We start from the raw sequence: 112,732 nt of genomic DNA on the forward strand, positions 1-112,732 counted from the left end.
TACTCACCCGTTCGCCACTAATCCCCGGCCGAAACCGGATCATCGTTCGACTTGCATGTGTTAAGCACGCCGCCAGCGTTCGTCCTGAGCCAGGATCAAACTCTCCGTAAATGCATACAAAAGAATGCAGCACTACAGAACGAGTCTGCCTCGCTACTGCTGTGTCACTACATCAAACACTTGGCATCAATTACTTGGCACACTGTTGAGTTCTCAAAGAACGGACACTACCTTCAAAACCCTCACCGGGCTTCTCCGGGCGTTTCCCTTCGGTGTTCCACCACTGTAGCGAAGACTTCGCTTCGCTACAAAACCGGGCCCCGGGAGTTGCAGCCGAAGCGCAACGAAAGGGAATCAGGTTTACGAAACATCGTCTGGAGGATGGTGTCCGCATCAGAGCGTGCAAGACACCAGGCCATTTGCGGCTCTATCTACGATACGGCTCCGCCCCTGCCGCGTCAAGCTCCGGCCGCCTTGGGGCGGTGTCGTGGCGTGTGGGCGCGGTACGGGCTCACCGTCGGGTCGTCGGCGATCCAGAAGCGCCACGGGTGGTGGGCACCGTCGCCGCCGACGCCGGTGCGGGGGCCGGTGCGGATGCGGGTGTGGTCCGCGGGGGTGCCGGTGAGGAGTTCGAGGGGGGTTCCCGGGGTGCAGGCGTCGGTGCCGTTGAGGGTGCGGTCGATGTCGAGTGCCGTTGCCAGGCGGGCCGGGCCCTGGGCCAGCTCGCGGTCCTTGCTGGCCTTGGGTCGGTGCTTGCGGGCCAGATCTGTTCCCTCTGTCACCTCGCCCGCGCGCAGGAGGACGGCGCTCGCGGCGCCCTCTTCGCCGCAGACCACGTTCATGCAGTGCCACATGCCGTACGTGAAGTAGACGTAGACGTGCCCCGCCGGGCCGAACATGACGGCGTTGCGGTCCGTGCGGCCCCGGTAGGCATGTGATCCGGGGTCCTGCTCCCCCGCGTACGCCTCGACCTCCGTGAGTCGCAGCGAGATCGTCCCAGCAGCGGTGCGGCGCAGTAGTGTTCGGCCCAGCAGATCCGGCGCCACCTCCAGTACGGGCCGACGGAAGAAGGAGCGGTCGAGTGGAGTACGGGGCATGCCGGGTGAGCGTAGTTGAGCAGTCCTACAGGGGAGCAGGAGAGTCCGCACATGGGGTTTAAGAAGCTTTTCGCCAGCCTGGGGGCCGGCGGCGCGTCGGTGGAGACGGTGCTGCACGACGCCAACGTCGTGCCCGGCGGCGTCGTGCAGGGCGAGGTCCGCATCGAAGGCGGGTCGGTGGCCCAGGAGGTGGAGGGGCTGTCCGTCGGGCTGCAGGCGCGCGTGGAGGTGGAGAGCGGCGACAACGAGTACAAGCAGGACATCGAGTTCCACCGGCAGCGGCTCGGCGGCGCGTTCGAGATCCAGCCGGACGCCGTGCACAACGTGTCGTTCAGCCTGGACGTCCCGTGGGAGACGCCCGTGACGTCCGTCATGGGGCAGCGGCTGCCGGGGATGAACGTGGGCGTGACCACCGAACTGGAGATCGCCCGGGCGGTGGACTCGCTGGACCTCGACCCGATCTCCGTGCACCCGCTGCCGGCGCAGCAGGCGATCCTCGACGCGTTCGGCGGGCTGGGCTTCCGCTTCAAGAGCGCGGACCTGGAGCGCGGGCACATCCGCAACACGCGGCAGCGGCTGCCGTTCTACCAGGAGATCGAGTTCTACGCGCCGCAGCAGTACCGCGGGCTGACGGCCGTGGAGCTGACGTTCCTCGCCGACGGGCACCAGATGGACGTGGTGCTGGAGATGGACAAGAAGCCGGGGCTGTTCACCGACGGCGGTGACTCGTTCCGGATGTTCCAGGTGGGGCTGACCGACTTCCAGCAGACCGACTGGAGCGCGTACCTGAACCAGTGGATCTCCGAGGTGGGGTCGCGCCGCAACTGGTTCTGAGCCACGCGGTCGTGTGGCGGCGGCGCCCGGGCTGCGGCTCGTTAGGCTGACCGCCGTGCGGCGTGCGTACCGGTGCTCCGCGTTCCGCGTGTGTCCCGCGTACCCGCCGCGCGGTGTCCTTGTGTCACAGTCACCTGGAGGTGTCTCACGTGCCCGAGCAGAACCGGCCGCCGCTGCCCCACGACTTCCATCCCGCAGTGCCGTCGTTCACCGTCACCAGCGACGGCGTGCAGGAAGGCGCCCCCCTGCCGGACGCGCAGATCGGGGCGAAGGGCAATTCCTCGCCGCAGTTGCGCTGGTCGGGGTTCCCGGAGGGGACGAAGAGCTTCGCCGTCACCTGCTACGACCCGGACGCGCCGACCGGCAGCGGGTTCTGGCACTGGTCGGTGTTCGACATCCCGGCGTCCGTGACGGAGCTGCCGGCGGGCGCGGGCACGGGGGACATGGCCGGGCTGCCGCAGGGGGCGGTGACCGTGCGTAACGACGCGGGGACCCACGACTTCACGGGCGCGGCCCCGCCGCCCGGTGACGGTGAGCACCGGTACGTGTTCACGGTGTACGCGGTGGACCAGGAGAAGCTGGGGCCCGACGCGGACGTGACGCCGGCCGTCGTGGGCTTCAACCTCCGCTTCCACACCCTCGCGAGGGCGCAGCTCATCGGCACGCACGAGGTGCCCGCGGCGGGCTGAAATTGCGTTGTCGCGGCCGGTCTCCCCGGGCACAGTGGACCCACCTCGCCGCTCGGTGAGGGGGAGCCGGGAGGTGTGACCGGGATGCGCGAGACGCTGGTGCTCAACGCGAGCTTCGAGCCGTTGTCGACGGTGTCGCTCCGCCGTGCGGTGGTGCTGGTGCTGCAGGACAAGGCGGTCGTCGAGCAGGCGCAGTCCGGTATGCGGCTGCGGGCGGCCAGCGTGGAGCTTCCGGTGCCCCAGGTGATCCGGCTGTGCCGGTACGTGCGGGTGCCGTTCCGAAGACGGGCGCCGTGGTCGCGGCGGGGTGTGCTGGTACGCGACCGGCACCGGTGCGCGTACTGCGGCCGGCGCGCGACGACCGTGGACCACCTCGTGCCGCGTTCGCTGGGCGGTGGCGACACCTGGCTGAACACGGTGGCGTCCTGCGCCGCGGACAACCACCGCAAGGCGGACCGGACGCCGGAGCAGGCGGGGATGCGGCTGCTGCGGCGGCCGTTCGAGCCGACGCCGGCGGACGCGCTGCTGCTGGCGCTGGGGGTGCGGGAGCAGGAGCAGTTGCCGCAGTGGCTGGCGTTGCCGGAAGGCCGCGAGGTGGGCGTCCCCGCCTGAGTTCCGGCGCGTGAGCGCCCCGCCCGTGTCGTCACAGAGAGTCGGTCGTACGGAGAGTCGTACGGAGCAAGAGCCCGCCCCCGGTCGTGGTGACGACCGGGGGCGGGCTCGCGTCGTACGGCGGGCGGGTGCGCCGCCTGGCGCCTACTCCAGCGGCGGCTGCTCGCGGTAGGTGGGCGCCTTGCGGGTGCTCGTCCTGGGGGCGCCGCCGTCGCCGCCGGTGGGCGAGGGCGGGCCGAAGTTGCCCAGGGCGCCGCCGAGGCCCTTGAGGGCGTCGCCGATCTCGCTGGGCACGATCCAGAGCTTGTTCGCGTCGCCCTCGGCGATCTTCGGCAGCATCTGCAGGTACTGGTACGACAGCAGCTTCTGGTCCGGGTCGCCGGCGTGGATGGACTCGAAGACCGTGCGGATGGCCTGCGCCTCGCCCTCGGCGCGCAGCGCCGCGGACTTGGCCTCGCCCTCGGCGCGCAGGATCGCGGCCTGCTTCTCGCCCTCCGCGGTGAGGATCTCGGACTGCCGGACGCCTTCCGCGGTGAGGATCGCGGCGCGCTTGTCACGGTCGGCGCGCATCTGCTTCTCCATCGAGTCCTGGATGGAGGTGGGCGGCTCGATGGCCTTCAGCTCGACGCGGTTGACGCGGATGCCCCAGCGGCCGGTGGCCTCGTCGAGGACGCCGCGCAGCGCGGCGTTGATCTCCTCGCGGGAGGTCAGGGTGCGTTCCAGGTCCATGCCGCCGATGATGTTGCGCAGGGTGGTGACGGTGAGCTGTTCGATGGCCTGGATGTAGCTGGCGACCTCGTAGGTGGCGGCCCGGGCGTCGGTGACCTGGTAGTAGATGACGGTGTCGATGTTCACCACCAGGTTGTCCTGGGTGATCACGGGTTGCGGTGGGAACGGCACGACTTGCTCGCGCAGGTCGACACGGTTGCGGATGGTGTCGATGAACGGCACCACGATGTTGAGGCCGGCGTTGAGGGTGCGGGTGTAGCGGCCGAAGCGCTCCACGATGGCCGCACTGGCCTGCGGGATGACCTGGATCGTCTTGATGAGTGCGATGAAGACGAGCACCACCAGGATGATCAGGACGATGATGATCGGCTGCATACTGCTCCCCGGTTAGTGATCCAATTGTGCGGCCCAGCCGCCGAGTGTGGCAGAACGGCCTTGCCCGTACGGGCGCTTCCGGTCACATGACGACGGCGGTTGCACCGTCGATGTCCACAACATCGACCTTCTGACCGGGCTCGTAAACCTCGCCCGAGTCGAGGGCCCGGGCGCTCCACACCTCGCCGGCGAGCTTGATGCGCCCCCCGGAGCCGTCGACCCGTTCCAGCACGACCGCCTGTCTGCCCTTGAGGGCGTCCACGCCCATGGCCGCCCCGCCCTGGCCGCGATGGCGGCGCGCCACGGGCCGTACGGCGGCGATGAGGGCGGTCGAGACGACCGCGAAGACGATCACTTGTACGGTGATTCCGCCCCCCAGTCCGGCCGTCACGGCGGCGGCGACCGCGCCGACCGAGAACATGCCGAACTCCGGCATGGCGGTCAGCACCAGAGGAATGCCCATGCCCACGGCGGCGATCAGCCACCACACCCATGCATCCACGGGTCCAATGCTATTGCGGGGCAAGGGATTCGGGACAGATGCCCGGGGGCTGTAGCCGCCTCGGCTACGTCTGCCGTGGGGCCGGGTGGCCAGGCGGCGGCTACGCCTTGGACATCGGCAGGCCCTTGGCGGTCCAGCGCTCGTCCGCGTGGTCGAGGACGAGGGGCAGGCCGAAGCAGAGCGAGAGGTTGCGGGAGTTCAGCTCGGTCTCGATGGGTCCGGCGGCGAGCACCTTGCCCTGCCGGATCATCAGCACGTGGGTGAACCCCGGGGGGATCTCCTCGACGTGGTGCGTCACCATGATCATCGAGGGCGCGTACGGGTCGCGGGCCAGCCGGCCGAGGCGGCGTACGAGGTCCTCGCGACCGCCGAGGTCGAGTCCTGCGGCCGGCTCGTCGAGGAGGAGCAGCTCGGGGTCGGTCATCATGGCGCGGGCGATCTGGGTGCGCTTGCGCTCGCCCTCGGAGAGGGTGCCGAATCTGCGCTCCAGGAACTCGCTCATGCCGAGGCGGTCGAGGAACGCCTTGGCGCGCTCCTCGTCGACGGCCTCGTAGCTCTCCTGCCAGTGGGCGGTCATGCCGTAGGCGGCGGTGAGGACGGTCTGCAGGACCGTCTGGCGTTTGGGCAGCTTCTCGGAGAGCGCGGCGCTGGCCATGCCGATGCGGGGGCGGAGCTCGAAGACGTCAACGCTGCCGAGCTTCTCGCCGAGGATCTGGACGGTGCCCGTGGAGGGGAAGAGATAGCTGGAGGCGATGTTCAACAGCGTGGTCTTGCCCGCGCCGTTGGGGCCGAGGATGATCCACCGCTCGCCCTCCGCGACGGACCAGGAGACCTGTTCGACCAGAGCCCTGCCGTCGCGGACCACCGATACGTCCACCAGCTCCAGTACATCGCTCATGAGCGTGCCGTCTCCCCTTGCAGTGTCGGTCCTTCGTACGCGGTGCGCGCCTGCGACACCGCCCCAGGGCAAACCTACGCCACGCGATGTCGGAGCCTGTCCGTAGGCTGGTGCCATGCTCGAAGAACCACGTTCTGGCCGGTTGGCGGCCTGGGGAAATGCCCTGCTATCCGGGCACATCTCGCCCGACGAGGCGGCGGAGCGCATCGTCGCGGACGACGACGGGCACCGGGTGACGGGGCTGCCGGGGGAACGGTCCGCTGCGGCGGCCGAGGGAGCGGAGTGGTCCGAGGGGGTGGGCCTGACGATGGCGCTGGGGCGGCTGCGGGCGCTGGGCGCGAAGGGGCTGCGGGTGGCGCTGCCGGTGCCGGGGCACCCGCTGGGGCTGGCCGGGCCGCCGGAGTTCAACGCGCTGGCGCTGGACGCGGGTGAGGCGGTGCTGGTGACCGGCGGGCCGGCGCTGGGGCTGGTGCCGGAGGTCTGGTCGGTGGGGCCGGAGGGGGACGAGCTGGTCCGGTTGCGGTGGCGGTGCCGGCCGGTGCGGGAGGCACCGCCGGCGGACGTGCCGTCGCTGGGTGAGGCGGAGCGGGAGCTGGCGGAGGCGATGCGGGAGGCCACGGAGGTGCTGGCGCGGCTGGACGTGGCGGGCTCGGGGCCGGCCGCCCAGGCGGCGCTGACGGCGTACCGGGCGCGGGCGGAGCGGGGGCGCGAGGTGCTGGCGCCGGGGTATCCGCCGCGGGCGGTGCGGGTGCTGGAGCTGGCGCAGCGCGTGGGGGCGCTGGTGGACATCGCGCGGGATCCGGGCGGGGGGCACGGGGCGGCGGTCAGCGCGGGGGAGATAGCGGCTCGCGGGGAGGCGCTGCGACCGCTGGAGCGGACGGCGCGGCGGGCGCGGGTGGCGGCGTACAACGCATTCGTGGAGGAGTTGGAGCGCGGGTGAGGTGCGCGGGCGCGGGGGGCGTGCGGCGGCGCGTACGCCCCCCGCGGGCGGGCCGTGGGGGGCGTACGCGACAGAAGGTGCGCTCCGTCAGCCGTTGATGCCGGTGTTGCCGAACGGCGCGTTCAGCAGGCCGACCACGGAGATGTTGTTACCGACGAGGTTCACCGGCAGGTGCACGGGGATCTGGGCCACGTTGCCCGAGATGATGCCGGGTGAGCCCGCGGCCGTGGCTCCGGCCCCGGAGTCGGCGACCGCCGCGCCCGCCCCGGCACCGGTCGCGAGACCTGCGGTGGCGAGGACGCAGGCCGCCTTCTTCACTGCATGCATGGAAAGTCGTTCCTCCTGTTGGCTGCGCACACCCCGGGCTCGGGGTGCATGCTGCGCAACGGCCGAGGAGTCCAGTGGGACACGCCGCTGCGTCCGGAGCCCACCGTTCAGCCCAATGGGCGGCGCCCCTCCGCACGTCAAGAGCGTGCAGACCGGCCCGCCTGGCGGTGCCCGGGGGCCGGTTCCGGTGCCGGCTGACCGTGGGTCGTCAGCGGTTCAGGCAGAGGTTGCCGAATGCCGGGTTCAGCAGGCCGACGACGCTGACGGTGGTGCCGCAGGCGTTCACCGGCACGTGGACCGGCGCCTGGACCAGGTTGCCGGAGCCGATGCCCGGCGAGCCGGGGGCCTGGCCGCTGGCGGTTGCGCCGCCGTGTGCGGCGGCGATGCCCGCGCTCGCCACGGCCAGGCCGCTCGCGGCGAGGGTGACGGCTGCCGCCCGCTTCAGGTTCCTCATGAGTTCCTCCTTGCGTCGGCCGCGGCGGGTGCCGCGGCACGCCATGGAGAACGCGGGGCGTCCGGCGCGGTTGCGCCGGTCGGGCGACATCTACACGACAGTATGAATCTCGGATAGGAAGGCGGTGTCGCGCCGGCGCGAGGGGGGCGCGCCGGGTGGCGTTTCAGCCGCTCAGACCGTGCCGTACGGCCCAGAGAGCGGCCTGCGTCCGGTCGGCGAGGTCCAGCTTCATCAGGATGTTCGACACGTGCGTCTTGACGGTCTTCTCCGAGACCACGAGCGCGCGGGCGATCTCCCGGTTCGAGCGGCCGTCCGCGATGAGCGCCAGCACCTCGCGCTCCCGCTCGGTCAGCGTCGTCCCCCGCCCCTGCGCCGGCCCGCCGCCGGCGTCGGGGGCCAGCAGCGCCCCGGCGACGTCCGGCTGGAGCAGCACGTGCCCGGCGTGCACCGAGCGGATCGCCTTGGCCAGCGCCTCGGGGTCGACGTCCTTGTAGACGTAGCCCGCGGCGCCCGCGCGCAGCGCGGGGACGACCGTGCGCTGCTCGGTGAAGCTGGTGATGACCAGCACGCGCGCCGCGCTGCCGGACTCGCGGATGCGGCGCAGCGCCTCGATGCCGTCGGTGCCGGGCATCTTCACGTCCATCAGCACCACGTCCGGCACCAGCTCCGCGGTACGGGCCACGCCCTCGTCGCCGTCCGCGGCCTCGCCGACGACCTCGATGTCGTCCTGCACCTCCAGGAAGGTGCGCAGCCCGCGCCGTACGACCTGGTGGTCGTCGACCAGCAGCACCCGGATCCGGCCGGGCACGTCCGTGCCGTCCGCCCCGTCCGGGCCGTGGGTCCTCAGCTCTGCGCCCGCCTCAGCCACCGGGCACCTCCATCTCGATCACGGTGCCCTTCCCGGGCGCCGACTGGACGGTCAGGGCGCCGCCGACGCCGGCGGCGCGGTCGCGCATGGACACCAGGCCCAGGTGGCGGCCGGCGGAGCGGACGGTTTCCGGGTCGAAGCCCCGGCCGTCGTCGCGTACCCGCAGCCGCGCGCCGCGGCGGCCGTGCCGGGTGAGGGTGACCTCGACCAGCCCGGCGTCGGCGTGCCGCAGCGCGTTGTGCAGGGCCTCCTGCGCGACCCGCAGCAGCGCCTCCTCCTGCGCCGCGGGCAGGGCGCGTACCTCGGCGGAGGTGAAGGTGACGCGGGCGCGGTGAGCCCTGTCGAGCACCTGCACCTGGGTCGCCAGGGTGGCGAGGAGGCCGTCGTCGTCCAGGGCCGCGGGGCGCAGCTCGACGACGGCGGCGCGCAGCTCGTCGGCGGCGTCCGCGGCGAGCCGCGCGACCTGCTGCAGCTCGCCCTTGGCGCGCGCGGGGTCGCGGTCGACCAGGGCGGCGGCGGCCTGCGCGGTCAGGCGCAGCGAGAAGAGCTTCTGGGAGACGGCGTCGTGCAGCTCGTGTGCGATACGGGCGCGTTCGCCGGCGATGGTCAGCTCGCGGCTGCGCTCGTAGAGGCGGGCGTTGGTCAGCGCGATGGCGGCGTGGTCGGCGAGGGTGCGCAGCAGGGCCTCGTCCTCGGCGCCGAAGCGGCAGCCGTCGGGGCCCGGCGGGTCGTCCGGCTCGCACTGCTTGTTGGCGAGGAAGAGCGCGCCGAGGACTTCCTCGCCGTCGGCGATGGGGGCGCCGACGAAGTCCCGCAGCCGCGGGTGGGCGCTGGGCCAGCCGCCGAACCGGGGGTCCTTGCGCACGTCGCCGAGGCGCACCGGCTCGGCGTCCCGCAGCAGCGCGGCGAGGATGCCGTGCTGCCGGGGCAGCGGGCCGATGGCCTTCCACTGCGCGTCGCTGACGCCGTCGACGACGAACTGGGCGAAGCCCCCGTGGTCGTCCGGCACGCCCAGGGCGGCGTACTCGGCCTGCAGCAGCTCGCGCGCGGACGCCGTGATCGTCTGGAGCACGTCGCGGACCTGCACCTGCCGGCTCATGGCGAGCAGGGCGCGGCTGACCGCTTCGAGTCCGGCGGCCGGGCCGGCTGCGGGGGTGGACATGTGTTCACGCTACCCGCCGGGCCGGTCCGCGTGATCCAGCCGGGGACCGGGCCGGTGTCAGACCCCGGTCCTAGGCCGCTGTGCCGACCCGTGGGAGCCGCCGGATGTGAGGTGCGCCACGAGAGCCATGTCACCTACGACCGGGAGTAGTGGCGGGCCGCCCGGATCCGGCCGGTCCGGGGTCGTCGGGCGCGGGACCAAAGGCCCGCCCTGGGCTACGAGGCGGAGTCGTAATGGGGGTCTTTGCATCGAAATTTCCGATCCTCTAACAATGTCGGAGTCCCCAGACGTCGCGTGGAGAGGTCACAGCGAACGATGCGCGAGAACATGCACCGTATCCGGGGCCGCAAGGCCCTCGTCGCCGCCCTTGCGGGCTCGGCGGCCGCCACGACCGCCCTGTCCTTCGCCCCCGTCGCCACCGCCGCGGCGCCCGAGGCAGCCCCGACCAAGTCGCGGGCCATCGCCAACAAGATGATCAAGAGTGACGCGCAGTTCGAGTGCTTCTCCCACATCGTCGAGCGGGAGAGCAGCTGGGACCACACCGCGCAGAACGCGTCCTCGGGCGCGTACGGCCTCGTCCAGGCGCTGCCCGCGACCAAGATGGCGACCGCGGGCTCCGACTGGCGCACCAACCCCAAGACGCAGATCGAGTGGGGCCTGGACTACATGAAGGACCGCTACGGCAGCGCCTGCGACGCCTGGTCCTTCTGGCAGGCCAACAACTGGTACTGAGCCGGCGGCACTGCCGGCCCGGCCGGCCCCGGCACATACGGCGACGGGCGGCACCCCTTGCGAGGGGTGCCGCCCGTCGGCCGTGCGGGGGTGCGGTCAGCGCATGACCTCCGGCTCGTGCTTGCGCAGCAGCCGGGCGACGATGAAGCCGCACACCACGCCCATCGCGATCAGCACGAAGATGTTGAACAGGTACGTGCCCGCCGTGTGCTCCCACAGCGTGTCCGTCTCGCCGCTGTCCCACGGCAGCAGCACGTTCAGGTCGGCGGTCGAGCCCATCGCGGCCACGGCCCAGCGCGACGGCATCAGCCAGGCGAGCTGCTCCACGCCCGGTGTGCCGTGCAGTTGGAAGAGCACGCCGGTGAAGACCACCTGCACGATGGCGAACATCACCAGCAGCGGCATGGTCATCTCGGAGGTCTTCACCAGCGCGGAGATGATCAGACCGACCATCATCGAGGTCAGACCCAGCGCGGTGACGCTGATCGTCAGCTCCACCGCAGGCAGGTCGGAGAGGATCACTCCCTCCTCCGGCAGCTTGTCCCGGCTGAGGACGCCGATGGCGCTGATGACCCCGCCCTGGAAGATGGTGATGATGCCGAGGACAACCACCTTGGACGTCACGTACGCGGAGCGTGACAGACCGACGGCCCGTTCCCGCTCGTAGATCACCCGTTCCTTGATCAGCTCACGCACGGAGTTCGCGGCGCCGGAGAAGCAGGCGCCGATCGCGAGGATGAGCATGATCGTGCCCGCGTCCCTGTTGATCAGGTGGATCTTCGGCGTGCCGTAGCCGAGCCCGAACTCGGCCGGGATGGCGACGCTGACACCGCCGAGCACCACCGGCAGCACGATGGAGAGCGCGACGAAGAAGCGGTCGGAGGCGAGCACGGACACGTACCGTCTCATCAGCGTCCACAACTGCGGCCCCCAGCCCTGCGGCTTGGACGGCCGGAGCAACTGCGGCGGCTGCATCGCGACCGGCTGCGGGGCCACGGCGTCGATGTCGGCCGCGTACATCTGGTAGTGCTGGGAGCCCTGCCAGCGGCCCTTCCAGTCGTACTCGCGGTAGTTCTCGAAGGCGGAGAAGATGTCGGCCCAGCTGTCGTAGCCGAAGAAGTTCAGCGCCTCCTCGGGCGGGCCGAAGTACGCCACGCCGCCGCCCGGCGCCATGACCAGCAGCCGGTCGCAGAGCGCGAGTTCGGCGACGGAGTGGGTGACGACCAGGACCGTACGGCCGTCGTCGGCCAGGCCGCGCAGCAACTGCATGACGTCGCGGTCCATGCCCGGGTCGAGGCCCGAGGTCGGCTCGTCGAGGAAGATCAGCGACGGCTTGGTGAGCAGCTCCAGGGCCACCGAGACGCGCTTGCGCTGGCCGCCGGAGAGCGAGCTGATCCGCTTCTCCTTGTGGATGTCGAGCTTCAGTTCGCGCAGCACCTCGTCGACGCGGGCGGCGCGCTCGGCCTCCGCGGTGTCGCCGGGGAACCGGAGCTTGGCGGCGTAGCGCAGGGCGCGGGTGACGGTGAGCTGGGTGTGCAGGATGTCGTCCTGCGGCACCAGGCCGATGCGGTGGCGCAGCTCGGCGAACTGCTTGTAGAGGTTCCGGTTGTCGTAGAGGACGTCGCCGACGTCCGCGGGGCGGTAGCCCGTCAGCGCCTTGAGGAGTGTGGACTTGCCGGATCCCGACGGGCCGATGACGGCGACCAGGCTCTTCTCGGGTACGCCGAAGGAGACGTTGTCCAGGATGACCTTGCCGCCGTCGACCTTCACGGTCAGGTGGCGGGCCGAGAAGCTGACCTCACCGGTGTCGACGAACTCCTCCAGCCGGTCCCCGACCAGCCGGAAGGTGGAGTGACCGATGCCGATGATGTCGTCGGGGCCGATGGGCCGCCGGCCGCGCTGCGGCAGTTGCTCACCGTTGACGTACGTGCCGTTGTGGCTGCCGAGGTCGACGATCTCGGAGCGGCCGTCGGGCGTGGACCGGAACTCCGCGTGGTGGCGCGAGACCTGCAGGTCGGAGACGACCAGCTCGTTCTCCAGCGCCCGGCCTATGCGGGTGACGCGGCCCAGCGAGAGCTGGTGGAACGTCGTGGGGCTGCGGTCGCCGTAGACCGACGGGGCAACCGGGCCGCCGCCGGGGCCCGCGCCGGCGGGCGGGCGCTGCGGCGCGGAGTGCTGCTGCGGGACGTACGGCTGCTGGGGCGGCATGCCGGCCGGCGGCCCCTGGGGCGGAGGTCCCTGCGGAGGTCCCTGCGGCGGGGCGCCCCAGGCGCCGGGCGCCTGCTGCAGCGGGGCGGCCTGCTGGGCGCCGGGCGGCGGCTGGGCCATGGCGGTCTGGGCGCTGTACACGTCGGGGGCTACGGCGCCGACGGGCGCGGAGAGCCGCAACTGCGGGCCGTCGGTGGCGTTGCCGAGGTACACGACCGAGCCGGGGCCGACCTCGATCTGGTGGACCCGCTGGCCCTCCACGTACGAGCCGTTGGTGCTGCCGACGTCCTCGAGGAGCCAGCTCCGGCCGCCCCACCGGAGGCTGGCGTGCCGCCAGGAGACCCTGGCGTCCTCCAGCACCACGTCCCCCTGCGGATCCCGGCCGACGCGGTAGGCGCGCGCCGGGTCGAGGGTCCACGTCTGTCCGTTCAGTTCAAGTACGAGTTCAGGCACTCCATGCCCCACAAAGTTGTCCCCCGAGGTGCCCCCTGTACGGCACCTGACTTCAACAGGCCCGTAGGGATTCTAGGGATGGCGAACATCCTGAGGAACTATTTCAGTAACAGTCGCTCGACGAAAACGCGGGTCACAGAAGGATGTGGAGCTTCACCTTCCGGTTCTCTCCACTCCCGGGGCGGATCACGCACGGTGACGGAAAGCGCGGGCGGGAAGGCCCGGGCGGGAGGCGGCAGGCCGCCCGCGCCGGCGGCAGGACCCCGGCGCCCCTCCCCCGCCCGTTCGGCCCCCGGCAACCGCACGTATCCCCCACCGCAACCTCCCAGCCCAGCGGGCCCGCCGACCCCCGCCGCGACCCCGACCCGCCCGGCCGCCAGGCGGCCCCACCGCGATACCGTGGTCTCACCATGACCACCGCCGCCCGCACGCTTCTCGTCAAGATCTTCGGCCGCGACCGCACCGGCCTCACCGCCGGCCTCTTCGACACTCTCGCCGCCTACGGGGTCGAGGTCATCGACATCGAGCAGATCGTCACCCGCGGTCGCATCACCCTGTGCGCCCTGGTCACCCCGCCCGTCGGCGCCACCGAGGGCGAACTGCGCGCGACGATCCACTCCTGGGCGGACTCCATGCGCCTGGAGGCGGAGATAATCTCGGGCACCGGCGACAACGAGCCGCGTGCCCCCGGCCGCTCCCACGTGACCGTGCTCGGGCAGCCGCTGACCGCCCAGTCGACCGCCGGCATCGCCGCCGCGATCACCGGCACCGGCGGCAACATCGACCGCATCTTCCGGCTCGCGAAGTACCCCGTCACCGCCGTGGAGTTCGAGGTCTCCGGCACCGCGACCGAGGAGCTGCGCACCGCGCTGGCCATAGCCGCCGCCCGCCTCGGCGTGGACGTCGCCGTCGTGGCGTCCGGGCTGCAGCGCCGCGCCCAGCGGCTCGTGGTGATGGACGTCGACTCCACCCTCATCCAGGACGAGGTCATCGAGCTGTTCGCGGCGCACGCCGGCTGCGAGGCCGAGGTCGCCGGAGTGACCGCCGCCGCGATGCGCGGCGAGCTGGACTTCGAGCAGTCCCTGCACGCCCGGGTGGCGCTGCTGGCGGGTCTTGAGGAGTCGGTGGTGGACAAGGTGCGCGAGGAGGTACGGCTGACGCCCGGCGCCCGCACCCTGATCCGTACGCTCAAGCGCCTCGGCTACCAGGTGGGGGTGGTCTCCGGCGGCTTCACGCAGATCACCGACGACCTCCAGGACCGCCTCGGGCTGGACTTCGCCGCCGCGAACACCCTGGAGATCGCCGACGGCAAGCTCACCGGCCGGATCACCGGGCCCGTCGTGGACCGGGCGGGCAAGGCCCGGCTGCTGCGCCGCTTCGCCGCCGAGGCCGGCGTGCCGCTGGCGCAGACGGTGGCGATCGGGGACGGCGCGAACGACCTCGACATGCTCAACGCGGCGGGCCTGGGGGTGGCGTTCAACGCCAAGCCGCTGGTCCGGCAGGCCGCGCACGCGGCGGTGAACGTGCCCTTCCTCGACACGGTGCTCTACCTGCTGGGCATCACGCGCGACGAGGTGGAGGCGGCGGACACGACCGGGTGATGCGGTCGCCGAGGCCGCGCAGGAAGTCCGCCAGCTCGGGCGGCTCGCGCACCTCGAAGTCCACGCCGAGCAGCGCGATCCGCACGGCCAGCCAGTCGAGCGCGTCGCCGCCGGTGACCAGCGTGCAGCGCCCCGGCCCGGCCGGCTCCAGCAGTCCGGCGCCCCGCGGGAGGCGGCGTACGGCCTCTTCGAGGGGTACGTGCAGGGTGACGACGGCGCGGTAGCGCCCCCGGTGGCCGGCGATGGACTCGGCTACGAAGGCGGCGGCGTCCGCGGCGGGCAGCTCGCGCGGCGGGTGGCGGACGCCGGTGGGCCGCGGGTCGTCGATCCGGTCGGCGCGGAAGCTGCGCCAGTCGGCACGGTCGCGGTCGTACGCCACGAGATACCACCGCTGACCGGTGCTGACGAGCCGGTACGGCTCCACGTGCCGGCGCGCGGCGCCCGCGGCGGGCCCGGCGCGGTGCGGGCCGCGCGGCTCGCCGACGGGCCCGGCGGCCGGCCCGGCGGCCTCCGCCGCGCCCGTGCGCTTGCCCCGGTAGCCGAACCGCAGCCCCTCCCCCCGGCTCGCCGCACCGGCCAGCGTCGCCAGCACCTCCGTGTCCACCGGCGCCCCGGCCGCCGCCACCGCGCCCGCCGGGCTCACGGCCAGCGGCACCGTGGCCTGGTTCAGCGCGGCGACGCGGCGGCGCAGCCGCGCCGGGAGGACCTGTTCCAGCTTGGCGAGGGCCCGTACGGACGTCTCCCCGATCCCCGCGACGCCCCCGGTGGCCACGGCGCGCAGCCCGGCGGCGACGGCGACGGCCTCGTCGTCGTCGAGCAGCAGCGGCGGCATCGCGGTGCCCGCGGCGAGCCGGTAGCCGCCGAGAGCGCCGACGCTGGCGTCCACGGGGTAGCCCAGCGCGCGCAGCCGGTCGACGTCGCGGCGTACGGTGCGCACGCTGACGCCGAGGCGGCCGGCCAGCTCGGGGCCGCTGTGCTCGCGTCCGCTCTGCAGCACGGACAGCAGCTTCAGCAGCCGTGCGGGGGTGTCGCTCATCCCTCGATCATGACCGAGAAGGCGGACATGTTCTGACCTCCTTCGCCCGTAGCTTCGAGGTCATGGCACCTCAGCACAGCATTCGTATCACCGGGGCCCGCGAGCACAATCTCCGCAACGTCTCCCTCGACATCCCCCGCGACCGGATCACCGTCTTCACCGGGGTGTCGGGCTCCGGCAAGTCCTCCCTCGTCTTCGACACGCTCGCGGTGGAGTCGCAGCGGCAGCTCGGCGAGACCTTCGGGTGGTTCGTACGCAACCGCCTGGCGCGGCACGAGCGCCCGCGGGCCGACGAGCTGGCGAACCTGACCCCCGCCGTGGTCGTCGACCAGCGCCCGCTCGGCGGCGGGGCCCGCTCCACCGTCGGCACCGCGACCGACGTCTACGCCGTCCTGCGCGTGCTGTTCTCCCGCTGCGCCACGCCGTCCGCCGGGGAGGCGAGCGCGTACTCGTTCAACGATCCGCGCGGGATGTGCCCCGGCTGCGACGGGCTCGGCAAGGTGGTCAGCCTCGACCTGGACCGGTTCCTGGACCGGTCGAAGTCGCTGAACGACGGCGCGATCCGCTTTGCGCCGTTCGGCGTCGGCTCGGTGTGGTGGCAGACGTACGCCGAGTCGGGCCTGTTCGACCCCGGCCTGCCGCTGGCACGCTACGGCGCGCGTGAGTGGGAGCTGCTCCTGCACGGCAAGGGCTTCCGGGTGCCGCGCCGCGTCAAGAGCACCGGCGCGGACGGGCACAACGCGTACGAGGGCCTGGTCGAGCGCTTCGGCCGGCTCTACCTCAGGCGGGACGTCGCCGCGCTCTCCGGCCGGACCCGGGCCGAGGTGCTGCGCGTCGTCACCGAGGCGCCGTGCCCGCGCTGCGGCGGGGCGCGGCTGAACGAGGCGGCGCTCGCCGCCCGCATCCGGGGGCGGAACATCGCCGAGTTGGCCGCGCTGGAGGCCGGGGACCTGCTGGCGGAGCTGAAGCAGCTCGACGACCCGGTGGGCGGCCCCGTCGCCGCGGCGGCGGTGAGCACGCTGGAGCGGCTGGTGGGCGTCGGTCTGGGGTACCTGAGCCTGGACCGGGCAACGTCGACGCTGTCGGGCGGGGAGGGGCAGCGGCTGAAGGTCGTACGGCAGCTCGGGTCGAGCCTGACCGGGATGACGTACGTGTTCGACGAGCCGAGCACCGGCCTGCACCCGCGGGACGTGCACCAGCTCACCGGACTGCTGCGCGAGCTGCGCGACAAGGGCAACACGGTGCTGGTCGTGGAGCACGACCGGGACGTCATCGCGATCGCCGATCACGTGGTGGACATGGGCCCCGGCGCCGGGACGCGGGGCGGGGAGGTGGTGTTCGCGGGGCCGCCGGCGAAGCTGGCGGCGGCGGACACGCCGACGGGCCGCCGGTGGGGGCGCACGGTGCCGCTGCGCACGCGGGTGCGTACCCCGAAGGGCTTCCTGCCGGTGGAGCGTGCGACGGCGCACAATCTGCGGGACGTCACGGTCGGGTTCCCCCTCGGGGTGCTGACGGCGGTGACGGGGGTCGCGGGGTCGGGCAAGAGCACGCTGGTCGCGGAGTTCGTCCGGCGCTACGCGGACGGGGCGGACGCCGTACCGGGCGATCCGGCCGGGGCTCCGGGCAGCCGCGTGGCCGTCGTCGTCGACCAGTCGGCGATCACCGGCTCGTCCCGCTCGACCCCCGTGACGTACCTCGGCGCGATGGACCCGCTGCGCCGCCACTACGCCCGCGCGACGGGGGCGTCCGCGGCGCTGTTCAGCTTCAACTCGCGCGGCGCCTGCTCGACCTGCCGGGGCCGCGGCGTCATCGTCTCCGACCTGGCGTTCATGGACCCGGTCAGCAGGCGCTGCGAGGCGTGCGGCGGACGGCGCTTCGGGGCCGAGGCGCTGGCCCACACGGTACGTGGCCGCTCCATCGCCGACGTGCTGGAGATGACGGCGGCGCAGGCCGCGGACTTCCTCGCGGCGGGCGGCGCCGAGGAGGCGCGGATCGCGGACCTGCTCGCCCCGCTCGCCGAGGTGGGGCTCGGCTACGTCGCGCTCGGCCAGTCCGTTGCCTCCCTGTCCGGCGGCGAGCGCCAGCGCCTCAAGCTCGCCGGCAGGCTGCGGCTGCCGGGCGCCGTGTACGTCCTCGACGAGCCGAGCGCCGGGCTGCACATGGCCGACGTGGAGGGGCTGACCGCGCTGCTGCACCGGCTGGTGGACGGGGGCGGCACGGTGGTCGTGGTCGAGCACGACCGGGAGGTCGTCAAGCACGCGGACTGGGTCATCGACCTGGGTCCGGGCGGCGGGCGGGACGGGGGCCGGGTGCTGTTCGAGGGCACGCCGACGGAGCTGGCCCGTACAGGGGAGTCGGCGACGGCGGAGTATCTGCGCCGGGACCTCGCGGGCTGAGCGGGGAAGAGGCAGGCAGGCAAGCAGGGCTGAGGGAGCGGGAGGGGCAGAGGCAGAGGGCCGGCGTCCCGGCGGGACGGCGTGGGCACGCGCGGTCCGGGGCGGCCCGTGTGGACCCGCCCAGGACCGGGCTCACTGCTGGTGCGGTGCCCAGAACTCGGTGAGCCGGCCCACGCCGTGCTCCACGGACTTCCACGAGCCGGAGAACTCCACGACGGCCACGCCCGACGTCGGGAAACCGCGGCTCAGTCTGGTCAGCGTGTCCCCCTCGGCGGAGCCCGCCAGGGCGTCGGCGAGACCTTGCATGCCGGGGTTGTGGCCGATGACCAGCAGCGTGGAGACGTCGTCGGGGACCTCGTTCAGCACCTGGATCAGCTCGCCGAGCGATGCCTCGTACAGCCGCTCCTCATACACCGTCCGCGGCCGTCGGGGGAGCTTGCCCACGACGAGCTTCCACGTCTCGCGGGTGCGCTTGGAGCTGGAGCAGAGGGTCAGGTCGGGGACGAATTCGTGGGCCGCGAGGAACTCTCCGGCGGCGGGGGCGTCTGCCCGGCCGCGCTCGGCGAGGGGGCGTTCGTGGTCGGAGTCCTGGGCCCAGTCGGCTTTGGCGTGTCGGAGAAGAACGATGCTGCGGGACGTTCCTGCGCTCATAAGCTCAGCTTCGCACGAAACCGGCCGCCGGGTCCGGGCAGTTCGCAGGGTCTCCCGCCAGGAGTGACGGGCCCGCCCGCCCGCCGGCGGCGGCGACCAGCGGTTCAGGACAGCCGCAGGGCGAGGAGCACGGTGAACGCCAGGACGGGCAGGGCGAGGGACCACCACGGCAGCCAGCGCTGCGCCGGCGGTGCGGGCTGGGTGTGGGCACCGGCTGACATCTTCGCCTCCGCGGGGTCGTTCGAACGTCGGGTCCTTCGTGGCACTTCGAACCTACGGACCCGGGGCCGCCCGTCCCATCCGGTGACCCACCCAGTTCCCCCTGACCCTGGCCCCCTAGGGGAGGGTGGGGCTAGCACCACCCCGGGCGTCCGACGGCGCCCTCGTGCGGGGCCGCGGGGCGGGGATGCGAGACTGGGCGTATGCCCGTGCTCGACCCGAACCCCCAGAACGGGCAGCGCAAGCTGCTCTACGTGCTCGGCGCGATGCTCGCCATCACGGTGGTCATCGGCGTCATCGCCACGATCGCCTCGCCCTGAGGCCCGCGGCCCGCAGCACCGGGGCGCCGCCGGGACCCGCCGTCGGAGCCGTCAGACCTCGTCCTCGACCACGCGGTTGCGTCCGGCGACGATCCCCACCGCCACCTGGGCGACCATGAAGCCCGCGAGCACCGCCAGCGGGACGTTCCAGCCGTCCGTGGCCCCGTACAGCGCGCCGACGGCCAGCGGGCCCGGGATGGAGATCAGATAGCCGGTGCTCTGCGCGAAGGCGGAGAGCCGGACGAGGCCGGCGTGGCTGCGGGCCCGTACCCCGAGGAGGGTGAGGACCAGCGGGAAGGCGCAGTTGGACACGGCCAGCAGCAGGGCCCACACCCAGGCGCCGCCCGCGGGCGCCAGCCACAGCCCCGCGTAGCCGCCGAGGCCGCACGCGCCGAGCACCACGACCAGCGGCCCCTGGTGGTGCAGCCGGGCCGCGATCCGCGGCAGCACGAAGGCCAGCGGCACGCCCATGCCCATGGCGACGGCGAGCAGCAGGCCGGCGGTGGACGCGGGCACGCCGGCGTCGCGGTAGATCTGCGGCAGCCAGCCGAGGGTGACGTACGCGGCCGTGGCCTGCAGGCCGAAGAAGACGGCGAGCGCCCACGCGGTGGGGCTGGCGGTGATACGGATCGGGCGCGCCGGCTCCGCCGGCGGCTCCCCGGCGTCGGCGTTCCCGGCGGGCCGGGTGTCTGCGGCGCCCGCAGCGGCGCCGGTGCCTTCGGCGGACCCGGCGCGGCGCGACCCGCGCGACAGCACCGCCCACGGCACCACGGCGAGCGCCGCGACGGCGGCCCAGACGCCGAGCCCCAGGCGCCAACTGCCGCCCAGTGCCTCGCTCACCGGCACGGTGACGCCGGCGGCGGAGGCGGTGCCGAGGGCCAGGCCCATCGAGTAGAGCCCGGTCATCGAGCCGACCCGGGTCGGGAACCAGTGTTTGACGATGACGGGGATCAGAACGTTGCCCACCGCGATGCCGCCGAGCGCCAGCGCGCTGGCGGCGAGGAACGCGGGGGTGTTGCCGAACAGCGGGCGCAGCGCCAGGCCGGCGGTGATCGCGACGAGCCCGCCGGTGACGACGGCCACGGGGCCGAAGCGGCGGGCGAAGCGGGGTGCGAGGCTGCCGAAGACGGCGAAGCAGAGCGCCGGCATGGAGGTGAGCAGCCCGGCGACCGTGCCGCTCATGCCGATGTCGGTGCGTACGTCCTCCAGGAGCGCGCCGAGCGAGGCTATCGCGGGCCGCAGGTTGACCGCCGCGAGCAGCAGCGCGGGGGCCAGGAGCCACAGCAGCCCCGGGGCCACCCGCGGCGCGGACGCCGGCTCCGGGCCTGCTGCCGGCCCGGCGGCCCGCGCCGCCCCGGTCGTCGTGCCCGGGGTTTCGGCGGGTTTCGTGAGAATGCTGCGGCGTGGCATGCGGCCCATCATAGAATCATTGGATGAATGGCTGTCCACTCCGTATCACGCACACGGGAGAGACATGGCACTGACGTCGCCGCGCCGGTCGAGCCTCACCGACCAGGTGATCGCCCAGTTGCGTACGCAGATCACCGCGGGCGAATGGCCGGTCGGCAGCCGCATCCCGACCGAGCCGGAACTCGTGGAGCAACTGGGCGTCGCGCGGAACACCCTCCGCGAGGCGGTGCGGGCGCTCGCGAACAACGGCCTGCTCGACATCCGGCAGGGCTCCGGCACCTACGTCGCCGCGACCAGCGAGCTGGCGGGCGTGATGCAGCGCCGGTTCGCCGGGGCCAGTCCCGGGCACGTCGCCGAGCTGCGCAGCGCGCTGGAGGCGCAGGCGGCGCGGCTGGCGGCGGCGCGCCGCACGGAGGCGGAGATGACGCAGTTGGAGCTGCTGCTGCGGCGCCGCGAGGAGGCGTGGGAGTCGGGGGACGCGGCGGCGTTCGTCGACGCGGACGCGACGCTGCATCTGGCGGTGGCCACGGCCTCGCACAACGAGGTCCTGACGGCGGTCTACGCCGACCTCGGCGAGGTCGTGCGCACGACACTGCGCTCCAAGGTGGGCGACGTGCTGCTGCCGGCGGAGCATCTGGACCACGGGCGGATGGTGGCGGCGATCCGCGCCGGGGACGCGGAGACGGCGGCGGCGGAGGCGGGCCGGCACGCCCACGGCTGCATGCCGGAGCCGGCGCTCGGCGGCTGACGGGGGCCTCCGCAGAAGAGGCGCCAGAGGGGACGTAACAGCTAACCGCCCGGTACGTCCCGTATCGGCTCGTGGCTGACCCACGCCCGCGCGACGCCGAACCAGCACCGGTCGCTCATCTCGCCGCTCTCCGCGGGGTCGAGCCGCATCCGCATCCCGTCCACGTCCGGATCCCACCACCGGGCGCACTCGATGTGCAGTTGGACGGCGTCGGCGTAGGGCCCGGCGTTGTAGCAGCGGGCGGTGACGACCGACCCGGTCACGGCGGTGCGGCACTCGGCCTCCACCGGCCCGCCGCGATCGCCGGCGGCACCGGCGGCGACCGCGCGGCCGGCCGCAGGCAGGAGGAGCACGGGCACGGCGGCGACGGCGACCGCCGCGGCCAGGCGCGTACGGCGGCGGGCGAAACCCTGGGTGCGGCGGCCGGAGCGGGGCAGGCCCTCACGCACCACGGAACCTCCTCGGCCGTACGGCGACGCCCGCGCACGCGCGTCGCTGCTGCACCACAAGGGGACGGTAACTGCCCCTCCAGCGTGCGCCGCCGCCCCGCCCGCGGCGCACCGGCCTACGCCGAACGGGCGACCCCGCGCGGGAGCCGCCCGTCCGCCGTACAGATCCGCCCTGGAGACCGGTGCAGGCCGTGGGAAAACCGCCGGTGCGCTCCCGGCTACGCGCCCATCATGTGCACGCCGCCGTCGACGTGCACGATCTCGCCGGTCGTCTTCGGGAACCAGTCCGACAGCAGCGCCACGATCCCGCGCCCCGCCGGCTCCGGGTCCGCCATGTCCCACTCCAGCGGCGAGCGCGTGTTCCACACGTCCGCCAGGTCCGAGAAGCCGGGGATGGACTTCGCCGCCATGGAGCCGATCGGCCCGGCCGAGACCAGGTTGCAGCGGACGTTCTCCTTGCCCAGATCGCGGGCCAGATAGCGGCTGGTGGCCTCCAGCGCCGCCTTCGCCGGGCCCATCCAGTCGTACTGCGGCCAGGCGTACTGCGCGTCGAAGGTGAGCCCGACGACCGACCCGCCGCCCTGCATCAGCGGCAGGCAGGCCATCGTCAGCGACTTCAGCGAAAACGCCGAGACGTGCATGGCCGTGGCGACGGACTCGAAGGGCGTGTGCAGGAAGTTGCCGCCGAGCGCGTCCGGCGGGGCGAAGCCGACGGAGTGCACGACGCCGTCGAGCCCGCCCAGTTCCTCGCGCACGACGCCCTCGATCCGCGCCAGGTGCTCGTCGTTGGTGACGTCGACTTCGACGACCTTCGCCGGCTTGGGCAGCTTCTTCGCGATGCGCTCGGTCAGCGTGGGCCGCGGGAACGCGGTGAGGATGATCTCCGCGCCCTGCTCCTGCGCCAGCTTCGCGGCGTGGAAGGCGATGGACGACTCCAGCAGCACGCCGGTGATGAGGACGCGCTTGCCGTCGAGGATTCCGCTCATGGTGCTCAGTGACCCATGCCCAATCCGCCGTCCACGGGAATGACGGCTCCGGTGATGTACGAGGCGTCGTCGGAGGCGAGGAACCGCACGGCCGCGGCGACGTCCGCCGGCTTCGCGTACCGGCCGAGCGGCACCTGCGCGACGATCTCCGCCTGCCGCTCTTCCGACAGCGCCCGCGTCATGTCGGTCTCGACGAAGCCGGGCGCGACGACGTTGAAGGTGATGTTGCGCGAGCCCAGCTCGCGCGCCAGCGAGCGGGCGAAGCCGACGAGCGCCGCCTTGGACGCGGCGTAGTTGGCCTGGCCCGGGGAGCCCATGAGGCCCACCACGGAGGAGATGAGCACGACGCGGCCCTTGCGGGCCCGCAGCATGCCGCGGTTGGCGCGCTTGACGACGCGGAAGGTGCCGGTGAGGTTGGTGTCGAGGACGGAGGTGAAGTCCTCCTCGGACATCCGCATCAGCAACTGGTCCTTGGTGACACCGGCGTTGGCCACCAGCACCTCGACGTTGCCGTGCTGCTCCTCCACCTCCTTGTACGCCCGGTCGACCTGCTCGGTGTCGGTGATGTCGCACTTCACCGGCAGACAGCCCAGCTCCACCAGCGCCGCGGGCGGCTCGCCGGAGCGGTACGTGAACGCGACCTTGTCGCCCGCCTCGGCGAACGCGCGGGTGATGTCGAGGCCGATACCGCGGTTGCCTCCGGTGACCAGAACCGAGCGGCTCAAGGACCCATCCCTTCTCCCAGGTGCATCCCGGACTTTCTCCAGGACTCCTCACCCGAGAAGCTATCGGTACGGGACGCGCCACGGGCATTCCGCCCCCCACACAGGCCCGCGGCGGACACTTGTGGGGTTCTCACAGAAACCCGCTGGGCACCGGGCATCCGCTCGGGCATGATCGGCCGGGGTCCCGGACGCGGCCCCGCGCGGACACCACCACAGCACTTCCACCCACCACCGACCGGAGGGCAGAACGTGAGCAAGTCGGTCCATTCCCTCGACGACGCGTTTCTCGCGCTGCCGCTCGGCGCCCTCGCGGACGCCGCGCTCGCGCGGGCCCGGGCGCTCGGCGCCGAGCACGCGGACTTCCGCCTGGAGCGGGTGCGCAGCGCCGCCTGGCGGCTGAAGGACGCCCGGCTGGCGGGCACCACGGACACCACCGACCTCGGGTACGCGGTGCGCGTGGTGCACGGCGGGGCCTGGGGCTTCGCCGCCGGGGTCGATCTGACGATGGACGCCGCCGCGCAGGTCGCCGCCAGGGCGGTGGCGATGGCGAAGCTGTCGGCGCAGGTCATCGCCGCGGCCGGGGCGGACGAGCGGGTCGCGCTGGCGCCGGAGCCGGTGCACGCGGAGCAGACGTGGGTCTCCGCGTACGACGTGAACCCCTTCGACGTACCGGACGCCGACAAGACCGGACTGCTGACCGAGTGGAGCGAGCGGCTGCTCGGCGCCCCCGGCGTCTCGCACGTGGACGCCTCGCTGCTGGCGGTGCAGGAGAACAAGTTCTACGCCGACACCGCCGGCACCTCGACCACCCAGCAGCGGGTGCGGATGCACCCGGAGCTGACCGCGGTGACGGTCACCGACTCCGGCGACTTCGACTCGATGCGCACCCTCGCGCCGCCCGCCGGCCGCGGCTGGGAGTACGCGACCGGCACCGGCTGGGACTGGGACGCGGAGCTGGCGCAGATCCCCGGCTGGCTCGCCGAGAAGATGGCGGCGCCGGGCGTCGAGGCCGGTTCGTACGACCTGGTGGTCGACCCGTCGAACCTGTGGCTGACGATCCACGAGTCCGTCGGCCACGCCACCGAGCTGGACCGCGCCCTCGGCTACGAGGCCGCGTACGCCGGCACCTCCTTCGCCACGTTCGACCAGCTCGGCCACTTGCGGTACGGCTCGGGCCTGATGAACGTCACCGGTGACCGCACCGCCGAGCACGGGCTCGCCAGCATCGGCTACGACGACGAGGGCGTGCAGGCGCAGTCCTGGGACCTGGTCCGCGAGGGCGTGCTCGTCGGCTACCAGACGGACCGCCGGATCGCGAAGCTCACCGGCGCGGACCGCTCCAACGGCTGCGCCTTCGCCGACTCCCCCGCCCACGTGCCCGTGCAGCGCATGGCGAACGTCTCGCTGCAGCCGGCGCCCGAGGGGCCGACGACCGACGAGCTGATCGGCGAGGTGGAGCGCGGCATCTACGTCGTCGGCGACCGCTCCTGGTCGATCGACATGCAGCGCTACAACTTCCAGTTCACAGGTCAGCGGTTCTACCGGATCGAGAACGGCAGGCTGGCGGGCCAGCTCAAGGATGTGGCCTACCAGGCCACGACCACCGACTTCTGGGGCTCGATGTCGGCGATCGGCGGCCCGGAGACGTACGTGCTCGGCGGCACGTTCAGCTGCGGCAAGGGCCAGCCCGGCCAGGCCGCGGCCGTCTCGCACGGCTGCCCGTCCGCGCTCTTCCGGAACGTCAACATCCTCAACACCACCCAGGAGGCCGGCCGATGACGCGGACGACCCGGACGACCGAGCCTCACGAGACCGTCGAGCGGGCCCTGGAGCTGTCGCGTGCCGACGGCTGCGTCGTGATCGCCGACGAGGAGTCGAGCGCGAACCTGCGCTGGGCCGGCAACGCCCTGACGACGAACGGCGAGACCCGCGGCCGTACGCTCACCGTCATCGCCACCGTCGACGGCGGTCAGGGCACGGCCTCCGGCGTCGTCTCCCGCACCGCGGTCACCGCCGATGACCTGGAGCCGCTGGTACGGGCCGCGGAGGCGGCGGCGCGGGCGAGCGGCCCGGCGGAGGACGCCCGCCCGCTGGTCGAGGGCGTGCCGTCGTCGGCCGGCTTCACCGCGCCGCCGGCGGAGACCTCCTCCGGCGTGTTCGCCGCCTTCGCGCCGGCGCTCGGCGAGTCCTTCGCCCGCGCGCGGGCCGGCGGCCGGCAGCTCTACGGCTTCGCGAACCACATGGTGACCTCCACCTACCTCGGCACCTCCACCGGGCTGCGGCTGCGCCACGACCAGCCGACCGGCACGCTGGAGGTGAACGCCAAGTCCCCGGACCGGACGAAGTCCGCCTGGGCGGGCCGCTCGACCCGGGACTTCACCGACGTGACCGCCGACGTGACAGCCGAGCTGGACGCGGAGCTGGCGCAGCGGCTGGCGTGGGCCCAGCGCGCGGTGGAGCTGCCCGCCGGGCGGTACGAGACGCTGCTGCCGCCGAGCGCGGTGGCCGACCTGCTGGTCTACATGTTCTGGTGCGCCTCCGCCCGTGACGCGCACGACGGCCGCACGGTGTTCAGCAAGCCGGGCGGCGGCACGCGCGTCGGCGAGAAGCTGGCCGGGCTGCCGCTGACGCTGCGCAGCGATCCGGCGGAGCCGGGGCTGGAGTCGGCGCCTTTCGTGATCGCGCACACCTCCGGCAACGACTGGTCGGTCTTCGACAACGGGCTGCCGCTCGGGCCCACGGACTGGCTGCACGAGGGCACGCTGCGGCACCTGCTGACCAACCGCTTCACCGGGGACCTCACCGGCCTGCCCGTCACCCCCGAGGCGGACAACCTGGTGCTGGACGCGGGCGGCACGAAGTCGCTGGACGAGATGGTCGCGGGCCTGGGGCACGACGGCCCCGGGCTGCTGCTGACGTGCCTGTGGTACATCCGCGAGGTCGACCCGGCGACGCTGCTGCTGACCGGGCTGACCCGGGACGGCGTCTATCTGGTGGAGAACGGCGAGGTGACCGGCGCGGTGAACAACTTCCGCTTCAACGAGTCGCCCGTCGACCTGCTGGGGCGCGCGGCCGAGGCGGGGGCCACGGAGCGGACGCTGCCGCGCGAGTGGGGCGACTGGTTCACGCGGGCGGCGATGCCGCCGCTGCGGATCCCCGACTTCAACATGAGCTCCGTCAGCAAGGGCGTGTAGGCGGCATTACCCTCGTACGCAGCCGCGGGTGCGGCTGCGTACGAGACCGGGACCGGGAGCAGACCGGGACCGGGCGAGACCTAACCGGGACCGGGCGAGACCTAGGAGATATGAGAGACGTGACGGACATCGTCGACGAGCTGCGGTGGCGCGGGCTGCTGGCCCTGTCCACCGACGAGGACGCCCTGCGCAAGGCGCTCGCGGACGGTCCCGTCACGTTCTATTGCGGCTTCGACCCGACGGCGCCCAGCCTGCACGTCGGCCACCTGGTGCAGGTGCTGACCGTACGCCGGCTCCAGTTGGCCGGGCACCGGCCGCTGGCGCTGGTCGGCGGCGCGACGGGCCAGATCGGCGACCCCAAGCCGGACGCGGAGCGCACGCTCAACGCTCCGGAGGTCGTCGCCGGCTGGGTGGAGCGGGTACGCGCACAGATCGAGCCGCTGCTCGACTTCGGGGGCCCGTACGCCGCCCGGATGGTCAACAACCTGGACTGGACCGCGGGGCTGTCCGCGATCGAGTTCCTGCGCGACGTCGGGCGGCACTTCCGGGTCAACAAGATGATCGCCAAGGAGGCCGTCGCCCGCCGGCTGGAGTCCGAGCACGGCATCAGCTACACCGAGTTCAGCTACCAGATCCTGCAGGGTCTCGACTTCCTGGAGCTGTACCGGCGGCACGGCTGCACGCTGCAGACCGGCGGCAGCGACCAGTGGGGCAACCTGACGGCGGGCACCGACCTGATCCACCGGGTCGAGCCGGAAGCGGTGGTGCACGCGCTGGCGACGCCGCTGATGACGAAGGCCGACGGCACGAAGTTCGGCAAGACGGAGGGCGGCGCGGTCTGGCTCGACCCGGAGCTGACGACGCCGTACGCCTTCTACCAGTTCTGGCTGAATGTCGATGACCGCGACGTCTCCCGCTACCTGCGGATCCTCAGCTTCCGCAGCCGCGAGGAGCTGGTCGAGCTGGAGCGGCAGACCGAGGAGCGCCCGCAGGCGCGGGCCGCGCAGCGGGCGCTGGCGGAGGAGCTGACGACGCTGGTGCACGGCGCGGAGCAGTGCGCCGCGGTGATCGCCGCGTCGCGGGCGCTGTTCGGGCAGGGGGAGCTGGGCGAACTGGACGAGGCGACGCTGCGGGCGGCGCTGGCCGAGGTGCCGCACGCGCGGGTCAGCGAGCTGGGCCCGGTGGTGGAGCTGCTGGCCGAGGTGGGCCTGGCGCCGAGCAGGTCGGCGGCCCGCAGGACGGTCAAGGAGGGCGGGGCGTACGTGAACAACGTGAAGGTCGCGGCGGAGGACGCCGTGCCGGCCCCGGCGGACCTGCTGCACGGGCGCTGGCTGGTGCTGCGCCGCGGCAAGCGCAACTTGGCGGCGATCGAGCTGGCGGCCCCGACGACCGGCTGACAGCACTCGCCCCCCGCGCGCCGGTGCAGGCGGGCGCGGGGGCGGGCTGCCGCTAGCGGGTGCTGCGCTTCCTGGGGCCGCGCATCTCCTCGTACAGCGGGGTGCCCAGGGCCACGAGGGCCACGGCGCCGGCGAGCTGCAGAATGTGCCGGATCCAGTCGATCCCCTTGGTGTCGTCCACGCCGATCCCGGAGGCCACGGCGTTGCCGACGATGGCGCCGACAATGCCGAAGACGGTGGTCAGCCAGAGGGGAATGGCCTGCTTGCCGGGCAGGATGATCCGGGCGATGACGCCCAGGACCAGGCCCACGATGATGGCCCACAGCCAGTTCATGTCGCCTCCTCGTGCGGCGGGATCCGCCCGCGGTGCCAGTTTCTTGCGGCAGCCAGGGCGGTGCATTCCGGCCAGAGCCGTTCGGGTTATGCGGCGGTATGTGCCGCCCCCACCTCGAAGGGAGAGTGTTCCCGGCGTACCTTGGGAACGTACCCAGTGGCAGGGGGTGGAGAGTGAAGCGGAAGCGCCGCGGCGATGCCGACGTGTTCCGGATCACCGGTGCGCGGCAGAGCCTGGACGACGACGTACGCGGCCGGCAGCGGCGGTACGTGATCTCCATGTCGGTCCGGGCGGTCTCGGTGGTGGCTGCCGCGCTGCTCTGGAACGTCGAGCGGCACATCGCGGCCGTCGCGCTCGTCCTCGGCATGTTCATCCCGTACTTCGCTGTGGTCATCGCGAACGCGGGCCGGGAGAACGTCCCTTCACTGCCGTCCGCCTTCGTGGTCAGCCCGCAGCGCACGGTGATCTCCTCGCCGCCGCGCACCGCACGCAGGACCGATGTCCCGGGTGAACCGGCCCCGGCCGGGCGTGAGTCGACGACCGGGGAGAGCACTCCGCCGCCCTTTTGATCACGATCTGCCCAAGCTCAGAAAAACCTCAAATCAAATATGCCGATCCGGTGCCGGGCGACCCTCCTCGCGTGACATACTTCGTACGCGCTCCGCATCCCCCGTCGGAGCGACGGACCGACGCCGGGCAGCTCCCCCCGTGGCTGCCCGGCGTCGCCCCTGTTCAGGGTCGTAGGCTGGGACCTCGTGAACACCGCCGATCCCGCTGTCATCTGCTCCGCCAGGGGCTGCCGTACGCCCGCGGTGTGGGTGCTCGCCTGGAACAACCCGAAGCTGCACACGCCGGAGCGCCGCAAGACGTGGCTCGCGTGCGAGGAGCACCGCGAGTATCTGAGCCGCTTCCTCGGCGTACGCGGCTTCCTCAAGGAGGTCGTCACGCTGGCGGACTGGCAGGAGGCGGAGAAGCGCGCGGAAACGGGCGGCGACTCCGCCGGCTCCGGCGGCGAGAGCGGGCCGGGCCCGGCGCCGGCTTGAGGGTCTGCGGCCTGCGGGACTGAGGGCCTGCGCGCAGGGGGGTCTCCGGCTGCGCCGCGTCAACCGCCGATTGCGGACATCGGCCGGTCCGGCTGGACGAACGACGGGTCGTCCAGGCCCGCGCCCGCCTTCTTGCCCCGCGTCGCCTCCCGCCACAGCCGGGCTATCTCCCCGTCCGGCGCACCGGAGCGCAACGCGCCGCGCAGGTCGGTCTCCTCGCGCGCGAACAGACAGTTGCGCACCTGCCCGTCCGCGGTGAGCCGGGTGCGGTCGCAGGCCCGGCAGAAGGGCCGGGTGACGGTGGCGATGACGCCGACGCGGGCCGGGCCGCCGTCCACGAGCCAGCGCTCGGCGGGCGCGGAGCCGCGCGCCGCATCGCCCTCGGGGGTCAGCGCGAAGCGCGTCCGCAGGGAGGCGAGGATGTCGCCGGCGGTGATCATGCCCTCGCGCTGCCAGCCGTGCTGCGCATCGAGGGGCATCTGCTCGATGAACCGCAGCTCGTACCCCTCGGCGACGGCCCAGGCGAGCAGGTCGGGGGCCTCGTCCTCGTTGAACCCGGGCATCAGCACGCTGTTGACCTTCACGGGCTCCAGACCGGCGGCCCGGGCGGCGGCGAGGCCGCGGAGCACGTCGCCGTGGCGCCTGCGGCGGGTCAGCCGCTGGAACACGTCGGGCCGGAGGGTGTCCAGCGAGACGTTCACCCGGTCCAGGCCGGCGGCCTTGAGCGCGGGTGCCGTACGCTCCAGGCCGATGCCGTTGGTGGTCAGGGAGAGCCTGGGGCGGGGCTCAAGCGCGGCGCAGCGCTCGACGATGCCGGTGAGCCCGGGGCGCAGCAGCGGCTCGCCGCCGGTGAAGCGCACGTCGGTCACCCCGAGTTCGGTGACCGCGAGGCGGACGAGGCGGACGATCTCGTCGTCGGTGAGCAGTTCTGGTCTGCTGAGCCACTGGAGCCCTTCTTCGGGCATGCAGTAGGTGCACCGCAGGTTGCAGCGGTCGGTGAGTGAGACGCGCAGATCGGTCGCGACGCGTCCATAGGTGTCACGCAGCATGGAGAAGGCCCCTCCCACGGCGGTACCCGGCCTCTGGCAGCCTACGTCAGGCCACCGACACTGGACAGTTTGTCGACATTGCGCGAGGAAACGTTCCGTCATACGCGGGTGGCGGCGGGGCCCGAAGCGCCCGGCGTGCTCGACACGAGCAAAGACACTGCACGCTGATGTATTGATGGGCGCGGGTGATCAGCGCTAGTTTCGCTTGCCGTGTACCTGACCGCGGCACCTGTCCGCGGCGGATTCCTGACTGATGATCTGGAGATCCCATGGCTCATCTCCGACCCCGCAACCGGCGCCTGCTGGCGGTGCCCCTCGGGCTGACCCTCGCGGCGGCGCTCGGCCTCGTGCCGGGGACGGCCTCAGCCGCGTCGGCCCCGGAGCCCGGCAGCAGCGCCGGGACCGCGGCCGGCGAGAACCTTTCGTACGTGGTCAACACGAAGACCGACAGCAAGACGATCGCCCGGGTCACGGACGCCATCGCCGACGCGGACGGCTCGGTGGTGGTCACGCACAAGAAGATCGGCGTGTTCGTCGCCCACTCCACCAACCCGGACTTCGCCGCGGAGCTGCGCGACGTGCGCGGCGTGCAGTCCGCGGGTGCGACCCGCACCGCGCCGCTGACGCCGTCGGGGACGCTGGAGACCAGCGCGCCGGAGGTCTACGAGGGCGCCGCCCGGGCCCGTTCGCAGGACGCGGACGTCGAGCCGCTGGAGAACGAGCAGTGGGACCTGCCGGCGATCGGCGCCGACAAGGCGCACCAGGTCTCGACCGGCAGCCGTGACGTGACCGTCGGCGTCATCGACACCGGCGTGGACGACACCCACCCCGACCTCGCGGCCAACTTCTCCGCCGAGCAGTCCGCCAACTGCGTCGGGGGCGTCGCCGACACCACCGAGGGCGCCTGGCGGCCGTACGACCCGGCGGGCGACTACCACGGCACCCACGTCGCGGGCGAGATCGCCGCCGCGCGCAACGGCGTCGGCGTGGCCGGTGTCGCGCCCGGCGTGCAGGTCGCCTCGCTGAAGGTGAGCGAGCCCGACACCGCGCTGTTCTTCGCCGAGGCCGTCGTCTGCGCCTTCGTCTTCGCCGGCGACAACGGCATCGAGATCACCAACAACAGCTACTACGTGGACCCGTGGCTCTACAACTGCCTCGACGACCCCGACCAGCGGGCCATCGTCGACGCGGTCAACCGGGCCTCGCTGTACGCCATGGGCAAGGGCACCCTGCACTTCGCCTCGGCCGGCAACTCCAACGACGACCTGGCCTCCGACGAGCTGACGGATGACTCCAGCCCTGACGACAGCACGCCGGTGGAGCGCACCATCGACCCGTCCGAGTGCTGGGACGTGCCGACGCAACTGCCGGGCATCGTGACCGTCTCGGCGACCGGTGTGAACGACGAAAAGTCGTACTACAGCAGCTACGGGCAGGGCGTCATCGACCTCGCCGCGCCCGGCGGTGACGGCTACCAGATCCCGGAGACGCCGTCGAAGAACGGCCGCATCCTGTCGACGCTGCCGGAGAACGAGTACGGCTGGCTGCAGGGCACGTCGATGGCCAGCCCGCACGCCTCGGGCGTGGCGGCGCTCCTGAAGAGCACGCACCCGGGGCTGTCGCCCTCGGCGCTGCACCGGATGATGAAGGCGCAGGCGGACAACCCGGGCTGCCCGGACTTCTACGACCCGGACGGCAACGGGGTGGAGGACTCCACCTGCACCGAAGGCAAGCACGACAACGGCTTCTACGGGGCCGGGATCGTGGACGCGTACGACGCGGTACAGCAGTGAGGGCCGGCCGGTGACGTAACCCCGCCACCGGCCGCCGGGCCGGGCCGCGGTGCCTCAGGGCGCCGCGGCCGGGCCTTCGCCGTCCGCGGCCAGGTCTGCAACGGCTGCGGCCCGGTCGTCACCGCCTGCCGCGGCGGGTGCACAGCCGCGCAGCACGCCGTCCGCGATGAGGTACTGGGCGCCCACGTAGGTCGCCATCACCCAGAACCCGGCGGCGGGCAACTGCGGCCAGTCGGCGAGGTCGGTGGCGATGAGGGTGTCGGAGAGCAGGAACAGCGCGCCTCCCGCGCCCGCCCGCGGCCCGTACCGGGCGGCCCACAGCGCCATCGCGGCGAGCAGCATGCTGTACCCGGCCACCGGTCCGCGCAGCCCCGCGTCGAGCCCCGGCCACAGCGCGGCGACGGCGGCGCCCCAGGCGGCCACGTACGCGACGACGAGCCGCCGCTCCCGTATCCGGGGCAGCCGGACCGCGCGCCGGAACAGCGTCAGGTAACACACGTGCCCGGCGGCGAACGCCCCCATCCCGGCCAGGAACGGCACGTCCCCGCCCACCTGCAGCAGCACGTCCCCGGCCCATCCGAAGCCCAGCCCGGCGACCAGCGCCCGCGGCGCGCCGCGGGCGGCGGCGTACGCGGCGAGGGCGGGCATGAGCAGCGGCTTGGTCCCGTGTACGAGCCACGCGACACCGGCGAGCTGCCCGGCCAGATGCGCCGCGGTGGCCGCCGCGAACACCCCGGCGGCGGCCCGCGCCACGGCTCGGCGGCTCGCCCAGGGCCGGCTCGTGGGCACGGCGGCCTCGGTCATGGGCTCAGTCTGGCGCACCGGCAGCCGCACGTCTGCGCAGGTGAACCGATCCCGTACGGAGAACCCGGGAGTGCCACGGGCACCGCCCGGTCAGGGAGCGGGCCGGGAAGCCCGGGTGAGCGCGGACGGGGACTGCGCCGGGGGCGGGGCCGGGTCCGGGGGCGGGTGCCAGCCGGGCGGGCGGAAGACGCGGGCCAGGCCCTCGCGCCAGCCGCGGGCCGCGCGTACGTCGCGGGCGATGGCCGCGTACTCGTGGGTGGCGACGCGCAGCGGGTTGTACGTCGTGATGTTGTTCGTCAGCCCGTACCGGCACGCCTCCCCTTCCGGCTCGAAGGAGCCGAAGAGCCGGTCCCAGACGATGAGGACGCCGCCGAAGTTGCGGTCCAGGCAGTTGCCCTGGGAGGCGTGGTTACCGGCCGGTTTGCCCATCGGCCGGCGGGGCGCCGACGGCGGTGGATGGCGGGGGGTCAGGCGGTGCGGGCGGGGGCCGGGGGGCGGCCGGAGCGGGAGGCGGAGGTGCGGCGCGGGCGCAGGGCGCGCGACACCGGGAGCTGGGTGGTGTGGCGGCGGGCGAGGCGGAGGACCGCGCGCAGCGTCGGTTCCGCCTGGCCCGGGTCCCGGCGCCACCGGGCCTCGATCGCCACCGGGCCGGGGCGCGTGGCCAGCGGCAGCTCGACGAGGCCGCCGTCCTCCAGGTCCCGTACGACGGCCAGCCGGGGCAGCAGCGCCAGGCCGCGGCCGTGCGCCGCCAGGCGGCGCAGCGCCGGCAGGGAGCCCACGGCCGTGGCGGCCCGGAGGCGGGCGGGGAGGTCGCGGGCGAGGCGGTCGTACAGCAGGGTCGAGCTGCAGCCCGGCTCCGCGACGAGGAAGTCGGCGGCCAGCACGTCCGCGTCCGTGATCTCCGCCGCACCCGCCAGCGGGTGCGCGGGGCCGGTGACGGCCACGACGTCCTCGTAGCCGACGACGGTGCCGGGGCCCGTGGGGCGGCTGCCGTCGTCGAAGTGGAAGGCGAGGTCCAGTTCGCCGGCGGCCAGTTGCTCCGCCAGCCGCTCGCGGGACCCGGTGACGATGCTGACCTCCGCGTCCGCGTCCGGCCCGCCGGCGCCGTAGCCGAGCGCGGTGACGATGTCCGGCAGCCACGCGCCCGCCAGCGTCTCCGGCGCCCCGATGCGCAGCCGGGGCCGGGAGGCGGCGGCGGCGCTGCGCATGCGTTCGTCGATCTCCAGCGCCTCGCGCGCGTACGGCAGCAGCCGGCGGCCGGCGTCGGTGAGCGAGGCGCCGGTGGAGGTGCGGACGACGACCGTGACGCCGAGTTCCTGTTCCAGGCGGCGCAGTTGGGCACTGAGGCTCGACTGCGCGTAGCCCAGCCGCTCGGCCGCCGCCGATATCCCGCCGGTCTCGGCCACCGTCACGAAAGCGCGCAGATATCGTGAGTCCACCGGGGGATCGTGTCACCGCCCTCTTCGCCCGCGCCAGCATATTTTCTGCATGGACGCGCCACACGATACGTGCCGCGTTCCGCGCCAAGTGTCCAGGGTCGAACGGGAGTTGACGGCCCGGCGCCGGGGGCGCTCCCCCGGTCACCGCCCCCGGCGCGAGCCGTCACGCCGCGGCGTCGAGGCAGAACCCGTCCAGCGCGATCCCCGCCCACGCCAGCTCGATGAGCACGTCCACCGCCCGCTGGCCGTCCGGCACCTCGGCGATCAGCACCGCAGGGTCGGCGCCGTACAGCGGGGGCGTGCCGAGGACGAGCGCGAGCAGCCTGCGGGCCTGGGCGCGGTGTCCGGGCACCGCCAGTCGCAGCCGCAGGGGCCGGGGGCACCCGGCCGCCGCCTCCCACGGCCCGGCGTCCCGCCGTACCGTGTGCCACGCCGCATCCGGTACGGCGTCCCGCGCCGCCATCACCTGCGGGATCCGTACGCGGCGGTCTCCGTCAGCTTCGTAAGGGGACATGCTGGGCCTCCCGTCTGCCGTCCGCGTGCCGGGCGGCTGCCTTCGTGCCCCACGATCCGCCCCGGCCCGCCGCCCGTCATCGTCCGGCGAGCTGTTCCCGCGCTGCCGTCAGGGGCGTACGGGACCGCCGTCTGCAACCTGTGCAGCAGCGCGCGCTGCACCTCCCGGAGGACGTCTGACCGGCGCGGATTGGCTACGGTGCACGGTATGACGGCGGCAACACAGACGGACGCGAACAGCGAGCACACGGTGTTCCGCTACCTCGCGACCGCGATCGAGAACGGGCGGGAGACGGCGCGCGATGCCCGCGCGTACGCCAAGGACGCGGGCTTCGCCGCCGCCGTGGCGGTCAGCTGCGTGAGCATGATGCTGCTGGCGCCGGACGGGCGCACCGGCCTCGACGCGCTCGCCTGGGTGCTCGCCACGGCGGGCGGCGCGGCGCTGCCGGCCCGGCACCGCTTCCCACGCGCGGTGCTGGTGGTCGCGGCGGCGGCCATGCTCGCGTACCAGCTCCGCGGCTACCCGGACGGCAGCCCGGTGCTGCCGCTGCTCGTCGCCGCCTACCACTGCTTCCGCCGCGGGCACCGCGCCTTCTTCGCCGTCACCGCCCTCGCCTCCCTCGTGGTCAGCCTCGGTGCGCTGCCCCTGCTCCCGCTCAGCGAGGACGCGCTGCGCGCGGCGCTGGAGAAACGGTTCCTGGCGTTCGGCTGGGTGGTGGCGGCTGCGCTCGCCGCCGGGATGCGCATCCAGCACGAGGCGATGCTCGCCCAGGCCGAGGAGCGGGCCGCGGAGAACGCGCTGCGCAGCGCCGACGAGGAGCGGCTGCGCATCGCCCGCGAGCTGCACGACACCCTCACGCACAGCATCTCCGTGATCAAGGTGCAGGCCGGGGTCGCCGTGCACCTGTCGAAGAAGCGCGGCGAGGAGCCCCCGCCGGCGCTGCTGGCCATCCAGGAGGCCAGCGGCGACGCCGCGCGGGAGCTGCGCTCCACACTGCACGTCCTGCGCAACGCGGACGGCGCCGAGGGCGTCGGCCTCGAGCGGCTGGCGGAGCTGGTGGAGCGGGCGCGGGGCGCGGGGGTGCCGGTGACGGTGGCCGTCGCGGGCGAGCGGCCGGCGCTGCCGGCGGAGGTGGACCGGGCGGCGTACCGGATCGTGCAGGAGTCGCTGACGAACGCCGCCAGGCACGCGGGTCCTGCGGCGGAGGTGGGCGTGCACGTGTCGTACGCGCCGGACAGGGTCGTCGTCCAGGTCGACGACGACGGCTGCGGCGACCCCGCGGCGCCGCCGGAGGCGGGCATCGGGCTGACGGGGATGCGCGAGCGGGTGGCCGGGCTCGGCGGCGAACTGCACGCCGCACCGCGGCCGGAGGGCGGTTTCCGGGTACGCGCCGAGCTGCCGGTGCCGCGGACCGGTGCGGCTGCCGCGGAGGCGGCCCCGTGATCCGGGTGCTGCTCGTGGACGACCAGGCCCTCATCCGGGGCGGGTTCCGGGCGCTGCTCGACGCCGAGGACGACATCGAGGTGGTCGGCGAGGCCGCCGACGGGGCCGAGGGCGTACGGCTGGCCGCCCGGCACCGGCCGGACGTGGCCCTGGTCGACGTGCAGATGCCGGTGCTCGACGGCATCGAGGCGACCCGCCGGATCGCCGCCGACCCCGACCTGGCCGGCGTGCACGTCGTCATCCTCACCAACTACGGCGTGGACGAGTACGTCTGGGGCGCGCTGCGCGCCGGCGCGGCCGGGTTCCTCGTCAAGGACATGGAGCCGGAGGACCTGCTGCACGGCGTGCGGGTCGCCGCCCGCGGCGACGCGCTGCTCTCCCCCGCGCTGACGCGCAAGCTGATCCAGGAGTACGTGTCCCGCCCCGCCGGCGGCGTGCCCGCCGCGGACGAGGCACTGCGCGAACTCACCCGGCGCGAGCGGGAGGTCGTCACCCTCGTCGGCGGCGGCCTCAGCAACGAGGAGATCGCCGCCCGGCTGCACATCAGCCCGATCACCGCAAAGACTCACGTCAGCCGGTCGATGACGAAGCTCGGCGCCCGCGACCGGGCCCAACTCGTCGTACTCGCCTACGAGACGGGCCTGGTCACCCCGCGCGGCCCGGCGGCCGGGCAGCCCGCCGGCTGACCGGCCGCGCGCCCGGACGGCACCGCGCGCGCGGCGGTGTCGGTGGCAGGCTCTATGCTCTGACTCCATGCTCGAAGACCGCGCGGCGCCCCTGAATCCCCGTCAAGTCGCGCAGCAGCAACCCTTTCCGGGCGCCGATCCGGTCGCGACGCAGCCGGCTCTCCCGCTGCCCGCCCCGGCCGGCTCCGCGGACTCCGCGCGTACGGCAGAAGCGGGATCCACCGGCTCCGGGACCGACGCCGCTGACACGGACACCGCCGGGCGGCACCCCGGCATCCCCGCGCCCGGCGCCCCCGCCGGCCAGTGGCCCGCCGACTACCCGGAGGCGTACGCCGTCGTCGACGTCGAGACCACCGGGCTGCGCTCCGACGACCGCATCGTCTCCGCCGCTGTCTACCGGCTCGACGCCCGCGGCACGGTGGAGGACAGTTGGTACACGCTGGTCAACCCGCAGCGCGACCCCGGCCCGGTGTGGATCCACGGGCTGACCCGCGAGATGCTCGCCGACGCCCCGCTCTTCCCGGAGGTCGCCGAGGAGTTCGCGGCCCGGCTGGAGGGCCGGGTGCTCGTCGCGCACAACGCGGTCTTCGACTGGATGATGATCGCCCGCGAGTACGCCCGCGCCGGCCTCACGGCTCCCGTGCGCCGGCGGCTGTGCACCATCGCGCTCGCCCGCCAACTGCGGCTGCCGCTGCCCAACGCCCGGCTGGCGTCGCTGGCCGCCCACTTCGGCGTCGCCCAGCGCAAGGCCCACGACGCCGAGGACGACGCCCGCGTCCTCGCCGAGATCTTCCGCCCCAGCCTGCGGCAGGCCGCCGAGACCGGTGCCCGGCTGCCGCTGCTGGCCTGCCAGCCGCTGACGGAGTGGTCGGAGCAGGCGCCGGCCGGGGGCCCGGGCGGCTCGGGGGGTCCCGGCGGCACGCGCTCGCCGGGCGGGCACGGCGCGTACCAGTGGCGCACCTGGCGGCCGAACCGGAAGCTGCCGGCGTCCCCCTACCCCAACCCGGGGCGGTACGTGCGCGGCGGCCGGCTCAAGCAGGGCATGCGCGTGGCCTTCTCCGGCGACACGTCGGTCGACCGCAGCCTGCTGGAGGACCGGGCGGTCGAGGCCGGGCTGCATGTCGCGGGCAGCGTCTCGCGGTACACGAGCCTGCTCGTCACCAACGACCCGGGCGCGCCGACGAGCAAGGTCACGCGGGCCGCGGCGCACGGCACCCCGGTGATCGACGAGGCGGCCTTCCTCCACCTCATGCGGGACGTCGAGCCGGCGGACGGCGGGGCGGGCTAGCGGGGTCCCGTCGGGCGGCGGCGGGCCGGGGAGTACGGTCAAGGGGTGTACCGCTTCCTGTTGTCCCGGCAGTGGGTGCTCGTCACCCTGCTGGCCGTTCTGCTCATCCCCGTGATGATCGAGCTCGGCTTCTGGCAGCTCCACCGCCACCAGGACCGGGTCGCACGCAACGACCTCGTCGCCCGGAACCTGGAGGCGAAGCCGGTCCCGGTGGACCGGCTCGCGCGCGAGGGGCGCACGGTCCCGCGCGAGGACACCTGGCGCACGGTCACGGCCACCGGTGCGTACGAGCCGAAGCGGGAGGTCGTCGTACGGCAGCGGCTCGGCGCCGACGACCAGCAGGGCTACTTCGTCGTCACCCCGCTCCGCCTCACCGACGGCTCCGCGGTCCTCGTCAACCGCGGCTGGGTGCCCGCGGGCGCCGATCTCACCACCTTCCCCAAGGTGCCGCCCCCGCCGGCCGGCGAGGTCACCGTCACCGGCCGGCTGCGCCCCGACGAGACGACCGGCAGCGGCATCCGTGACAAGCAGGGCCTGCCGGACCGGCAGGTGATGCTGATCAACAGCGCGGACGAGGCCGCCGACGGCCTGCCGGGGCCGGTGCTCGGCGGGTTCGTCGAGCTGGTCAGCACCGCGCCGCGGCCCGCGGGCAAGCAGCCGGAGCCGGTCGCGGAGCCGGACCACAGCAGCATCGGGGTGAACTTCGCGTACGCGATCCAGTGGTGGATCTTCGCGGCGGCGGTGCCGCTCGGCTGGTGGGTTCTCATACGCCGTGAGCGCCGCGACCGCGAGGCCGCGGCGGCCAAGGCGGCACAGGGAGAGCACGACGACCGTGCCCCATCCCTGGCGCCCGCCGAGCAGATGGCGGCAGACTGACCCCCATGGATCTTGGACTCAACGACCGCGTCTACGTCGTGACCGGAGGCTCGCGCGGCCTCGGTCTCGCCGTCGCCCGGCAACTGCTCGCCGAGGGCGCGAAAGTGGTGCTCAGCGGCCGGGACAAGGACCGCGTGGCGGGCGCCGCCGCCGCGCTCGGCGAGTCGGCCGCCGGTGTCGCCGCCGACAACGCGGACCCGGCGACCCCGGACCGGCTCATCGCCGCCGCCCGGGAGCACTTCGGCCGCTTCGACGGCGTGCTCATCAGCGTCGGCGGCCCGCCGGCGGGCAACGCCACCGCCAACACCGACGCCGAGTGGGAGACGGCGTTCAGCACCGTCTTCCTCGGTGCGCTGCGGATGGCGAGGACGGCCGCGGGCGAGCTGGCGGAGGGCGGCGTCATCGGCTTCGTGCTCTCCGGTTCGGTCCACGAGCCGATTCCCGGGCTCACCATCTCCAACGGGCTGCGCCCGGGGCTCGCCGGGTACGCCAAGTCGCTCGCCGACGACCTCGGGCCCCGCGGCGTGCGCGTCGTCGGGCTGCTGCCGGCGCGGATCGACACCGACCGGGCCCGCGAGCTGGACGCGCTGTCCGGCGACGCGGCTGCGGCGCGGGCCCGGACGGAGGCGAAGATTCCGCTGGGCCGCTACGGCACCCCGGAGGAGTTCGGCCGGACGGCGGCGTTCCTGCTGTCGCCCGCGGCCTCGTACCTGACCGGGATCATGCTGCCGATCGACGGCGGCATGCGGCGGAGCATCTAGCGGGACGAGCGGCGGGCGGTCCCGGCCGGTCGCGCGTGCGCCGTACGGGCCGTGCCGGCGGCCCGGGCCGTACGCGCGCGCGATCCGCGTACGCCCCCGGCCGGGGTGCTACGGGCCCGTGCCCGCCCGCACCGTCACGAGACGCGCTCCGGGCGGTGCTTGGCCGAGCGGAACCGGATCTCCGCGGGCAGCCGCGCCAGGCCCACCGACGCGCGCGCCGGGGCGAGGGCCCGCTCCTCGATGTGGTCCACCGCCGCCGCGGGATGCGCGCCGGGGCCCAGCAGCACCCCGAAGCTGGCGCGCGGCGCCGTGCGCCGGCCGGTGAGGGTCACCCGGGCCCGTTCCACGCCCTGAAGCGCACGGGTCTCCTCCGCCAGCACCTCCTCCAGCGCGGACCCGCGCAGCAGGGCCAGCGGGGCGGCCGGCAGCGTCAGCGTGGCGGGGCCCTCGGGCTCCGTACCGCCGGAGTCCGGGTCCGTGGCGGAGGCCCAGTCCCCGGCGCCGGACGCGCTCGGCGCGCCCGTGCTGCTGGTGCTGAGGGTGCCGCCGGTGCCGCCCGTGCCGCCCGTGCCCCCCGTGCCCCCCGTGCCGAGGGTGCCGAGGGTGCCGCCCGAGTCGCCCGTGTCGAGGGTGCCGCCCGAGTCGCCCGTGTCGACGACGACCTCGCCGAGCCGGGCCCGGCGCAACTGCGCCGTCAGCCACCAGCCGCAGCAGAGTACGAGCAGCGAAAGCCCGCCTACCACCGTCGGCCACCACCAGCCGTGGTCCCGCCACCGCAGCCGCGTACCGCGACTCAGCAGCACGTCGTCGGGGCCGTCGGCGTACGGGGCGAAGCCGGGGCGCGGCACGTCGAGGCCGGCGAGGAGCACGGCGATCCCGGCGCCGGCGACCGCGAGGCCGGCGAGGGCGAGCAGGACCCGGTTGACCACGCGCAGCATCGCACTCACCCCTTCGCCGGCGGCCGGCGTACGTGGACGGACAGCTCGGGCCTGCGGGCAAGGCCGAGTTCGCGGATGCCGTCCCCGAGGACGGCGGCGAGGTCGGCGCGTACGTCGTCCAGCTCGCGGAAGTGCGACTCGGCGCGGGCGCTGACGCGGCGGCGGCCCACCGTGACCCGTACCGACCGCACGCCCGAGATCTGCATCGCCCGGTCGCGCAGGACGACGGACGCCGCCCGCCGGTCGAGCCCGGCCCGCAGGTCCGGCGAGGTGTGCCGCATCAGCAGCACGGCGCGCAGCCCCGGCGTGACGGCCAGCAGCACCAGCCAGGCGCCGAGCAGCACGGCCAGGCCGGCGGCGGTGAGCACCCAGGGGTCGTCGAGCGGGCGGGCGGCCAGCTCGTCGGCGAATCGGCGGCGCCAGCGCATCGCGGGGCGTTCCGCGCGTACGGCGACGATGTCGTAGAGCAGCAGTCCGAGGCCCGCGGTGGCCGCGGCGGCGGTGAGCGCGGCGGGCACGCGGCGCACGGACCAGAAGCGGGCCGCCGCCGCGTCGGCGATCCCGCCGCCGGGGCCGGCCGCGTATCCGGAGGCGGACGTGCTCTGCCGCCACTCGTCCGGCTCGGTGCCCGTGGCGCCGGGCGCGCCGCCGGCCGGCCATGACTTCGTCTTCCCGGCGCTCATCGCACCCTCCCCCGCGGCACGTTCGGCCGCTCCGTGGCGTGCAGCCGCTCGACGTCCACGGCCACCTCCGGCACTTCGAGCCCGACCAGAGCCCTTACCCGCTCGGTGACGGCCCGACTCACGGCGCAGCACTGGGCGCCGAGGTCGGACGGGAAGCCGAGGTGGACGCCGACGCGGACGCGGGCGGTGTCACCGCGTACGACGACGGCGGCGTGCGCGGCGTCGGTGCCGGGCGCGCCGAGGAGCGCCTCGCGGGCCGCCTGGGAGGCGATCTTCGCGATGACGCGGTCCTCGATCCGGGTGGCGCCCCGCTCCCCCGCCGGGACGGCGGGCTCGCCGGACGGCGCGTCCCCGGCCCGTACCGCCTGCTCTGCGTGCTGCTCTGCGTGCTCGTCTGCCCCGTCGCTCACCGCGGACGTCACCGGTCACCGCCCCCGGTCGTCGCGCTCGCCCGGCCTGCGGAAGAAGTCGCCCGGCTCCAGGTCGCCGTCCAGCACCCGGCCGACGACGAAGCCGATCCCACCGAGCGCCGCCACCAGCAGGAAGGCGCCGAACCCGCCGAAGTAGCCGGCGAAGCCGAGCGCCATACCGGCCATCAGGCCGACCACTGCCATGCTCATCGCACGCACCTTCCCCACGCTCCCCGAGGCGGGTCCTCCGCCCCGCCGTCACTGCAGCCGCGGCTGCTCGGCCCCCTCGTCCTCGTCGTCGGGCAGCTTCACGTCCGTCACCGCGATGTTGACCTCGACCACTTCGAGGCCGGTCATCCGCTCGACGGCAGAAATGACATTCTCCCGTACGGCGCGGGCGAGTTCGGTGATGGAGACCCCGTAGTCGACGACGATCTCCAGGTCGAGGGCCGTCTGCACCTCGCCGACCTCGGCGCGCACCCCGGCCACGGACCGGGCGGAGCCGGGCGCGCGGTCCCGTACGACACCCGTGGTACGGGCGAGGCCGCTGCCCATGGCATGCACGCCGACGACGTCGCGCGCGGCGAGGCCCGCGATCTTCTCGACCACGCCGTCGGCGATGGTCGTCCGCCCCCGCGTCGCCGGATCGCCGGTGCCGCGCCGGGTGCCCACCACCTTCGGCGGGGCCGCTGCCGACTCCCGCGCGACCTCCCTGACCGTCGACTCGCTGCTCACCGTCTCCACCCTTTCTGACGAACGTGGCGTGCGCTCGTGTCGCCCCCCACTATCCGTCCCCTGCCCGGGGCGGGCCAGGGGAATGCGACAGCCGGCTCACCGGGGACGGGCGATCGGGTGGCCGACGGCGCGGCTCCCCTGCCCGGGGCGGGCCAGAGGAACGCGACAGCCGGCTCACCGGCAACGGGCGGCCGGCGGCGCGGGTGGGGGAGGATGAGGCGCATGACGGCGGGGAACTGGGAGCGGGCGGTGCGCGAGCAGGTGGGCCTGGGCCGGCTGCTGCCCCTGGGCGGTGCCGCGGACGGCACGTGGATCGCGGAGCGCGCGGCGGCGGGGGTGCTGCGGCACGCGGCGGCGGAGGTGCGCGGAGCCCGGGTGACGGGGCTGCGGGTGGGGCCGGCGGAGGACGTGACGGGCGCGGTGGGCGCCGGGGGCGCCGGGGGCGCCGGGGGCGGGGCGGGGCCGGGGAGCGGCGGGGCCGACGCGGGGTCCGCGGGCGGCGTAGTCGACGTAGACGGCACGGACCACGCAGGCAGCGCGGGCAACGCAGACGACGCACACGATGGGGTCAGCCCGGTGCCGGCAGGCGGCGAGGAGCGCGGGACCGCGGCGGGCCCCGAGCCCCGTGCGGGGACGGAGGCGCGGCACCCCGGCGAGGAGGGCGGGGAAGACGCCGGGGACGCGGCGGGCCCGGGGCCCCGCGCGGGGGCGGAGGTGCGGCATCCCGGCGAGCGGGGCGGGGAGGGGGCCGGGGCGGCGGTGGGGCCGCCGCCCGCGAGTGCGCTGCCGTACGGGGAACTGCGGATCTCGGCGGAGTGCGACGCGGCTGCGGACCGGCCGATGACCGCCACCGCGCAGGCGCTGCGCGAGGCGCTGCTGCGGGGCGCGGACGAGCGCCTGGGGCTGCGCGTGGCGGCGGTGGACGTCCACGTGACCGGCCTCCTGGAACCCCCGCAGACCGCCGCACAGGCCGCCCCCTCGGCCCCGGGCGTTCACGCCGGTGCGCCCGGCTCCGGTCAACCGCCCCCGGCCCGGCCCGGCGTCGCTTCCGCCGACGCTCCCGGCGAGGCTGCCGCGGTGCGGCCGGCCCGCCCCGACCGCACCGCGCCACCCGTGCCCGGGCTGCTCGGGTTCGACGTCCTGAGGGACGGCGGCCACGCCGAGGTGCGCGTGGTCACCGACTCCGCGCACCGCGCGCTGGACGTCGCACTCGCCGTACGCGCCCACGTCCCCGCCGCGACGGTCACCGTCCTCATCACCGGCATCCGCTGACCGGGCCGGTGCCCCGCCCGCCACGCCAGCGGTCACGCCACCAGCTCACCCCGCAGCCGTGGCCGCGCGCCGCCCGGGCTGTCCGGCTTCGACGTCCGGGGAACGGCGGCCACGCCGGAGCACGCGTCGTCATCTGCTCCGCCCGCCGCTCGGACGACGTCGTGCTCGACGTACCCGCGGGCCGCCGTGTCGCCGCTTCACCCGGCCCCGGCCCCGGCCCCAGCCCCCGCGCCCGCGGCCCCGCTACTCCCCCGTCCCCGCCAGGTCCCGCAGCCTGCGGGCCTGCGCCGCGCGTTCGGCCGTGCGCTGTTCGTCGTACGTCCGGGCCGCGGCCCCCCGCAGCAGCGCCTTCGTCTCGATCACCGCGTCGCGCGGCGCCGCCAGCAGCGCCGCCGCCAGGTCGGCCGTGGCGGAGTCCAGCTCCGCCCCCGGGACGACGAGGTTCGCCAGGCCCACCCGCTCGGCCTCCTCCGCGTGCACGAAGCGTCCCGTGACACACATCTCCAACGCCCTTGCATATCCGACGAGTTGCACCAGCGGGCTGGTCCCGGTGAGATCGGGCACCAGCCCGAGCGACGTCTCCCGCATGGCGAACTGCGCGTCGTCCGCGCACACCCTCAGGTCGCACGCGAGGGCGAGCTGAAAACCCGCGCCAATCGCATGTCCCTGCACCGCCGCGAGGGAAACGATGTCATTCCGCCGCCACCAGGTGAACGCCTCCTGGTATTCGGCGATGACGGCGTCGAGGTCGCCGTCGGAATAGCGGGCGAGGTCAAGGAATGACGGCTCGTCCGCAAAGCCTTCGGGGGTGAATGCCTGCCGGTCGAGTCCGGCGGAGAAGGATTTGCCCTCGGCGCGCAGCACCACCACGCGGACGCTGCCGGGGAGTTCACGTCCCGCGGCGGCGAGCGCCCGCCACATGGCGGGCGACTGCGCGTTGCGCCGGGCGGGGTGGTCGAGGGTCACCGTGGCCAGCGTGCCGTCCTCGCCGTCCAGGGCGAGCCGTACGCCGTCTCTGTGCAGCAGCTCTGTCATATACCGAACAGTAACCACCCGGCCGGTCCTGTGGACCGGCCGGGGGCCTGTGCGGGGCCCGGCCACCGCTCAGAGTGACCGCGGCGGTCCGTCAGGACGACGCTTTCTTGCCTCGCGTCGCGCCGCCGCGACCGCGCAGGGTCACGCCGGATTCGCTGAGCATCCGGTGCACGAATCCATAGGAGCGGCCGGTTTCTTCGGCCAGCGCCCGGATACTCGCTCCGGAGTCGTACTTCTTCTTCAGGTCAGCCGCGAGCTTTTCGCGCGCGGCGCCGGTAACCCGGCTGCCCTTCTTCAGAGTCTCGGCCACCCGTGCCTCCTCGTACGGAAGTGCGCTCTGGACTCTCATGATCACCCCTTTATGGCTTCCTGGCCACCCGTTCGGCAAGGTCCGCGGCATGAGGTTTTCTCCCCAGTTCCCCACGGAGACCGCCGGAATCCAACATTCCGAGCTTGCCCGCGGACCGGCCGGGAGTGCGGCACAGAGGAATGAAGCAGGTCAGGGGGCGGTGCCGGGGCGAGGCGGCGACGGCGGCGCGCGTAGCCGCCGCCGCACGCCCGGTGACCAGGCGCCACGCCGTGGTACGAGCACCACTCACTCAGATGATGGATCACCCATGAGCCGAATGATCCAGACGGGGGTGATCAAGCAAGCGCTACCAGGTCTGCGTAGTCCGCGTTCCACAGGTCCTCGACGCCGTCCGGCAGCAGGATGATCCGCTCCGGCTCCAGCGCGTCCACGGCCCCCTCGTCGTGCGTGACGAGGACGACGGCGCCGGTGAAGGTGCGCAGCGCGCCGAGGATCTCCGCGCGGCTGGCCGGGTCGAGGTTGTTGGTCGGCTCGTCGAGCAGCAGCACGTTGGCGGAGGAGACGACGAGGGTGGCCAGCGCGAGCCGGGTCTTCTCGCCGCCGGAGAGCACGCGGGCGGGCTTCTCGACGTCGTCGCCGGAGAAGAGGAACGAGCCGAGCACCTTGCGCATCTCGACGGCGTCCATGTCGGGTGCGGCCGAGGCCATGTTCTCCAGCACCGAGCGGTCCGGGTCGAGGGTCTCGTGCTCCTGGGCGTAGTAGCCGAGCTTGAGGCCGTGGCCGGGGGTGACCTGGCCGGTGTCGGGCTTCTCGACGCCGGCCAGCAGCCGCAGCAGGGTCGTCTTCCCGGCGCCGTTGAGGCCGAGGATGACGACGCGGGAGCCCTTGTCGACGGCGAGGTCGACGTCGGTGAAGACCTCCAGCGAGCCGTACGACTTGGACAGCCCCTCGGCCGTCAGCGGGGTCTTGCCGCACGGGGCCGGGTCGGGGAACCGCAGCCGGGCGACCTTGTCGGCCTGGCGCTGCTCGTCGAGCCCGGCGAGCAGCCGCTCGGCGCGGCGGGCCATGTTCTGCGCGGCGGTGGCCTTGGTCGCCTTGGCGCGCATCTTGTCGGCCTGGGAGTTGAGCGCGGCGGCCTTCTTCTCGGCGTTGGCGCGCTCGCGGCGGCGGCGCTTCTCGTCCGCCTCGCGCTGCTGGAGGTAGAGCTTCCAGCCCATGTTGTACGCGTCGATGCGGGCGCGGTTGGCGTCGAGGTTGAAGACCTTGTTGACGACGGTCTCGATGAGCTGCTCGTCGTGGGAGATGACGATGAAGCCGCCGTGGTAGGTCCGCAGGTAGTCCCGCAGCCAGCTGACGGAGTCGGCGTCGAGATGGTTCGTCGGCTCGTCGAGCAGCAGGATCTCGGAGTCGGAGAAGAGGATCCTGGCCAGCTCCACGCGGCGGCGCTGGCCGCCGGAGAGGGTGTGCAGCGGCTGGCCGAGCACCCGGTCGGGCAGCCCGAGGCTGGCGGCGATGGTGGCGGCCTCGGCCTCGGCCGCGTACCCGCCCTTCGTCAGGAACTCGGTCTCCATGCGCTCGTAGCGCCGCATGGCCTTCTCGCGGGTGGCGCCCTTGCCGTTCGCCATCCGGTCCTCGTCCTCGCGCATCTTGCGGAGGACGGCGTCCAGCCCGCGGGCGGCCAGGATGCGGTCGCGGGCGAGCACGTCGAGGTCGCCGGTGCGCGGGTCCTGCGGCAGGTAGCCGACGGTGCTGCCGCGGGTGACGGTCCCGGCGGCGGGCTGGCCCTCGCCGGCCAGGACCTTGGTGAGGGTGGTCTTGCCGGCGCCGTTGCGCCCGACGAGACCGATGCGGTCGCCCTTGGCGACGCGGAAGGTGGCGGATTCGAGCAGGACGCGGGCGCCGGCGCGCAGCTCCAGGCCGGTGGCGGTGATCACGGAAGTTCTCCAGGGCAGGGCGGAAGACGGCAAGGACGGGACGGAAGCGGGCGACGCCGTCTAATGCACGTGGAGAGTGGCCATGCGGCCAGTGTATCGGGGGGCCGCAACCCATTTAGCTCGCCGGCGGGCGGCCGCCCGGCGGCGGGGCGCGGCCGGGCTGCCGGTGTCCGTGGCCGGTGCCACACTGCCCGTACAGCCACCGAGAGGACGTGATCCGCATGCCCGGCAGCGACAACGCCCCGACCGTCTGCCCCACCCTGCTGTACCGCGACGCCAAGGCAGCGGTCCGGCTGCTGACCGAGGGGCTGGGCTTCCGCGAGGTCGCGGTGTACGAGGGCGAGGACGGCACGGTGGCGCACGCGGAGCTGGCGCAGGGCAACGGTCTTGTGATGCTGGGCTCGAAGGGCACGGGCAGCCAGTTCGACAAGGCGGTGGGCGCCGGCGGCCCGAGCGGGGTGTACGTGGTCGTGGACGACGTGGACGCGCACCACCGGCGGGCCGTGGCGCACGGCGTGGAGATCGTGACGCCGCCGACCGACCAGGACTACGGGGCGCGGGACTACATGGCGCGCGACCACGAGGGCAACGTCTGGAGCTTCGGCACGTACGCCCCCATCCCCGGCTGACCCGCGCCCGCCCCGCTCACGCCCCGCCGGTGTGCACCCGGAAGGCCGCCCGGCGCACCGCCTTGGCCACCGCCGGGTCGGGGTGCGCGGCGGCCAGCGCCACCAGCACCTGGACCGTACGGGGATGTCCCGCACCCCCCACCTCGGCCAGCAGCGCGGGCACGCTGCCCTGGACCGCGGACTCCAGATGCCGTACCAGCAGGCTCCCCTCGCCGTGGTCGGCGACCGCGGCGGCGGTGTCGACCCACAGCCAGGTCGCCTCCTGACGGCTCAGCGCGCCCAGCGCGTCGTCCGCGTCGCCGCCCTCCTGCTCCGCCAGCCACAGCAGCGCGTACGGCCGCAGCATCGGCTCGTCGCACGCCTCGCGCACCGCGCTCTCCGCCGCCGCGCCCACCGCGCGCAGCGCCTCGAACGCCAGCCCGCGCAGCAGCGCGTCGTCGCCCCGCGCCACCTCAAGCAGCTCCGCGACCGCGCTGCCCGAGGGCCGTGCGGCCAGCCACGCGCGGTACTCGGCGCGCGCCGGCCCCGGGGTCAGCCCCGCGCAACTGCGGAGCATCGCCTCCGCGGGCTTCTCGATGTGCCCCTCGGGGCCCTGCGCGGCGATGCAGATCTGCTCGATCTTCATCCACACGGCCCAGTGGCCCAGCGGCGTCAGCGCCACCTCGGCGCCCTCGCGGGTCAGCGCCCCCACGGAGGCGAACGCCTCCAGCGCCCAGTCCAGCAGCCCGGCCAGCAGCCCCGGCAGCTCCTCGTCCGGCACCTCCGCCGCCGGCTCGGCGGCCCGGCCCGGCACGGGGGTGCCCTCGCTGCCGTACGCCACCTCGCAGCGCTCGGTGCGCAGCTCCTCGACGCGCTGGCCCAGGAGGTCGAGCAGCACGGGCACGCGGACGGCGCCGCCGGTGAGGTGGAGCAGGGCGAGCATCTGCGGCATGGCCTCGATCGCGTCGCCGAGGGCGACGGAGTCGTGGGCCAGCGGCTCGGGCGCGGGGTGGGCCAGCGACCAGGCGTCGAAGAGCGCGACCCAGCCGCGGAGCACGGCGCGCTCGTCGCGGTCCCAGGCGCGCAGCCGCCAGGCGGGGCGGGCGTACGCGCCCTGCACCTCGACCAGGCCCGCGAGCCGGGCCCGGTCCCACTCGGCCTGCGGCGCCTCGGTCCAGGGCCGTGGCCGCCCCTCGGCCCACCTGGCGACCCGCACCGCCTCGGCGAGCAGGGCGCGGGCGTGGCCGGCGAGCACCCGGGGCGCGGCGATGCCCTCCGGGGGCCGCGGCGCAGGCCGGAGGGCCCGGTCGAGGCCGGCCCTGCGGGCGGCGGCGGCCATCTCGCGGCGGGGCTGCCTGGGGACGAGGCGGAGCGGCGGGTGGTGCGAACGGTGCGCCATCACGCACCAAGTCTCGCGGGTGGGGCGGCGAAAGCCCAATCCGGGGTTGGCGAGGGCCGTCCGGGGTCCCGGCGGCGGGCCCCGGACCAGCCCGTGCCGCGGCCCGTGAGCCGGCCCGTGGCCGGCCCTGCGCCCGCCCTGCGCCCGGTCAGAGCAGCGGGGTCAGAAAGCGGCGCAGGGTCTCCTCGTACGCGTGCGGGGTGGCGTTCCACAGCGCCGCGTGCCGGCCGCCGGGAACCTCGCGCAGCAGCAGCCGGTCGCCGCCGCGGGCCGCGAACGCCCGCGCCGTGGCGAGCGGGGCGACGTCGTCGGCCTGGCCCTGCAGCACCAGCGTCGGCGCCGCGGGCACGGCGAGGGGGGCGTCCAACTGCCCGCACTCCTCGGCCGCCAGCACCGCGAGCCCCCGCAGCGACGGCGGCAGGGCGAGCCGCCCGGGGGCGCCGGAGCGGCCGGCCAGGGCCCGTACCGCGGCGCGCCAGTCGAGCACCGGCGAGTCCAGCACCAGCCCCGCGATGCCGTCGGCCGCCGCGGACTCCGCGGCCGTGCGCAGCGCCATGGTGGCGCCGGCGGACCAGCCGTAGAACACCACGCGCCGCGCGCCGTTGCGCAGCGCCCAGCCGAGGGCCGCGTCGAGGTCGGGCCACTCGCCGTGGCCGAGCGCGCCCCGGCCGCCCGGGGGCGGCGGGGCGTCGATGTCGCCGCGGTAGGCGGGGGCGAGGACCGGCAGCTCCAGTCCGTGCAGCAACGGCAGGGCGGTCAGGGCCTGTTCGCGGGTGTCGCCGAGGCCGTGGACGGCGATGACCCAGGTACCGCGGGCGCCCGGCACGTACCACGCGGGCAGCGGCCCCAGCGGGCCGTCGACGCTGACGTCCTCGTAGGCGATGCCGAGCGCGGAGCGCGGCGTGCCCGTGTACACCTTCGAGGTCAGCCGCACCCGCGTGCCCGCGTCGAGGCTGCCGTACGAGACGCGCTCCAGGCTGCGCACGACCCGGCCGCCGGGCGAGGGCCCGGCGCGCAGCACCGGGCCGACGACGGCGTGCACGCGGTCGCCCGTCAGGCCGTAGGTCTCGGGGAGCAGGGCGGGCGCCGCGCCGGGCGCGAGGACGACCTGCCCGTCGGCCGCGGCGACCACCCGCAGCCGGGTGCCGTCGAAGCCGACGGGGCCCGCGGGGGCGGGCCGCAGGGCGGCGCGCGCGCCGTACCGCCCGGCGGCCACGGCGGCGGCTCCGGCGCCGAGTCCGGCGGCGAGGAGGCTGGTCAGGGCCGCTGCGGCCGGTTTGATGCGCATCCTGGCCATTGTCCGCGTACGCCCTGGCCGCTGCCAGTGCGCGGACCCGCCCGGGTCAGGCCCCCGGGCCCGGCCGGGTCCGGCGCGGGGGCTCACGGCTGCCCGTAGCCCTTCAGCTTCTCGGCCACCTCCCCGAGCTGGTCCGCCGACAGCAGGGACGGGCTCAGCCCCGGTACCGAACTCGCCGCCAGCCACACCCGGCACATCCACTCGAGCTGCGCGGTCCTGTCGTACGCCTGCGCCAGGCCGGCGCCGCAGGCGACGGTGCCGTGGTTCTGCAGCAGGCACGCCGACCGCCCGGCCAGTGCCCGCAGCATGCCCTCGGCCAGCTCCCGGGTGCCGTACAGCGCGTACGGGGCGACGCGCACCGGGCCGCCGAGGTCCGCGGTCGCGTAGTGGATGACGGGCAGCTCGGACACGAGCGTGGAGACGGCCGTCGCGTGCACGGCGTGGGTGTGCACCACGGCGCGCGCGTCGGTGTTCCCGTAGACCGCGAGGTGCATGGGCAGTTCACTCGTCGGCCTGAGGGTGCCGTGCGTCTGCCGGCCCCTCATGTCGACCGCGACGAGGTCGTCGTCCCCCAATTCCTCGTAGGGAACGCCGGTCGGGGTGATGAGCACATGGTCGCCCACTCGCACCGAGACATTGCCCGAGGTACCGACGACCAGCCCTTCGGCGTACATCCGCCGGGCCGTCCTCATCAGCTCACGCCACTCGTGACGCACCAGTATCCTCCCTATGACCTGCACATGAAACGGCCGCGGCGACATTGCGACACCCATTCGCCCCCGTCACCGTCACGTCCGGTCCAGTTCACCTTGTGTTCACTCGAAGTACCTACGTTCCTCACGGCCCCCGACCATCGAGCCGATTGCTGGGTACATGGAACACCTCACTCTCATCATCGGAGTTGTCATAGTCACGGCTCTGGTGTTCGACTTCACGAACGGGTTCCACGACACCGCCAACGCCATGGCCACCACCATCTCCACCGGGGCACTCAAGCCCAGAACAGCGGTGGCGATGAGCGCAGTCCTCAACCTCGTCGGCGCCTTCCTCTCCGTGGAGGTCGCCAAGACCATCTCCGGCGGCATCATCGACGAAGGGTCCGGCATCCAGCCCGAAGTGATCTTCGCGGGGCTGGTGGGTGCGATCGTCTGGAACCTGCTGACCTGGCTCGCCGGGCTGCCCTCCAGTTCCTCGCACGCCCTCTTCGGCGGCCTCATCGGCGCCACGCTCGTCTCCGTCGGGTGGGGCGGCGTGCACATGGACGCCATCGCGATGAAGGTCCTCATCCCCGCCGTCGCCGCGCCGCTGGTCGCGGGCATCGCCGCCGCAGCCGCGACCCGGCTGACGTACCGGCTGGGCAGCCGCCGCTCGGCGGCCCAGACGGCGAAGGGCTACCGCGCCGGGCAGATCACCTCCGGCGCGCTGGTCTCCCTCGCCCACGGCACCAACGACGCGCAGAAGACGATGGGCGTCATCACCCTGGCACTGATCACCGGCGGCTCCCTCGCCCCCGACTCCGACCCGCCCACCTGGGTCATCTTCTCCGCCGCGCTGGCCATAGCGCTCGGCACGTACCTCGGCGGCTGGCGCATCATCCGCACCATGGGCAAGGGCCTCACCGACATCCAGCCGCCGCAGGGCTTCTCCGCCCAGACCAGCTCGGCCACGGTGATCCTCGCCTCCTCGCACCTGGGCTTCGCCCTGTCCACCACCCAGGTCTGCTCCGGCTCGATCATGGGCTCAGGCATGGGCAAGAAGGGGGGCGTGGTGCGCTGGGGCACTGCCGGCCGGATGGCCATCGCGTGGGCGCTGACGCTGCCGGGCGCGGGGCTGGTCGCCGGCGCCGCGGCGTTCCTCGCCGACCGGGGCGACTGGGGTGTGGTGACGGTCGCGGTCCTCGGCGTCGCCACCTGCGCGGCGATCTGGGCCGCCGCGCGCCGCAACCGCGTCGACCACTCCAACGTCAACGACGTGGACCCGGTGAGCGGACAGGCGGCCCCGGCCGCCGGGGGCGGTCTCGAAGGCCCTGTGGAGCCGGTGAGCATCCCGTCGCCGCGGACCACCTCCGGGCCCGCCTCCCAGGCCACCGTCTGACCGGCAGTCCCACAGACCGGCACCACCCACTGAGCACCACCCGACTGAGCACCACCCGACTGAGCACTGAGGAAACAGCATGGACATCGACTGGGCAGCACTCGGCGAGGTCTTCGGCGTCAGCCTCGTCATGACGGTGGCGCTCGTGGGCCTCTTCACGGTCGGCATCGTCGGCCTGTCACCTAAGACGGAGCCCGGCGGCCCGGACGGCGCCGCGGGGGCGGAGAGCGCACCCTCCGCCCTGGCCAGGACGGGCGCGTACGTATGCTTCACGCTGTGTGCAGCAGCCGTGGCGTACGGGATCTATCTGATCGTCAAGTGACGGCGCGTGCCGGCGGCCTGCTGGTCGCCGGCACGACGTCGGACGCGGGCAAGAGCGTCGTCACCGCCGGCATCTGCCGGTGGCTGGCCCGGCGCGGGGTCTCCGTCGCGCCGTTCAAGGCGCAGAACATGTCGCTCAACTCGTACGTGACCCGCGAGGGCGCCGAGATCGGGCGCGCGCAGGCCATGCAGGCGGCGGCGGCCCGCACCGAGCCCAGCGCGCTGATGAACCCGGTGCTGCTGAAGCCGGGCGGCGAAGCGCACAGCCAGGTCGTGGTGCTGGGCCGGCCGGTGGCGGAGTTGAGCGCGGCGGGGTACCACGGCCGGCGGCAGCGGGAGCTGTTCGACACGGTCACGGAGTGCCTGGAGGAGCTGCGGCGCTCGTACGACGCGGTGATCTGCGAGGGCGCGGGCAGCCCCGCGGAGATCAACCTGCGGCACAGCGACATCGTCAACATGGGCCTGGCGCGGGCGGCGCGGCTGCCCGTCGTGGTCGTCGGGGACATCGACAGGGGCGGGGTCTTCGCGTCGTTCTTCGGCACCACCGCGCTGCTGAGCGCCGCGGACCAGAGTCTGGTCGCGGGCTACCTGGTCAACAAGTTCCGCGGTGACGTCGAGCTGCTGGAGCCGGGTCTTTCGATGCTCCGCGGGCTGACCGGGCGGCAGACCCTGGGGGTGCTGCCGTACCGGCACGGGCTCGGCATCGACGAGGAGGACGGGCTGCGGCTGTCGCTGCGCGGCCGGATGCGGGAGCTGCCGGCCCAGCCGCCGCACGGGGCGGAGGTGCTGCGGGTCGCGGTGGTGCCGGTGCCGCTGATGTCGAACTTCACCGACCTGGACGCGCTGGCCGCGGAGCCGGGCGTCGCCGTGCAGTTCACCGACCGGCCGGAGGAGCTGGCGCACGCGGACCTGGTGGTGCTGCCGGGGACGCGGGGCACGATACGGGCGCTGGCGTGGCTGCGGGAGCGGGGGATCGACGCGGCGGTGGCCCGGCGGGCGGCGCAGGGGCGGCCGGTGCTGGGCATCTGCGGCGGGTTCCAGATGCTGGCGGAGCGGATCAGCGACGCGGCGGGCGTGGAGGCGCGGCCGGCGGAGTCGGTGGCCGGTCTGGGACTGCTGCCGGTGCGGGTGGAGTTCGCGGAGGGCAAGACGCTGGGCCGGCCGTCGGGGACGGCGCTGGGCGAGCCGGTGGACGGGTACGAGATCCACCACGGGGTCGCGGAGGTACGGGGCGGGGAGCCGTTCCTCGCCGGCTGCCGGGTGGGGCAGGTGTGGGGGACGCACTGGCACGGGGCCCTGGAGAACGACGGCTTCCGGCGGGCGTTCCTGCGGCGGGTGGCGGCGGACGCGGGACGGGCGTTCGTGCCGGCGCCGGACACGTCGTTCGCGGGGCTGCGGGAGGAGCAGTTGGAGCGGCTGGGGGACCTGATCGAGGAGCACGCGGACACGAAGGCGCTGCTACGCCTGATCGAGTCCGGCGCCCCGGGCGACCTGCCGTTCCTGCCCCCGGGAGCCCCGACGCGGTAGCGCCTCCGGCGGGGTCCGGGGCCCAGCCCTAGCAGAGTTCGGGGCGGAGACCCGCCGACGTCTCGGGGCACAGCCCCGGGTGGTCCGGGACACAGCCCCGGCGGCAGGGGCACAGCCCCAGCGGGGGGCCGGGGCACAGCCCCGAGGGGCCAGGCGCACAGCCCTGGGGGCCGGGGCACAGCCCCAGCGGGGTCCGGGGCGCAGCCCCGAGGGGGGGCCGGGGCGCAGCCCCGGGGGGTCTCGGGGGCGGAGCCCCCGAGTTTCGGGAAGGGGCGGGGACGGGGAACACCCCCCTCACTCCGCGACCCGCCCCCGTAGCACCGGCACCAAACGCCCCCCGGGCAGGGGACCGGCCCCGGAGGGCGCCGGGGACGTGGCGCCCTACGGGCACGTGCGCGCGGTCACACGCACCCGTACGCGCCCGCCTCAGCCCCTGGTACGCAGCCGGGCCAGCACCACTCCGCTCAGTCCGAGGCCGACGAGCAGCGCCCCGCCGCCGACCAGGTACGGCGTCGCCGAGCTGCCGCCCGTGTCGGCGAGGTGCTGTCCCGAGGCCGGGTCCGCGGCGTCCGCGGGGCCGGCGTCCTGGACCGGCTCCGCGTCCCCGTGCGGCCGCCCGCCGCGCGCCTCGGCCGTGTCCGTACCGCCGCCGGCCGGCGTCTCGCACGCCGCCTCGACGAGCGTCACCTCGCCTCCCACCTCGGCGACGTTCAGCTTCAGCGGGTTCACCGACACCCGCAGCCGCAGCGCCGCGGCACTCGCCGTCGAGCGTGTGGTCTGCGTCTGCGAGAAACCGAGTGACACCTCCCCCGCGCCCGGCACGGTGACCACCGTGGGCGCACCGTCCACGGTGACCGTGACGCGCTCGCCCAGGACCGTGACGGAGCCGAGCGTCCGGGACTCGGCCGACGGCTTCCCGCCGACCGGGCACACGGCCTTCGACGTCACCTCCTCGACCTGGATCAGGGGGAGCGCGGGCAGCCCGGGGACGTGCACCTCGGCGCGAGCGAGGTACGACGACGCCTCGGCGCCGCGGCTGTCGACGGCGGCTTCCGCGGTGGCGACTTCGGCGCGCGCGATGTTCACCACCTCGGCGCCGTCCGGGTGGCCGGCGGCGGCGAGGCCGTCGACCCGTACGTCGAGCGCGGTCTTGTCCGCGGCGCCGGATTCCCGGCCCGCAGCGGGCACGCGGACGTCGTTGAGCGTGGAGACCACCGGCACCTGCACGGACTTGTCGAGCAGGGAGACGTCGAGGTCGGCGCGGAGCACGGAAGCGCCGGCAGAGCCCGTACGGGCCGGTGCGCCGTCGGCGCCGTCGGCGTACGCGGGCGCGCCCAGGAGCAGGGCGGGGCCGGTGGCCAGCGCGGCGGCCGTGACGGCGGTCGCGGGCATGCGAAGCAGGCAGGACAGACGGGACAAGGAACAAACCCCCCACGGGTGAACGGGTGTCGGATCGTCAACTGCCCCGCCATACTTACGCACTCAGGGTGACGCAACGGACACTCTGCGCTCGTTCATCCCAACGAGGGAATCGGGCCCCGGAAGTTGACCCCCGCCCCCGCCCGCCCTCAGCCCGCTCAGTCCGCTCAGTCCGCTCAGTCCGCTCAGCCCACGACGCGGCCCCGCAGCACGACCCGCCGCGGCGCCGTCAGCACCCGCACGTCGGCCCGCGGATCCGCCTCGTACACCACGAGATCCGCCGGCGCGCCCTCCTCGAGCCCCGGCCGCCCGAGCCACTCCCGCGCGCCCCACGTCGCCGCCGAGAGCGCGTCCGCCACCGGGATCCCGGCGGCGACCAGCTCGGCCACCTCCCGCCCGACCAGGCCGTGCGCCAGCGAGCCGCCGGCGTCGGTGCCCGTGTAGACGGGGATCCCGGCGTCGTAGGCGGCGCGCACGGTGGCGTACCGGCGGGCGTGCAGCCGGCGCATGTGGTCGGCCCAGCGCGGGTACCTGGCCTCGCCGCCCGCGGCGAGCTCCGGGAACGTCGCGATGTTGATCAGCGTGGGCACGATGGCCACGCCGCGCTCGGCGAACAGCGGCAGGGTCTCCTCGGTCAGCCCCGTGGCGTGCTCGATGCAGTCGATGCCCGCCTCGACCAGGTCGCGCAGCGAGTCCTCGGCGAAGCAGTGGGCGGTCACGCGGGCGCCGAGGCGGTGCGCCTCGGCGATGGCGGGGGCCAGCGCCTCGCGCGGCCAGCAGGGCCGCAGGTCGCCGGCCTCGCGGTCGATCCAGTCGCCGACGAGCTTGACCCAGCCGTCGCCCCTGCGTGCCTCGCGGGCGACGTACGCGACGAGGTCGGCCGGTTCGATCTCGTGCGCGTAGTTGCGGATGTACCGGCGGGTACGCGCGATGTGGCGGCCGGCGCGGATGATCCGCGGCAGGTCCTCCCGGTCGTCGATCCAGCGGGTGTCGGCGGCGGAGCCCGCGTCCCGCAGCAGCAGGGCGCCCGCGCCGCGCTCGGCGACGGCCTGCTTCTCACTGGTGGCGTCGTCCACGGCACCCCGCGCCTCAAGCCCGACGTGGCAGTGGGCGTCGACGAGGCCGGGCAGCGCCCAGCCCTCGATGTCGACGACGTCGCGCGCGGCGGCCGGCGGCGTGAAGCTGACGCGCCCGCCCACCACCCACAGCTCGTCGCGGGTCTCCTCGCGGCCGGTCAGCACCCGGCCCCTCACACGCAGCACCGGGCCCTCAGCCGAGTGGGCAGTCACGGGGGCAGTCATGCGGGGCACCCTAGCCAACGGCCGGTCCCGGTGATCACCCGGGCGCAGCACAGCTGTCTTCACGCGAAGGAACTAACACGGGGGGCTGGGCATTGACGTATGTTTAACGGCAGTTTATCGTCGCCCCCGCGAAGTGATTTTCCCGTCTTCTTCTGCCCGCTTCCCGGCCAGGTAAACCAGGTAAATTTTCGGCCAGTCATCCTTCTCATTCCGGACAGCGGCCAGAGTCGTTATCAATCCGTTACATTTCGGGCTTGAGCGCTAAGTCACCCCGGGAATTCCGTGAGATACCGGGCATATCCCCTTCGGTTCGCGCGCTCGCGCGTGCCCGCGGATAACACACCTACGTCCCTTTTGTAACCCCTGCCGGCCGTGCGATTTCAATTTCCGCTGGGTAAATTCAATCTGCATGACTGCCGCACAAGCAGACCTAGCAGGCCCCCCCGATAAACCCCGTACGGCGGCTGCAGACGAGACGGGTGTCCGGCTCGACACCCCGCGAATCGAGGACGGCGCCGCAATCTGGCGCATCGCACGGGACTCCGGATCGCTCGACCTCAACTCGTCGTACAGCTACCTGCTGTGGTGTCGCGACTTCGCCGACACCACCGTCGTGGCACGGGACTCGGACGGTGCCCCGGTCGGCTTCGTGACCGGCTATATCCGGCCCGCGCGGCCGGAGACCCTCGTCGTCTGGCAGATCGCCGTGGACGCCGCCCACCGCGGCCGCGGACTCGCCGGCGCGCTGCTCGACGGGCTGACAGAACGTGCGCTGCAAGACCGCGGCATACGGCGCCTCGAAACGACCATCACCCCGGACAACTCCGCCTCCGACCAGCTCTTCCGCTCGTACGCGCGCCGCCACGGCGCCGACGTCGACCGCGACGTGCTGTTCCGCGGGGAGCACTTCCCGGACGGTCACGAGCCCGAGCTGCTGTACCGCATCGGCCCGCTCGCGGGCTGAGCGCACCGCCCCATTCGCACCCCCCGCACATCGGATCATCTCCCAGGAGAACGCTGTGACCATCACACCGCCCGCCCTGAGCGTCTTCGAGACCCTGGAGTCGGAGGTGCGCAGCTACTGCCGTGGCTGGCCCGCGGTCTTCGACCGGGCCCAGGGCAGCTATCTGTACGACGAGGACGGCCACACCTACCTCGACTTCTTCGCCGGCGCCGGATCCCTCAACTACGGCCACAACAACGCCGTGCTCAAACGCGCCCTGCTCGACTACCTGGAGCGCGACGGCATCGTGCACGGCCTGGACATGGCCACCACCGCCAAGCGGGCGTTCCTGGAGACGTTCCAGAACGTCGTGCTGCGCCCCCGCGACCTGCCGTACAAGGTCATGTTCCCGGGCCCGACGGGCACCAACGCCGTCGAGGCCGCGCTGAAGCTGGCCCGCAAGGTCAAGGGCCGCGAGGCGATCGTCTCCTTCACCAACGCCTTCCACGGCATGTCGCTCGGCTCGCTCGCCGTCACCGGCAACGCCTTCAAGCGCGCCGGCGCCGGCATCCCGCTGGTGCACGGCACCCCGATGCCGTTCGACAACTACCTCGACGGCCAGGTCCCGGACTTCCTGTGGTTCGAGCGGCTGCTGGAGGACCAGGGCTCCGGGCTCAACAAGCCCGCCGCCGTCATCGTCGAGACCATCCAGGGCGAGGGCGGCATCAACGTGGCCCGCGCCGAGTGGCTCCGCGGCCTCGCCGAGCTGTGCAAGCGCCGCGACATGCTGCTCATCGTCGACGACATCCAGATGGGCTGCGGGCGCACCGGCGCCTTCTTCTCCTTCGAGGACGCCGGCATCACCCCGGACATCGTCACGCTGTCCAAGTCGATCAGCGGCTACGGGCTGCCGATGTCGCTCACGCTGTTCAAGCCGGAGCTGGACATCTGGGAGCCGGGCGAGCACAACGGCACGTTCCGCGGCAACAACCCGGCGTTCGTCACCGCCACGGCGGCGCTCGACACCTACTGGGCCGACGGCCAGATGGAGCGGCAGACGCTCGCGCGCGGCCAGCAGATCGAGCAGGCGCTGATCGCGATCTGCGCCGAGCACGCCGACACGGACGCCACGTACCGGGGCCGCGGCATGGTGTGGGGGCTCGAGTTCCCCGACCCGGCGCGCGCCGGGCGCGTCTGCCGGCGCGCCTTCGAGCTGGGGCTCATCCTGGAGACCTCCGGGCCGCAGAGCGAGGTCGTCAAGCTGCTGCCGGCGCTGACGACCACGCCGGACGACCTGGACGAGGGGCTGCGCACGCTGGCCCGGGCGGTCCGCGAGACCGCCTGACGGCCGGGGGCGGCCCCGTACCCGCCATGTGGCCGCCGGCGGACAGCCGGCGGCCCGTCCCGAGATCACCCCCCGAAAGACCCGAAAGAGAGGCACTGGAACACCGTGATCGTCCGATCCTTCAAGGAGCTTGAGGGCACCGACCGGCACATAAAGTCCGCGTCGGGCACCTGGGAGAGCAAGCGCATCGTGCTCGCGAAGGAGCGCGTCGGCTTCTCCCTCCACGAGACCGTGCTCTACGCGGGCACCGAGACCACCATGTGGTACGCCAACCACATAGAGGCCGTCGTCTGCGTCGAGGGCGAAGCCGAACTCACCAACCACGAGACCGGCGAGAAGCACGTCATCACGCCGGGGACGATGTACCTGCTGGACGGGCACGAGAAGCACACCATGCGGATCAAGCAGGACTTCCGCTGCATCTGCGTCTTCAACCCGCCGGTCACGGGCCGCGAAGACCACGACGAGAACGGCGTGTACCCCCTGATGACTGAGGAGGACTGAGAACCATGGCCAGCCCGACTGTCACCGACCTCTACCCGACGCGCGGCGCCGAAGAAGTGAGCACGCCGCGTCAGGACCCGGTGGTCTGGTCGGAACCGGGTGCCGACGGGCCCATCCCGCCCTGGGAGCTGGAGGGCTACGAGCGCAACGGCTACCTGACGGTCGACCAGCTGATCACCGCGGAGGAGGTGGAGACGTACAGGGCCGAGCTGGACCGGCTCGTCGCCGACCCGCAGATCCGCGCCGACGAGCGCGCGGTCGTCGAGGCCAGTACGCAGTCCGTACGCTCCATCTTCGAGATCCACAAGATCAGCGACGTCTTCGGCAAGCTGACGCGCGACCCGCGCGTACTGCACCGGGCGCGGCAGATCCTCGGCTCCGACGTGTACCTCCACCAGAGCCGGATCAACGTCAAGCCCGGGTTCGGTGCCACCGGCTTCTACTGGCACTCGGACTTCGAGACCTGGCACGCCGAGGACGGCCTGCCGCGCATGCGGACCGTGTCGGTCTCGATCGCGCTGACGGAGAACTACGAGACCAACGGCGGTCTCATGATCATGCCGGGGTCGCACAAGACGTTCCTCGGCTGCGCGGGCGCCACGCCGAAGGACAACTACAAGAAGTCGCTGCAGATGCAGGACGCCGGTACGCCGTCGGACGGGGCGCTGACGGAGATGGCCGAGGCGCACGGCATCAAGCTGTTCACCGGCGCGGCCGGGTCGGCGACCTGGTTCGACTGCAACTGCATGCACGGCTCGGGCGACAACATCACCCCGTATGCGCGCAGCAACGTTTTCCTCGTCTTCAACAGCGTGGAGAACGCGGCGGTGGAGCCGTTCGCGGCGCCCGTGCGGCGGCCGGACTTCATCGGCGCGCGGGACTTCACGCCGCTGAGGTGACGCGGAGCGCCGCTGCAGTGGACGTGGTCTGCCGTAGTCGTCCACGTACCGCGCCCCCCACCCGGATCTCCGGGCGGGGGGCGCGGGTGCTTCTGCGGCCGGTCGGCTGCGGGTCTCGGCTACGAGCTACGGGTTACGGGCTACGGGACGTCGCAGGCGTCGTCCGCGCAGACGGCGCCGTCGTCGCCGGCGCCCGCCACGGGCTGCAGGCCGCCCGCGGCGGCGGCCTGCTCCAGGGCCTGTGTGAAGACCTGCGCCGGCTGCCCGCCGGAGACGGCGAAGCGGCGGTCGATGACGAAGAACGGCACTCCGGTGGCGCCCAGCTCGGCGGCCTCCTTCTCGTCGGCGCGTACGGCGTCGGCGTAGGCGGTGCCGTCCGCGAGCACCTTGCGCACCTCCTCGGCGTCGAGGCCGGCGCCGGCGGCGATGTCGACGATGGTGTCGTCGTCGCTGATCGGGCGGGCCTGGGCGAAGTTCGCCTCGTACAGCGCGTCGAGCAGCCGGTCCTGCAGCCCGCGCTCCTTGGCGAGGTGCAGCACGCGGTGCAGGTCGAACGTGCCGGTCGAGAACCGGTCGTGGCGCATGCCGAGGCCCTCGGCCGCGGCGGCGGCGCCGACCCGGTCCTCCATGGCCTTCAGTTGGGCGTCGTCGACGCCGTACTTGGCCTTCAGCTCCTCGGCGACGGTCTTCCCGCTCTCCCGCGGCGCCCCCGCGGCCAGCTCGAACGACCGGTGCACGACCTCCACGCCGTCCCGGCCGGCGAAGGCGGCGAGGCCCTTCTCGAACCGGGCCTTCCCGATGTAGCACCAGGGGCAGACGACGTCGGACCAGATTTCTACTCGCATGACCCGGCAAACGGGCAGGGCGGTGGGCGGTATTCCCTCCGGGCCCGCATCAGGCGTCCTCCGAGGTGAGCGGCACCCCGCAGCGCAGGTTCCAGCGGCCGGCGCGGCCGGTCAGCTCGGTGCCGCTCAGCGGCGGCACGTCGAGCCGCCAGAACGCCTCCGAGGGCAGGTCCAGCGCGTGCACCACCGCGGCCCGTACGGCCGCCGCCTCGGCGACGGCGACGACCCGGCGGCCGTCGCGGGGAACGCCGGCACCGTTCGCGCGGGCCGTGCCGGGCACGCCCCGCGGGGCTGCGGGGCCGGTGGCGCTGGCGGGGCCGGTGGGGCCGGTCAGGCCGTCGAGCCACACGCCCACCCGCCCCCGCAGTTGCAGCAGCGACTCCCCGCCGTGCGGCGCCGCCGCCGGATCCGACAGCCAGGCCCGTACCGCCTCGCCCTCCGCCGCGGCCAGCTCCTCCAGCCCCCGCCCGCGCCAGCGGCCAACGTCCCAGTCCGCCAGCTCCGCCTCCGGCTCGGCCGCGAGCCCCAGCGCGTCGGCCGTCTGCCGGCAGCGGACCGACGGCGCGGCGTACGCCGGCGTGTGCGTACGCAGCCGAGCCGCCGCACGTACACCCGCGCGCTCCGCCGCACGTCGGCCCACCGCGTCCAGCGGCTCGTCCGCGCCGAACACCGCGTGCCGCAGCTCGGCGTTGATCGCCGGCGTGACGAGTATCACCCGGACCGTCACCAGCCGTCTCACCTGCCCCTTCCACCACTCCGTCGACGGGGGCCGTATGGCGGCCGACCCGCAGGCGACGGTATCGTCACCCCGTCAACCGAATACGACGGCGCAACGGAAGCCCGGTGAGACTCCGGCACGGCCGCGCCACTGTGAGCCGGACGACGCCCGCCAGGGGCGGAGTCCGGTGAGTCAGACCCGCACCGTCGTGAGCAGCTCCACCGCATGGGACGCGTGATCCCAGGGAGGTTTCCGCCATGGCTCAGTCAGCCGTGTCACCCACGACGCCCGCCGCCGCCGACGGATCGGCCGGTGTCCGTATCGCACCAGTCCCGCTGAAGACCATCGCCCCGTGGGCGCTGTTCGGCGGGGTCCTGATGCTCGTACTGCTGTACTTCGTCGGCGCCGAACAAGGCGCCACGTCCCTGGTGTCCGGTGAAGGCGTGCACGAGTGGTTGCACGACGGCCGGCACCTGCTCGGCTTTCCCTGCCACTGAGCGGGGAGAGCTTTCATGATCTCGGTGATTTCGTTGAATTCCGCTGCCGTGCGCGGATTGCTGCTGCGCGGGATGCTCGCGGGGCTGGGCGCGGGGGTGCTCGCGCTGGTCGTGGCGTACGTCCTGGGAGAGCCGCAGGTCGATGCGGCGATCGAGCAGGAGGCGCACGGGGCGGGCGGCGGCCATGGGCACGGGGCGGCGGCCGAGTCGGGCGGCGAGGACGAACTCGTCAGCCGCTCCCTGCAGTCCACGGCCGGGCTTGCGACGGGGATGCTCGTCTACGGCGTCGCCCTCGGCGGCCTCGCGGCGCTGGCCGTGGCGTACGCACTGGGCCGCGTCGGCCGCTTCGGGCCGCGGGCCACGGCGCTGCTGCTGGCGCTGGTCGGGCTGGTCGCGGTGTATGCGGTGCCGTCGCTGAAGTACCCGGCGAACCCGCCGGGTGTCGGCGACGCGTCCACGGTGGGCGAGCGGACGGCGCAGTACTTCCTGATAGTGCTGCTGAGCGTGCTGCTGGCGGTCGGTGCGGCGGTCGTCGGGCGGGCGCTGGTGCCGCGGCTGGGCGGCTGGTACGCGGCGGTGGCGGGCGGTGCGGTGTTCGTGGCGGCGGCGGGGGCTGCGGTGGCGTTGCTGCCGGAGTCGTCGGTGGCGGTGCCGGAGGGGTTTCCGGCGGACCTGCTGTGGCGGTTCCGGCTGGCGTCGGTGGCGGTGCACGGGGTGGTGTGGGTGGGGTTCGGGTTGCTGTTCGGTGAGCTGGCGGAGCGGCAGTTGGTGCGCGGTGCGGGGCCGGGCCGGGCGCGGCGGGCGGCGGCGGTGTCGGGGGTGGGCTGAGGGGGGTTGTTCCCCGACCCCTCCCCTTCCCGAAACTCGGGGGGCTCCGCCCCCGAGACCCCCCGCGGGGCTGCGCCCCGGCACCCCCTCGGGGCTGCGCCCCTGGACCCCTTGGGGCTACCGCCCCCGCCCGGACCTCCTGCGACCGAACGACCACCGACCTACCACTCCGCACCGAACGGCACCATGAGACTCGACAACGCGTCACGTCCCCTCTCGTACGCCCTGGGCGCCGCCCTGGGCTACGCCGCCGACCACGTCTTCGGCGACCCCCGCCGCGCCCACCCCGTCGCGGCCTTCGGCCGCGCCGCGAGGGCGCTCGAAGACCGCCTGTGGCGCAACACCCGCTCCGCGGGCGCCCTGCACACGGCGCTCTGCGTGGGCGCGACGGTGACCGTCGCGGCCCTGGCCACGGCGGCGAGCCGCGCGGTCGGTACAGCCGCAGGCGCGGGTTGGGGGCGGAGCCCCGTGGAGTGCGGGGGCGGGGCCCCGCGGGAGTCCGGAGCGCAGTCCCCCGGGGTCCAGGGCGCAGCCCCGCGGGGCCCGGAGCGGAGCCCCGTCGCGTCCGGACCGCAGCCCCGCGGGGGTCTTGGGGGCGCAGCCCCCAGGGTTCGGGGCGGAGCCCCCAGGGTTCGGGGCGGAGCCCCGCAGAGGTCCGGGGCGCAGCCTCGGGGGGGTCTCGGGGGCGCAGCCCCTGAGTTTCGGGAAGGGGCGGGGTCGGGGAACAATCGCCCCGCCCACACCACCCGGCCCGGCTTCGCCAAGCCCACCGAGACAGCCCCGCAACGGGCTCGAGAGCGGCGCACCCCGAACAGCGGGATCCGCCGGCACGCCCCCGAGGCCGCCCTCACCGCCCTCTCCGCCTGGGCCGTCCTCGGCGGTGCCTCCCTCCGCCGCGAAGCCCTCGGTATCGCCCACGCCCTCCGCGCCCACGACCTCGACGACGCCCGCCGCCGTCTCCCCCGCCTCTGCGGGCGCGACCCCCACGCCCTCGGCGAAGCCGGCATCGCCCGGGCCGTCGTCGAGTCCGTCGCCGAGAACACCTCCGACGCCGTCGTCGGCGCCCTCCTCTGGGGTGCCGTCGCCGGTGTGCCCGGCCTCGCCGGGTTCCGGGCCGTCAACACCCTCGACGCCATGGTCGGGCACAAGTCCCCCCGCTACCTGCGCTTCGGCTGGGCCGCCGCCCGGCTCGACGACCTCGCCGGGCACCCCGGCGCCCGGCTCACCGCCGCGCTCGCCACGCTCGCCGGGCCCGATCCCCGCGCCGCCCTCCGCGCCTGGCGGCGCGACGGGCCCCGGCACCCCAGCCCCAACGCCGGCCCCGTGGAGGCCGCGTTCGCCGGGGCGCTCGGGCTGCGGCTCGGCGGGGCGCTCTCGTACGGGGGGCGGACCGAGCACCGGGCCGTGCTCAACGCCGAAGGGCGGGCTCCCGGCGCGCACGACATCGAGCGTGCCGTGCGGCTCTCCTCCCGCGTGTGCTTCCTCGCCCTCCTCACCACCACCGGCGCCACCCTGCTCCCCACCGAAGCGAGCCGTGCATGACCACCGTCCTGCTCCTCTCCACCGCCGACACCGACCTCCTCGCCGCCGGCGCCTCCGGCGCCGGCTACCGCATCGCCAACCCCGCCCGCACCGGCCCCGCCGACCTGCCCGCTCTGCTCGACGGCACCGACCTCGTCGTCGTACGGCTCCTCGGCGGCAAGCGCGCCTGGGAGGACGGGCTCGCCGCCCTCCGGGCCGCCGGCGTGCCCACCGTGCTGCTCGGTGGCGAGTCCGTGCCCGACGCCGAGTTGACGGCCGAGTCGTCCGTGCCGGCCGGGGTGGTCGCCGAGGCGCTGCGCTACCTCGTCGAGGGCGGGCCCGCGAACCTCGCCGAGCTGGCCCGGTTCCTCTCCGACACCGTGCTGCTCACCGGCGAGGGCTTCGCCGCGCCGCAGCCGATGCCCGCGTACGGGGTGCACGGCTCGTACGTCCTGAAGGACGACCGCCCCACCGTGGGCGTGCTCTTCTACCGCGCCCACGAACTCTCCGGGAACACCGCCTTCATCGACACCCTCTGCGCCGCCGTCGAGGCGCACGGCGCCAACGCCCTGCCCGTGTACTGCGGTTCGCTGCGCGGCGCCGACCCCGGTCTCTTCGAGCTGCTCGCCCGCGCCGACGCCCTCGTGGCCACCGTGCTCGCCGCCGGCGGCACCCGGCCGTCCGGCGCCTCCGCCGGCGGGGACAACGAGGCGTGGGACGTCGGCGCGCTCGCGGAGCTGGACGTGCCGGTGCTGCAGGGGCTGTGCCTGACGTCGTCGCGCGCCGCCTGGCTGGCGTCGGACGCCGCGCTGTCGCCGATGGACGCGGCGATGCAGGTGGCGATTCCGGAGTTCGACGGGCGGCTGGTCACGGTGCCGTTCTCGTTCAAGGAGGACGGCCCGGACGGCGTGCCGGTGTACGTGGCGGACGAGGAGCGGGCCGCGCGCGTCGCCGGGATCGCCGTGCGGCACGCCCGGCTGCGGCACACGCCGAACGCCGGCAAGCGGATCGGGCTGGTCTTCACCGCGTACCCCACCAAGCACTCCCGCGTCGGCAACGCCGTCGGCCTGGACACCCCCGCCTCCGCCGTCCGCCTGCTCGACGCGCTGCGGGCCGCGGGCTACGCCGTCGAGGGCCACCCGGACGACGGCGACGAGCTGATCCACCGCCTCATCGCCGCCGGCGGGCACGACGTGGAGTGGCTGACGGAGGAGCAGTTGGCGGCGGCGCCGGCGCGCGTGCCGCTGGCCGACTACGAGCGGTGGTTCGCCGCGCTCGACCCCCGGCTGCGGGATTCGGTCGCCGCACACTGGGGGGAGCCGCCCGGCGAGCTGTACGTGGACGGGGACGACATCGTCCTCGCCTCGCTGCGCTTCGGCAACGTCGTGGTGATGATCCAGCCGCCGCGCGGCTTCGGCGAGAACCCCATCGCCGTCTACCACGACCCGGAGCTGCCGCCGTCGCACCACTACCTGGCCGCGTACCGCTGGCTGGACCGCACCTTCGGCGCCGACGCGCTCGTGCACATGGGCAAGCACGGCACGATGGAGTGGCTGCCCGGCAAGGGGCTCGGCCTGTCGGCGGGGTGCGCGCCGGACGCGGTGCTGGGCGACCTGCCGCTGGTCTACCCGTTCATCGTCAACGACCCGGGCGAGGGCACCCAGGCCAAGCGCCGCGGGCACGCCACCGTGGTCGACCACCTCGTGCCGCCGATGGCCCGCGCCGACTCCTACGGCGACCTGGCGAAGCTGGAGCAGCTCCTCGACGAGTACGCGCTCGTCTCCGACCTCGACCCGGCGAAGGCCCCGGCGGTGCGCAGCCAGATCTGGACGCTGGTACGGGCCGCGGAGCTGCACCACGACCTGCACGTGGCGGAGCAGCCGGCGGACGCCGACTTCGACGAGTTCGTGCTGCACGTGGACGGCTGGCTGTGCGAGATCAAGGACGTGCAGATACGGGACGGGCTGCACGTGCTCGGAGAAGGTCCGGTCGGCGCGGCGCGGGTGAACCTGGCGCTGGCGGTGCTGCGTTCTGCGCAGATGTGGGGCGGTGCGGGCGGGGCGCTGCCGGGGCTGCGGGCGGCGCTCGCGGCGCGGGCGGGGCTGGTCGAGGCGGAGCTGCTGGCGGAGCCGGGGGCCCGGATCACGGTGCCGGCGAGGCTGGCGGAGTGGGGCGCCGCACCGGACGCCGCACCGGACGCCGCACCGGGTGCCGGCCGGGCTGCCGGGCGGTCTGCCGAGCGCGGTCCTGCGGCACCCGCGGATGCCCTCGCCGCCCCGCCGGAGCACCGGCCCCCGCCCCTCCGTACCGCTTCCGACGCCATTGACGTGCTGGAGTCCCTGGCCCGTCGCCTCGCGGAGTTCATGGAGGCGAGGGACTGGGCTGCCGACGCCGCACGTCCCGCCGTGGCGGAGGTGCTGAGGACCGAGTGCCCCGACGCCGTGCGGGTGCTGGAGTTCGCAGCCGCGGAACTCATTCCGCGGCTGCGCCGTACCGGCGACGAGATCGGCAACGTCCTCCACGCGCTCGACGGCGGCTACGTCCCCGCCGGGCCGTCCGGCTCCCCCACCCGCGGTCTCGTCAACGTGCTGCCGACCGGCCGCAACTTCTACTCCGTCGACCCCAAGGCCATCCCCTCCCGGCTCTCCTGGGACGTCGGCAGCGCGCTGGCCGACTCCCTCCTCGCCCGCCACCTCGCCGACCACGGCGCGTACCCGAAGTCCGTGGGGCTGACGGTCTGGGGGACGTCCTGCATGCGCACCCAGGGCGACGACATCGCGGAGATCCTGGCGCTGCTCGGCTGCCGCCCGGTGTGGGACGACGCCTCCCGGCGGGTGACGGGCTTCGAGGTGGTGCCGCAGGCGGAGCTGGGCCGGCCGCGCATCGACGTGACGGTACGCATCTCCGGCTTCTTCCGGGACGCCTTCCCGCACGTCGTCGGGCTGGTCGACGACGCGGTGCGGGCGGTCGCCGAACTGGACGAGCCGCCCGAGGCCAACTTCGTACGGGCGCACGCTGACGAGGACACCACCGCCCACGGCGACCGCCGCCGCGCCACCGCCCGCATCTTCGGCTCCAAGCCCGGCGCGTACGGCGCCGGCCTGCTGCCGCTGATCGACGCCCGCAACTGGCGCTCGGACGCGGACCTCGCGGAGGTGTACGCGGTGTGGGGCGGCTACGCCTACGGCCGCGGTCTTGACGGGCGGGCGGCGCGCGGCGACATGGAGGCGGCGTTCCGGCGCATCCAGGTGGCGGCGAAGAACATCGACACGAGGGAACACGACGCGTTCGACGCCGACGACTACTTCCAGTACCACGGCGGCATGGTGGCCATGGTCCGCCACCTGACGGGCGGTTCGCCGGTGGCGTACATCGGCGACAGTGCCGTTCCCGAGCAGGTGAAGACGCGCACGCTCGGCGAGGAGACACATCGCGTTTTCCGCGCCCGGGTGGTGAACCCGCGCTGGACGGCGGCCATGAGAAGGCACGGCTACAAGGGCGCGTTCGAGATGGCCGCCACCGTCGATTACCTCTTCGGCTACGACGCCACCGCGGGCGTGGTGGACGACTGGATGTACGAGAAGCTCGCCGCCGAGTACGTCTTCGACGCCGAGAACCAGGAGTTCATGCGGCGCTCCAACCCGTGGGCGCTGCGCGGGATCGGCGAACGGCTGCTGGAGGCGGCCGAGCGGGGTCTGTGGGCGGAGCCGGACCAGCGGACGCTGGCCCGGCTCCGGGAGATCTACCTCGAACTCGAGGGCGATCTCGAGGGGGAGGAATGATCGGCCTCCACACCCCCGCGGTGGCGGGGAGCAATCGGCGATCTCGTGTTCACGAGTGTCGATCGGAGCACCCCCGCTGCTGCGGGGACTACGCGGTCAGTCTCACGCAACCCCGCACTGCGCCACAGGAACAATCTGCTTCGTCACTCGAAGGAAGGATGAACGCGTGAGCGCTCCCTATCCGTTCGCGGCCGTGGTCGGCATGACCGAGCTGCGGCTCGCTCTGATGCTCAACGCCGTGAGCCCCGCCGTCGGCGGGGTGCTCGTGCGCGGCGAGAAGGGGACGGCCAAATCGACCGCCGTACGGGCCGTCGCCGCCCTCCTCCCCGAGGTCGCGGTCGTCCCCGGCTGCCGCTTCTCCTGCGACCCGGCCGCGCCGGACGCCGGCTGCCCGGACGGGCCGCACGAGACGGGGCGTACGGACGACGTGCGCGCGGCGCGGATGGTGGAGCTGCCCGTGGGCGCGTCGGAGGACCGGCTCGCGGGGGCGCTGGACATCGAACAGGCGCTGGCAGAGGGCCGGAAGACGTTCGAACCGGGGCTGTTGGCCCAGGCGCACCGCGGCGTGCTGTACGTGGACGAGGTCAACCTGCTCCACGACCACCTGGTCGACCTGCTGCTGGACGCGGCGGCGATGGGTGCCAACTACGTGGAGCGCGAGGGTGTCTCGGTGCGGCACGCGGCGCGCTTCCTGCTGGTGGGCACCATGAACCCGGAGGAGGGTGAGCTGCGCCCGCAGTTGCTCGACCGGTTCGGCCTGACGGTCGAGGTCGCCGCGTCCCGCGAGCCGGCCGAGCGGGCGGAGGTGGTGCGGCGGCGGCTCGCGTACGACGCGGACGCGGCCGGCTTCGCGGCGCGGTGGGCGGCGGAGGAGGACGCGCTGCGGGCGCGGATCGCGGCGGCCCGGGCGCTGCTGCCGGCGGTGGCGCTGGGCGATGCGGCGTTGCGGCAGATCACGGCGACGTGCGCGGCGTTCGAGGTGGACGGGATGCGTGCGGACATCGTCATGGCGCGGGCGGCGACGGCGCTGGCGGCGTGGTCGGGGCGTACGGAGGTGGCGGCGGAGGACGTACGGCAGGCGGCGCTGCTGGCGCTGCCGCACCGGCGGCGGCGCAACCCGTTCGACGCGCCGGGGCTGGATGAGGAGAAGCTGGACGACACGCTGCGCGAACACGGAGGGCCGGGGGGAAGTGGGCCGGAGCCCGACCCCGATCCGGACGGCGGCGGCGGTGGCGGCGGCGGTGGCGGTGGGGCGGGGCCCGGGGACGTGGACGGACCGCAGGAGCCGGCGCCGCAGGAGCAGGGGGCGCAGCAACCGGCCCCGCAGCACCCGCCCCGTACAAGAACCGCCGAGCCCGCCGACCCTCCCGGCTCCGCCCCCGCCCCCGCCGCCACCCGCGCTCCGGCGGAGGATCCCGGCACCGGGCCCCACCCGCCCGGGGCCGCCCCGCCGCCCGGCGATCCGCAACCCGCCACCCCCGCGGCACCCTCCGCGCGCTTCCGCCCCCGCCGCCTCGACGTGCCCGGCGTCGGGGAGGGCGCCGCCGGCCGCCGCTCCCGGGCCCGTACCGCGCACGGCCGCACCACCGGCGCCCGCCGCCCCCGCGGCGCCCTCGGCGCCCTGCACCTCGCCGCCACCGTCCAGGCCGCCGCCCCGCACCAGCGTGCCCGCGGGCGCCGCGGCCCCGGCCTCGTCGTCCGCCGCGGCGACCTGCGCGAGGCCGTCCGCGAGGGCCGCGAGTCGAACCTCGTGCTCTTCGCCGTCGACGCCTCCGGCTCCATGGGTGCGCGGCAGCGCATGGGCGCCGTGAAGGGCGCGGTGCTGTCGCTGCTGCTGGACGCCTACCAGCGCCGCGACAAGGTCGGCCTGGTCACCTTCCGCGGCCGGGAGGCGGAGTTGGCGCTGCCGCCGACCTCGTCGGTGGATGCCGCGGCGGCCCGCCTGGAGCGGCTGCCCACCGGGGGCCGCACCCCGCTGGCCGCCGGGCTGCTGCGGGCCCGCGAGACGCTGCGCGTCGAGCGGCTGCGGGACCCGGCGCGCCGCGCGCTGCTGGTCGTCGTCACCGACGGCCGGGCGACGGGCGGCCCGGACCCGGTCGGCCGGGCGGCCCGCGCGGCGCGGCTGCTGGCGGCGGAGGGAGTCGCGTCGGTGGTCGTCGACTGCGAGTCGGGGCCGGTGCGGCTGGGGCTCGCGGGTGAGCTGGCCCGCGAGCTGCGGGGGACGGCGGTGACGGTGGGCGAGCTGCGGGCGGAGGCGGTCGGTGCGCTCGTACGGGAAGTCCGCGCGGACCGGGGCGCGCTGGTCGTACGCGCAGGAATCGGCGGACGCGGGGAACGCGGGGGACCCAGCCCGGCGCGTCCCGCCGGGCGTGGTTCGAGGAGGGCCGCCTGATGCCGAAGGGACAGCCCGCCGCCGTACCGGACGACGGCCTGACGACGCGGCAGCGCCGCAACCGGCCGCTGGTCGTCGTGCACACGGGCACGGGCAAGGGGAAGTCCACGGCCGCGTTCGGGCTGGCGCTGCGGGCCTGGAACCAGGGCTGGCCGATCGGGGTGTTCCAGTTCGTGAAGTCCGCCAAGTGGCGGGTCGGGGAGGAGCGGGCGCTGCGGGTCCTCAGCGCGAGCGGCGAGGGCGGCACGGTGGCGTGGCACAAGATGGGCGAGGGCTGGTCGTGGATCCAGCGGCCACCCCGGGACGACGCCGAGCCGGACAACGAGGCGAGGGCCCGCGAAGGCTGGGAGCAGGTCAAGCGGGACCTGGCGGCGCAGACGTACCGGCTGTACGTGCTCGACGAGTTCGCGTATCCGATGCACTGGGGCTGGGTGGACACCGACGAGGTGGTCGAGGTGCTGCGGGACCGGCCGGGCAGCCAGCACGTCGTCGTCACCGGCCGCAACGCACCGGCGCCGCTGGTCGAGTTCGCCGATCTCGTCACGGAGATGGGCAAGGTGAAACACCCCATGGACGCGGGCCAGAAGGGCCAGCGGGGCATCGAATGGTGAGCATTCTGTGATCGACATCCCCCGGCTCGTCATCGCCGCACCGGCCTCCGGCAGCGGCAAGACGACGGTCGCGACGGGCCTGATGGCGGCGTTCGCCGCCGCCGGCCTGACCGTCTCGCCGCACAAGGCGGGCCCCGACTACATCGACCCCGGCTACCACGCGCTCGCGGTCGCCGGCTCCCCGGACGGCGGGCGCCCGGGCCGGAACCTGGACGCACACCTGTGCGGCCCCGGCCTCGTCGGCCCGCTGTTCGCGCACGGCGCGGCGGGCGCGGACGTGGCGGTCGTGGAGGGCGTGATGGGCCTGTACGACGGCGCCTCCGGCGCCGGCGAGTCGGGCTCGACGGCGGAGCTGGCGAAGCTGCTGCGGGCTCCGGTGGTGCTGGTGGTCGACGCCTCGGGGCAGTCGCGGTCGGTGGCGGCGCTGGTGCACGGGTTCGCGTCGTGGGATCCGGAGGTGCGGATCGGGGGTGCCGTCCTGAACAAGGTCGCCTCCGACCGCCACGAGTCCCTGCTGCGCGAGGCCCTGGACGGCGCGGGGGTGCCGGTGCTGGGCGCGCTGCGCCGGGACGCGGAGCTGGCGGCACCGTCGCGGCACCTGGGGCTGGTGCCGGCGGCGGAGCGCCGTCCGGCGGCGGTGGCGGCGGTACGGGCGCTGGCGGCGCGCGTACGGGAGTCGTGCGACGTACCGGGGCTGCTGTGGCTGGCGCGGACGGCGCCGCCGCTGGCGGTGGCGGCGTGGTCGGCGGTTGACGCGGTGGCGGGGGCGGTGGCGGGGTTGCCTCCGGCGGGGACGGCGGAAAACACGGTGGCGGGTGCGGGGTTGTCGCTGTCGGAGGAGACGGAAGCGGGCTCCGGGCTGCCCGGAGGACCCGGCCCGCAGGACATCGGCGGGGCTCGACCCGCGACGGGGGCCGGGGGGCGGAGCCCCCGAAACCGGACCGGCGCGGAGCTGTCCGCTGGGCCCGGCGCGGGGGGCTCCGCCCCCGGAACCGCGACGGGGGCCGGGGGGCGGAGCCCCCGAGGTGCGCCGCGCGCCGCAGGCGCGGGCGCCACCGGGGGCCCGGGGGCCGGCCCCCGGTTTCGGGAAGTGGGGGTACCGCCCACGCCCCCCAGGGCGGAGGGGGAGGGATCGGGGAACACCCCCCGCCCCGCCGGGCGGCCCGTGGTCGCCATCGCGTCCGGACCGGCCTTCACGTTCTCGTACGCCGAGCACGCCGAACTCCTCACCGCCGCCGGCGCCGACGTCGTCCCCTTCGACCCCCTGCACGACGAGGCCCTCCCGCCCCGCACCCGGGCCCTCGTCATCGGCGGCGGCTTCCCCGAGGTGTACGGCGCCGAGCTGGCCGCCAACGAGCCGCTGCGCCGCGGTGTCGCCCGCCTCGCCGCCACCGGCGCGCCGGTGGCCGCCGAGTGCGCCGGCCTCGTCTACCTCGCCCGCGACCTCGACGGCGCGCCCATGTGCGCGGTGCTGGACGCCCGGGCCCGGATGACCGACCGGCTCACCCTCGGCTACCGGGATGCGGTGGCCGTCGCCGACAGCGCGCTCGCCGCCGCCGGCACCCGGGTGCGGGGGCACGAGTTCCACCGCACCGCGCTCGACCCGCCCGCCGGCGAGACGCCCGCATGGGGGATGACGCGGCCGGAGCGGCGCGTCGAAGGATTCGTACGGGGCGGAGTCCACGCCTCGTATCTGCACGTGCACTGGGCCGCCGCCCCCGCCATGGCGCGCCGGCTCGTCGAAGGGTGTGAAGCGGCATGAGCATGCGACTCGTCGGCGTCGGGGTGGGCCCCGGCGACCCGGAGCTGGTCACGGTGAAGGGCGCGGGCGCGCTGCGGGCGGCGGCGGTGGTCGTCGTCCCCGTGCTGGAGGGCGGCGGCAGGGGCCGCGCCGAGGCGACGGTCCTGCACTACGTGGCGGGGGCGAAGGTCGTCCGCGTCGTCTTCGCGCTCAACGAGCGCAGCGACGCCGCGCGCCGCGAGGCGGCGTGGGACGCGGCCGGCGCCCGGGTCGCGGAACTGCTGCGCGAGCACCGCTCGGTGGCGTTCGCCACCCTCGGCGACCCGAACGTGTACTCCACCTTCACCTACCTCGCCGAGACGGTCGCCGCCCTGCTCCCCGGCGTACGGGTCGAGAGCGTGCCGGGCATCACCGCGATGCAGGACCTGGCGGCGCGCGGCGGCACGGTGCTCGCGGAGGGCACCGAGCCGCTGACGCTGGTGCCGGTGACGGCGGGCACGGCGGTGCTGAAGGAGGCGCTGGAGGGGCCGGGGACGGTGGTGGCGTACAAGTTCGGCCGGCAGGCGGGCGAGGTGGCGGGGGCGCTGGCGGAGACGGGCCGGCTGGAGGGGGCGGTGTGGGGGTCGTCGCTGGGTCTTGCGGAGGAGTCGGTGCGGCCGGCGGCGGAGCTGGGGGCGGAGCCGCTGCCGTACCTGTCGACGCTGATCGCGCCGGCGCGGCGGACGGGGCGGGGGGAGAAGCTGTGACCGGGACGGGGGTGCCGGGGCAGCGGCCGTACGCCACCGGGAAGGTGACGTTCGTCGGGGCCGGGCCGGGGGCGGCGGACCTGCTGACGTTCCGCGCCGCCCGCGCCATCGCCGAGGCGGACATCGTGATCTGGGCGGCGAGCCTCGTCCATGAGGACGTGCTGCAACACGCCCGCGCGGACGCGGAGATCATCGACTCGGCGGCGGTGCCGCTGGAGGAGGTCGTCGCGGTCTACGCGCGGGCGGCCCGCGAGGGGCTGCGGGTGGCGCGGGTGCACTCCGGCGACCCGGCGCTGTGGGGCGGCACGCAGGAGCAGGTGGAGCGGTGCGCGGAGCTGGGTCTTGCGGTGGAGATCGTGCCGGGGGTCTCGTCGTTCTCGGCGGCGGCTGCCGCGGCGGGGCGGGAGCTGACGGTCCCGGAGGTGGCGCAGTCGGTGATCCTCACCCGGCTGGGCGGCGGGAAGACGCCGATGCCGAGCGGGGAGGACGTACGGGAGTTCGCGCGGCACGGCACCACGATGGCGGTGTTCCTGTCGGCCGCCCGCTCCGGCCGGCTGGCGGCGGAGCTGCTGGCGGGGGGCTACGGGCGTCAGACGCCGGTGGTCGTGGCGTACCGCGTGACGTGGCCGGACGAGCTGGTGGTGCGCTGCACGGTCGGCACGCTGGAGGCGGCGGTGAAGGAGCACCGGCTGTGGAAGCACACGCTGTTCCTCGTCGGCCCGGCGCTGGCGGCTGCGGGCACGCGGTCGCATCTGTACCACCCGGGGCACTTCCACGGCTTCCGGCGGGCGGACCCGGAGGCGCGGAAGGCGCTGCGCGGGGGCGGGGCGTAAAGAGCACCGGGAGGAGGGGAGCGGATGCCCGGCGAGCGGGAAGCGGAGGCGGAGGGCCCGGTGGGTTCCGGGGGTTCAGTGGGCCCGGACCTGCGGGAGCCGGACCTGCGGGAGCCGGACCTGCCGCGTACGGCGAAGGTGCGGCCCAAGGCGCTGCGTACGGGATGGACCACCGGCACCTGCGCGTCGGCCGCCGCGCGGGCGGCGACGCTGCTGCTGGCGACGGGGGAGGTACGGCGGTGGGTGGAGGTGGCGCTGCCGTCGGGGCGGCGGGTGACGTTCGCGGTGGAGCGGGCGGAGGAGCTGCGGCCGGGGCGTACGGAGGCCGTGGTGGTGAAGGACGCGGGCGACGACCCGGACGTCACGCACGGCTCGCACCTCACGGCGACGGTCAGTTGGCGGCGGGGGCCGGGGCTGGAGCTGCACGGCGGCGTGGGGGTGGGGGTGGTGACGAAGCCGGGCCTGGGCCTGGAGCTGGGCGGGCCCGCCATCAACCCCGTACCGCGGCGGATGATCACGCAGGCGGTGGCGGAGGTCGTGGACCTGGGGCGGCGGGGCCTGGACGTGACGATCAGCGTGCCGGACGGGGAGCGGCGGGCGCGGAAGACGACGAACGCGCGGCTCGGGATCCTGGGCGGCATCTCCATCCTCGGTACGACGGGCATCGTGCGGCCGTTCTCGACGGCGTCGTGGCGGGCGAGCGTCGAGCAGGCGGTGTCGGTGGCGGCGGCGCAGGGCGAGACGGCGGTGGTGCTGTGCACGGGCGGGCGGACGGAGCGGGGGGCAATGGGGCTGTTGCCGGGGTTGCCGCCGGTGTGCTTCGTGGAGGTGGGCGACTTCACGGGGGCGGCGCTGCGGAGGGCGGTGGCGCGGGGGGTGGAGCGGGTGGTGTTCGTCGGCATGGTCGGGAAGCTGACGAAGCTGGCGGCGGGGGTGCTGATGACGCACTACACGCGCTCGAAGGTGGACCCGGGGGTGCTGGCGGAGATCACGCGGGCGGCGGGCGGCGCGGAGCGCCTGGCGGCGGCGGTGGCGGAGGCGAACACGGGGCGGCACGCGTACGAGTTGTGGGAGGCGGCGGGTCTGCTGCCGGCGGCGGGACGGGAGTTGTGCGGCCGGGTGGCGGAGGTGCTGGAGCGCTTCACGGAGCGACGGGTCGCGGCGGAGGCGGCGTTGGTGGACTTCACGGGGCAGGTGCTGGTGGCGCGGAGCGACGGGGGGTTGCTGTCGTGATCACGGTCATCGGCTGCGGAACGGGCTCGCCTCCGGCGCGGATCGGGGAGGCGGAGCTGGTGGTGGGCGCGGCCCGGCACCTGGCGGAGGCGGAGCTGCCGCGGGGCGCGGAGTGCGTGACGCTGGGACCGCTGGGTCCGGCGCTGGAGCGGATCGCGGCGTATGTGGAGGGGGTTGAGGGTCCGGGGGCGGAGCCGCGCCGGAGGTCCGGGGCGGAGCCGCGCCGGAGGTCCGGGGCGCAGCCCCGTGGGGGGTCCGGGGCGCAGCCGCGCGGGGGGTCCGGGGCGCAGCCGCGCGGGGGGCTCGGGGGCGGAGCCCCTGAGTTTCGGGAAGGGGCGGGGACGGGGACACCCCCCCGACCCCGCACCCGCGTAGTCGTACTCGCTTCCGGCGATCCCGGGTTCTTCGGCGTCGTCCGCGTCCTCGCAGACCGCTTCGGCCCCCACCTCCTCGACGTCCGCCCCACCGCCCCCTCCCTCGCCGTCGCCTTCGCCCGCGCCGGCCTCCCCTGGGACGACGCCGCCGTCGTCAGCGCCCACGGCCGCGACCTCCGCACCGCCGTCAACGTCTGCCGTGCCCACCCCAAGACCGCCGTCCTCACCGGCCCCGGCGCCGGCCCCGCCGAACTCGGCGCCGCCCTCGCCGCCTCCGGCGTACCCCGCACCCTCCTCGTCGCCACCGCCCTCGGCTCCGCCGAGGAGGACCTCGTACGCCTCTCCCCCGCCGACGCCGCCGCCCGCCCCTGGGCACCGCACACCGTCAACGTCGTCCTCTGCCTCGACGAACGCCCCGGCCGCACCGTCGCCCCGACCCCGCGCACCCTCGCCGGCCCCGGCCCGTACCCCCTGACCCGCCACCGCGGCACCGGCTGGGCCCTCCCCGAGGCGGACTTCGACCACCGCGCCGGCATGGTCACCAAGTACGAGGTCCGCGCCCTCGCCCTCGCCCGGCTCGCGCCCCGGCTCGGCGAGCTGGTGTGGGACGTGGGCGCCGGGTCCGGTTCTGTGGCGGTGGAGTGCGCGCGGTTCGGGGCCGCCGTCGTCGCCGTGGAGCGGGACGCCGGGGGCGTCGGCCGGATCCGGGCGAACGCGGCGGCGCACGGCGTGGACGTACAGGCCGTGCACGGCACCGCCCCCGCCGCGCTGGCCGGACTGCCGGACCCGGACGCGGTGTTCGTCGGCGGCGGGGGCGGGGACGTGGCGGAGGTCGTCGCGGCGTGCGCCGCGCGGGCGCGCCGGGCGGTGGTCGTGACGCTGGCGGCCGTCGACCGGGTGCCGGGGGTACGTGCCGCGCTGGCGGCGGCGGGGTTCGGGGTGGACGGTGTGCTGCTGCAGTCCTCCCGGCTGGCGCCGCTGCCCGGGGAGGTCACGCGGCTCGCGGCGATGAACCCGGTGTTCGTCCTGTGGGGTCTCCGCGATACGGGGAGGGAGCGCGCGGACATGCGCACGCACGCGGGCACGGACACGTGCACCATCGCCGGAGGCCAGTACGACGGGGCGGGTGCGGGGCAGGGGGTTGTCCCCGTCCCCGCCCCTTCCCGAAACTCAGGGGCTCCGCCCCCGAGCCCCCCACGGGGCTGCACCCCGGACCCTCGCGGGGCTGCGCCCCGGACCCCCCGCGCGGCTGCGCCCCGCACCCCCTGCGTCTGCGCCCCGAGCCCCCTCGGGCTGCGCCCCGGACCCCCCGCGCGGCTGCGGCCCGGACCCCTGGAGGGCTCCCCCCACGGGGCTGCACCCCGGACCCTTGCGGGGCTGTGCCCCGGACCCCCTGCGTCTGCGCCCCGAGCCCCCTTGCGGGGGGGGCTGCCGGCCCGGACCTCCTGGGGCTGCCGCCCTGGGCCCCCGCGGGGCTCCGCCCCCAAGCCCCCTCGGGCTACGCCCCGGGCCCCCCGGCCCCCTGGGAGGCTGCGCTCCGGACCCCCCGCGGGGCCCTGCACCCGACCCCCCGCCGGGCCGCACCCCGCACCCCGACTTCCGAGGGAGACCCACCCATGACCACCCCGCCCCGGCCACCCCGCCGGACCGCCCCGTGATCGGCCTCGTCGCCGCCACCGCCGCCGGGTCCGCCGCCGCGCGGCGGCTGGCGGGCGCCTGGCCGGACCGGACCCGCCGCTATGACGAGGGCCCGGTCCGTACCGCCATCGAGCGCGCCTTCGCCGACTGCGACCAGCTCGTCTGCTTTCTCGCCACCGGCGCCACCGTCCGCCTCCTCGCCCCCCTGCTGCGCGACAAGGCCGCCGATCCCGGCGTGGTCTGCGTCGACGAGGCGGGCCGCTTCGCGGTCGCCCTGCTCGGCGGCCACGGCGGCGGCGCCAACGAACTCGCCGCCGAGGTCGCCGATCTGCTCGGCGACGGCTGCACGCCCGTCGTGACCACCGCCACCGACGCCGTCGGCATTCCCGGCCTCGACTCCCTCGGCTGGCCCGTCGAGGGCGCGGTCGCGGCGGTGACGCGGGCGGTGCTGGACGGCGCGCCGGTGGCGCTGCGGGCCGACGCGACGTGGCCGCTGCCCGCGCTCCCGCCACACGTCGGGGTGCGCGGCGTCGCGACGGATGTCCGGTTGTACGTCACCGACCGCATGCTGCCGCTCGCGGCCCGCGAGGCTGTCCTCCGCCCGCCGTCCCTCGTCGTCGGGGTGGGAGCCAGCCGCGGAGTCGGGGTGGCGGAGGTGCTGGGCCTCATCGAGGACGCCCTGGACGGCGCCGGGTTGAGCCCGCGCTCCGTGACCGCGCTCGCCACCGTTGATGCCAAGGCCGGCGAGCCGGGGCTGCGCGCCGCCGCCGAACGCCTCGGCGTGCCGCTGCGCACGTTCCCCGCCGCCGAGTTGGCCACCGTGGACGTCCCCACCCCCTCCGCCGCGCCCCTCGCCGCGGTCGGCACGCCCAGCGTCGCGGAGGCCGCCGCGCTGACTGCCGCCGGCGCGGGCGCGGAACTCCTCGTACGGAAACAGAAGTCCGCCCCCGCAAACGAACCCGCCGGCGAACCCGTCAGCGAACCCGTCAGCGAATCCGCCGACGGACCCGCAAGCGAGCCCGCGGACGGACCCATCACCGGACCCGCGCCCCAGCCCCCACCCCGTCCGTCCGGCACCCCCGCCCGCCGCCCCGCCATGGCCACCTGCGCCGTCGCCCGCCGCCGCCCCCGCGGGCGGCTCGCGGTCGTCGGTCTCGGCCCCGGCGCCCGCGACCTGCTGACCCCGCGCGCCCGTGCGGAGCTGCGCCGCGCGTCGGTGGTCGTCGGCCTCGACCAGTACGTCGCGCAGATCCGCGACCTGCTCCGCCCCGGCACCCGGGTCCTCGAATCCGGGCTCGGCGCCGAGGAGGAGCGCGCCCGCACCGCCGTGGCCGAGGCGCGCGCGGGGCACGCGGTGGCCCTGGTCGGCAGCGGCGACGCCGGGGTGTACGCGATGGCCTCGCCGGCGCTGGCGGAGGCGGGCGCGGACATCGACGTCGCCGGCGTGCCGGGCGTCACGGCGGCGCTGGCCGCCGCGGCGCTGCTGGGGGCGCCGCTGGGGCACGACCACGTCGCCCTCAGCCTCTCCGACCTGCACACGCCGTGGGCGGTCATCGAGCGCAGGGTGCGGGCCGCGGCGGAGGCGGACCTCGTGGTCACGTTCTACAACCCGCGCAGCCGTGCCCGTCACCGGCAGCTCCCGGAGGCGCTGGCGCTGCTGGCGAAGCACCGTGCGCCGACGACGCCGGTGGGTGTCGTACGGAACGCGTCCCGGCCGGACGAGAGCGTGCTGCTCACGTCGCTGGCGGAACTCGCCCCGGAGACGGTGGACATGATGACCGTGGTGACGGTCGGCAACTCGGCGACCCGCGAGGTCGCGGGCCGGATGGTCACCCCCCGCGGCTACCGGTGGCAGTCGTGAGCGCCCGTACGCACCCGGCCGGAAGGCCCGCCCCGCCCGCCGTCAACGACCGCTGCACCGGCTGCGGCGCCTGTCTGCTCACCTGCCCCGAGCACGCCCTCCGTCCGCGCGGCGGCGCCCTGTTCGTACGCGCCGACCTGTGCACCGGCTGTCTGGAGTGCGTGGAGGTCTGCCCGGCCGACGCCATCGACGAAGCCCCGGAGGAGCACTCGTGACGAGGACCGTCCACCCCATCGAGGAGGAGTCCTACCGCCGGCTGCGGTCGCGCGTCGACACCGCGCGGCTGCCGCCGCTGACCCGCGCGGTCGTCGAGCGCGTCATCCACTCCTCCGCCGACCTCGCCTACGCCGGCGACCTGGTGTGCGACGAGGCGTCCCTGCGCGCCGCCCACGCCGCGCTGCACGCGGGCGCGCCCGTCGTCGCCGACGTCGAGATGGTCGCGGCGGGCGTCACCGCCCGCCGGGCGGTCTGCCGGCTGCGCGACGCGGTGGCCGTGCCGGGGCTGACCCGTTCGGCCGCCGCGGTGCGGCTGGCGTACGAGGAGGTGGGCGACGGCGCCGTGTGGGTGGTCGGCTGCGCGCCGACGGCGCTGACGGAGCTGATCGCGCTGGGCGCGGCACCGGCGCTGGTGGTCGGGCTGCCGGTGGGGTTCGTGGGGGCGGTGGAGAGCAAGGCGGCGCTACGGGCCTCGGGGCTGCCGGCGGTCAGCAACGTCTCGGAGAAGGGCGGTTCTGCGGTGGCGGCGGCAGCGGTGAACGCCCTGCTGTACGCCCCGGCCCCGGTGACGGTGGCGGTGCCCGGTGGCCGCCCCGCCTCCGGGAGCCGCCCCGGCGGGGCGGAGTCCGGTGACGCCGGACCCGAGGACCCGCCCGCCCCGGCCTCCGGCCCTGGGCGACGGCCCCCCGCGCCGGACTCCGCGAGCCCCGGCACCGCGAGCCCCGGCACCGCGAGCCCCGGCGCCACGAGCCCCGGCGCCACGAGCCCCGGCACCGCGAGCCCCGGCGCCACGGGCCTCGTCGCGCCCACCGGCCCCCTTGGCCCGGTCAGCCCTGTCGAACCCGTCGAACCCGTCGACCCCACTGGCCCCATAGGCCCCCTCGGCCCTGTCGAACCCGTCGGCCCCGTCGGCCCTGTCGGATCCGTAGGCCCCGTCGGCCCCGGCCGCGCCACCGGCCCTGTCGGACCCACCGGGTCCACCGGACCCACCCCCCAAGGGGCGTAGCCCACCGCCGCCCGCCTCCCCCGCACCACCCCGCCCGGCCCCGCCGGGTCCGTACCACCGAGGAGACCCACGTGACCAGACCCGCCCTGCTCATCGCCGGTCACGGCACCCGCGACGCCGCCGGTGCCGAGGCGTTCCGCGCGTTCGTGCGCGTGCTCGCCGACCGCAGCCCCGGGCTGCCCGTCGCCGGGGGCTTCATCGAGCTGTCCCCGCCGCCGCTGGGCGAGGCCGTCGCCCAGCTCGTGGACCGCGGCGTGCGGCACTTCGCCGCCGTGCCGCTCATGCTCGTCTCCGCGGGGCACGCCAAGGGCGACATCCCCGCCGCGCTGGCCCGCGAGAAGGAGCGCCACCCCGGCCTCTCGTACGCCTACGGCCGCCCCCTCGGCCCGCACCCGAAGCTGCAGTCCGTGCTGGCGCGCCGCGTCGACGAGGCACTGGGCGGAGCCCCCGGCGCCGACCGGGCCCGTACCACCATCCTCCTCGTCGGCCGCGGCTCCACCGACCCCGACGCCAACGCCGAGGTGCACAAGGCCGCCCGGCTGCTCTGGGAGGGCCGCGGCTACGCGGGCGTGGAGACGGCGTTCGTGTCGCTCGCCGCGCCCGACGTGGCCACCGGTCTTGAGCGGTGCCGCCGGCTGGGGGCGGAACAGATCGTCGTGCTGCCCTACTTCCTCTTCCCCGGCGTCCTCCCCGACCGCGTCGCCGACCAGGCGCGGCGGTGGACGGCGGCGCACCCGGACGCCGACGTGCGCACCGCTGCCGTCATCGGCGCGGCCGAGGAGCTGGTGGAGCTGGTGATCGAGCGGTACGACGAGGCCGTCGCCGGCGACCTGCGCATGAACTGCGACACCTGCGTCTACCGCATCGCCCTCCCCGGCTTCGAGGCGAAGGCCGGCGCCCCGCAGCGGCCCCACTTCCACCCCGGCGAAGAGGGCGCGGACCACGGCCACCACCACGGCGGCCACGCCCATGCGCACTGAACCCGACGCACCCGCCCGCCACGACCTCCGCCACCACGGCGACGCCGAACTCCGCGACGCCGCCCCCGGCCTCACCGACCTCGCCGTCAACGTCCGCGCCGGCACGCCCCCCGCCTGGCTCAAGGCCCGCCTCGCCGCCTCCCTCGACCGGCTCGCCGCCTACCCCGACGGCCGCGAAGCGCGCGCCGCCGTCGCCGCCCGGCACGGCGTGCCGGCCGGCCGGGTGCTGCTCACCGCCGGCGCGGCCGAGGCGTTCGTGCTGCTGGCGCGGGCGCTGCGGCCGGCGGTGCGCCGGGCGGTGGTCGTCCACCCGCAGTTCACGGAGCCGGAGGCGGCGCTGCGGGACGCGGGGCACCGGGTGGAGCGGGTGCTGCTGCGCGCCGCGGACGGCTTCCGGCTGCCCCCGCGGGCCGTGCCGGAGGACGCCGACCTCGTCGTCGTCGGCAACCCCACCAACCCGACGTCCGTCCTCCACCCCGCCGCGGCCGTCGCCGCGCTGGCCCGCCCCGGGCGCACGCTCGTCGTGGACGAGGCGTTCATGGACGCGGTGCCGGGCGAGCGTGCGTCGCTGGCGGGGCGCACGGACATACCCGGGCTGGTCGTCCTGCGCAGTCTCACCAAGACCTGGGGGCTGGCCGGGCTGCGCATCGGCTACGTCCTCGGCGACCCCGGCACCGTCGCCGCGCTGGCGCGGGCGCAGCCGCTGTGGCCGGTGTCGACGCCGGCGCTGGCGGCGGCCGAGGCGGTGTGCGCGCCGGGGGCGCTCGCGGAGGCGGAGACGGCGGCGCGGGCGGTCGCCGCCGACCGGGCGTATCTGCTGGGCAGGCTCGGGGAGTTCGCGGAAGTCACGACCGCGGGGACGGCCGAGGCGCCGTTCGTGCTGATTCATGTGCGGGGCGCGGACGGCTCCGCCGCAGGTCTCGTCGTACGCGAACGGCTGCGCCGCCTCGGCTTCGCCGTCCGCCGCGGCGACACGTTCCCCGGCCTCGGCCCCGGCTGGCTGCGGCTCGCGGTGCGGGACCGGCGGACAACGGACCGGTTCGCCGCCGCGCTGGCCCGGGCGCTGGGATGACGCGCGGGCCGGGCCGGTGCGGTCACGGCAGCCGGAGGACGACCGCACCGCGGTCCGGATCTGCGCGCGTCCAGCCGGCGGCCCGCCCGCCGTACGGACGGCCCGGCTCCGCGTCGCCGCCGCCGAACCGCTGCCGGGCACCGGGCGGCACGGTGACGGGGACCTCGACGCCGGCCGGCGCGCGCACCGTCACGGTGCGGCCGACGCGGTAGGCGGTGACGTCTCCGCCGCGTACCGCGTCCGCCCACGCGGCGCGGCGCCGCAGGTCGCGGGCGATGGCGCGGAGGCGGGGGTGGTCGAGCGGGGCGGCGGCGGTGAACAGGCGGCGGTAGTCCGCGAGTACGCGGTCGAGGAGGGGGTACGCGAGGCGGTCCTCGGCCAGGTGCGACTGGTGGAGGCAGTGCGGGCGGGGGTCGGCGGCGGCGTACTCGCCGACGAGCGCGCCGCGTGCGCGCGGCCTGCCGGGCACGGCGGCGTCCACGTACGGCGTGGAGTCCGGGCCCGGCCGGACGAGATGGCCGTACGTCCCGGCCGCCGCCGGACCGGGGTCCGCGACCGGTGCGCCGCCGTCGTCGACGACGAGGACGGCGAGGTCGACGCGCGGGGTGCCCTCGGTGCGGGCGTTCGGGACGGCGGTGAACGACAGCGCGGCGGTGATCGCGCACGCCGCGGCCAGGCGTCGGGACCGGACCATGGTGCTCCTCCCCGGGAGCCCTGCCGGGCTCTCCCGGGGAGACATCCTGCGGGACGGGGAGCGGGGTGTGCCCGGTCCCGTCGCCCGTACGGGCGACGAGTGCGGGCGGCGTTCGAAGCGCCGCCGCCCGCCCGGTGCGTCAGCGCTCCCGGACGCCGTCCACCGTGCGGGGCACGCCCGCGGGGTTGTCGTCGCACAGTTCTGCGGGCAGCAGCGCCTGGGGCGCGTTCTGGTACGTGACCGGGCGCAGCCAGCGCTCGATCGCCGTGCCGCCGACGGACGTCGAAGTCGACGTAGTCGCCGGGTACGGGCCGCCGTGGTGCTGCGCGGGGGCGACGGCGACGCCCGTGGGCCAGCCGTCGACGAGGATCCGCCCGGCGAGCGGCGTCAGTTCGGCGAGCAGCCGCGCCGCACCGTCACCCCCGGCCGCCTCCGCCGCGCTCAGGTGCGCGGTCGCCGTGAGGCTGCCCGGCATCCGGGAGAGCACCGCGGAGACCTGCGCCACGTCCCCGTACCGTACGAGGACGGTCACGGGCCCGAAGCACTCCTCTGTCAGCAGGTCGTACTCCCCGCCGCCCGCGAGGCGTTCGGCGTCGACCATCAGGAAGCCGCCGCTGACGGTGTGCTCCCCGTTGGCGCCCGGCGTCACCGGGGACTGCACGCCGGGCAGCCCTGCCCGCTCGCGTACGCCCGCGACGAACGCCTCCCGCATCCGCGGGTCGAGCATCACGCCCGGCTCCGTGTCGCTGACCGCCGCCGTGAGCGACGTGACGAGCCGGTCGCCGGCCTCGCCCGCCGGCACCAGCACCAGCCCCGGCTTGGTGCAGAACTGCCCGACGCCCAGCGTCATCGACCCCGCGAGCCCGGCGCCGATCTCCTCGGCCCGCTCCGCAGCCGCCGCCGCGCTGACGACGACGGGGTTGAGGCTGCCCAGCTCGCCGTGGAACGGGATGGGCCGGGGCCGGGCCGCCGCGGCGTCGAACAGGGCCCGCCCGCCGCGCACCGAGCCGGTGAACCCGGCGGCGGCGACGACCGGGTGGCGGACCAGCTCCACGCCCGCGTCGAAGCCGTGCACGACGGAGACGACCTCCTGCGGCAGCCCCGCTTCCTCGGCCGCCCGGTGCAGCAGGGCAGCGGACAGCTCGGAGGTGCCGGGGTGGTCGGGGTGGGCCTTGACCACGACAGGGCAGCCGGCGGCGAGCGCGCTGGCGGTGTCGCCGCCGGGGACGGAGAAGGCGAGCGGGAAGTTCGAGGCGGAGTAGACGGCGACGACGCCGAGCGGCACCTTCCAGCGGCGCAGGTCGGGCCGCGGCGGGGCGAGGGCGGTGTCGGCGTGGTCGATGCGCACGTCGAGGAAGTCGCCGGCCTCGGCGATGTCGGCGAAGGCGCGCAACTGGTACGTCGTGCGGGTGAGTTCGCCGCTGAGCCGGCCGGGGCCGAGGGCGGTCTCGGCGTCGGCGCACTCGACGACCTTGCCGACGTGCTGGTCGAAGAGATCGGCTGCGGCCCGCAACAACCGGGCGCGCTGCGCGCGTTCGGCGAGGGCCGGGGCGGCGGCGTGCGCGGCGCGTACGGTCGAGTCGACCTCCTCGGCGGTCGCCTCGGTGGCGACCTGCTCCCGGCCGTTACCGGTGCGGGGATCGACGCTCCAGACTAGTGCGGACAACTGAGATGTCTCCGTTCCTCTTGCACTCATGGCAGACGGTGACCGACGATACCCGTGGTTCGGCATTCTGAACGCCGTCTCTATACATGAATCTTCTGGGACTTTTATCGCTGCTGCGCAGAGAGGTCAAGCGCCATGGGGGTCGCCGACGCCGGTGGGGGCGGACAGGTCAAGTCTGCCGTCCGCACCGTGGAACTGCTTGAGTATTTCGCGGCCAGGCCCGGAATGCACAGCCTCGGTGATGTCCAGCAAGCCGTCGGCTACCCCAAGTCCAGCCTCTATATGCTCCTTCGCACGCTCACGGAGCTGCGCTGGGTGGAGACCGACGCGACCGGCACCCGGTACGGGATCGGCGTGCGGGCGCTGCTCGTCGGCACGTCGTACATCGACGGCGACGAGGTCGTCGCCGCCGCCCGCCCCACCCTCGACCGGCTCGCGGACGACACCACCGAGACCATCCACCTGGCGCGGCTGGACGGCGTGAACATCGTCTACCTCGCCACCCGCCAGTCCCAGCACTACCTGCGGCCGTTCACCCGCGTCGGCCGCCGGCTCCCGGCGCACGCGACGGCACTGGGCAAGGCGCTGCTCGCGACGTACCCCGACGAGGAGATCCGCAAGCTGCTGCCGGAGTCGCTGACGCCGCTGACCGAGCACACGGTCACGGACCGGGAGCGGCTGATCGAGGAGCTGCACGCGGTACGGGAGCGCGGATACGCCCTGGACCGCGAGGAGTCGACGCTGGGGCTGCGCTGCCTGGGGGTCGCGATCCCGTACCGGACACCGGCACGGGACGCGATCAGCTGCTCGGTGCCGGTGGCCCGGCTGACACCGGCACACGAGCAGGGCATCCGGGAAGCCCTGCTCGACGCCCGCGACCGCCTGACCCTGGCGACGCGCCACCTCTGAGCCGGCCCGCCGCTCCGGGGCGTACGACCGGGCGGCGGGGCCGTCTCCGCCGCGCGGCGGAGGCGGATCGTCGGCGCGGGCGACGTACGGGACGGGGGCCGGACGGGAACGTGAGGGCATGGACGTCACCGACCCGCACCCCTCTCGCACCGCCCGCACGCTGCGCCTCGTCGCCGCCGTCGCCTGCCTGCCGTACCTGTCGCTGAAGACCGCCTGGATCGCCGGCGGCACCGTCGGCATCCCGGCCGGGAGCGAGCTGCTGGAGAAGCGCGGCACCATGGCCGCCGTCAACTCCCTCACGGTCCTCATGGACGCGGCCGTCATCGTGCTGGCCTTCGCGCTGACGCGGCCGTGGGGCCGCCGGATCCCGGCGTGGCTGGTCGCGCTGCCGCTGTGGGTCGCCACCGGGCTGCTCACACCGATCGTGGTGGGCTTCCCGCTGCAGGCGGTGATCGGCCTCTTCGGCGGCGGTGGCGCCGGGGCGGACGACGGTGAGCCGTTCCTGGACGAGTGGGTGTTCACCGTCGTGTACACCGGCTTCGGCGTGCAGGCGCTGGCGCTCGGCTGGCTGTTCGCGCTGTACGTACGCGACCGCTGGGGCCACCTGCTCCGCGGCCGGCTCGGCGATCTGCCCCCGTCCCCGACCGCACCGGCGCAGCGCGTGCTCGCGGTGCTTGCCGCAGTGGTCGCGCTGGCGGTCGCGGGACTGCACCTGAGCTGGGCGCTGGGTTCGACGGCGGGCCTGTCCGGCCACCTGATCGGGCAGCGCTCCGCCAACCTCCGCGTGAACGAGGCGATCCAGGTCGCCTTCGCGCTGGCCGCCGCGGCGGGCGTCGTCCTCCTCGCCCACCGCCCCCGCCCGCGCGCCCGCCTGGCGACGACCGTGGCGCTGGGCTGGACCGGCGGTGCGGCACTGGCGGCGTGGAGCGGCTGGATGCTGCTCGCGTCGCTGGTCACGGAGAACCCGGTACGGGGCGACAGGCAACCGACCCAGCCGATGAACCTCGCCTACGCTGGCGGCGTGATCACCGGCCTGCTGGTCCTCGCGGTGGGAGCCACCCTGCTCGCGGAGCGCGCGGCGGGCAAGGGGATGGCCGGGTCAGGGGCTTCCGCGGGGCCAACCGCGTCCGCGCGGGCCACGAGCCCCGCCCAGCCCCCGGCGCCCGCGCGCTCACCGCTGCTCCGGCGGGGCTGATCCGTGTCGGCGGGTGTCGTGCGGCTTCGCTGGGCCCATCTGCTGCTCGGCGGGGCGCTGCTCATGCCGTACTTCCTGCTGGTCAGCGTGGCGCTCCAGGTCGCGGACCACGACGTCGACACGTTCCGCAGCCTGGGCTGGCAAGTCGTGGCGTATCTGCTGGCCCTGCCCCTGGTGGCGGCGACGCCGCTGGCGTTCCCGATGGTGCGGGCGCTGGAGACCTCGGCCGCGCAGGCGCTGTGCCGGGTGCCCGGCGGGCTGCCGCCCGCCGGGCGGGACCGGTCGTGGGCAGCGCGGCGGCGGACAGCGGAGTGGTTCACGCTGCACGTGGGGCTGGGGGCGCTGGTCAGCGGGGCGACGCTGGCGGTGCCGCCGATGGCGGTGGTGCTGCTCGCGACGCCTTTCTGGAGCGCGTTGCGCGAGCGGGACTGGGGGCTGCTCGCGGTGCCCGCGTGGCTCGCCCCGCCGCTCGGCCTCGCGCTGCTGGCCGCGCTCACCGCCGCCGCAGCCGCCGCCGGCCTGCTGCTCGCCCGCGCCGCCCCCGCGCTCGTCGGCCCCACCCCGGCCGACCGGCTCNCCGCCGCCGAGGAGCGCGCCGCCGACCTGGCCCGCCGCAACCGCCTGGCGCGGGAGCTGCACGACTCGGTCGGGCACGCGCTGAGCGCGGTCACGCTGCAGGCGAGCGCGGCGCGGCGGGTCTTCGACCGGGACCCGGAGTTCGTACGGGAGGCGCTGGCGGCGATCGAGGGCACGACCCGCTCGGCGGTCGCGGAACTGGACACGGTGCTGGGGCTGCTGCGGCAGGAGGACGCCGCCGCCGGTCCAGACCCCGGCCCCGGTCCAGACCCCGGCCCCGGCCCGGGCCCCGGCCACGCGCCTGCGCCGGACCTGGCCCGCGATCTCGACGCGTTGCTGGCGCGCACCCGGGCGGCGGGGGCGACGGTGCGGGTGGACGTGCTCGCGGATACGGCGGCGCTGCCGGGACCGGTATCGCGGGAGGCGTACCGGATCGTGCAGGAGGGGCTGGGGAACGTCCTGCGGCACGCGGGCCCGGTGCCGGTACGGCTGCGGATCACGGTGGCGGACGGAGAGTTGGGGATCGTGCTGGAGAACGACGTACCGGAGACGGCGCACGGGGCGGCACCCGCCGCCCGCGGCGGCCGGGGGCTGCGCGGGATCGCCGAACGCGCGCGGCTGCTCGGCGGCGCCGCGGAGGCGGGCCCGTACGAGCAGGGCTGGCGGCTGACGGCGAGGCTCCCGCTGTGAACGAGCCGCGCGAGAACGCCGAAGAGCCGCCGCGACCGCCGCAGTGCGGGGCCGGTGAGCGGCACACCGCCGCGCAGCCGGAGGCGCGGCCGCTGCGCATCGTCGTCGCGGACGACGAGCGCATGGTGCGTACCGCGCTCCGCGCCATCCTCTCCGCCGAGGACGACCTGGCCGTCGTCGGCGAAGCCGCCACCGGCGCCGAGGCGGTGTCCGTCGTACGCCGCCTGGAGCCCGACGTCGTGCTGATGGACGTACGCATGCCGGAGATCGACGGCATCCGCGCCACCGCGCAGCTCCTCCGCACGATGCCCGTCCCGCCCCGCATCATCGTCGTCACGACCTTCGAGAACGACTCGTACGTCTACGACGCGCTCCGTGCCGGCGCTGCCGGCTTCCTCCTCAAGCGCGCGGGCGCCGCCGACCTGGTCCAGGCCGTACGCCTCGTGGCCCGCACCGACTCCCTCCTCTACCCCGCCGCCGTACGCGCCCTGGCCGCCGCACACGCCGGATCCCACGGCACCACCGCGCTGCGCGCCCGGCTCACCGACCGCGAGGCCGACGTGCTGCGGCTGATGGCGCGGGGACTGACGAACGCGGAGATCGCCGCGCGGCTGGACATCGGCGCGGCGACGGTGAAGTCGCATGTCGCCGCGCTGCTCGCGAAGTTGGGTGTCCGGGACCGTACGCAGGCGGTGATCGCCGCGTACGAGTCGGGCTTCGTCACCCCGGGCTGAGTGCGCCGGGCCTCAGACGCGGACCACGATCTTCCCCCGCGTGTGCCCGCGCTCTAGGCGACGCCTTCAGCAGCCAGGACGACACGGGTCCGATCCAGGTCGACGGCGACTATCCGCACCGATACGTCCTGTCCCTCGCGGACACTCATCGCCAGGTCCGCGGCCGGCTCGGTGAGCGGAACGAGCCCTTCGACGCAGTCGGCAATGCGCACGAAGAAGCCGATCGGCGCGATCTTCGTGACACGCCCGGTGACAACCTGCCCGACACGCGCCACGAACCGAGGGAGCAGGTCCTCGTGCTCGGCCCATTCCCGGAGAGTGACGCCCACCTGGTGATTGCGCTCGGCATGCCAGACCACCTCACCGGTGACGACCTGTCCCACGGTCGGCAGTTCCATGCACCTGGGCATCCTGTCGACTCGGGCCAGGCCGACGGCTTCCGGGTGGCCGTCGAGGAAGAGGAAGGCACCGAAGGGCTGCCTACCGGTGACCTCACCGGCGATCGGGGTACCGACAGGCAGGGAGCGAACCGTCTCAAGCCACTCCGCGGCGGAACCCGCTGCGTGGAAAGGGCCGTTGTCGGCAGGCCAGGAGTACTCGCTCATGCACCGATCATGGCACGCAAGCCGCCTGCCGAACGCGTGCCATGGCGCTGCTCATGCTCGACCGCACAGCCGGAATCGCCGAACTGCTGCCGCAACGCCCGGAGGCGGGCTAGAGGGCTGACGGCTGGGGCAGGACGGCGGCGAAGAGGGTGAGCCGGGTGTCGTGGTCCGTGGTGACGCCGGTCGCGACGAAGCGGTTGCCCCGTTGCCATACGTCCAGGGACTCCCGGGAGGGGATGTCGAGTCCGTCCAGGACGGGTGTCACGGTGTCCTCCCCTTCGGGGCGGTGTACCAGGGGCGGTCCCCAGACGGCTGCGAGTTCGGCGCGCAGGTCCTGCTGGAGATCGGCGAAGTCTTCCCGCAGGTACTCCCTCTCCCGCAGCGAGGCGGGTTGCTCACGGCTCTCCCACAGGGTGGCCACGACGGGGGCGGCCGTGGCAGGGGACCGATCGCAGAGCTGCCTGACGAAGAGCGGCCACAGCGTCTGGTCGGCGGGCGCCGAATCGGTCCACCGCCGGGCGACGGCGACACAGAGCTCGAACGGGTGCTCCCTCTCGGTCTTCTGGAGGCCGAGGAGCACGACCCGGTCCCCGTGGGCCCAGGCGTATACGGGCCACGCCTGGAGGTATTCCAGCAGCGCGGCGGAGAAGTCGACGGAGTCCGTGTCGGATGCGCAGCGGGTGCCCCAGCGCTCGTCCAGCACCGCGGCCAAGTCGTCCCTCTCGGCCCGGAAAAGCTGTTCTATGGGGGCCTGGTACGCGTCGGAGGGGTTGTCGTCGAAGGGTTCGCTGACGCGCATGAAGACCTGGATGCACCCCGGCGTGGCCTCGTACACCTCGAACTCCGCCTGGTAGCCGTCGGGAAACGGCATGGCCAGCAGCCCTTCGATGTATGAGGGCCAGGCGGAGGAATCCTCCGGAGGGGGTGGGACAACGATCTCGTTCATGACCTTCAGCATCTCCAGCAGAGGCGGTGAGGCGGGCGCAGCGTACGTGGAGGCGGCCCGGCCCGAAGTCCGGGACGAACTCGCTCAGTTCGACGCTCTCCATGCCCACGGACGCTACGGGACAGGTGTGACATCACACCCCGAGCAGGTCCTCGATCGGATCGATCGCGAAGTAGACCACGAACAGCACCGACACCGCCCACATCAGCGGGTGCACCTTCCGGGCGCGGCCCATGACCGTCTGGAGGAGCACGTAGGCGATGAAGCCGGCGCCCAGGCCGTTGGTGATGGAATACGTGAAGGGCATCACGGCGATCGTGAGGAACGCGGGAACGGCGATCTCGTAGCGGGTCCAGTCCACGTGCCGTACCTGCGTCATCAGCAGGAAGCCGACCGCGATGAGCGCGGGGGCGGCGGCCTGGGAGGGGACGACCAGGGCGAGCGGGGTGAAGAGGAGGGCCAGGGCGAAGAGGCCGCCGGTGACGAGGTTGGCCAGGCCGGTGCGGGCGCCTTCGCCGACGCCGGCGGCGGATTCGATGTAGCTGGTGTTGGAGGAGCCGGAGGCGGCGCCGCCGCCGATGGTGGCGAGGCCGTCCACGAACAGGAGGCGGCCCAGGCGGGGGACGCGGCCACGCTCGTCGAGGAGGCCGGCCTCGCTGGTGACGCCGACGGCGGTGCCCATGGTGTCGAAGAAGTCGGTCAGGAACAGCGTGAAGACGAGCAGCACCACGGTCACCGCGCTGACCTCGTCGAACGCCCCGAAGAAGCTGAACTCCCCGAGCAGCCCGAAGTCCGGCTTCTCGACCACGTCGGAGGGCCAGTCCGGGACGGTCAGGCCCCACGCCTCGTCGGCGACGTCGGCGACGGAGTTGATGGCGATGGCGACGACGGTCATCGCCAGGATGCTGATGAGGATGGCGCCCTTCACGCCCCGCGCGAGCAGCGACACCGTGAGCAGCACGCCGGCGCAGAACACGACGACCGGCCAGCCGCTCAGCGTCCCGGAGGCGCCGAGCTGCAGCGGGACGGTGGTGTCGGCGATGTCCGGGATACGGGTGGCGAAGCCGGCGTCGACGAAGCCGATGAGCGCGATGAACATGCCGATGCCCACGCTGATCGCCACCTTCAGCGGCTGCGGGATCGCGTTCATGACGGCCTCGCGCACACCGGTGGCGGCGAGCAGACAGACGATGATGCCCTCCAGCACGATGAGCCCCATCGCGTCGGGCCAGGTCATCAGCGGAGCGATCTGGTACGCGACGACGGCGTTGATCCCGAGCCCGGCGGCCAGCGCGAGCGGGAGGTTGGCGGTCACGCCCATGAGCACGGTCATCACGGCGGCGACGAGCGCGGTGACGGTGACGAGCTGACCGAAGTCGAGCTGGTTGCCGTACTTGTCCTCGGCGCCGCTGAGGATGATCGGGTTGAGCACGAGTATGTACGCCATCGTGAAAAACGTGGCGAGTCCACCGCGTATCTCCCGTCCGACGGTGGACCCGCGCTCACGTATGCGGAAGAAACTCTCCAGGCCCCCGGAACCCGGCGCTGGCGAAGGGGACTTGTCGGCAATCTGGTCGGACACGGGAGTGCTCCTGAGCGGCGACGGGGACGGTTGCCGTGGACACGGCAGATGGCATTGTGCCTGCTGAGCAGCCTGATCAGGTTGAGCTTGTGTTACACCTCAGCGGCGGAGCCGTACAGGTGCCCGTCGCGCCCACGGACCGTTCCGCCGCGTACGCGACCGGTTCAGCCGATCCGGCCCGCGCCCGCGCGCGGGACCACCACGCCCGGCACCGCCCGCGGGTGGTCGACCCGGGTGCGCAACCGGGGGTCCAGCCGGCGTCGCGCTGGAGCGCGGTGTCCGGGTTGGCCGCGTTGTGGGCCGCGATCAGGTCGGTCCCGGTGCCGTTGACGAGGTTGCTCTCGCCGTCGTGCTGCTGGTACAGCTCGCGTACGAGCGATGGAATCGGCGGAATCGGCGGAATCGGCGGAATCGGCGGAATCGGCGGAAAGCGATGGAACCCGGTGGGAGGGGCCGGCAGCGGTACGCGACGCGGCGAAGGTACGCAGCGCGACGGTACGCAGCCGCCGCCGGCCCCGGCTCGGCAAGGTCCGGCGGCGCGCTACTGCTGCTGCTCCTGCCACTCCGCCTGGGCCTCGTTCAACTGCTCCGCCATCTGGTCCAGGAAGTCCTTCGCGCTCATCTCGCCGAGGAGCACCTTCTGGAACGCCGGCTCGTTGTCCGTCTTGCTGATGTTGTTCCAGTCCGGCAGGTAGTACGGCAGTTGCACGATCTGAGTGCTGCCGTCCGTCAGGGACTCGAAGGCGCCGTTGTCCCGCGCCGACTCCTTGATCCAGGGGTCCTGGGCCGCCTCCGTGTTGGCGGGGATCTGCGCCGCCGCCTCGTTCCACGCGCTGTTGGACTCGTGCGCTGCGGCGAACTCGATGAACTTCCAGGCCGCGGCCTTGTTGTCGCTCGACTTGAACAGCCCGAGGCCGTCCACCGGGTTGGAGACCTGCACCCGCTTCCCGCCGGGACCGGCCGGCTGCGGCAGGCCCGCGAAGGTGCCCTCGCCCAGGGCCTTCAGATGGTCCTGGTACGAGCCGAGGTTGTGGCTCAGCATCCCGATGTCGCCGTTGTCGAACTGCGCGACCATCTTCACGAAGTCGTTGTTCACGTCCGCCTCGGGCGTGACGTTCTTGTAGAGCCCCGTGTACTTCTCCAGCGCCGCGACGTTCTCCGGCGCGTTGAGGGTCGTCTTGCCGCCGTCCCAGAACTCGGTGATGCCCGACTGCCCGTACATCACGTCCAGCGCCTGGGCGATGGAGCCCTCGCCGCCGCGGATGGTGTAGCCGAAGGCGTTGTTCTCCTTGTCGGTCAGCTTCTCCGCGGCGTCGTAGAAGGCGTCCCAGGTGGCCGGGGCGTCGAGCCCGGCCTCTTCGAAGAGGTCCGTGCGGTACCACAGCGTGCCATTGTTGGCGGAGGTCGGCACGGAGTACATCTCCTCGCCGCGCCCGCCCGCGGCCTGGACGCTCTCGGTCATGCTCTCGGCCAGCACGCCCTTCAGCGCGCCGTCCTCGATCCGCCCGCCCACGGGCTCCAGCGCGTCCTGCGCGACCATGTTCGCGAGGTACGCGGTGCCGACGCCGCCGACATCCGGCAGGCCGCCGCCCGCGATGGCGGTGTCGTACTTGGACTGCACGTCGGTGATCGGGATCGGCACGTACTCGACGTCGATGTCCGGGTGCGCGTCCTCGAAGTCGGCGATGATCTCCTTCCACACCGGCGTGCGCACGCCGCCGTTGTTGTCCCAGAAGGTGATCTTGCCGGCGCCTTCGCCCTCGCTGCCGCCGCCGGTGCTGCCGTCGTCGCCGCACGCGGCTGCGGTGAGGGTGAGCGCGCCCGCCAGGCAGAGGGCGGCGGCTGTTCGCAGTGGTGTGATGGTCTTGGTCATCAGATCTCCCTTCGTGGGTACCCCCGGCTTCAGCCGGGGGAGGAAACGAAACTCCCGCTTGAGCGGGGCAGGGAAGGCCGCATCGTCGTCAGGGCGCTTCGGCGTCCACCAAACCTGCTGGTGAGGGACACCGCAAAGATCATTCGGGGTCAACTGTCAGTCCTCCCAGGTAGGTTCTGATGCATGACGACAGAGGTGGCGGCGGAGGCGGCCGGGCATGCCCGGTACACGTTTCGTCTCCGCTTGTCGTCCACGGCGCGTGTGGCTCTTGAGGCCGAGTGGGGCCGGGTGCGCTGGACGTGGAACGAGTGCGTCGCGAAGTCCCGGCAGATGCACCAGCACAACCGGGCGACGGGCGAGCAGGCAACGTGTGGGCCGGTGCAGCTTGCGGCGATGCTGACCGGGGCCCGTGCGCGTACCCCGTGGTTGCGCCAGGGGGCCTGTGTTCCGCAGCAGCAGGTGATCCGCGACTTCGCCAAGTCCCGGGCCAAGGCGATCAGGGACATCAAGGCCGGGTTGCCGGTGCAGCAGCGGGCGGGGATGCCGACGTACAAGCAGAAGCGCGAGGCACGGCCCTCTCTTGAGTACACTCGGCGGCCCCTTACGCCACCGCCTTGCGCGCCAGCGCCGCCGCGGCGGCGCGGTCCAGGCTGCCGTCGGCCACCCCCGTGACGATCCGCCGGGTCAGGCTCGCGCCCGGCGCCAGCGGCACCCGCGCGGACCAGGCCAGCGCCGAGCCGACGCCGGGGTAGTCCCGGGTGCGGACGAACCAGGGGTCGCGGCGGGTGACGTCGGTGGCGCCGGCGAAGACCAGCGTCCAGTCGTCCGACGCCAGCGCCAGCCAGCGCGCGGGCAGCCCGTGGACCGCCTCCTCGCCCTCGGCCGCCGCCGTGAAGACCCGCGGCGGGCGGGAGGTCCGCGGCGCCCGCCAGAAGAAGCCGCCGTAGCCCGCGCCTGGGCGGCCGTTGGTGGCGGGGCTGCCGAACGAGACCGGCGCGCCGGAGACGTTGGTCAGCGCGAACGACACGCCCAGCGCCCACGCCCCGGCGCCCGCCGGGGCGACGGCGACGGCCCGGCGCTCGCGCAGCACCTCGGCGCCGTCGGCGTACCAGCTCAGCTCCTCGACGAGGCCGTCCGGGTCGCGCAGCAGCCACCCGGCGTGCCGCTGCTCGCCGTGGTTGTCCAGTTCCACAGGCCCCCGGCCGCGGACGAAGGTGCGCCCGCCCCAGAAGTTGCCGCCGGCGACGTCGGGCACGGCGATGCTCACGCCGAGGTGGTGCGGGTGGTCGCCGGGCATCAGCTCGGTGACCGGCACCCCGGCCAGGGTGGTCAGCGGGTGGAGGTACGGGCGGGGGGACAGCCGGCGGGTGAGGCCCGGGCGGTGGACGTAGCGGCCGACGGGGCGCCCGGCGCAGCACAGCAGGGTGGTGGCGTCGGTGCCGGTGCGGTTGCGGGAGGGGATGGTCACGCGTGGCTCACCTCGCTGCCGGCGGCCCAGGGGGCGCCGAGTTCGGAGTAGAGGGCCAGCCGCTCGGCGCCGGCGGCGACGAGCGCGTCGATGCCGGGCACCATGCGGCGCACGGCCGGCCCACCGGTGCCGGCGGGGCCCGGAGCCGGTGCGGCGCGCCAGGCGGTGGCGGGCAGCGGCACGGGGTCGGGGGCGGTGCGTACGGCCTCGACGACCCGCATGAACGCGCCGCCGTCCGCGACGGGCGCGAGCAGCGGCGTGCCGTCGCCCAGGTGGTCGAGGAGGTTGTCCAGGAGGTCGGTCCTGCGGTAGGTGACCTCCTGCGGGCCGTGCCCCGCGCGCTGGAGCAGGACGCGGTCCTCCTTGTACCAGAGCGTGATCCGGCCGGTGGCGCCGTGCACCATCACGTACGGCTCTGCGGCCTGCTCGGCGCAGAGCGTGACGGCGGCGACGATCTCGGTGCCGCGGGCGGTGGTCAGCCGCAGTCCTGAGGTGTCGTCGGCCTCGATATCGTGGGCGCGGTACAGCTCCAGCTCGATGCCGGTGACCTCGCCGGCCCGTACCGTGCCGTCCAGGGCGAGCGCGGTGGCCACGGCGTGCGCGAGCGGGTTGGTGAGCACCCCGTCGACCACGTCGGCGCCGTCGAGGCGGCGCCGGCCGGTCCAGGGCGCGCGGCGGAAGTACGCCTCGTCGCGCACCCACGCGCCGGCGGCGCCGATGCCCCGTACCGCGCCGATGGCGCCCTCGGCGACCAGGGTGCGGATGGCGGGCAGGGCGTGCGAGCCGAGGGACTGGAAGCCGATCTGGCCGGCGATGCCGGCGGAGCTGCAGGCGGCGGCGATCCGCTCGTACTGCGTGAACGACGGCGCGGGCGGCTTCTCCAGCAGCAGGTGCACGCCGTGCGCGGCGGCCACCACGGCGAAGTCGGTGTGGGTGGGGATCGGCGTGGAGACGACGGCCAGCGCCGCGCCCGTACGCTCCAGCAGCGCGGCGAAGTCGGCGTCCTGCGGGACGGGTTCGCCCGCGAACTCCGCCGGGGTCAGCGGGCGCGTCTCGCAGACCCCGGCCAGCTCGACGCGGCCGGCCCGCTGGAGCCTGCGGATGTTCTCCAGGTGCCGGCGCCCGTGCCCGCGGGCCCCGGCCAGCACGACGGGCACGGGACCGGCACCGAGCCGGGGAAGGGGGCGGGGGCTGGGTCCGAGGCTGGGGCCGGGGCCGGCCGCGCTGGCTCCGTTGCGGGCCGTCATCCCTTCACCGCCCCCGCGCTGAAGCCGGTGATCAGCCACCGCTGGATGAACGCGAAGACGATCACCACCGGCACCGCCGCGATCACCCCGCCCGCCGCCAGCGCGCCCAGGTCGACGCTGTCGGCGCCGATGAGCGTGTTGAGGCCGACGGGGATCGTCTGCTTGTCCTGCTCGCTGAGGAACATCAGCGCGAACAGGAAGTGGTTCCAGCTGTGCACGAACGCGAAGGAGCCGACGGCGATCAACCCGGGACGCAGCAGCGGCAGCACCACCGCGCAGAACGCCCGGAAGCGCCCGCAGCCGTCGACCCAGGCGGCCTCTTCCAGCGAGTACGGCACGTTCTTGATGAAGGTGCTGATGAGGATCAGCGACAGCGGGAGCTGGAAGACCGTCTCGGCGATGATGACGCTGCCCAGCGAGTTGATCATCTGCAGGTTGCGGAAGATCTCGAAGAGCGGGACGAGCATCAGCGCGCCGGGGATGAACTGCGAGCACAGCAGGCCGAGCAGGAAGAGCTTCTTGATCCGGAAGTCGAAGCGGGCCAGTGCGTAGCCGCCGGCGAGCGCGACCCCGGTCGTCATCACCAGTGTGGCGGCGCCGACGAGCATGCTGTTCTGGAAGAAGGTCCCGAAGCTGCGCTCGGTCCACACCTTGTCGAAGTGCTGAGCCGTCATCGGCCACGGCACCAGCGAGGTGGAGCCGGCGGGGCGTACCGCGAAGAGCAGCATCCAGTAGAACGGGATGAGCGTGAACAGCAGGTAGAGCCCGAGCGGGAGCCAGATCTGCCAGCGCGGCACCTCGTCGTACGGCCGGTGCCGGCGCCGGCGTCCGCGGCGCGCCGGCGGGTCGGACGCGGCGCCCCGGGCGCGCGGGGGCGCGGCGAGCGCGGTCGGAGCGGTGCTCATCGGTTGTCACCTCCGAACTTGCTCAGGCGCAGGTAGAGGATCGAGCAGAAGAGGAGGATCACGAACGCGACGGTGGTCAGCGCCGAGGCGTAGCCGAAGTCGTGGCCGTGGATGCCGGTGTTGGCGACGTACAGGGGGAGCGTGGTCGTCTGGCCCGCGGGGCCGCCGCCGGTGAGGGTGTAGAGCAGGTCGACGTTGTTGAACTCCCACACCGCGCGCAGCAGCGTGGACAGGATGATGGCGTCCCGCAGATGCGGCAGCGTGATGTGCACGAACTGCCGCAGCCGCCCGGCGCCGTCGACCGCCGCGGCTTCGTACAGGTCCTTCGGGACGGACTGGAGGTCGGCGAGGATGAGGATGGCGAAGAAGGGCACGCCGCGCCAGAGTTCGGCCAGCACCGCGGCCCAGAAGACGGTGCCGGTGTCGGAGAGGACCGAGGTGCCGTACTCGCCGATGCCGGCGTCGGCGAGGTAGCGGCTGACGCCGGTCGCGGGGTTGTAGAGCAGCATCCAGATCGTGGTGGTGAGGACGCCGGAGACGGCCCACGGGGAGAACACCACCGCCCGGGCGAACGCGCGGCCCACGAAGGTCTGGTTGACGATCAGCGCGAGGGCCAGGCCGAACGCGAGCTGGAGCCCGACCTCGACGACGACCCACTGGGCGCTGAAGGCCAGCGAGTCCCAGAACAGCGGGTCGTCGGTGAGCAGCGTGGTGAAGTTCTCCAGGCCCGCGAAGCCGTCGCGCCAGGGCTTGGTGACGTTGTAGTGCTGCAGGCTGTAGTAGAAGACGCTGAGCATCGGGTACGCGATGAAGCCCAGCATCAGCAGCCCGGCGGGGGCGATCAGCAGATACGGAAGGCGCCGGGACCCGCTGCGGCGGCGCCCCCCGCGGCTCTCCGCGCGCCGCCGGGCCGCCTTGGGCGGCTGCGCCACGGCTTGGGCCATGTCTGCTCCTATCGGTGCCGTCGAAGCGCTTCGCGAACGCCGTTCGATGAGTCGGACAGGCTGGTGCAGGAGTGGTGCAGGAGTGGTGCGCGCGGGCGGTCAGCCCGCGTAGGGCTCGGGCACCCGGCCCGTACGGGCCAGGAAGGCGAAGTCGCAGCCGGTGTCGGCCTGCGTGATCTGGTCGGCGTACAGGGCGCCGTAGCCGCGCTCGTAGCGGGCGGGCGGGGGTGTCCAGGCGGCGCGGCGGCGGGCCAGCTCCGCGTCGTCGGCTTCCAGCCGGAGGGTGCGCGCGGCGACGTCGAGGGTGATGAGGTCGCCGTTCTCGACGAGCGCCAGCGGCCCGCCGACGTACGCCTCGGGGGCGACGTGCAGGACGCAGGCGCCGTAACTCGTGCCGCTCATCCGGGCGTCGGAGATCCGCACCATGTCGCGTACGCCCTGCTTGAGCAGGTACGCGGGGATCGGCAGCATCCCGTACTCCGGCATGCCGGGGCCGCCCAGCGGGCCCGCGTTGCGCAGCACCAGCACGTGGTCGGCGGACAGCCCGAGGGCGGGGTCGTCGATGGTGCGCTGCAGCTCGCGGTAGTCGTCGAAGACGGCGGCGGGCCCGGTGTGCGCGAGCAGCCGGGGCTCGGCGGCGACGTGCTTGATGACGGCGCCGTCCGGGCAGAGGTTGCCGCGCAGCACGGCCACGCCGCCCTCGGCGGCGACGGGGTTGTCGCGGGGCCTGATCACTTCCGGGTCGTGCACCCGGGCGCCGGCGAGCTGTTCGCGCAGGGTGCCGGCGACGGTGGGGCGGTCGAGGTGCAGCACGTCGGTCAGGCGGGAGAGCAGCGCGGGCAGCCCTCCGGCGAAGTGGAAGTCCTCCATCAGGTACCGGCCGCCGGGGCGGACGTCGGCGAGCACCGGCACGGTGCGGGCGATCCGGTCGAAGTCGGCGGGGGTCAGGGCGACGCGGGAGCGGCCGGCCATGGCGACGAGGTGGATGACGGCGTTGGTGGAGCCGCCGAGGGCCAGCACGGTGGCGGCGGCGTCCTCGTACGCCTCGCGGGTGAGGATCCGCGCGGGCGTCAGGTCCTCCCGCACCATCCCGACGATCCGCGCGCCCGCCGCGGCGGCCATCCGCTCGTGCCCGGAGTCGACGGCGGGGATCGAGGAGGCACCGGGCAGGGTCATGCCAAGCGCTTCGGCGGCGGCGGTCATGGTGGAGGCGGTGCCCATGGTCATGCAGTGTCCGGGCGAGCGGGCGAGCCCGCACTCCAGCTCGGCCAGCTCGCAGTCGCCGATCAGCCCGGCGCGGTGGTCGTCCCAGTACTTCCACATGTCCGTGCCGGAGCCGAGGACTTCGCGGCGCCAGCGGCCGGGCAGCATCGGCCCGGCCGGGACGAAGACGGCGGGCAGGCCGGCGCTGGCGGCGCCCATGAGCAGCGCGGGGGTGGTCTTGTCGCAGCCGCCCAGGAGCACCGCGCCGTCGACCGGGTACGAGCGCAGCAGCTCCTCGGTCTCCATGGCGAGGAGGTTGCGGTAGAGCATGGGCGTGGGCTTCTGGAAGGTCTCCGACAGGGTGGCGACGGGGAACTCCAGCGGGAAGCCGCCGGCCTGCCACACGCCGCGTTTGACGGCCTGGGCGCGCTCGCGGAGGTGGGCGTGGCAGGGGTTGATGTCCGACCAGGTGTTGAGGACGGCGACGACCGGCTTGCCGAGGTGCTCCTCGGGCAGGTAGCCGAGCTGCCGGGTGCGGGCGCGGTGGCTGAAGGAGCGCAGCCCGGCGGCGACCCCGTCCCCGTACCAGCGGTGGCTGCGCAACTCGCGCGGCTGCCCGGGCTCTTCTCCGGGGGCGCCGGTCATATCGCCCACCCCCCGACGACCTCCGCCACCCGCTCCCGCACCGCTCCGGGCAGCAGCCGGCCCGGCGGGCGCACGTCGCGGCGGGCCAGGCCCAGGGCGGCCAGGGCCTCCTTGACGACGGAGACGTTGTCGGCGGAGGCGTCGGCGGCGCGCAGCTCCTCGAAGGGGCGGATCTGCTCCCAGACCCGCATGGCCGCGGGGTAGTCGGCGGCGCGCAGCGCCTCCAGCATCGCCAGCGAGACCTTGGGCGCGACGTTGACCAAGCCCGAGGTGAAGCCGGTGGCGCCGCAGGCGAAGTACGCGGGCGCGTACAGCTCGGCGAGCCCGGCTACCCACACGAACCGCTCCGCGCCCGCGTCGCGCGCGAACGCGGCGAAGCGGGCGGCGTCAAGGACGGAGTACTTGACGCCGACGACGTTGGGGCACAGCTCGCCGAGCCGGGCCAGCCGGGCGCCGTCGAGCCGGTCGCTGCGGATGTACGGCACGACGCCGAGCCCGGGCACGGCCTCGGCGATCGCGCGGTGGTAGTCGACCCAGCCGCTCTGCGAGACGTACGGGTGCACGGGCTGGTGCACCATCACCATCTCGGCGCCGGCCTGCTCGGCGTGCCGGGCGGCCTCGACGGCGGTGGGCAGGTCGTGGCCGACGCCGGCGATGACGGCGGCCTCGCCGCGTACCTCGGCGACGGTCAGCTCGGTGACGCGGCGGCGCTCGGCGGGGCCGAGGGAGTAGTACTCGCCGGTGTTGCCGTTGGGGGTGACGGTCCGTACGCCGCCGTCGAGGAGGCGGCGCAGCAGCGCGCGGTAGGTGTCCTCGTCGATGCCGCCGGCCGCGTCGAAGGGTGTGACGGGGATGGCGACGGCCTCGGCGAGCGCGGGCCTGAGGTGGTCCATGGGCCGGCCTTCCTGTCGGGGGCGGGGGGCGTCAGGGGCGTCGGGTGCGCGGGGAGCCGTCGCCGGCGCTCACCCGGGGAACGCGCGGGCGAGGAACGAGGCGATGTGGTCGTGGAGCGCGGCGCCCGCCGCCTCGGCGTCGCCGGCGGCGGCGAGCCGGAGGATCTCCCGGTGCTCGCCGGCCTCGCGCTCCCAGGACGGGTTGGCGGACCAGGCGACGGTGGAGACCAGCGCGGCCTGGTCGCGCAGGTCGTCGAGCATGCGGGCCAGCAGCGGGTTGCCGCAGGGCAGGTACAGGGCGCGGTGGAAGTCGCGGTTGGCGAGGCTGCGGTCGGCGGCGTCGGGCGCCGACTCGGCGCGTACCAGGGCCTCTTCCGCGTCCTGCAGCGACGCATCGAGCGAGACGGTGCGGCGCAGCGCCTCGGGTTCGAGGAGCAGCCGCACGTCGTAGACCTCGCGGGCCATGGTGGCGTCCACGGTGCGCACGGTGGCGCCCTTGTACTGGCTCATCACCACGAGCCCGGAGCCGGCGAGCGTCTTGAGCGCCTCGCGCACCGGCGTCTTGGAGACCCCGAACTGCGCGGCGAGGTCGGCCTCGACGAGCGGCTGTCCCGGGGGGAGCTTGCCGGTGAGGATGGCGTGTTTGATCGCTTCCTGCACGTACTGCGTGCGGGAGGGGATCGGACCGGGAGCGAAGGTCATGGCCGCCCTTTGGTATCTCAGGTATCGCGTCTCATATATGACGTACGAAGTATGACGCGCTGAAGGTAGGACGGCTCAGAGGGTTCGTCAATGGGCGCGGCGGCACGACTTCCGCGCCGCCGCGGGGTGTGGGGGGCGCCTCCGGGAAAGCGCTTGTGCCGTACGGGCGTTGACCTGGCGGGGCTCAGGCGGTGCAGCCCGCGCGCAGCAGCGCGGCCTCGGCGAGCCGCCGGGAGACGGTGACGGGCTCGGGCACGGCGGACAGCCCGTAGAGCACGGTGGCGCCCTCGTGGATCAGCAGCAACTCGTCGGCCAGCAGCCCGGGGTCCGCGGCGCCGGCCCGCTCGCACAGCTCGCGCAGGTAGCCGCGCAGCCAGTGCTTCTGGCCGGCGATGACCTGGCGCCCGGCGTGCCCGGGTTCGGTCAGCTCGGCCGCGGCGTTGACGAAGCTGCACCCGCGCGGGGACTGCCCGTCCATCCAGGTGCCGAGGGCGTCGAAGGTGGCGAGGATCCGGTCGCAGGCGGTGCCGCCGGCGGCGGTGCGCTCGACCTCCGCGGGCAGCCAGGTGCGCCAGCGCTCGTCGCGCCGGCGCAGGTAGGCGGCGACGAGGGCGTCCTTGGAGCCGTAGCGGTCGTAGATCGTCTTCTTCGTCACGCCCGCCCGGCGGGCGATGAGGTCCACGCCCACGGCGGTGATGCCGCGGTTGTAGAACAGCATCTCCGCGGCGTCCAGGATCTTCCGCGCCGCAGGCGTGAGCCGCGGCTGCACCACCGTCTCCACCGCCGACTGAGCCGCCATCTGCGACCACCTCCGCCGACGAGTATACCGACCTGTTTAGTACACTGCCCGAGAGAGTAAACAGATCGGTTTAATCTTGGAGGTCAGCATGGGTGCTACGGCCGTCTCCGCCGGTCTGGTCGTCTTCTGGAGCTCCGGCTTCACCGGCGCCGAGCTGGGCACCCGCGAGGCCGCGGCCGACACCCTGCTGATGTGGCGCTTCCTCGCCGCGGCGGCGCTCTTCTGCGGCGGCTGGCTGCTTCTGCGCCGCCGGCGGCTCTCACGCCGGGCGGTGGGCGAGCAGGCCGTGATCGGCGCCCTGTCGCAGGGCGGCTATCTGGGCGCCATCGTCTGGGCCGTGGGGCTCGGCGTCCCCGCCGGCAGCGCGGCGCTGATCGCCGCGCTCCAGCCGCTGGCCGCCGGCGCGCTGGCCGGACCGCTGCTCGGCGAGAAGATCGCCCGGCGGCAGTGGGCGGGGCTTGCGGTGGGGCTCGCGGGGGTGGCGCTCGTCGTACGGGACGACCTCGGCGGCACCGGCGCGGCCCCGCCCTGGGCGTACGCGCTGCCCTTCGCCGGCATGGCCGCCCTGCTCGGCGCCAGCCTCCTGGAGCGCCGGGCCCGCTCGCCGCTGCCGCCGGCGGACGCGGTGCCCGTACACGTGCTGGTCAGCGCCGTGCTCTTCAGCGCGGTCGCGCTGGCCGGCGGGCGGGCCGCGCCGCCGGAGGGCGGCGGCTTCTGGCTGGCGGTGGCGTGGGTGGTGGTGCTGTCCACCGCGGGCGGGTACGGCTTCTACTGGCTGAGCCTGCGCCGCAGCGGGGTCACCAGGACCAGCGCGCTGCTGTACCTGACGCCGCCGGTCACGGCGCTGTGGGCGTACGCGATGTTCGGCGAGGCGCCCGGTCCCGTGGCGATGGCCGGTATGGCGGTCACGGTGGCGGGGGTGGCGGCGGCGACCCTGGGCGCGCCGGGCCGCGGCGCGGCCGGGCGGGGCCCGGCGCGTACCAGCTCACGGACGGTCCCCTTCCGGCGGACAGGGGAGGAACCGCGGGCCCGGGCCGTTCGTTAGCCGGGGCATGACTGCGATGACCCCTGGCTCGAATCTACCGCTCAGCGCCACCCGGGTGGCCGTGGACGTCACCGCGCCGGTGCGGCTCGACGTCTCGGGCCTCCTGCTCACCGCCGCCGGCAAGGTGCGCTCCGACGACGACTTCGTCTTCTACAACCAGCCCTCGGGCCCCGGGGTGACCCACCAGTCGGCCGGCACCGCCGACACCATCACCGTGGACACCGCGGGCGTGCCCGCGGACATCGAGAAGGTCGTGGTCACCGCCAGCCTGGACAGCGGGACGTTCTCGGGGACCGAGCCGACGGCGACGGTGCGCGACGCGGTCGGCGGCGCGGTCGTCGCCACGTTCACGCCGCCGCGGCTGACCAGCGAGACGGCCCTGGTCGTCGTGGAGATCTACCGGCGCAACGGCGCGTGGAAGGTGCGCGCCGTGGGCCAGGGCTACTCGAACGGGCTCGCCGGCATCGCCACCGACTTCGGCGTCAGCGTCGACGAGCCCGCGCCCGCCCAGGCCGCGCCCGCCGCCGCGCCCCCGCCCCCCGCCGCCCCGGCACCGGCAGCCCCGGCACCGCCGCAGGCCCCGGCCGCCCCGCAGCCGCACGCCGCTCCGGCGCCGCCCGCCGCGCCCATGCCGCCGGCCGCGCCGATGCCGGGCTCCATGCCCCCGCCGGCCCCGGGCCAGTGGGGCGCCCCCGCCGCCCCGCCCCCCGCTCCCCCGGCGCCCGGCGCGCCCGCCCCGGGCGGCTTCGGCCCGCCTCCGGCCGCCGCCCCGCAGCAGCCGGGCCAGGCACCGGGCCAGCCGCCGGCCGCCGCGCAGCCCGGGAAGATCAGCCTGGACAAGGGCCGCGTCAGCCTCCAGAAGAACCAGACCGTCTCCCTCGTCAAGGGCGGCCAGCCGCTGCTGACCACGGTGAAGATGGGCCTCGGCTGGGAGCCCGCGTACGGCGGTGGCCGGCGCCGCGCCAAGTCCATCGACCTGGATGCCTCCGTCATCGCGTACGGCCCCCAGCGCAACAAGATCGACAACTGCTTCTTCGGCAAGCTCCAGATCCTCAACGGCGCCATCCAGCACTCCGGTGACAACCTCACCGGCGAGGGCGGCGGGGACGACGAGGTCATCACCGTCCACCTCGGCGGCCTGCCGCCGGAGGTCACCGGCCTGGTCTTCACGGTCAACTCCTTCTCCGGCCAGAAGTTCACCGACGTCGCCAAGGCGTACTGCCGCCTGCTCGACGGCATGACCGGCGAGGAGCTGGTCCGCTTCGACCTCACCTCCTCCGAGCCCCGCACGGGCGTGCTCATGGCGAAGTTCATCAAGCAGTTCAGCGGCGAGTGGGAGATGACCGCCCTCGGCGAGTTCGTCGACTCGCGTACCGTGAAGGGCATGGTCAAGCCCGCCGCCGCGGCGCTGTAACCCCCGTACGGCACATACTCGGCGGGGCCCGGTCGGTGTCCGGGCCCCGCCGTTCCGTGTGCGCCCCCGGCTACCCCAGGTCGCGAACCCGGATGTTGCGGAACTCCACGGCCGACGCCGTGTCGTGGTTCTGCAGGCCGACGTAGCCCTCGGCGAACTGCCGCCCGCTGGTGCCCGGGTCGTCCGGGCGGCCCGGGAAGGGCAGGCCGGGCCTGTTCTCGAACTCGTTGATGACCTCGCCGTTGCGGATCACCGTGTACTGCTGCCCGACCACCCGTATCTCCAGGTCGTTCCAGACGCCCTTGTCGGTCGGCCGCGCGGCGGCGAGGTCGAGGTCGGCGAAGCCGTAGACCGAGCCGGTCTTGCGCGGGTCGTTGCCGGCGGTCTCGGCCGAGTCGTTGATCTGGATCTCGTGCCCGCAGTTGACGGACACCCACGCCGGGTCGGTCGTCTTGCACTCCGGGTTGGCCGCCGGGTCCACGCCCGGGAAGCGGACGAAGACGCCGCTGTTGGAGCGGCCGGCGTCCGCCCGCTCGTCGCGGAACTGCAGCCGCAGCGAGAAGTCGGCGAACTCCTCCTTCTCGTACCAGAGCAGGCCGAGCCCGCCGGTGGCCGGCTCCGGGCCGGTCACCATCGAGCCGTCGTCGTTCAGCTCGAAGCCGCGCCCGCCGACGTACCCCCAGTCGTCGAAGGACTCCTGGCTGCCGTCGAAGATCACCTCGTACGGCGCGGGCCCGTGCTTCCCGCCGATGCCGGACTGGGCCGCGGTCATGGTCAGCCGCATGTACTCCCCCGGGCCCAGCACGCCGGCGCGCAGCAGGGAGCGCGACACCTGCTCGGTGTGCTGCACGAACGCGCCCCGGTCCGGCCAGTCGCGCTCGTCGTCGATGAGGTCGTTGACCGTGCAGCCGCCCGGGGCGGTGTAGTTGGGCACGCCGGTGTCGTCGTCCAGGAAGCGGACCGTCGGGCGGGCGTCGGGGGCTGCGCAGGTCGTGTCGCCGGCGGCGCCGGTCGCGGGCCCGCCGGCCGCGGTGGCGGCCGGGGCGAGCAGTCCGCCGGCGAGGGTGGCGGCGGCCAGGGCGGTGCCGGCGAGCGGAAGGCTCGTACGACGCATGGTGTGGCTCCTCGGGTGGTGTCGTCGGGCGTACGGGTCAAGGGGCCGTGGGGGGATTGCGGTGCTGCGGCGCGGAAGGTGCCCGGAGCCGGCCGGTGCGGACCCGGCCCCGCGCGGGCCGCGCGAACGTGCTGCGCGGCCACCGGTTCCGGCCCGCCGGCGCTCCCCTCGGGGCGCCGGCGGCGGTGCGGTGGCGGTGTGCGGTGGCGGCGGGCTGGTTCAGCCGCTGCCGAGGTGGAAGCTGTCCAGCGTGAACTCACCTCCGGTGAACACCAGATACAGCGACGTCGTCCCGGCGGGCGCGTCCGTCACGTCGGCGCTCACCTCGCTCCAGCCGCTCGCGGTGCCCACCGGCGCGGTGGCGAGCACCGGCCCGTCGGGCGCGCCCGCGCGCAGCTCCAGGGCTCCCTCGGCACTGCCGGCGCTGCCGGCGGCGTCGACCCGGGCGGAGAGCGTCGTGATGCCGCTCAGCACGTACGGCTCGAAGGCGATCCACTCGCCGCTCCCGCCGGTGACGGCCCGGCCGCCTTCCGCGCCGGTCGCGGCGCCGGCCGCGGCGCCCTCGGCGGCGTCGAAGTGCTCGGCCTGGCGGTGCGCGGGCTGGAGCTTGTGCTCGGCGCTGGCGTTCAGCGCGGGCACGCCGGCCGTGGTGCCGCCGCCGTCCGTGTAGGTGGCGCGGATGAGGCCGAAGAGGTTGGCGTGGTCGTCGTGGCGGTCCTCCTCGAAGGTCTCGATGGTGCCGGTGCAGCCCTGCTCGAAGGTCATCGGGTGGCCGTGGGTGTCGTGGCCGAGCGCGTAGTCCACGCGCACCCGGGAGCAGTCGGTCTCGCCGTCCTCGGCGTCGGAGGCCACCACCTCGAACGGGATGGCGTCGCCGTACTCGAAGACCGTGCCGTCCTCGGGCAGCTTCAGCTCCACCTCGGGCGGGGTGTTGCCGACGATGACGCGGACGGCGGAGGTGCCGGTGTTGCCGTCCGGGTCGGTGACGGTGAGCACCGCGGAGTACTCGCCGTCCTTGCCGTAGTTGTGCGTCGGGTCGGGCTTGTCCGAGGTCTTGCCGTCGCCGAAGTCCCAGCGGTAGCTGAGCTGTTCGCTGTCCGGGTCGGCGGTGCCGGCCGCGGAGAACGCGACCTTCAGCGGGGCGTGCCCGCTGGTCGCGTCGGAGGAGGCGACGGGCACGGGGGCGAAGCCCTGGGCGGCGTTCTGGATGCGGTACAGGGCGGAGTTGCCGTCGCCGTTGAAGAAGCCGGTGCCGTAGTCGAGGAAGTACAGCGCCCCGTCGGGCCCGAACTCCATGTCCATGATCTTGCTGCCGGACGAGAAGTCCTCGATGCCGGCGACGCCGCCGTCCTCGCCCACGCCGATGGTCTTGATCCACTCGCGGCCGTGCTCGCCGGCGAAGAACAGCTCGTCGTAGCGCTCGGGGAGCTGGAGCCGGGAGTCGAGGTCCGGGTCGTGGCGGAAGACCGGGCCGGCCATCGGGGACTCCGAGCCGCTGCCGAACTCGGGCACGGAGTCGCCGTCGTAGGCGATCCAGGCGGGCTGGGCCGGGGGCAGCTCGGTCAGGCCGGTGTTGCGCGGCGACTCGTTGCGCGGCGCGGCGCAGTCGAACGCCTCGCCGGACGTGCCGGTGGCGAAGTCGTAGTCGATGTAGGCGTCGCCCGCGCCGTGGCAGTACGGCCAGCCGAAGTTGCCGGGCCCGGTGATCCGGTTGAACTCGACCTGGCCGCCGGGCCCGCGCGCCGGGTCGGCCGCGCCGGAGTCGGGGCCGTAGTCGCCGACGTAGAGGGTGTCGGTCGCCTTGTCGACACTCATCCGGAACGGGTTGCGGAAGCCCATGGCGTAGATCTCGGGCCTGGTCTTCTCGGTGCCGGGCGCGAAGAGGTTGCCGTCCGGGATCGTGTACGAGCCGTCGGCGGGGTCGACCTTGATACGCAGGATCTTGCCGCGCAGATCGTTGGTGTTGCCTGCGGAGCGCTGCCCGTCGAAGGCCGGGTTGCGGGTCTCGCGCTCGTCGATGGGCGTGTAGCCGTCGGAGGCGAAGGGGTCGGTGTCGTCGCCGGTGGACAGCAGCAGGTTGCCCGCGCTGTCGAAGGCGATGTCGCCGGCGTTGTGGCAGCACCTGCCGCGGTTGGTGCCGACCTCCAGCACGGTCTGCTCGCTGGCCAGGTCGAGGGTGCCGTCCTCGCTCAGGGTGAACCGCGAGAGGCGGTTGATGCCCTCGTACGGCTCGAAGTCGGCGGGCTCGCCGTCGCTGGGCGCGATGCCGTGGGGGGTGTCCATGACGGGCGCGTAGTAGAGGTAGACGGCGCGGTTGTTCTCGAAGTCCGGGTCCACGCCGACGCCTTGGAGGCCGTCCTCGTCGTGCGGGTAGACGGGCAGTTGGGCGGCGACGCGGGTGCCGCCCGCGGCGCCGGTGTGCCACAGGGTGCCGTCGCGCGAGGTGTGCAGCACGGCGCCGTCGGGGAGCACGGCGAGCGCCATCGGCTCGCCGACCTGGTCGACGCCCTTGGCGAGGGTGACCTGCTGCAGGTCGGGGGCGACGGGGCCGTCCAGGGCCGCCGGCGGCTCGTGCGCGGCGCCGGTGGCGGCCATGCCGGGGGCGAGGCCGCTGCCGAGGAGCAGGGCTCCCGCGACGGCCGCCAGCGCGGTGCGGAATCTCGGTCGGGTCTTGTGCACGTTGCGTCCTCCCGTGGGGTGACGGGTGCGGGGCATCGTTCGCGACATACCTGACATGCGTGACTGATGTGCGGGCGCGTGACTCGTGTGCGGAAAGGTGCCCGCCGCCAGGACCGTAACCGCTTTCGCCCCTGCCGAAAAGAGCTTTGGCAGGAACCGGAGTCAACTTCATCCCGGCATAGGACAAAGCCCAGTTGAGAGCGCACGGCCGGAGCCATTGGCCCCCCGGTGCCTCACCACTCGACTCCCCCCGCACCGCCCGCCCCTGGGGGTGTTCCACATGCGCCGCGCCGTGACAAACTCGCGGTAACCCGCCCACAAAACCAGGGCAAACTGCCCACCGGGGCCGACTTTCGCCTACCTACGCGCACTCGGCGGGCTTCTGGGCGTGCCGGGAGGGCGCGCAGTTCCGCGGTCCGGGCGGGACGAGGGCCGATCGCCGCCAGCTCCGTGACATCGCCGGCGAAGCCGGAGCCCGGCACCTCCCGGGTGGGGCGTGTTACGCGGTCGGCCGGGAGCGGGCCTTGAATGCTGCCTTGCGGGCGTCCTTGGCGACCTGGCGGTCCGGGTGGAGGCGGCCCATCGCCTCCAGCACCTCCGGCGTGGCCGGGTGGTCCACGCGCCAGGCGGCGGCGAAGAAGCCGCGGTGCGTGCCCACCAGGTGCTCCACCAGCTCGCGCAGCTCCGGGGTGTCGTCCCGTACCCCGCCCAACTGGGCGGCGACCGTGTCGACGGCCAGCCAGAAGACCATGTCCTGGGTGGGCTGCGGCACGCCGGGGACGCCGCGCTCGGTGAGCCAGACGCGCGCCAGACCGCCCAGTTCGCGGTCGTGCAGGACGTCACGTACCGCCGGCTCCGCCTCGGCGCCCGCGACGGCCAGCGCCTGCTGGCAGGCCAGCCGGCGGGCCGGGGCGCGGTCGTCCGCGCCGCGGGCGGCGTCCAGGAGCGCGGTGGCCGCCTCGGCGGGCTTGCGGTCCGCCAGCCACGCCTCGGCCTCCGTCTGGGCGACCGGGTCGGGCAGCCGGGGCAGCGCGTCGAGGAGGACGTAGGCGTCCTCGCCCGCCAGCTCACCGACGAGCGGGGCGACCAGGCCGTCGGCGAGCATCCGCCGGCGCAGCGCGTACAGGCCGAGGGGGGTGAGGCGCACGAGGCCGTAGCGGGAGACGTCGTCGTCCTCGTCGTCGGCGGCGAGGGCTTCGTCGTCGGGGGTCTCCGCCGCAGGGGCGGTGCCGGCGGCTTCGAGCAGGATCTCCTCGGCCACCGGGCGGTACGCCACCACGCCGACCGGCTCCAGCATCCGGAACTGCTCGTCGAGGCGCAGCACCGCCTCGGAGACCTCCGCGAGCACCTCCTCGGTCGGCTCGCCCATGTCGTCCGGCACGACGAGGGAGGCGGCGAGCGCGGGCAGCGGGACGGTGCCGTCGGCGCCGGGGCCCTCCATGGCGGTGAGGAGGTAGAGGTTGCCGAGCGCGCCGTCGAGGAAGTCCGCGTCCGCCTCCGGATCCCAGTCCAGCCCGTCGAGGTCCAGCTCCTCGCCCGCGCTGATCTGCTCCACGAGCGCACTCATGTCCGGCAGCGCGGCGTCCGAGAGCACGCACTCGCAGGCCGCGGCCCACAGGTCCAGCACCTCGGCGGGCGCGCCGCCCGTGACCAGCCGCAGATCGGCACTGGGAGCCGCGGTGCCCAGCGCGTCGTCGCCCTCCTCCGGCGCGGTGACGTCGACCAGGCCGACGTCCACGGCGATACGCCACGCCTCCCCGGCGACGGCCCGCGCCTCGCCCTCGTCGTCGTCGCCCTCCTCCAGACCCAGCTCCACGGCGGCCTCGCGCACCTCGGCGTCGGGCAGTTCCCCGCCGGCGCCCACCCGCAGACCCGGCCCGGCCCAGCGGGCTAGCCGGACGGCCCGCGCGAAGAGCGGCGCGGCCAGCGCCTCCCGGGCCAGCTCCGCCTCGGTTGGCAGCCGGACGGGCGGCAGAACGGTGCGGTCAGCGGTCATCGACAACTCCGAAGACTGGGGATCAATCGGACGCTGCCCAAGCGTAGCCCCCGCGGGGCGGCGGAACCGACGACGCCGTTCCGGCAGTGCCGCGCGCCCCGTGTTCACCGTCCGTTTCTTGACAACGCCCGTACGCGCGCACGAGATTGACGCGCGTAGATGCATGTCCCCTCCCAACCCGCCGCCCTGTCCCTGTCCCTGTCCCTGTCCCTGTCCCGGAGGACACCATGGAACGTCGCACCCGCCCCGTCCCCTACGCCGTCGCCGCCGCGCTCGCCGCGGCGCTGCTCACCGCCCC

General features: G+C 74.4%; 102 protein-coding genes, 1 rRNA gene and 5 pseudogenes (1 of these 108 cut by a window edge). 54 read left to right on the forward strand and 54 right to left on the reverse strand.

All coding sequences use genetic code 11. From position 1 onward, the window contains the following. Together B124_RS06970 and B124_RS06975 are read right to left on the reverse strand one after the other, a co-directional pair. Positions 1 to 111 (reverse strand): 16S ribosomal RNA (locus B124_RS06970); the annotation flags it as partial. Positions 112 to 458: 347 nt separating this feature from the next. After that, on the reverse strand, positions 459 to 1,097 hold the full coding sequence (locus tag B124_RS06975) for a DNA-3-methyladenine glycosylase (protein ID WP_496501799.1): 639 nt from the start codon (positions 1,095 to 1,097) through the stop codon (positions 459 to 461). Between the two features lie 51 nt (positions 1,098 to 1,148). Here B124_RS06975 and B124_RS06980 point away from each other — a divergent pair, with 51 nt between their 5' ends. From B124_RS06980 to B124_RS06990, 3 genes are all read left to right on the forward strand, one after another. Beyond that, positions 1,149 to 1,931, forward strand: coding sequence for a sporulation protein (locus B124_RS06980; RefSeq protein ID WP_496501800.1), 783 nt, complete (start codon positions 1,149 to 1,151; stop codon positions 1,929 to 1,931). Between the two features lie 149 nt (positions 1,932 to 2,080). Continuing rightward, positions 2,081 to 2,620, forward strand: a complete 540-nt coding sequence (locus B124_RS06985) for a YbhB/YbcL family Raf kinase inhibitor-like protein (protein WP_496501801.1) — start codon at positions 2,081 to 2,083, stop codon at positions 2,618 to 2,620. An 84-nt stretch (positions 2,621 to 2,704) separates the two neighbouring features. Next, positions 2,705 to 3,232, forward strand: coding sequence for an HNH endonuclease (locus B124_RS06990; protein WP_496501802.1), 528 nt, complete (start codon positions 2,705 to 2,707; stop codon positions 3,230 to 3,232). Between the two features lie 144 nt (positions 3,233 to 3,376). Here the strand turns inward: B124_RS06990 and B124_RS06995 are convergent, their stop codons facing one another. The 3 genes from B124_RS06995 to B124_RS07005 form a co-directional block, all read right to left on the reverse strand. Further along, positions 3,377 to 4,336, reverse strand: coding sequence for an SPFH domain-containing protein (locus tag B124_RS06995; protein WP_496501803.1), 960 nt, complete (start codon positions 4,334 to 4,336; stop codon positions 3,377 to 3,379). An 82-nt stretch (positions 4,337 to 4,418) separates the two neighbouring features. Next, the gene (locus B124_RS07000; protein ID WP_496502025.1) at positions 4,419 to 4,799 is read right to left on the reverse strand and encodes an NfeD family protein; all 381 of its coding nucleotides are present in this window, start codon (positions 4,797 to 4,799) and stop codon (positions 4,419 to 4,421) included. Positions 4,800 to 4,938: 139 nt separating this feature from the next. Beyond that, on the reverse strand, positions 4,939 to 5,736 hold the full coding sequence (locus tag B124_RS07005; protein ID WP_496501804.1) for an ABC transporter ATP-binding protein: 798 nt from the start codon (positions 5,734 to 5,736) through the stop codon (positions 4,939 to 4,941). 115 nt (positions 5,737 to 5,851) lie between these two features. On the opposite strand from B124_RS07005, the gene B124_RS07010 reads away from it, so the two are divergent. Then, entirely contained in the window at positions 5,852 to 6,676 is an 825-nt protein-coding gene (locus B124_RS07010; RefSeq protein ID WP_496501805.1) for an Rv1486c family protein, read from the forward strand. 87 nt (positions 6,677 to 6,763) lie between these two features. Here the strand turns inward: B124_RS07010 and B124_RS07015 are convergent, their stop codons facing one another. The 4 genes from B124_RS07015 to B124_RS07030 form a co-directional block, all read right to left on the reverse strand. Continuing rightward, positions 6,764 to 7,003 (reverse strand): chaplin, encoded by a 240-nt coding sequence (locus B124_RS07015; protein ID WP_496501806.1) that lies wholly within the window; start codon positions 7,001 to 7,003, stop codon positions 6,764 to 6,766. A gap of 208 nt (positions 7,004 to 7,211) precedes the next feature. Further along, complete coding sequence (locus B124_RS07020) at positions 7,212 to 7,457, reverse strand: chaplin (protein ID WP_496501807.1); 246 nt, start codon at positions 7,455 to 7,457, stop codon at positions 7,212 to 7,214. Positions 7,458 to 7,620: 163 nt separating this feature from the next. After that, positions 7,621 to 8,265: a response regulator gene (locus tag B124_RS07025; protein ID WP_496502026.1), complete on the reverse strand. Its 645-nt coding sequence runs from the start codon at positions 8,263 to 8,265 to the stop codon at positions 7,621 to 7,623. A 52-nt stretch (positions 8,266 to 8,317) separates the two neighbouring features. Then, positions 8,318 to 9,487, reverse strand: coding sequence for a GAF domain-containing sensor histidine kinase (locus B124_RS07030; RefSeq protein WP_496501808.1), 1,170 nt, complete (start codon positions 9,485 to 9,487; stop codon positions 8,318 to 8,320). Positions 9,488 to 9,814: 327 nt separating this feature from the next. On the opposite strand from B124_RS07030, the gene B124_RS07035 reads away from it, so the two are divergent. Then, complete coding sequence (locus B124_RS07035) at positions 9,815 to 10,219, forward strand: aggregation-promoting factor C-terminal-like domain-containing protein (protein WP_496502027.1); 405 nt, start codon at positions 9,815 to 9,817, stop codon at positions 10,217 to 10,219. A gap of 96 nt (positions 10,220 to 10,315) precedes the next feature. Here the strand turns inward: B124_RS07035 and B124_RS07040 are convergent, their stop codons facing one another. Further along, entirely contained in the window at positions 10,316 to 12,880 is a 2,565-nt protein-coding gene (locus B124_RS07040) for an ABC transporter ATP-binding protein/permease (RefSeq protein ID WP_496501809.1), read from the reverse strand. Between the two features lie 410 nt (positions 12,881 to 13,290). Between B124_RS07040 and serB the strand changes: the two genes are divergently transcribed. Continuing rightward, positions 13,291 to 14,481, forward strand: coding sequence for a phosphoserine phosphatase SerB (gene serB, locus B124_RS07045; RefSeq protein WP_496501810.1), 1,191 nt, complete (start codon positions 13,291 to 13,293; stop codon positions 14,479 to 14,481). Here the strand turns inward: serB and B124_RS07050 are convergent. Further along, entirely contained in the window at positions 14,441 to 15,517 is a 1,077-nt protein-coding gene (locus B124_RS07050) for a helix-turn-helix transcriptional regulator (protein ID WP_496501811.1), read from the reverse strand. The two genes, serB and B124_RS07050, sit on opposite strands and share 41 nt — an antisense overlap. A 62-nt stretch (positions 15,518 to 15,579) precedes the next feature. Between B124_RS07050 and B124_RS07055 the strand changes: the two genes are divergently transcribed. Continuing rightward, positions 15,580 to 17,913 carry an ATP-binding cassette domain-containing protein gene (locus B124_RS07055; protein WP_496501812.1) on the forward strand — a complete coding sequence of 778 codons (2,334 nt, stop codon included), beginning with the start codon at positions 15,580 to 15,582 and terminating at the stop codon, positions 17,911 to 17,913. Between the two features lie 132 nt (positions 17,914 to 18,045). Here B124_RS07055 and B124_RS07060 read toward each other — a convergent pair whose 3' ends face one another. Then, positions 18,046 to 18,564, reverse strand: a complete 519-nt coding sequence (locus B124_RS07060) for a SixA phosphatase family protein (protein WP_496501813.1) — start codon at positions 18,562 to 18,564, stop codon at positions 18,046 to 18,048. Between the two features lie 422 nt (positions 18,565 to 18,986). On the opposite strand from B124_RS07060, the gene B124_RS07065 reads away from it, so the two are divergent. Beyond that, positions 18,987 to 19,103, forward strand: coding sequence for an SGM_5486 family transporter-associated protein (locus B124_RS07065; RefSeq protein ID WP_018835810.1), 117 nt, complete (start codon positions 18,987 to 18,989; stop codon positions 19,101 to 19,103). Positions 19,104 to 19,154: 51 nt separating this feature from the next. Here B124_RS07065 and B124_RS07070 read toward each other — a convergent pair whose 3' ends face one another. Continuing rightward, positions 19,155 to 20,525 carry a CynX/NimT family MFS transporter gene (locus B124_RS07070; RefSeq protein WP_496501814.1) on the reverse strand — a complete coding sequence of 457 codons (1,371 nt, stop codon included), beginning with the start codon at positions 20,523 to 20,525 and terminating at the stop codon, positions 19,155 to 19,157. A 52-nt stretch (positions 20,526 to 20,577) separates the two neighbouring features. Here B124_RS07070 and B124_RS07075 point away from each other — a divergent pair, with 52 nt between their 5' ends. Continuing rightward, entirely contained in the window at positions 20,578 to 21,261 is a 684-nt protein-coding gene (locus tag B124_RS07075; RefSeq protein WP_496501815.1) for a FadR/GntR family transcriptional regulator, read from the forward strand. A gap of 41 nt (positions 21,262 to 21,302) precedes the next feature. Here the strand turns inward: B124_RS07075 and B124_RS07080 are convergent, their stop codons facing one another. The 3 genes from B124_RS07080 to fabG all read right to left on the reverse strand — a co-directional run bounded on the left by B124_RS07080 (position 21,303) and on the right by fabG (position 23,421). Further along, positions 21,303 to 21,713 carry a hypothetical protein gene (locus B124_RS07080; protein ID WP_496501816.1) on the reverse strand — a complete coding sequence of 137 codons (411 nt, stop codon included), beginning with the start codon at positions 21,711 to 21,713 and terminating at the stop codon, positions 21,303 to 21,305. A 215-nt stretch (positions 21,714 to 21,928) separates the two neighbouring features. Further along, positions 21,929 to 22,696, reverse strand: a complete 768-nt coding sequence (gene fabI / locus B124_RS07085; RefSeq protein WP_496501817.1) for an enoyl-ACP reductase FabI — start codon at positions 22,694 to 22,696, stop codon at positions 21,929 to 21,931. A 5-nt stretch (positions 22,697 to 22,701) separates the two neighbouring features. Continuing rightward, on the reverse strand, positions 22,702 to 23,421 hold the full coding sequence (gene fabG, locus B124_RS07090) for a 3-oxoacyl-[acyl-carrier-protein] reductase (protein ID WP_496501818.1): 720 nt from the start codon (positions 23,419 to 23,421) through the stop codon (positions 22,702 to 22,704). Positions 23,422 to 23,670: 249 nt separating this feature from the next. On the opposite strand from fabG, the gene B124_RS07095 reads away from it, so the two are divergent. The 3 genes from B124_RS07095 (at position 23,671) to tyrS (ending at position 28,012) form a co-directional block, all read left to right on the forward strand. Further along, positions 23,671 to 25,200, forward strand: coding sequence for a TldD/PmbA family protein (locus B124_RS07095; RefSeq protein WP_496501819.1), 1,530 nt, complete (start codon positions 23,671 to 23,673; stop codon positions 25,198 to 25,200). Next, the gene (locus B124_RS07100) at positions 25,197 to 26,615 is read left to right on the forward strand and encodes a metallopeptidase TldD-related protein (RefSeq protein WP_496501820.1); all 1,419 of its coding nucleotides are present in this window, start codon (positions 25,197 to 25,199) and stop codon (positions 26,613 to 26,615) included. Before B124_RS07095 ends, B124_RS07100 begins: the two co-directional genes overlap by 4 nt. Before the next feature lie 119 nt (positions 26,616 to 26,734). Beyond that, on the forward strand, positions 26,735 to 28,012 hold the full coding sequence (gene tyrS, locus B124_RS07105; protein WP_496502028.1) for a tyrosine--tRNA ligase: 1,278 nt from the start codon (positions 26,735 to 26,737) through the stop codon (positions 28,010 to 28,012). A 52-nt stretch (positions 28,013 to 28,064) separates the two neighbouring features. Here the strand turns inward: tyrS and B124_RS07110 are convergent, their stop codons facing one another. Further along, a complete protein-coding gene (locus B124_RS07110) occupies positions 28,065 to 28,346 on the reverse strand; it encodes a GlsB/YeaQ/YmgE family stress response membrane protein (protein ID WP_496501821.1) in 282 nt (93 codons plus the stop codon). Between the two features lie 173 nt (positions 28,347 to 28,519). Here B124_RS07110 and B124_RS07115 point away from each other — a divergent pair, with 173 nt between their 5' ends. Both B124_RS07115 and B124_RS07120 read left to right on the forward strand, forming a co-directional pair. Further along, positions 28,520 to 28,915, forward strand: a complete 396-nt coding sequence (locus tag B124_RS07115; protein WP_496501822.1) for a DUF3099 domain-containing protein — start codon at positions 28,520 to 28,522, stop codon at positions 28,913 to 28,915. Between the two features lie 159 nt (positions 28,916 to 29,074). After that, positions 29,075 to 29,389, forward strand: a complete 315-nt coding sequence (locus B124_RS07120) for a hypothetical protein (protein WP_496502029.1) — start codon at positions 29,075 to 29,077, stop codon at positions 29,387 to 29,389. Positions 29,390 to 29,448: 59 nt separating this feature from the next. On the opposite strand, the gene moaA is transcribed toward B124_RS07120, so the two are convergent. Further along, positions 29,449 to 30,438, reverse strand: a complete 990-nt coding sequence (gene moaA, locus B124_RS07125) for a GTP 3',8-cyclase MoaA (protein WP_496501823.1) — start codon at positions 30,436 to 30,438, stop codon at positions 29,449 to 29,451. A 269-nt stretch (positions 30,439 to 30,707) separates the two neighbouring features. Between moaA and B124_RS07130 the strand changes: the two genes are divergently transcribed. Continuing rightward, entirely contained in the window at positions 30,708 to 32,231 is a 1,524-nt protein-coding gene (locus B124_RS07130; protein ID WP_496501824.1) for a S8 family peptidase, read from the forward strand. 54 nt (positions 32,232 to 32,285) lie between these two features. Here B124_RS07130 and B124_RS07135 read toward each other — a convergent pair whose 3' ends face one another. From B124_RS07135 to B124_RS07150, 4 genes and pseudogenes are all read right to left on the reverse strand, one after another. Further along, positions 32,286 to 33,035 carry a lysoplasmalogenase gene (locus tag B124_RS07135; RefSeq protein ID WP_496501825.1) on the reverse strand — a complete coding sequence of 250 codons (750 nt, stop codon included), beginning with the start codon at positions 33,033 to 33,035 and terminating at the stop codon, positions 32,286 to 32,288. Positions 33,036 to 33,125: 90 nt separating this feature from the next. Beyond that, positions 33,126 to 33,446, reverse strand: a pseudogene (locus B124_RS07140) (sterol desaturase family protein); the annotation flags it as partial. A 56-nt stretch (positions 33,447 to 33,502) separates the two neighbouring features. Beyond that, entirely contained in the window at positions 33,503 to 34,474 is a 972-nt protein-coding gene (locus B124_RS07145) for a LysR family transcriptional regulator (RefSeq protein WP_496501826.1), read from the reverse strand. Between the two features lie 163 nt (positions 34,475 to 34,637). Further along, positions 34,638 to 34,988 (reverse strand): hypothetical protein, encoded by a 351-nt coding sequence (locus tag B124_RS07150; RefSeq protein ID WP_496501827.1) that lies wholly within the window; start codon positions 34,986 to 34,988, stop codon positions 34,638 to 34,640. Between the two features lie 207 nt (positions 34,989 to 35,195). Between B124_RS07150 and B124_RS07155 the strand changes: the two genes are divergently transcribed. The 5 genes from B124_RS07155 to B124_RS07175 all read left to right on the forward strand — a co-directional run bounded on the left by B124_RS07155 (position 35,196) and on the right by B124_RS07175 (position 40,042). Beyond that, the gene (locus tag B124_RS07155) at positions 35,196 to 36,431 is read left to right on the forward strand and encodes a sensor histidine kinase (protein ID WP_496501828.1); all 1,236 of its coding nucleotides are present in this window, start codon (positions 35,196 to 35,198) and stop codon (positions 36,429 to 36,431) included. Then, on the forward strand, positions 36,428 to 37,117 hold the full coding sequence (locus tag B124_RS07160; RefSeq protein WP_496501829.1) for a response regulator: 690 nt from the start codon (positions 36,428 to 36,430) through the stop codon (positions 37,115 to 37,117). Before B124_RS07155 ends, B124_RS07160 begins: the two co-directional genes overlap by 4 nt. A 67-nt stretch (positions 37,118 to 37,184) precedes the next feature. Further along, complete coding sequence (locus B124_RS07165; RefSeq protein WP_496501830.1) at positions 37,185 to 38,405, forward strand: DEDDh family exonuclease; 1,221 nt, start codon at positions 37,185 to 37,187, stop codon at positions 38,403 to 38,405. 45 nt (positions 38,406 to 38,450) lie between these two features. Then, the gene (locus tag B124_RS07170) at positions 38,451 to 39,281 is read left to right on the forward strand and encodes an SURF1 family cytochrome oxidase biogenesis protein (RefSeq protein WP_496501831.1); all 831 of its coding nucleotides are present in this window, start codon (positions 38,451 to 38,453) and stop codon (positions 39,279 to 39,281) included. A 5-nt stretch (positions 39,282 to 39,286) separates the two neighbouring features. Further along, a complete protein-coding gene (locus B124_RS07175; protein ID WP_496501832.1) occupies positions 39,287 to 40,042 on the forward strand; it encodes an SDR family oxidoreductase in 756 nt (251 codons plus the stop codon). Between the two features lie 134 nt (positions 40,043 to 40,176). Here B124_RS07175 and B124_RS07180 read toward each other — a convergent pair whose 3' ends face one another. The 5 genes from B124_RS07180 to B124_RS07200 form a co-directional block, all read right to left on the reverse strand. Beyond that, complete coding sequence (locus B124_RS07180) at positions 40,177 to 40,980, reverse strand: hypothetical protein (RefSeq protein WP_496501833.1); 804 nt, start codon at positions 40,978 to 40,980, stop codon at positions 40,177 to 40,179. 5 nt (positions 40,981 to 40,985) lie between these two features. Beyond that, positions 40,986 to 41,663, reverse strand: coding sequence for a DUF6286 domain-containing protein (locus B124_RS07185; RefSeq protein WP_496501834.1), 678 nt, complete (start codon positions 41,661 to 41,663; stop codon positions 40,986 to 40,988). Next, a complete protein-coding gene (locus tag B124_RS07190) occupies positions 41,660 to 41,959 on the reverse strand; it encodes an Asp23/Gls24 family envelope stress response protein (RefSeq protein WP_496502030.1) in 300 nt (99 codons plus the stop codon). The genes B124_RS07185 and B124_RS07190 overlap by 4 nt, the downstream gene beginning before the upstream one ends. Before the next feature lie 129 nt (positions 41,960 to 42,088). Further along, positions 42,089 to 42,283 carry a hypothetical protein gene (locus B124_RS07195; RefSeq protein ID WP_496501835.1) on the reverse strand — a complete coding sequence of 65 codons (195 nt, stop codon included), beginning with the start codon at positions 42,281 to 42,283 and terminating at the stop codon, positions 42,089 to 42,091. A gap of 48 nt (positions 42,284 to 42,331) precedes the next feature. Next, entirely contained in the window at positions 42,332 to 42,817 is a 486-nt protein-coding gene (locus tag B124_RS07200) for an Asp23/Gls24 family envelope stress response protein (protein ID WP_496501836.1), read from the reverse strand. Between the two features lie 213 nt (positions 42,818 to 43,030). Between B124_RS07200 and B124_RS07205 the strand changes: the two genes are divergently transcribed. Then, on the forward strand, positions 43,031 to 44,080 hold the full coding sequence (locus tag B124_RS07205) for a hypothetical protein (RefSeq protein WP_496501837.1): 1,050 nt from the start codon (positions 43,031 to 43,033) through the stop codon (positions 44,078 to 44,080). Positions 44,081 to 44,323: 243 nt separating this feature from the next. Here the strand turns inward: B124_RS07205 and B124_RS07210 are convergent, their stop codons facing one another. From B124_RS07210 to abc-f, 3 genes are all read right to left on the reverse strand, one after another. Beyond that, positions 44,324 to 45,115: an enoyl-CoA hydratase/isomerase family protein gene (locus B124_RS07210; RefSeq protein WP_496501838.1), complete on the reverse strand. Its 792-nt coding sequence runs from the start codon at positions 45,113 to 45,115 to the stop codon at positions 44,324 to 44,326. Positions 45,116 to 45,206: 91 nt separating this feature from the next. Beyond that, complete coding sequence (locus B124_RS07215; protein WP_026276177.1) at positions 45,207 to 45,425, reverse strand: helix-turn-helix domain-containing protein; 219 nt, start codon at positions 45,423 to 45,425, stop codon at positions 45,207 to 45,209. Positions 45,426 to 45,760: 335 nt separating this feature from the next. Next, positions 45,761 to 47,359: a ribosomal protection-like ABC-F family protein gene (gene abc-f / locus B124_RS07220; protein ID WP_496501839.1), complete on the reverse strand. Its 1,599-nt coding sequence runs from the start codon at positions 47,357 to 47,359 to the stop codon at positions 45,761 to 45,763. Positions 47,360 to 47,580: 221 nt separating this feature from the next. Between abc-f and B124_RS07225 the strand changes: the two genes are divergently transcribed. Then, positions 47,581 to 47,988 carry a VOC family protein gene (locus tag B124_RS07225; protein ID WP_496501840.1) on the forward strand — a complete coding sequence of 136 codons (408 nt, stop codon included), beginning with the start codon at positions 47,581 to 47,583 and terminating at the stop codon, positions 47,986 to 47,988. Positions 47,989 to 48,004: 16 nt separating this feature from the next. On the opposite strand, the gene B124_RS07230 is transcribed toward B124_RS07225, so the two are convergent. The 3 genes from B124_RS07230 to B124_RS07240 all read right to left on the reverse strand — a co-directional run bounded on the left by B124_RS07230 (position 48,005) and on the right by B124_RS07240 (position 51,424). Beyond that, positions 48,005 to 49,306 (reverse strand): hypothetical protein, encoded by a 1,302-nt coding sequence (locus B124_RS07230; protein ID WP_496502031.1) that lies wholly within the window; start codon positions 49,304 to 49,306, stop codon positions 48,005 to 48,007. A gap of 208 nt (positions 49,307 to 49,514) precedes the next feature. Continuing rightward, a complete protein-coding gene (locus B124_RS07235; protein ID WP_496501841.1) occupies positions 49,515 to 50,654 on the reverse strand; it encodes an alpha/beta hydrolase family protein in 1,140 nt (379 codons plus the stop codon). A gap of 92 nt (positions 50,655 to 50,746) precedes the next feature. Continuing rightward, positions 50,747 to 51,424, reverse strand: a complete 678-nt coding sequence (locus B124_RS07240; protein WP_496502032.1) for a class II aldolase/adducin family protein — start codon at positions 51,422 to 51,424, stop codon at positions 50,747 to 50,749. Positions 51,425 to 51,536: 112 nt separating this feature from the next. On the opposite strand from B124_RS07240, the gene B124_RS07245 reads away from it, so the two are divergent. From B124_RS07245 to B124_RS07255, 3 genes are all read left to right on the forward strand, one after another. Further along, positions 51,537 to 52,757, forward strand: coding sequence for an inorganic phosphate transporter (locus B124_RS07245; RefSeq protein ID WP_496501842.1), 1,221 nt, complete (start codon positions 51,537 to 51,539; stop codon positions 52,755 to 52,757). Between the two features lie 79 nt (positions 52,758 to 52,836). Continuing rightward, the gene (locus tag B124_RS07250; RefSeq protein ID WP_496501843.1) at positions 52,837 to 53,079 is read left to right on the forward strand and encodes a hypothetical protein; all 243 of its coding nucleotides are present in this window, start codon (positions 52,837 to 52,839) and stop codon (positions 53,077 to 53,079) included. After that, a complete protein-coding gene (locus B124_RS07255; RefSeq protein WP_496501844.1) occupies positions 53,076 to 54,605 on the forward strand; it encodes a cobyric acid synthase in 1,530 nt (509 codons plus the stop codon). The genes B124_RS07250 and B124_RS07255 overlap by 4 nt, the downstream gene beginning before the upstream one ends. Before the next feature lie 426 nt (positions 54,606 to 55,031). Here B124_RS07255 and B124_RS07260 read toward each other — a convergent pair whose 3' ends face one another. Then, a complete protein-coding gene (locus B124_RS07260; protein WP_496501845.1) occupies positions 55,032 to 55,997 on the reverse strand; it encodes an SCO1860 family LAETG-anchored protein in 966 nt (321 codons plus the stop codon). A gap of 212 nt (positions 55,998 to 56,209) precedes the next feature. After that, positions 56,210 to 57,325, reverse strand: coding sequence for an amidohydrolase family protein (locus B124_RS07265; protein ID WP_496501846.1), 1,116 nt, complete (start codon positions 57,323 to 57,325; stop codon positions 56,210 to 56,212). A 409-nt stretch (positions 57,326 to 57,734) separates the two neighbouring features. Here B124_RS07265 and ectA point away from each other — a divergent pair, with 409 nt between their 5' ends. The 4 genes from ectA to thpD all read left to right on the forward strand — a co-directional run bounded on the left by ectA (position 57,735) and on the right by thpD (position 61,016). Then, positions 57,735 to 58,289 carry a diaminobutyrate acetyltransferase gene (gene ectA / locus B124_RS07270; RefSeq protein ID WP_496501847.1) on the forward strand — a complete coding sequence of 185 codons (555 nt, stop codon included), beginning with the start codon at positions 57,735 to 57,737 and terminating at the stop codon, positions 58,287 to 58,289. A 55-nt stretch (positions 58,290 to 58,344) separates the two neighbouring features. Beyond that, positions 58,345 to 59,613, forward strand: coding sequence for a diaminobutyrate--2-oxoglutarate transaminase (ectB, locus tag B124_RS07275; protein ID WP_496501848.1), 1,269 nt, complete (start codon positions 58,345 to 58,347; stop codon positions 59,611 to 59,613). A gap of 105 nt (positions 59,614 to 59,718) precedes the next feature. Next, positions 59,719 to 60,117, forward strand: a complete 399-nt coding sequence (locus B124_RS07280; protein WP_496501849.1) for an ectoine synthase — start codon at positions 59,719 to 59,721, stop codon at positions 60,115 to 60,117. 5 nt (positions 60,118 to 60,122) lie between these two features. Further along, positions 60,123 to 61,016: an ectoine hydroxylase gene (gene thpD / locus B124_RS07285; RefSeq protein WP_496501850.1), complete on the forward strand. Its 894-nt coding sequence runs from the start codon at positions 60,123 to 60,125 to the stop codon at positions 61,014 to 61,016. Positions 61,017 to 61,156: 140 nt separating this feature from the next. On the opposite strand, the gene B124_RS07290 is transcribed toward thpD, so the two are convergent. Then, on the reverse strand, positions 61,157 to 61,861 hold the full coding sequence (locus B124_RS07290) for a DsbA family oxidoreductase (RefSeq protein ID WP_496501851.1): 705 nt from the start codon (positions 61,859 to 61,861) through the stop codon (positions 61,157 to 61,159). Between the two features lie 49 nt (positions 61,862 to 61,910). Then, positions 61,911 to 62,588 (reverse strand): histidine phosphatase family protein, encoded by a 678-nt coding sequence (locus tag B124_RS07295; RefSeq protein ID WP_496501852.1) that lies wholly within the window; start codon positions 62,586 to 62,588, stop codon positions 61,911 to 61,913. Between the two features lie 248 nt (positions 62,589 to 62,836). On the opposite strand from B124_RS07295, the gene B124_RS07300 reads away from it, so the two are divergent. From B124_RS07300 to cobC, 17 genes and pseudogenes are all read left to right on the forward strand, one after another. Further along, positions 62,837 to 63,076: a CbtB domain-containing protein gene (locus tag B124_RS07300; RefSeq protein WP_496501853.1), complete on the forward strand. Its 240-nt coding sequence runs from the start codon at positions 62,837 to 62,839 to the stop codon at positions 63,074 to 63,076. A 33-nt stretch (positions 63,077 to 63,109) separates the two neighbouring features. Next, positions 63,110 to 63,904 carry a CbtA family protein gene (locus tag B124_RS07305; RefSeq protein WP_496502033.1) on the forward strand — a complete coding sequence of 265 codons (795 nt, stop codon included), beginning with the start codon at positions 63,110 to 63,112 and terminating at the stop codon, positions 63,902 to 63,904. 186 nt (positions 63,905 to 64,090) lie between these two features. Further along, a pseudogene (locus B124_RS07310) lies at positions 64,091 to 64,315 on the forward strand (cobalamin biosynthesis protein); the annotation flags it as partial. A 57-nt stretch (positions 64,316 to 64,372) separates the two neighbouring features. Continuing rightward, on the forward strand, positions 64,373 to 65,446 hold the full coding sequence (locus B124_RS07315; RefSeq protein ID WP_496502034.1) for a CobD/CbiB family cobalamin biosynthesis protein: 1,074 nt from the start codon (positions 64,373 to 64,375) through the stop codon (positions 65,444 to 65,446). Next, positions 65,443 to 69,207: a cobaltochelatase subunit CobN gene (cobN, locus tag B124_RS07320; protein ID WP_496501854.1), complete on the forward strand. Its 3,765-nt coding sequence runs from the start codon at positions 65,443 to 65,445 to the stop codon at positions 69,205 to 69,207. Before B124_RS07315 ends, cobN begins: the two co-directional genes overlap by 4 nt. Before the next feature lie 166 nt (positions 69,208 to 69,373). Further along, positions 69,374 to 71,599, forward strand: a complete 2,226-nt coding sequence (locus tag B124_RS07325; RefSeq protein WP_496501855.1) for a putative cobaltochelatase — start codon at positions 69,374 to 69,376, stop codon at positions 71,597 to 71,599. After that, positions 71,599 to 72,210, forward strand: a complete 612-nt coding sequence (gene cobO / locus B124_RS07330) for a cob(I)yrinic acid a,c-diamide adenosyltransferase (protein ID WP_496501856.1) — start codon at positions 71,599 to 71,601, stop codon at positions 72,208 to 72,210. Before B124_RS07325 ends, cobO begins: the two co-directional genes overlap by 1 nt. A 7-nt stretch (positions 72,211 to 72,217) precedes the next feature. After that, the gene (locus B124_RS07335) at positions 72,218 to 73,972 is read left to right on the forward strand and encodes a cobyrinic acid a,c-diamide synthase CobB (protein WP_496501857.1); all 1,755 of its coding nucleotides are present in this window, start codon (positions 72,218 to 72,220) and stop codon (positions 73,970 to 73,972) included. After that, positions 73,969 to 74,697, forward strand: a complete 729-nt coding sequence (gene cobI / locus B124_RS07340) for a precorrin-2 C(20)-methyltransferase (RefSeq protein WP_496501858.1) — start codon at positions 73,969 to 73,971, stop codon at positions 74,695 to 74,697. Before B124_RS07335 ends, cobI begins: the two co-directional genes overlap by 4 nt. Positions 74,698 to 74,708: 11 nt before the next feature. After that, positions 74,709 to 75,530 (forward strand): precorrin-4 C(11)-methyltransferase, encoded by an 822-nt coding sequence (gene cobM, locus B124_RS07345; RefSeq protein ID WP_496502035.1) that lies wholly within the window; start codon positions 74,709 to 74,711, stop codon positions 75,528 to 75,530. A gap of 24 nt (positions 75,531 to 75,554) precedes the next feature. Next, the gene (locus B124_RS07350) at positions 75,555 to 76,763 is read left to right on the forward strand and encodes a cobalt-precorrin-5B (C(1))-methyltransferase (protein ID WP_496501859.1); all 1,209 of its coding nucleotides are present in this window, start codon (positions 75,555 to 75,557) and stop codon (positions 76,761 to 76,763) included. A 368-nt stretch (positions 76,764 to 77,131) separates the two neighbouring features. Next, positions 77,132 to 78,178 (forward strand): annotated as a pseudogene (gene cbiE / locus B124_RS07355) (precorrin-6y C5,15-methyltransferase (decarboxylating) subunit CbiE); the annotation flags it as partial. A 613-nt stretch (positions 78,179 to 78,791) separates the two neighbouring features. Then, on the forward strand, positions 78,792 to 80,636 hold the full coding sequence (cobJ, locus tag B124_RS07360) for a precorrin-3B C(17)-methyltransferase (RefSeq protein ID WP_496501860.1): 1,845 nt from the start codon (positions 78,792 to 78,794) through the stop codon (positions 80,634 to 80,636). Continuing rightward, positions 80,633 to 80,851: a 4Fe-4S binding protein gene (locus tag B124_RS07365; RefSeq protein WP_496501861.1), complete on the forward strand. Its 219-nt coding sequence runs from the start codon at positions 80,633 to 80,635 to the stop codon at positions 80,849 to 80,851. Before cobJ ends, B124_RS07365 begins: the two co-directional genes overlap by 4 nt. Next, a pseudogene (locus tag B124_RS07370) lies at positions 80,848 to 81,411 on the forward strand (precorrin-8X methylmutase); the annotation flags it as partial. The gene B124_RS07365 and the pseudogene B124_RS07370, both read left to right, overlap by 4 nt. Before the next feature lie 518 nt (positions 81,412 to 81,929). Further along, positions 81,930 to 82,838: a sirohydrochlorin chelatase gene (locus B124_RS07375; protein ID WP_496501862.1), complete on the forward strand. Its 909-nt coding sequence runs from the start codon at positions 81,930 to 81,932 to the stop codon at positions 82,836 to 82,838. After that, the gene (cobC, locus tag B124_RS07380) at positions 82,828 to 83,910 is read left to right on the forward strand and encodes an Rv2231c family histidinol phosphate aminotransferase CobC (RefSeq protein ID WP_496501863.1); all 1,083 of its coding nucleotides are present in this window, start codon (positions 82,828 to 82,830) and stop codon (positions 83,908 to 83,910) included. The genes B124_RS07375 and cobC overlap by 11 nt, the downstream gene beginning before the upstream one ends. 22 nt (positions 83,911 to 83,932) lie before the next feature. On the opposite strand, the gene B124_RS07385 is transcribed toward cobC, so the two are convergent. Continuing rightward, on the reverse strand, positions 83,933 to 84,604 hold the full coding sequence (locus tag B124_RS07385) for a hypothetical protein (RefSeq protein ID WP_496501864.1): 672 nt from the start codon (positions 84,602 to 84,604) through the stop codon (positions 83,933 to 83,935). Between the two features lie 139 nt (positions 84,605 to 84,743). Further along, positions 84,744 to 86,300 carry an aldehyde dehydrogenase (NADP(+)) gene (locus B124_RS07390; protein WP_496501865.1) on the reverse strand — a complete coding sequence of 519 codons (1,557 nt, stop codon included), beginning with the start codon at positions 86,298 to 86,300 and terminating at the stop codon, positions 84,744 to 84,746. A gap of 105 nt (positions 86,301 to 86,405) precedes the next feature. On the opposite strand from B124_RS07390, the gene B124_RS07395 reads away from it, so the two are divergent. From B124_RS07395 to B124_RS07410, 4 genes are all read left to right on the forward strand, one after another. Next, positions 86,406 to 87,179 carry an IclR family transcriptional regulator gene (locus B124_RS07395; RefSeq protein ID WP_496501866.1) on the forward strand — a complete coding sequence of 258 codons (774 nt, stop codon included), beginning with the start codon at positions 86,406 to 86,408 and terminating at the stop codon, positions 87,177 to 87,179. Positions 87,180 to 87,297: 118 nt separating this feature from the next. Beyond that, entirely contained in the window at positions 87,298 to 88,374 is a 1,077-nt protein-coding gene (locus B124_RS07400) for a hypothetical protein (protein ID WP_496501867.1), read from the forward strand. A gap of 3 nt (positions 88,375 to 88,377) precedes the next feature. Next, the gene (locus tag B124_RS07405; RefSeq protein ID WP_496501868.1) at positions 88,378 to 89,640 is read left to right on the forward strand and encodes a sensor histidine kinase; all 1,263 of its coding nucleotides are present in this window, start codon (positions 88,378 to 88,380) and stop codon (positions 89,638 to 89,640) included. Positions 89,641 to 89,732: 92 nt separating this feature from the next. Beyond that, positions 89,733 to 90,374 (forward strand): response regulator transcription factor, encoded by a 642-nt coding sequence (locus B124_RS07410; RefSeq protein ID WP_496502036.1) that lies wholly within the window; start codon positions 89,733 to 89,735, stop codon positions 90,372 to 90,374. 53 nt (positions 90,375 to 90,427) lie between these two features. Here the strand turns inward: B124_RS07410 and B124_RS07415 are convergent, their stop codons facing one another. The 4 genes from B124_RS07415 to B124_RS07430 all read right to left on the reverse strand — a co-directional run bounded on the left by B124_RS07415 (position 90,428) and on the right by B124_RS07430 (position 95,380). After that, a complete protein-coding gene (locus B124_RS07415; RefSeq protein ID WP_496501869.1) occupies positions 90,428 to 90,979 on the reverse strand; it encodes a S1 RNA-binding domain-containing protein in 552 nt (183 codons plus the stop codon). A 109-nt stretch (positions 90,980 to 91,088) separates the two neighbouring features. Next, the gene (locus tag B124_RS07420; protein ID WP_496501870.1) at positions 91,089 to 91,925 is read right to left on the reverse strand and encodes a hypothetical protein; all 837 of its coding nucleotides are present in this window, start codon (positions 91,923 to 91,925) and stop codon (positions 91,089 to 91,091) included. A gap of 133 nt (positions 91,926 to 92,058) precedes the next feature. Next, entirely contained in the window at positions 92,059 to 93,507 is a 1,449-nt protein-coding gene (locus tag B124_RS07425; protein ID WP_496501871.1) for an NCS2 family permease, read from the reverse strand. 541 nt (positions 93,508 to 94,048) lie between these two features. Then, positions 94,049 to 95,380 (reverse strand): ABC transporter substrate-binding protein, encoded by a 1,332-nt coding sequence (locus B124_RS07430; RefSeq protein ID WP_496501872.1) that lies wholly within the window; start codon positions 95,378 to 95,380, stop codon positions 94,049 to 94,051. A 183-nt stretch (positions 95,381 to 95,563) separates the two neighbouring features. On the opposite strand from B124_RS07430, the pseudogene B124_RS07435 reads away from it, so the two are divergent. Continuing rightward, positions 95,564 to 95,977, forward strand: a pseudogene (locus B124_RS07435) (RNA-guided endonuclease TnpB family protein); the annotation flags it as partial. Positions 95,978 to 95,981: 4 nt separating this feature from the next. Here the strand turns inward: B124_RS07435 and B124_RS07440 are convergent. The 8 genes from B124_RS07440 to B124_RS07475 form a co-directional block, all read right to left on the reverse strand. Beyond that, positions 95,982 to 96,848, reverse strand: a complete 867-nt coding sequence (locus B124_RS07440; protein ID WP_496501873.1) for a DUF6807 domain-containing protein — start codon at positions 96,846 to 96,848, stop codon at positions 95,982 to 95,984. Next, the gene (locus B124_RS07445) at positions 96,845 to 98,095 is read right to left on the reverse strand and encodes a Gfo/Idh/MocA family protein (protein WP_496501874.1); all 1,251 of its coding nucleotides are present in this window, start codon (positions 98,093 to 98,095) and stop codon (positions 96,845 to 96,847) included. The genes B124_RS07440 and B124_RS07445 overlap by 4 nt, the downstream gene beginning before the upstream one ends. Next, positions 98,092 to 99,000, reverse strand: coding sequence for a carbohydrate ABC transporter permease (locus B124_RS07450; protein ID WP_496501875.1), 909 nt, complete (start codon positions 98,998 to 99,000; stop codon positions 98,092 to 98,094). Before B124_RS07450 ends, B124_RS07445 begins: the two co-directional genes overlap by 4 nt. Then, positions 98,997 to 99,944 (reverse strand): carbohydrate ABC transporter permease, encoded by a 948-nt coding sequence (locus B124_RS07455; RefSeq protein ID WP_496501876.1) that lies wholly within the window; start codon positions 99,942 to 99,944, stop codon positions 98,997 to 98,999. Before B124_RS07455 ends, B124_RS07450 begins: the two co-directional genes overlap by 4 nt. Positions 99,945 to 100,043: 99 nt before the next feature. Beyond that, the gene (gene araD / locus B124_RS07460; protein ID WP_496501877.1) at positions 100,044 to 101,792 is read right to left on the reverse strand and encodes an L-arabinonate dehydratase; all 1,749 of its coding nucleotides are present in this window, start codon (positions 101,790 to 101,792) and stop codon (positions 100,044 to 100,046) included. Next, on the reverse strand, positions 101,789 to 102,685 hold the full coding sequence (locus B124_RS07465) for a dihydrodipicolinate synthase family protein (RefSeq protein WP_496501878.1): 897 nt from the start codon (positions 102,683 to 102,685) through the stop codon (positions 101,789 to 101,791). The genes araD and B124_RS07465 overlap by 4 nt, the downstream gene beginning before the upstream one ends. 69 nt (positions 102,686 to 102,754) lie before the next feature. Next, entirely contained in the window at positions 102,755 to 103,387 is a 633-nt protein-coding gene (locus B124_RS07470) for a GntR family transcriptional regulator (RefSeq protein WP_496501879.1), read from the reverse strand. Between the two features lie 184 nt (positions 103,388 to 103,571). After that, on the reverse strand, positions 103,572 to 104,186 hold the full coding sequence (locus tag B124_RS07475; protein WP_496501880.1) for a TetR/AcrR family transcriptional regulator: 615 nt from the start codon (positions 104,184 to 104,186) through the stop codon (positions 103,572 to 103,574). Positions 104,187 to 104,274: 88 nt separating this feature from the next. Between B124_RS07475 and B124_RS07480 the strand changes: the two genes are divergently transcribed. Further along, entirely contained in the window at positions 104,275 to 105,231 is a 957-nt protein-coding gene (locus B124_RS07480) for a DMT family transporter (RefSeq protein ID WP_496501881.1), read from the forward strand. A 16-nt stretch (positions 105,232 to 105,247) separates the two neighbouring features. Next, positions 105,248 to 106,645, forward strand: coding sequence for a TerD family protein (locus tag B124_RS07485; protein ID WP_496501882.1), 1,398 nt, complete (start codon positions 105,248 to 105,250; stop codon positions 106,643 to 106,645). 70 nt (positions 106,646 to 106,715) lie between these two features. On the opposite strand, the gene B124_RS07490 is transcribed toward B124_RS07485, so the two are convergent. The 3 genes from B124_RS07490 to B124_RS07500 all read right to left on the reverse strand — a co-directional run bounded on the left by B124_RS07490 (position 106,716) and on the right by B124_RS07500 (position 112,434). Beyond that, positions 106,716 to 107,759: a 3-keto-disaccharide hydrolase gene (locus tag B124_RS07490; RefSeq protein WP_496501883.1), complete on the reverse strand. Its 1,044-nt coding sequence runs from the start codon at positions 107,757 to 107,759 to the stop codon at positions 106,716 to 106,718. A gap of 219 nt (positions 107,760 to 107,978) precedes the next feature. Beyond that, positions 107,979 to 110,354, reverse strand: a complete 2,376-nt coding sequence (locus B124_RS07495; RefSeq protein ID WP_496502037.1) for a PQQ-dependent sugar dehydrogenase — start codon at positions 110,352 to 110,354, stop codon at positions 107,979 to 107,981. Between the two features lie 583 nt (positions 110,355 to 110,937). After that, on the reverse strand, positions 110,938 to 112,434 hold the full coding sequence (locus B124_RS07500; protein WP_496501884.1) for a hypothetical protein: 1,497 nt from the start codon (positions 112,432 to 112,434) through the stop codon (positions 110,938 to 110,940). Between the two features lie 227 nt (positions 112,435 to 112,661). Here B124_RS07500 and B124_RS07505 point away from each other — a divergent pair, with 227 nt between their 5' ends. Then, positions 112,662 to 112,732, forward strand: the 5' end (the start) of a protein-coding gene (locus B124_RS07505; protein ID WP_496501885.1) for a hypothetical protein. 301 nt of this gene lie beyond the right edge of the window; only the first 71 of its 372 coding nucleotides appear in the window; its start codon is at positions 112,662 to 112,664; the stop codon falls past the right edge of the window.

This window comes from Streptomyces sp. CNP082 (assembly GCF_059570535.1).

Bases quoted from the DNA above. Each gene is read 5' to 3' on its own strand.
- B124_RS06975 (WP_496501799.1), bottom strand. From the start codon at position 1,097: ATGCCCCGTACTCCACTCGACCGCTCCTTCTTCCGTCGGCCCGTACTG.
- B124_RS06980 (WP_496501800.1), top strand. From the start codon at position 1,149: ATGGGGTTTAAGAAGCTTTTCGCCAGCCTGGGGGCCGGCGGCGCGTCG.
- B124_RS06990 (WP_496501802.1), top strand. From the start codon at position 2,705: ATGCGCGAGACGCTGGTGCTCAACGCGAGCTTCGAGCCGTTGTCGACG.
- B124_RS06995 (WP_496501803.1), bottom strand. From the start codon at position 4,336: ATGCAGCCGATCATCATCGTCCTGATCATCCTGGTGGTGCTCGTCTTC.
- B124_RS07000 (WP_496502025.1), bottom strand. From the start codon at position 4,799: ATGGGCATTCCTCTGGTGCTGACCGCCATGCCGGAGTTCGGCATGTTC.
- B124_RS07005 (WP_496501804.1), bottom strand. From the start codon at position 5,736: ATGAGCGATGTACTGGAGCTGGTGGACGTATCGGTGGTCCGCGACGGC.
- B124_RS07010 (WP_496501805.1), top strand. From the start codon at position 5,852: ATGCTCGAAGAACCACGTTCTGGCCGGTTGGCGGCCTGGGGAAATGCC.
- B124_RS07015 (WP_496501806.1), bottom strand. From the start codon at position 7,003: ATGCATGCAGTGAAGAAGGCGGCCTGCGTCCTCGCCACCGCAGGTCTC.
- B124_RS07020 (WP_496501807.1), bottom strand. From the start codon at position 7,457: ATGAGGAACCTGAAGCGGGCGGCAGCCGTCACCCTCGCCGCGAGCGGC.
- B124_RS07030 (WP_496501808.1), bottom strand. From the start codon at position 9,487: ATGTCCACCCCCGCAGCCGGCCCGGCCGCCGGACTCGAAGCGGTCAGC.
- B124_RS07035 (WP_496502027.1), top strand. From the start codon at position 9,815: ATGCACCGTATCCGGGGCCGCAAGGCCCTCGTCGCCGCCCTTGCGGGC.
- serB (WP_496501810.1), top strand. From the start codon at position 13,291: ATGACCACCGCCGCCCGCACGCTTCTCGTCAAGATCTTCGGCCGCGAC.
- B124_RS07050 (WP_496501811.1), bottom strand. From the start codon at position 15,517: ATGAGCGACACCCCCGCACGGCTGCTGAAGCTGCTGTCCGTGCTGCAG.
- B124_RS07055 (WP_496501812.1), top strand. From the start codon at position 15,580: ATGGCACCTCAGCACAGCATTCGTATCACCGGGGCCCGCGAGCACAAT.
- B124_RS07060 (WP_496501813.1), bottom strand. From the start codon at position 18,564: ATGAGCGCAGGAACGTCCCGCAGCATCGTTCTTCTCCGACACGCCAAA.
- B124_RS07065 (WP_018835810.1), top strand. From the start codon at position 18,987: ATGCCCGTGCTCGACCCGAACCCCCAGAACGGGCAGCGCAAGCTGCTC.
- B124_RS07070 (WP_496501814.1), bottom strand. From the start codon at position 20,525: ATGATGGGCCGCATGCCACGCCGCAGCATTCTCACGAAACCCGCCGAA.
- B124_RS07075 (WP_496501815.1), top strand. From the start codon at position 20,578: ATGGCACTGACGTCGCCGCGCCGGTCGAGCCTCACCGACCAGGTGATC.
- fabI (WP_496501817.1), bottom strand. From the start codon at position 22,696: ATGAGCGGAATCCTCGACGGCAAGCGCGTCCTCATCACCGGCGTGCTG.
- B124_RS07100 (WP_496501820.1), top strand. From the start codon at position 25,197: ATGACGCGGACGACCCGGACGACCGAGCCTCACGAGACCGTCGAGCGG.
- B124_RS07110 (WP_496501821.1), bottom strand. From the start codon at position 28,346: ATGAACTGGCTGTGGGCCATCATCGTGGGCCTGGTCCTGGGCGTCATC.
- moaA (WP_496501823.1), bottom strand. From the start codon at position 30,438: ATGCTGCGTGACACCTATGGACGCGTCGCGACCGATCTGCGCGTCTCA.
- B124_RS07130 (WP_496501824.1), top strand. From the start codon at position 30,708: ATGGCTCATCTCCGACCCCGCAACCGGCGCCTGCTGGCGGTGCCCCTC.
- B124_RS07135 (WP_496501825.1), bottom strand. From the start codon at position 33,035: ATGACCGAGGCCGCCGTGCCCACGAGCCGGCCCTGGGCGAGCCGCCGA.
- B124_RS07150 (WP_496501827.1), bottom strand. From the start codon at position 34,988: ATGTCCCCTTACGAAGCTGACGGAGACCGCCGCGTACGGATCCCGCAG.
- B124_RS07155 (WP_496501828.1), top strand. From the start codon at position 35,196: ATGACGGCGGCAACACAGACGGACGCGAACAGCGAGCACACGGTGTTC.
- B124_RS07165 (WP_496501830.1), top strand. From the start codon at position 37,185: ATGCTCGAAGACCGCGCGGCGCCCCTGAATCCCCGTCAAGTCGCGCAG.
- B124_RS07175 (WP_496501832.1), top strand. From the start codon at position 39,287: ATGGATCTTGGACTCAACGACCGCGTCTACGTCGTGACCGGAGGCTCG.
- B124_RS07180 (WP_496501833.1), bottom strand. From the start codon at position 40,980: ATGCTGCGCGTGGTCAACCGGGTCCTGCTCGCCCTCGCCGGCCTCGCG.
- B124_RS07185 (WP_496501834.1), bottom strand. From the start codon at position 41,663: ATGAGCGCCGGGAAGACGAAGTCATGGCCGGCCGGCGGCGCGCCCGGC.
- B124_RS07195 (WP_496501835.1), bottom strand. From the start codon at position 42,283: ATGAGCATGGCAGTGGTCGGCCTGATGGCCGGTATGGCGCTCGGCTTC.
- B124_RS07205 (WP_496501837.1), top strand. From the start codon at position 43,031: ATGACGGCGGGGAACTGGGAGCGGGCGGTGCGCGAGCAGGTGGGCCTG.
- B124_RS07210 (WP_496501838.1), bottom strand. From the start codon at position 45,115: ATGACAGAGCTGCTGCACAGAGACGGCGTACGGCTCGCCCTGGACGGC.
- B124_RS07225 (WP_496501840.1), top strand. From the start codon at position 47,581: ATGCCCGGCAGCGACAACGCCCCGACCGTCTGCCCCACCCTGCTGTAC.
- B124_RS07230 (WP_496502031.1), bottom strand. From the start codon at position 49,306: ATGGCCGCCGCCGCCCGCAGGGCCGGCCTCGACCGGGCCCTCCGGCCT.
- B124_RS07235 (WP_496501841.1), bottom strand. From the start codon at position 50,654: ATGCGCATCAAACCGGCCGCAGCGGCCCTGACCAGCCTCCTCGCCGCC.
- B124_RS07240 (WP_496502032.1), bottom strand. From the start codon at position 51,424: ATGTCGCCGCGGCCGTTTCATGTGCAGGTCATAGGGAGGATACTGGTG.
- B124_RS07245 (WP_496501842.1), top strand. From the start codon at position 51,537: ATGGAACACCTCACTCTCATCATCGGAGTTGTCATAGTCACGGCTCTG.
- B124_RS07250 (WP_496501843.1), top strand. From the start codon at position 52,837: ATGGACATCGACTGGGCAGCACTCGGCGAGGTCTTCGGCGTCAGCCTC.
- B124_RS07260 (WP_496501845.1), bottom strand. From the start codon at position 55,997: ATGCCCGCGACCGCCGTCACGGCCGCCGCGCTGGCCACCGGCCCCGCC.
- B124_RS07265 (WP_496501846.1), bottom strand. From the start codon at position 57,325: ATGACTGCCCCCGTGACTGCCCACTCGGCTGAGGGCCCGGTGCTGCGT.
- ectA (WP_496501847.1), top strand. From the start codon at position 57,735: ATGACTGCCGCACAAGCAGACCTAGCAGGCCCCCCCGATAAACCCCGT.
- thpD (WP_496501850.1), top strand. From the start codon at position 60,123: ATGGCCAGCCCGACTGTCACCGACCTCTACCCGACGCGCGGCGCCGAA.
- B124_RS07290 (WP_496501851.1), bottom strand. From the start codon at position 61,861: ATGCGAGTAGAAATCTGGTCCGACGTCGTCTGCCCCTGGTGCTACATC.
- B124_RS07300 (WP_496501853.1), top strand. From the start codon at position 62,837: ATGGCTCAGTCAGCCGTGTCACCCACGACGCCCGCCGCCGCCGACGGA.
- cobN (WP_496501854.1), top strand. From the start codon at position 65,443: ATGACCACCGTCCTGCTCCTCTCCACCGCCGACACCGACCTCCTCGCC.
- cobO (WP_496501856.1), top strand. From the start codon at position 71,599: ATGCCGAAGGGACAGCCCGCCGCCGTACCGGACGACGGCCTGACGACG.
- cobI (WP_496501858.1), top strand. From the start codon at position 73,969: ATGAGCATGCGACTCGTCGGCGTCGGGGTGGGCCCCGGCGACCCGGAG.
- B124_RS07350 (WP_496501859.1), top strand. From the start codon at position 75,555: ATGCCCGGCGAGCGGGAAGCGGAGGCGGAGGGCCCGGTGGGTTCCGGG.
- cobC (WP_496501863.1), top strand. From the start codon at position 82,828: ATGCGCACTGAACCCGACGCACCCGCCCGCCACGACCTCCGCCACCAC.
- B124_RS07385 (WP_496501864.1), bottom strand. From the start codon at position 84,604: ATGGTCCGGTCCCGACGCCTGGCCGCGGCGTGCGCGATCACCGCCGCG.
- B124_RS07390 (WP_496501865.1), bottom strand. From the start codon at position 86,300: ATGAGTGCAAGAGGAACGGAGACATCTCAGTTGTCCGCACTAGTCTGG.
- B124_RS07395 (WP_496501866.1), top strand. From the start codon at position 86,406: ATGGGGGTCGCCGACGCCGGTGGGGGCGGACAGGTCAAGTCTGCCGTC.
- B124_RS07400 (WP_496501867.1), top strand. From the start codon at position 87,298: ATGGACGTCACCGACCCGCACCCCTCTCGCACCGCCCGCACGCTGCGC.
- B124_RS07415 (WP_496501869.1), bottom strand. From the start codon at position 90,979: ATGAGCGAGTACTCCTGGCCTGCCGACAACGGCCCTTTCCACGCAGCG.
- B124_RS07420 (WP_496501870.1), bottom strand. From the start codon at position 91,925: ATGAACGAGATCGTTGTCCCACCCCCTCCGGAGGATTCCTCCGCCTGG.
- B124_RS07430 (WP_496501872.1), bottom strand. From the start codon at position 95,380: ATGACCAAGACCATCACACCACTGCGAACAGCCGCCGCCCTCTGCCTG.
- B124_RS07445 (WP_496501874.1), bottom strand. From the start codon at position 98,095: ATGACGGCCCGCAACGGAGCCAGCGCGGCCGGCCCCGGCCCCAGCCTC.
- B124_RS07450 (WP_496501875.1), bottom strand. From the start codon at position 99,000: ATGAGCACCGCTCCGACCGCGCTCGCCGCGCCCCCGCGCGCCCGGGGC.
- B124_RS07455 (WP_496501876.1), bottom strand. From the start codon at position 99,944: ATGGCCCAAGCCGTGGCGCAGCCGCCCAAGGCGGCCCGGCGGCGCGCG.
- araD (WP_496501877.1), bottom strand. From the start codon at position 101,792: ATGACCGGCGCCCCCGGAGAAGAGCCCGGGCAGCCGCGCGAGTTGCGC.
- B124_RS07465 (WP_496501878.1), bottom strand. From the start codon at position 102,685: ATGGACCACCTCAGGCCCGCGCTCGCCGAGGCCGTCGCCATCCCCGTC.
- B124_RS07470 (WP_496501879.1), bottom strand. From the start codon at position 103,387: ATGACCTTCGCTCCCGGTCCGATCCCCTCCCGCACGCAGTACGTGCAG.
- B124_RS07475 (WP_496501880.1), bottom strand. From the start codon at position 104,186: ATGGCGGCTCAGTCGGCGGTGGAGACGGTGGTGCAGCCGCGGCTCACG.
- B124_RS07480 (WP_496501881.1), top strand. From the start codon at position 104,275: ATGGGTGCTACGGCCGTCTCCGCCGGTCTGGTCGTCTTCTGGAGCTCC.
- B124_RS07485 (WP_496501882.1), top strand. From the start codon at position 105,248: ATGACCCCTGGCTCGAATCTACCGCTCAGCGCCACCCGGGTGGCCGTG.
- B124_RS07490 (WP_496501883.1), bottom strand. From the start codon at position 107,759: ATGCGTCGTACGAGCCTTCCGCTCGCCGGCACCGCCCTGGCCGCCGCC.
- B124_RS07495 (WP_496502037.1), bottom strand. From the start codon at position 110,354: ATGGCCGCCACCGGCGCCGCGCACGAGCCGCCGGCGGCCCTGGACGGC.
- B124_RS07500 (WP_496501884.1), bottom strand. From the start codon at position 112,434: ATGACCGCTGACCGCACCGTTCTGCCGCCCGTCCGGCTGCCAACCGAG.